At 68.0% G+C, this 115,343-nt stretch carries 108 protein-coding genes and 8 pseudogenes (1 of these 116 running past the window's edge); 54 read left to right on the forward strand and 62 right to left on the reverse strand.

Features of this window, described 5'->3' with window-relative positions; all coding sequences use genetic code 11:
* The first annotated feature begins 405 nt into the window (after positions 1 to 405).
* On the forward strand, positions 406 to 573 hold the full coding sequence (locus BLS56_RS31700) for a hypothetical protein (protein WP_175482994.1): 168 nt from the start codon (positions 406 to 408) through the stop codon (positions 571 to 573).
* Between the two features lie 35 nt (positions 574 to 608).
* Here the strand turns inward: BLS56_RS31700 and BLS56_RS23125 are convergent, their stop codons facing one another.
* The 3 genes from BLS56_RS23125 to BLS56_RS23135 form a co-directional block, all read right to left on the reverse strand.
* Positions 609 to 1,082: a hypothetical protein gene (locus tag BLS56_RS23125; protein WP_091454746.1), complete on the reverse strand. Its 474-nt coding sequence runs from the start codon at positions 1,080 to 1,082 to the stop codon at positions 609 to 611.
* A 3-nt stretch (positions 1,083 to 1,085) separates the two neighbouring features.
* Entirely contained in the window at positions 1,086 to 1,325 is a 240-nt protein-coding gene (locus tag BLS56_RS23130; RefSeq protein WP_228771857.1) for a hypothetical protein, read from the reverse strand.
* 310 nt (positions 1,326 to 1,635) lie between these two features.
* Entirely contained in the window at positions 1,636 to 1,986 is a 351-nt protein-coding gene (locus BLS56_RS23135; RefSeq protein WP_139190921.1) for an HAD hydrolase-like protein, read from the reverse strand.
* 150 nt (positions 1,987 to 2,136) lie between these two features.
* On the opposite strand from BLS56_RS23135, the gene BLS56_RS23140 reads away from it, so the two are divergent.
* The 11 genes from BLS56_RS23140 (at position 2,137) to BLS56_RS23185 (ending at position 11,125) form a co-directional block, all read left to right on the forward strand.
* Positions 2,137 to 2,856 (forward strand): hypothetical protein, encoded by a 720-nt coding sequence (locus tag BLS56_RS23140; protein WP_139190922.1) that lies wholly within the window; start codon positions 2,137 to 2,139, stop codon positions 2,854 to 2,856.
* Positions 2,857 to 2,930: 74 nt separating this feature from the next.
* On the forward strand, positions 2,931 to 3,260 hold the full coding sequence (locus BLS56_RS23145; protein WP_091454754.1) for a glycoside hydrolase family protein: 330 nt from the start codon (positions 2,931 to 2,933) through the stop codon (positions 3,258 to 3,260).
* A gap of 632 nt (positions 3,261 to 3,892) precedes the next feature.
* On the forward strand, positions 3,893 to 4,408 hold the full coding sequence (locus BLS56_RS23150; RefSeq protein ID WP_091454757.1) for a hypothetical protein: 516 nt from the start codon (positions 3,893 to 3,895) through the stop codon (positions 4,406 to 4,408).
* A 98-nt stretch (positions 4,409 to 4,506) separates the two neighbouring features.
* The gene (locus tag BLS56_RS30860; RefSeq protein ID WP_139190923.1) at positions 4,507 to 5,076 is read left to right on the forward strand and encodes a hypothetical protein; all 570 of its coding nucleotides are present in this window, start codon (positions 4,507 to 4,509) and stop codon (positions 5,074 to 5,076) included.
* A gap of 161 nt (positions 5,077 to 5,237) precedes the next feature.
* Positions 5,238 to 5,564, forward strand: coding sequence for a hypothetical protein (locus BLS56_RS23160; protein WP_091454763.1), 327 nt, complete (start codon positions 5,238 to 5,240; stop codon positions 5,562 to 5,564).
* Positions 5,565 to 5,871: 307 nt separating this feature from the next.
* On the forward strand, positions 5,872 to 6,873 hold the full coding sequence (locus BLS56_RS23165) for a DUF932 domain-containing protein (protein WP_091455173.1): 1,002 nt from the start codon (positions 5,872 to 5,874) through the stop codon (positions 6,871 to 6,873).
* A 219-nt stretch (positions 6,874 to 7,092) separates the two neighbouring features.
* Complete coding sequence (locus tag BLS56_RS23170) at positions 7,093 to 7,560, forward strand: hypothetical protein (RefSeq protein WP_091454765.1); 468 nt, start codon at positions 7,093 to 7,095, stop codon at positions 7,558 to 7,560.
* A 77-nt stretch (positions 7,561 to 7,637) separates the two neighbouring features.
* Positions 7,638 to 8,237, forward strand: coding sequence for a hypothetical protein (locus tag BLS56_RS23175; RefSeq protein WP_091454768.1), 600 nt, complete (start codon positions 7,638 to 7,640; stop codon positions 8,235 to 8,237).
* 581 nt (positions 8,238 to 8,818) lie between these two features.
* Positions 8,819 to 8,959 carry a hypothetical protein gene (locus BLS56_RS31705; protein ID WP_175482995.1) on the forward strand — a complete coding sequence of 47 codons (141 nt, stop codon included), beginning with the start codon at positions 8,819 to 8,821 and terminating at the stop codon, positions 8,957 to 8,959.
* 310 nt (positions 8,960 to 9,269) lie between these two features.
* A complete protein-coding gene (locus BLS56_RS23180; RefSeq protein ID WP_091454770.1) occupies positions 9,270 to 9,962 on the forward strand; it encodes a phosphoadenosine phosphosulfate reductase domain-containing protein in 693 nt (230 codons plus the stop codon).
* Between the two features lie 242 nt (positions 9,963 to 10,204).
* Entirely contained in the window at positions 10,205 to 11,125 is a 921-nt protein-coding gene (locus tag BLS56_RS23185; protein WP_091454773.1) for a hypothetical protein, read from the forward strand.
* Between the two features lie 786 nt (positions 11,126 to 11,911).
* Here BLS56_RS23185 and BLS56_RS23190 read toward each other — a convergent pair.
* The gene (locus tag BLS56_RS23190; protein ID WP_228771858.1) at positions 11,912 to 12,496 is read right to left on the reverse strand and encodes a TetR/AcrR family transcriptional regulator; all 585 of its coding nucleotides are present in this window, start codon (positions 12,494 to 12,496) and stop codon (positions 11,912 to 11,914) included.
* A 127-nt stretch (positions 12,497 to 12,623) separates the two neighbouring features.
* Between BLS56_RS23190 and BLS56_RS23195 the strand changes: the two genes are divergently transcribed.
* The 3 genes from BLS56_RS23195 to BLS56_RS23205 are packed head-to-tail and all read left to right on the forward strand — an operon-like array spanning position 12,624 to position 15,311.
* Positions 12,624 to 13,442, forward strand: a complete 819-nt coding sequence (locus BLS56_RS23195) for an oxidoreductase (RefSeq protein WP_091454777.1) — start codon at positions 12,624 to 12,626, stop codon at positions 13,440 to 13,442.
* A gap of 1 nt (position 13,443) precedes the next feature.
* Complete coding sequence (locus BLS56_RS32915) at positions 13,444 to 14,448, forward strand: NADP-dependent oxidoreductase (RefSeq protein ID WP_091454781.1); 1,005 nt, start codon at positions 13,444 to 13,446, stop codon at positions 14,446 to 14,448.
* 20 nt (positions 14,449 to 14,468) lie between these two features.
* Positions 14,469 to 15,311, forward strand: a complete 843-nt coding sequence (locus BLS56_RS23205) for an alpha/beta fold hydrolase (protein ID WP_091454783.1) — start codon at positions 14,469 to 14,471, stop codon at positions 15,309 to 15,311.
* Positions 15,312 to 15,415: 104 nt separating this feature from the next.
* Here BLS56_RS23205 and BLS56_RS23210 read toward each other — a convergent pair whose 3' ends face one another.
* From BLS56_RS23210 to BLS56_RS23245, 8 genes are all read right to left on the reverse strand, one after another.
* Positions 15,416 to 17,989: a hypothetical protein gene (locus BLS56_RS23210; protein ID WP_091454786.1), complete on the reverse strand. Its 2,574-nt coding sequence runs from the start codon at positions 17,987 to 17,989 to the stop codon at positions 15,416 to 15,418.
* The gene (locus BLS56_RS23215) at positions 17,986 to 18,330 is read right to left on the reverse strand and encodes a helix-turn-helix domain-containing protein (RefSeq protein WP_091454789.1); all 345 of its coding nucleotides are present in this window, start codon (positions 18,328 to 18,330) and stop codon (positions 17,986 to 17,988) included. Before BLS56_RS23215 ends, BLS56_RS23210 begins: the two co-directional genes overlap by 4 nt.
* Positions 18,327 to 19,448, reverse strand: coding sequence for a tyrosine-type recombinase/integrase (locus tag BLS56_RS23220; RefSeq protein WP_324187534.1), 1,122 nt, complete (start codon positions 19,446 to 19,448; stop codon positions 18,327 to 18,329). The genes BLS56_RS23215 and BLS56_RS23220 overlap by 4 nt, the downstream gene beginning before the upstream one ends.
* Positions 19,449 to 19,904: 456 nt before the next feature.
* Positions 19,905 to 23,666: a CHAT domain-containing protein gene (locus tag BLS56_RS23225; protein ID WP_091454791.1), complete on the reverse strand. Its 3,762-nt coding sequence runs from the start codon at positions 23,664 to 23,666 to the stop codon at positions 19,905 to 19,907.
* Positions 23,667 to 23,729: 63 nt separating this feature from the next.
* Positions 23,730 to 24,683 carry a hypothetical protein gene (locus tag BLS56_RS23230; protein ID WP_228771859.1) on the reverse strand — a complete coding sequence of 318 codons (954 nt, stop codon included), beginning with the start codon at positions 24,681 to 24,683 and terminating at the stop codon, positions 23,730 to 23,732.
* A complete protein-coding gene (locus tag BLS56_RS23235) occupies positions 24,647 to 24,994 on the reverse strand; it encodes a hypothetical protein (RefSeq protein WP_091454797.1) in 348 nt (115 codons plus the stop codon). Before BLS56_RS23235 ends, BLS56_RS23230 begins: the two co-directional genes overlap by 37 nt.
* Positions 24,995 to 26,118: 1,124 nt before the next feature.
* Positions 26,119 to 27,324 carry a response regulator gene (locus BLS56_RS23240; RefSeq protein WP_091454799.1) on the reverse strand — a complete coding sequence of 402 codons (1,206 nt, stop codon included), beginning with the start codon at positions 27,322 to 27,324 and terminating at the stop codon, positions 26,119 to 26,121.
* Positions 27,321 to 30,326 carry an ATP-binding protein gene (locus BLS56_RS23245; RefSeq protein WP_091454802.1) on the reverse strand — a complete coding sequence of 1,002 codons (3,006 nt, stop codon included), beginning with the start codon at positions 30,324 to 30,326 and terminating at the stop codon, positions 27,321 to 27,323. Before BLS56_RS23245 ends, BLS56_RS23240 begins: the two co-directional genes overlap by 4 nt.
* A gap of 524 nt (positions 30,327 to 30,850) precedes the next feature.
* Here BLS56_RS23245 and BLS56_RS23250 point away from each other — a divergent pair.
* From BLS56_RS23250 to BLS56_RS31715, 10 genes and pseudogenes are all read left to right on the forward strand, one after another.
* Positions 30,851 to 32,683, forward strand: coding sequence for a ParB/RepB/Spo0J family partition protein (locus BLS56_RS23250; protein WP_091454805.1), 1,833 nt, complete (start codon positions 30,851 to 30,853; stop codon positions 32,681 to 32,683).
* Between the two features lie 89 nt (positions 32,684 to 32,772).
* Positions 32,773 to 33,681: pseudogene (gene dprA / locus BLS56_RS23255) on the forward strand (DNA-processing protein DprA); the annotation flags it as partial.
* Positions 33,682 to 33,771: 90 nt separating this feature from the next.
* Positions 33,772 to 34,299, forward strand: a complete 528-nt coding sequence (locus BLS56_RS23260; RefSeq protein ID WP_091454810.1) for a hypothetical protein — start codon at positions 33,772 to 33,774, stop codon at positions 34,297 to 34,299.
* A complete protein-coding gene (locus tag BLS56_RS23265; protein WP_139190924.1) occupies positions 34,247 to 34,591 on the forward strand; it encodes a hypothetical protein in 345 nt (114 codons plus the stop codon). Before BLS56_RS23260 ends, BLS56_RS23265 begins: the two co-directional genes overlap by 53 nt.
* A gap of 230 nt (positions 34,592 to 34,821) precedes the next feature.
* Positions 34,822 to 35,448 (forward strand): hypothetical protein, encoded by a 627-nt coding sequence (locus BLS56_RS23270; protein WP_091454816.1) that lies wholly within the window; start codon positions 34,822 to 34,824, stop codon positions 35,446 to 35,448.
* 90 nt (positions 35,449 to 35,538) lie between these two features.
* A complete protein-coding gene (locus BLS56_RS23275; protein WP_091454818.1) occupies positions 35,539 to 36,153 on the forward strand; it encodes a hypothetical protein in 615 nt (204 codons plus the stop codon).
* 202 nt (positions 36,154 to 36,355) lie between these two features.
* On the forward strand, positions 36,356 to 37,225 hold the full coding sequence (locus BLS56_RS31710) for a class I SAM-dependent methyltransferase (RefSeq protein ID WP_091454821.1): 870 nt from the start codon (positions 36,356 to 36,358) through the stop codon (positions 37,223 to 37,225).
* Positions 37,222 to 37,836: a hypothetical protein gene (locus BLS56_RS23285; RefSeq protein ID WP_091454824.1), complete on the forward strand. Its 615-nt coding sequence runs from the start codon at positions 37,222 to 37,224 to the stop codon at positions 37,834 to 37,836. Before BLS56_RS31710 ends, BLS56_RS23285 begins: the two co-directional genes overlap by 4 nt.
* Positions 37,837 to 37,891: 55 nt before the next feature.
* Positions 37,892 to 38,311: a hypothetical protein gene (locus BLS56_RS23290; RefSeq protein WP_091454826.1), complete on the forward strand. Its 420-nt coding sequence runs from the start codon at positions 37,892 to 37,894 to the stop codon at positions 38,309 to 38,311.
* Positions 38,308 to 38,706 carry a hypothetical protein gene (locus BLS56_RS31715; RefSeq protein WP_175482993.1) on the forward strand — a complete coding sequence of 133 codons (399 nt, stop codon included), beginning with the start codon at positions 38,308 to 38,310 and terminating at the stop codon, positions 38,704 to 38,706. The genes BLS56_RS23290 and BLS56_RS31715 overlap by 4 nt, the downstream gene beginning before the upstream one ends.
* On the opposite strand, the gene BLS56_RS23295 is transcribed toward BLS56_RS31715, so the two are convergent.
* Entirely contained in the window at positions 38,601 to 39,068 is a 468-nt protein-coding gene (locus BLS56_RS23295; protein ID WP_091454829.1) for an NUDIX domain-containing protein, read from the reverse strand. The two genes, BLS56_RS31715 and BLS56_RS23295, sit on opposite strands and share 106 nt — an antisense overlap.
* On the reverse strand, positions 39,068 to 40,633 hold the full coding sequence (locus BLS56_RS23300) for a helix-turn-helix transcriptional regulator (RefSeq protein WP_091454832.1): 1,566 nt from the start codon (positions 40,631 to 40,633) through the stop codon (positions 39,068 to 39,070). The genes BLS56_RS23295 and BLS56_RS23300 overlap by 1 nt, the downstream gene beginning before the upstream one ends.
* A 142-nt stretch (positions 40,634 to 40,775) precedes the next feature.
* On the opposite strand from BLS56_RS23300, the gene BLS56_RS23305 reads away from it, so the two are divergent.
* The 15 genes from BLS56_RS23305 to BLS56_RS23375 all read left to right on the forward strand — a co-directional run bounded on the left by BLS56_RS23305 (position 40,776) and on the right by BLS56_RS23375 (position 50,175).
* Positions 40,776 to 41,291, forward strand: a complete 516-nt coding sequence (locus BLS56_RS23305) for a hypothetical protein (protein ID WP_091454834.1) — start codon at positions 40,776 to 40,778, stop codon at positions 41,289 to 41,291.
* Between the two features lie 37 nt (positions 41,292 to 41,328).
* A complete protein-coding gene (locus BLS56_RS23310) occupies positions 41,329 to 41,724 on the forward strand; it encodes a DUF7715 family protein (protein WP_091454837.1) in 396 nt (131 codons plus the stop codon).
* Between the two features lie 166 nt (positions 41,725 to 41,890).
* Positions 41,891 to 42,301 carry a hypothetical protein gene (locus BLS56_RS23315; protein WP_091454842.1) on the forward strand — a complete coding sequence of 137 codons (411 nt, stop codon included), beginning with the start codon at positions 41,891 to 41,893 and terminating at the stop codon, positions 42,299 to 42,301.
* Positions 42,298 to 42,888, forward strand: a complete 591-nt coding sequence (locus BLS56_RS23320; protein ID WP_091454844.1) for a hypothetical protein — start codon at positions 42,298 to 42,300, stop codon at positions 42,886 to 42,888. Before BLS56_RS23315 ends, BLS56_RS23320 begins: the two co-directional genes overlap by 4 nt.
* A gap of 126 nt (positions 42,889 to 43,014) precedes the next feature.
* Entirely contained in the window at positions 43,015 to 43,968 is a 954-nt protein-coding gene (locus BLS56_RS23325; protein WP_091454847.1) for a DUF4192 domain-containing protein, read from the forward strand.
* A 53-nt stretch (positions 43,969 to 44,021) separates the two neighbouring features.
* Positions 44,022 to 44,210 (forward strand): hypothetical protein, encoded by a 189-nt coding sequence (locus BLS56_RS23330; RefSeq protein WP_139190925.1) that lies wholly within the window; start codon positions 44,022 to 44,024, stop codon positions 44,208 to 44,210.
* Between the two features lie 190 nt (positions 44,211 to 44,400).
* Positions 44,401 to 44,622, forward strand: coding sequence for a hypothetical protein (locus tag BLS56_RS23335; RefSeq protein WP_091454851.1), 222 nt, complete (start codon positions 44,401 to 44,403; stop codon positions 44,620 to 44,622).
* A gap of 59 nt (positions 44,623 to 44,681) precedes the next feature.
* Positions 44,682 to 45,137 carry a hypothetical protein gene (locus tag BLS56_RS23340; protein ID WP_091454854.1) on the forward strand — a complete coding sequence of 152 codons (456 nt, stop codon included), beginning with the start codon at positions 44,682 to 44,684 and terminating at the stop codon, positions 45,135 to 45,137.
* Between the two features lie 120 nt (positions 45,138 to 45,257).
* Entirely contained in the window at positions 45,258 to 46,217 is a 960-nt protein-coding gene (locus tag BLS56_RS23345; RefSeq protein WP_091454856.1) for a hypothetical protein, read from the forward strand.
* On the forward strand, positions 46,214 to 46,765 hold the full coding sequence (locus BLS56_RS23350) for a hypothetical protein (RefSeq protein ID WP_091454858.1): 552 nt from the start codon (positions 46,214 to 46,216) through the stop codon (positions 46,763 to 46,765). Before BLS56_RS23345 ends, BLS56_RS23350 begins: the two co-directional genes overlap by 4 nt.
* Positions 46,762 to 47,745, forward strand: coding sequence for a bifunctional DNA primase/polymerase (locus BLS56_RS23355; RefSeq protein ID WP_228771860.1), 984 nt, complete (start codon positions 46,762 to 46,764; stop codon positions 47,743 to 47,745). Before BLS56_RS23350 ends, BLS56_RS23355 begins: the two co-directional genes overlap by 4 nt.
* A gap of 52 nt (positions 47,746 to 47,797) precedes the next feature.
* The gene (locus tag BLS56_RS23360; RefSeq protein WP_091454861.1) at positions 47,798 to 48,250 is read left to right on the forward strand and encodes a hypothetical protein; all 453 of its coding nucleotides are present in this window, start codon (positions 47,798 to 47,800) and stop codon (positions 48,248 to 48,250) included.
* 290 nt (positions 48,251 to 48,540) lie between these two features.
* The gene (locus BLS56_RS23365; protein WP_091455180.1) at positions 48,541 to 48,993 is read left to right on the forward strand and encodes a single-stranded DNA-binding protein; all 453 of its coding nucleotides are present in this window, start codon (positions 48,541 to 48,543) and stop codon (positions 48,991 to 48,993) included.
* Between the two features lie 199 nt (positions 48,994 to 49,192).
* Positions 49,193 to 49,576, forward strand: coding sequence for a hypothetical protein (locus BLS56_RS30870; RefSeq protein WP_139190926.1), 384 nt, complete (start codon positions 49,193 to 49,195; stop codon positions 49,574 to 49,576).
* A gap of 143 nt (positions 49,577 to 49,719) precedes the next feature.
* The gene (locus BLS56_RS23375; protein WP_091454866.1) at positions 49,720 to 50,175 is read left to right on the forward strand and encodes a hypothetical protein; all 456 of its coding nucleotides are present in this window, start codon (positions 49,720 to 49,722) and stop codon (positions 50,173 to 50,175) included.
* A 58-nt stretch (positions 50,176 to 50,233) separates the two neighbouring features.
* Here the strand turns inward: BLS56_RS23375 and BLS56_RS23380 are convergent, their stop codons facing one another.
* Positions 50,234 to 50,734, reverse strand: a complete 501-nt coding sequence (locus BLS56_RS23380) for a hypothetical protein (protein ID WP_091454868.1) — start codon at positions 50,732 to 50,734, stop codon at positions 50,234 to 50,236.
* Between the two features lie 816 nt (positions 50,735 to 51,550).
* Between BLS56_RS23380 and BLS56_RS23385 the strand changes: the two genes are divergently transcribed.
* Positions 51,551 to 52,489 carry a hypothetical protein gene (locus BLS56_RS23385; RefSeq protein ID WP_091454871.1) on the forward strand — a complete coding sequence of 313 codons (939 nt, stop codon included), beginning with the start codon at positions 51,551 to 51,553 and terminating at the stop codon, positions 52,487 to 52,489.
* A 287-nt stretch (positions 52,490 to 52,776) separates the two neighbouring features.
* The gene (gene mobF / locus BLS56_RS23390; protein WP_091454874.1) at positions 52,777 to 57,654 is read left to right on the forward strand and encodes a MobF family relaxase; all 4,878 of its coding nucleotides are present in this window, start codon (positions 52,777 to 52,779) and stop codon (positions 57,652 to 57,654) included.
* Positions 57,655 to 57,723: 69 nt separating this feature from the next.
* Here the strand turns inward: mobF and BLS56_RS31720 are convergent, their stop codons facing one another.
* From BLS56_RS31720 to BLS56_RS33205, 4 genes and pseudogenes are all read right to left on the reverse strand, one after another.
* Positions 57,724 to 57,879 carry a hypothetical protein gene (locus BLS56_RS31720; protein ID WP_175482996.1) on the reverse strand — a complete coding sequence of 52 codons (156 nt, stop codon included), beginning with the start codon at positions 57,877 to 57,879 and terminating at the stop codon, positions 57,724 to 57,726.
* Positions 57,880 to 57,915: 36 nt separating this feature from the next.
* Positions 57,916 to 58,185, reverse strand: a pseudogene (locus BLS56_RS33105) (pentapeptide repeat-containing protein); the annotation flags it as partial.
* A 94-nt stretch (positions 58,186 to 58,279) separates the two neighbouring features.
* Positions 58,280 to 59,698, reverse strand: coding sequence for a pentapeptide repeat-containing protein (locus BLS56_RS23400; RefSeq protein ID WP_091454878.1), 1,419 nt, complete (start codon positions 59,696 to 59,698; stop codon positions 58,280 to 58,282).
* A 399-nt stretch (positions 59,699 to 60,097) separates the two neighbouring features.
* Positions 60,098 to 60,458, reverse strand: a pseudogene (locus BLS56_RS33205) (IS701 family transposase); the annotation flags it as partial.
* A 145-nt stretch (positions 60,459 to 60,603) separates the two neighbouring features.
* Here BLS56_RS33205 and BLS56_RS30875 point away from each other — a divergent pair.
* Positions 60,604 to 61,206 (forward strand): SLATT domain-containing protein, encoded by a 603-nt coding sequence (locus tag BLS56_RS30875; RefSeq protein WP_228771861.1) that lies wholly within the window; start codon positions 60,604 to 60,606, stop codon positions 61,204 to 61,206.
* On the forward strand, positions 61,203 to 62,495 hold the full coding sequence (locus tag BLS56_RS23415) for a nucleotide-binding domain-containing protein (RefSeq protein WP_091454883.1): 1,293 nt from the start codon (positions 61,203 to 61,205) through the stop codon (positions 62,493 to 62,495). The genes BLS56_RS30875 and BLS56_RS23415 overlap by 4 nt, the downstream gene beginning before the upstream one ends.
* Before the next feature lie 266 nt (positions 62,496 to 62,761).
* Here the strand turns inward: BLS56_RS23415 and BLS56_RS23420 are convergent, their stop codons facing one another.
* From BLS56_RS23420 to BLS56_RS23535, 24 genes are all read right to left on the reverse strand, one after another.
* Positions 62,762 to 63,481: a hypothetical protein gene (locus tag BLS56_RS23420; RefSeq protein WP_139190928.1), complete on the reverse strand. Its 720-nt coding sequence runs from the start codon at positions 63,479 to 63,481 to the stop codon at positions 62,762 to 62,764.
* A 15-nt stretch (positions 63,482 to 63,496) separates the two neighbouring features.
* On the reverse strand, positions 63,497 to 64,096 hold the full coding sequence (locus BLS56_RS23425; protein WP_139190929.1) for a hypothetical protein: 600 nt from the start codon (positions 64,094 to 64,096) through the stop codon (positions 63,497 to 63,499).
* Positions 64,097 to 64,613: 517 nt separating this feature from the next.
* Positions 64,614 to 65,228 (reverse strand): hypothetical protein, encoded by a 615-nt coding sequence (locus tag BLS56_RS23430; RefSeq protein WP_091454891.1) that lies wholly within the window; start codon positions 65,226 to 65,228, stop codon positions 64,614 to 64,616.
* Between the two features lies 1 nt (position 65,229).
* Positions 65,230 to 67,077, reverse strand: a complete 1,848-nt coding sequence (locus BLS56_RS23435) for a type IV secretory system conjugative DNA transfer family protein (protein ID WP_091454893.1) — start codon at positions 67,075 to 67,077, stop codon at positions 65,230 to 65,232.
* Entirely contained in the window at positions 67,074 to 68,219 is a 1,146-nt protein-coding gene (locus BLS56_RS23440; protein WP_091454896.1) for a C40 family peptidase, read from the reverse strand. The genes BLS56_RS23435 and BLS56_RS23440 overlap by 4 nt, the downstream gene beginning before the upstream one ends.
* Before the next feature lie 5 nt (positions 68,220 to 68,224).
* Positions 68,225 to 69,547: an ATP-binding protein gene (locus tag BLS56_RS23445; RefSeq protein WP_091454899.1), complete on the reverse strand. Its 1,323-nt coding sequence runs from the start codon at positions 69,545 to 69,547 to the stop codon at positions 68,225 to 68,227.
* 182 nt (positions 69,548 to 69,729) lie between these two features.
* Positions 69,730 to 71,232, reverse strand: coding sequence for an SCO6880 family protein (locus BLS56_RS23450; protein ID WP_175482997.1), 1,503 nt, complete (start codon positions 71,230 to 71,232; stop codon positions 69,730 to 69,732).
* On the reverse strand, positions 71,232 to 72,632 hold the full coding sequence (locus tag BLS56_RS23455; protein ID WP_091454904.1) for a hypothetical protein: 1,401 nt from the start codon (positions 72,630 to 72,632) through the stop codon (positions 71,232 to 71,234). The genes BLS56_RS23450 and BLS56_RS23455 overlap by 1 nt, the downstream gene beginning before the upstream one ends.
* Position 72,633: 1 nt before the next feature.
* Complete coding sequence (locus BLS56_RS23460; RefSeq protein WP_091454907.1) at positions 72,634 to 73,464, reverse strand: hypothetical protein; 831 nt, start codon at positions 73,462 to 73,464, stop codon at positions 72,634 to 72,636.
* Entirely contained in the window at positions 73,461 to 73,754 is a 294-nt protein-coding gene (locus BLS56_RS23465) for a hypothetical protein (protein ID WP_091454910.1), read from the reverse strand. Before BLS56_RS23465 ends, BLS56_RS23460 begins: the two co-directional genes overlap by 4 nt.
* Positions 73,751 to 74,803, reverse strand: coding sequence for a hypothetical protein (locus BLS56_RS23470; protein WP_228771862.1), 1,053 nt, complete (start codon positions 74,801 to 74,803; stop codon positions 73,751 to 73,753). Before BLS56_RS23470 ends, BLS56_RS23465 begins: the two co-directional genes overlap by 4 nt.
* The gene (locus tag BLS56_RS23475) at positions 74,800 to 76,086 is read right to left on the reverse strand and encodes an MFS transporter (protein WP_139190930.1); all 1,287 of its coding nucleotides are present in this window, start codon (positions 76,084 to 76,086) and stop codon (positions 74,800 to 74,802) included. Before BLS56_RS23475 ends, BLS56_RS23470 begins: the two co-directional genes overlap by 4 nt.
* Positions 76,083 to 76,805, reverse strand: coding sequence for a hypothetical protein (locus BLS56_RS23480; protein ID WP_091454915.1), 723 nt, complete (start codon positions 76,803 to 76,805; stop codon positions 76,083 to 76,085). Before BLS56_RS23480 ends, BLS56_RS23475 begins: the two co-directional genes overlap by 4 nt.
* 29 nt (positions 76,806 to 76,834) lie before the next feature.
* Positions 76,835 to 78,022 (reverse strand): hypothetical protein, encoded by a 1,188-nt coding sequence (locus BLS56_RS23485; RefSeq protein WP_091454918.1) that lies wholly within the window; start codon positions 78,020 to 78,022, stop codon positions 76,835 to 76,837.
* A gap of 46 nt (positions 78,023 to 78,068) precedes the next feature.
* Positions 78,069 to 78,803 (reverse strand): L,D-transpeptidase, encoded by a 735-nt coding sequence (locus BLS56_RS23490; protein ID WP_091454919.1) that lies wholly within the window; start codon positions 78,801 to 78,803, stop codon positions 78,069 to 78,071.
* On the reverse strand, positions 78,800 to 79,666 hold the full coding sequence (locus BLS56_RS23495; protein ID WP_091454922.1) for a hypothetical protein: 867 nt from the start codon (positions 79,664 to 79,666) through the stop codon (positions 78,800 to 78,802). The genes BLS56_RS23490 and BLS56_RS23495 overlap by 4 nt, the downstream gene beginning before the upstream one ends.
* Positions 79,667 to 79,856: 190 nt before the next feature.
* The gene (locus BLS56_RS23500; protein WP_139190931.1) at positions 79,857 to 80,138 is read right to left on the reverse strand and encodes a DUF6355 family natural product biosynthesis protein; all 282 of its coding nucleotides are present in this window, start codon (positions 80,136 to 80,138) and stop codon (positions 79,857 to 79,859) included.
* Positions 80,139 to 80,400: 262 nt separating this feature from the next.
* Positions 80,401 to 80,865 carry a hypothetical protein gene (locus BLS56_RS23505; RefSeq protein ID WP_091454926.1) on the reverse strand — a complete coding sequence of 155 codons (465 nt, stop codon included), beginning with the start codon at positions 80,863 to 80,865 and terminating at the stop codon, positions 80,401 to 80,403.
* A 638-nt stretch (positions 80,866 to 81,503) separates the two neighbouring features.
* Entirely contained in the window at positions 81,504 to 83,942 is a 2,439-nt protein-coding gene (locus BLS56_RS23510; RefSeq protein ID WP_175482998.1) for an ATP-binding protein, read from the reverse strand.
* Positions 83,943 to 84,502: 560 nt separating this feature from the next.
* Positions 84,503 to 85,813, reverse strand: a complete 1,311-nt coding sequence (locus tag BLS56_RS23515; RefSeq protein ID WP_091454932.1) for a replicative DNA helicase — start codon at positions 85,811 to 85,813, stop codon at positions 84,503 to 84,505.
* On the reverse strand, positions 85,810 to 86,574 hold the full coding sequence (locus tag BLS56_RS23520) for an ATP-binding protein (RefSeq protein WP_228771863.1): 765 nt from the start codon (positions 86,572 to 86,574) through the stop codon (positions 85,810 to 85,812). The genes BLS56_RS23515 and BLS56_RS23520 overlap by 4 nt, the downstream gene beginning before the upstream one ends.
* Positions 86,571 to 87,371, reverse strand: coding sequence for a hypothetical protein (locus BLS56_RS23525; protein WP_139190933.1), 801 nt, complete (start codon positions 87,369 to 87,371; stop codon positions 86,571 to 86,573). Before BLS56_RS23525 ends, BLS56_RS23520 begins: the two co-directional genes overlap by 4 nt.
* A gap of 14 nt (positions 87,372 to 87,385) precedes the next feature.
* On the reverse strand, positions 87,386 to 87,583 hold the full coding sequence (locus BLS56_RS23530) for a hypothetical protein (RefSeq protein WP_139190934.1): 198 nt from the start codon (positions 87,581 to 87,583) through the stop codon (positions 87,386 to 87,388).
* Positions 87,580 to 87,819 (reverse strand): hypothetical protein, encoded by a 240-nt coding sequence (locus BLS56_RS23535; RefSeq protein WP_139190935.1) that lies wholly within the window; start codon positions 87,817 to 87,819, stop codon positions 87,580 to 87,582. Before BLS56_RS23535 ends, BLS56_RS23530 begins: the two co-directional genes overlap by 4 nt.
* A gap of 552 nt (positions 87,820 to 88,371) precedes the next feature.
* Between BLS56_RS23535 and BLS56_RS23540 the strand changes: the two genes are divergently transcribed.
* Positions 88,372 to 88,725, forward strand: a complete 354-nt coding sequence (locus tag BLS56_RS23540) for a helix-turn-helix transcriptional regulator (RefSeq protein ID WP_175483000.1) — start codon at positions 88,372 to 88,374, stop codon at positions 88,723 to 88,725.
* Positions 88,726 to 88,745: 20 nt separating this feature from the next.
* Positions 88,746 to 89,105: a WhiB family transcriptional regulator gene (locus tag BLS56_RS33110; RefSeq protein WP_091454945.1), complete on the forward strand. Its 360-nt coding sequence runs from the start codon at positions 88,746 to 88,748 to the stop codon at positions 89,103 to 89,105.
* A 43-nt stretch (positions 89,106 to 89,148) separates the two neighbouring features.
* Here the strand turns inward: BLS56_RS33110 and BLS56_RS23550 are convergent, their stop codons facing one another.
* Both BLS56_RS23550 and BLS56_RS30880 read right to left on the reverse strand, forming a co-directional pair.
* The gene (locus tag BLS56_RS23550) at positions 89,149 to 89,343 is read right to left on the reverse strand and encodes a hypothetical protein (RefSeq protein WP_228771864.1); all 195 of its coding nucleotides are present in this window, start codon (positions 89,341 to 89,343) and stop codon (positions 89,149 to 89,151) included.
* A gap of 122 nt (positions 89,344 to 89,465) precedes the next feature.
* Positions 89,466 to 90,092 carry a GIY-YIG nuclease family protein gene (locus BLS56_RS30880; RefSeq protein ID WP_139190936.1) on the reverse strand — a complete coding sequence of 209 codons (627 nt, stop codon included), beginning with the start codon at positions 90,090 to 90,092 and terminating at the stop codon, positions 89,466 to 89,468.
* Positions 90,093 to 90,356: 264 nt separating this feature from the next.
* On the opposite strand from BLS56_RS30880, the gene BLS56_RS23555 reads away from it, so the two are divergent.
* On the forward strand, positions 90,357 to 90,815 hold the full coding sequence (locus BLS56_RS23555) for a hypothetical protein (protein ID WP_139190937.1): 459 nt from the start codon (positions 90,357 to 90,359) through the stop codon (positions 90,813 to 90,815).
* A 69-nt stretch (positions 90,816 to 90,884) separates the two neighbouring features.
* Here the strand turns inward: BLS56_RS23555 and BLS56_RS32470 are convergent, their stop codons facing one another.
* The 10 genes and pseudogenes from BLS56_RS32470 to ispG form a co-directional block, all read right to left on the reverse strand.
* Positions 90,885 to 91,394 carry a transposase gene (locus BLS56_RS32470; protein WP_228771865.1) on the reverse strand — a complete coding sequence of 170 codons (510 nt, stop codon included), beginning with the start codon at positions 91,392 to 91,394 and terminating at the stop codon, positions 90,885 to 90,887.
* A gap of 791 nt (positions 91,395 to 92,185) precedes the next feature.
* The gene (locus BLS56_RS23565; RefSeq protein WP_091454950.1) at positions 92,186 to 93,685 is read right to left on the reverse strand and encodes an ABC1 kinase family protein; all 1,500 of its coding nucleotides are present in this window, start codon (positions 93,683 to 93,685) and stop codon (positions 92,186 to 92,188) included.
* 74 nt (positions 93,686 to 93,759) lie between these two features.
* On the reverse strand, positions 93,760 to 94,035 hold the full coding sequence (locus tag BLS56_RS23570) for a hypothetical protein (RefSeq protein ID WP_091454953.1): 276 nt from the start codon (positions 94,033 to 94,035) through the stop codon (positions 93,760 to 93,762).
* A gap of 33 nt (positions 94,036 to 94,068) precedes the next feature.
* Entirely contained in the window at positions 94,069 to 95,352 is a 1,284-nt protein-coding gene (locus BLS56_RS23575; RefSeq protein WP_091454954.1) for a wax ester/triacylglycerol synthase domain-containing protein, read from the reverse strand.
* A 211-nt stretch (positions 95,353 to 95,563) separates the two neighbouring features.
* A pseudogene (locus tag BLS56_RS23580) lies at positions 95,564 to 95,776 on the reverse strand (flavodoxin-dependent (E)-4-hydroxy-3-methylbut-2-enyl-diphosphate synthase); the annotation flags it as partial.
* 35 nt (positions 95,777 to 95,811) lie between these two features.
* Positions 95,812 to 97,635, reverse strand: coding sequence for a 1-deoxy-D-xylulose-5-phosphate synthase (locus BLS56_RS23585; protein ID WP_091454957.1), 1,824 nt, complete (start codon positions 97,633 to 97,635; stop codon positions 95,812 to 95,814).
* Between the two features lie 99 nt (positions 97,636 to 97,734).
* Positions 97,735 to 98,016, reverse strand: a complete 282-nt coding sequence (locus tag BLS56_RS32475; protein WP_228771867.1) for a hypothetical protein — start codon at positions 98,014 to 98,016, stop codon at positions 97,735 to 97,737.
* 1,300 nt (positions 98,017 to 99,316) lie between these two features.
* The gene (locus BLS56_RS23595; RefSeq protein WP_139190938.1) at positions 99,317 to 100,006 is read right to left on the reverse strand and encodes an HAD family hydrolase; all 690 of its coding nucleotides are present in this window, start codon (positions 100,004 to 100,006) and stop codon (positions 99,317 to 99,319) included.
* Positions 100,007 to 100,077: 71 nt separating this feature from the next.
* A complete protein-coding gene (locus tag BLS56_RS23600) occupies positions 100,078 to 101,019 on the reverse strand; it encodes a 4-hydroxy-3-methylbut-2-enyl diphosphate reductase (protein ID WP_091454960.1) in 942 nt (313 codons plus the stop codon).
* Positions 101,020 to 101,071: 52 nt separating this feature from the next.
* The gene (gene ispG / locus BLS56_RS23605; RefSeq protein ID WP_091454961.1) at positions 101,072 to 102,232 is read right to left on the reverse strand and encodes a flavodoxin-dependent (E)-4-hydroxy-3-methylbut-2-enyl-diphosphate synthase; all 1,161 of its coding nucleotides are present in this window, start codon (positions 102,230 to 102,232) and stop codon (positions 101,072 to 101,074) included.
* Between the two features lie 599 nt (positions 102,233 to 102,831).
* Here ispG and BLS56_RS32920 point away from each other — a divergent pair.
* From BLS56_RS32920 to BLS56_RS33115, 4 genes and pseudogenes are all read left to right on the forward strand, one after another.
* A pseudogene (locus BLS56_RS32920) lies at positions 102,832 to 102,900 on the forward strand (hypothetical protein); the annotation flags it as partial.
* Between the two features lie 98 nt (positions 102,901 to 102,998).
* Positions 102,999 to 103,616: pseudogene (locus BLS56_RS32925) on the forward strand (IS110 family transposase); the annotation flags it as partial.
* 118 nt (positions 103,617 to 103,734) lie between these two features.
* Positions 103,735 to 104,043, forward strand: coding sequence for a transposase (locus tag BLS56_RS32930; RefSeq protein ID WP_456049128.1), 309 nt, complete (start codon positions 103,735 to 103,737; stop codon positions 104,041 to 104,043).
* A gap of 520 nt (positions 104,044 to 104,563) precedes the next feature.
* Positions 104,564 to 104,843 (forward strand): annotated as a pseudogene (locus BLS56_RS33115) (transposase); the annotation flags it as partial.
* A 184-nt stretch (positions 104,844 to 105,027) separates the two neighbouring features.
* On the opposite strand, the gene BLS56_RS31725 reads toward BLS56_RS33115, so the two are convergent.
* Positions 105,028 to 105,204, reverse strand: coding sequence for a hypothetical protein (locus BLS56_RS31725; RefSeq protein WP_175483002.1), 177 nt, complete (start codon positions 105,202 to 105,204; stop codon positions 105,028 to 105,030).
* A 205-nt stretch (positions 105,205 to 105,409) separates the two neighbouring features.
* Between BLS56_RS31725 and BLS56_RS30885 the strand changes: the two genes are divergently transcribed.
* Positions 105,410 to 106,768: a hypothetical protein gene (locus tag BLS56_RS30885; protein ID WP_139190939.1), complete on the forward strand. Its 1,359-nt coding sequence runs from the start codon at positions 105,410 to 105,412 to the stop codon at positions 106,766 to 106,768.
* Between the two features lie 512 nt (positions 106,769 to 107,280).
* Positions 107,281 to 107,676 carry a transposase gene (locus tag BLS56_RS23620; protein WP_267463941.1) on the forward strand — a complete coding sequence of 132 codons (396 nt, stop codon included), beginning with the start codon at positions 107,281 to 107,283 and terminating at the stop codon, positions 107,674 to 107,676.
* A 59-nt stretch (positions 107,677 to 107,735) separates the two neighbouring features.
* On the opposite strand, the pseudogene BLS56_RS23625 reads toward BLS56_RS23620, so the two are convergent.
* Positions 107,736 to 108,066, reverse strand: a pseudogene (locus BLS56_RS23625) (transposase); the annotation flags it as partial.
* 632 nt (positions 108,067 to 108,698) lie between these two features.
* Here BLS56_RS23625 and BLS56_RS23630 point away from each other — a divergent pair.
* Positions 108,699 to 109,325: an undecaprenyl diphosphate synthase family protein gene (locus BLS56_RS23630; protein WP_175483003.1), complete on the forward strand. Its 627-nt coding sequence runs from the start codon at positions 108,699 to 108,701 to the stop codon at positions 109,323 to 109,325.
* Between the two features lie 1,360 nt (positions 109,326 to 110,685).
* On the opposite strand, the gene BLS56_RS23635 is transcribed toward BLS56_RS23630, so the two are convergent.
* The 5 genes from BLS56_RS23635 to BLS56_RS23655 all read right to left on the reverse strand — a co-directional run.
* Positions 110,686 to 111,492 (reverse strand): wax ester/triacylglycerol synthase domain-containing protein, encoded by an 807-nt coding sequence (locus BLS56_RS23635; protein ID WP_267463939.1) that lies wholly within the window; start codon positions 111,490 to 111,492, stop codon positions 110,686 to 110,688.
* 269 nt (positions 111,493 to 111,761) lie between these two features.
* The gene (locus BLS56_RS23640; RefSeq protein ID WP_091454970.1) at positions 111,762 to 112,865 is read right to left on the reverse strand and encodes an NAD(P)-dependent alcohol dehydrogenase; all 1,104 of its coding nucleotides are present in this window, start codon (positions 112,863 to 112,865) and stop codon (positions 111,762 to 111,764) included.
* Complete coding sequence (locus tag BLS56_RS23645; protein WP_091454973.1) at positions 112,862 to 113,785, reverse strand: SDR family oxidoreductase; 924 nt, start codon at positions 113,783 to 113,785, stop codon at positions 112,862 to 112,864. The genes BLS56_RS23640 and BLS56_RS23645 overlap by 4 nt, the downstream gene beginning before the upstream one ends.
* Positions 113,782 to 115,116 carry a hypothetical protein gene (locus BLS56_RS23650; protein ID WP_091454975.1) on the reverse strand — a complete coding sequence of 445 codons (1,335 nt, stop codon included), beginning with the start codon at positions 115,114 to 115,116 and terminating at the stop codon, positions 113,782 to 113,784. Before BLS56_RS23650 ends, BLS56_RS23645 begins: the two co-directional genes overlap by 4 nt.
* Positions 115,113 to 115,343, reverse strand: partial view of a benzoate-CoA ligase family protein gene (locus BLS56_RS23655; RefSeq protein ID WP_091454977.1) — the 3' end only. 1,395 nt of this gene lie beyond the right edge of the window; the window shows 231 of its 1,626 coding nt (coding positions 1,396-1,626); the start codon falls outside the window, past its right edge; the stop codon is at positions 115,113 to 115,115. The genes BLS56_RS23650 and BLS56_RS23655 overlap by 4 nt, the downstream gene beginning before the upstream one ends.

The raw sequence follows: 115,343 nt of genomic DNA on the forward strand, positions 1-115,343 counted from the left end.
CCGACCACACCGAGCACTCCAGCTCGCACCACCACGACCGGATAGACCAGCAGTAGAGCCGAGCTGCACGTCGATACATCGCCGACCAGTCCTCGGCGGCCTAATCAACGAGTACGAACACGCAGCCGCCTAACCGCAAGTCAGACCACGTGGCCGACTATTGGCACCCCACAGGTTGTCGAGGTCTGGGACGAGGGCGGGGACCCGTCGCCGGTGTTGGTCGAGGCCGCGCCGCTATCGCGGGTGGTACGCCAGGGCTGCCACCACGACGAGGCGGGCCGCCGGGTCGTCTGGTGCCTGCTGGCGGCAGGTGAACACGCCGCCGAGCGCACCCAAGCGCTTCACCCCGTACTCCCCCGCCGCGGGGAACGCCGGTTCCCGCCAACTGCACGTCCAGTCCGGGCGATGGACGACCTGGGCCTGCTGCAGCGGATCGCTGACCGGCTGCGGCTCCTGGGGAACGCTCCTGCGTCCGGCACACGGGAAACCGCCGACATCGCAGAAGCGCACTTCGATTTCTTCACCATCACCAAAGCCATCGAACCGAACGAGAATCAGGAAGACGACGGGTGAGGCGGTCGTTGAGGACTTGGCACGAATGGGCCAGGCTAGCGTGACTTGATCGCCCGGTCAGCGGTGTCGATCTCGCGGTCGAACCGGTCGGCGACATCGTCGCCGAAATGCTTGCGGAACCACTCCCGGGTTGGCGCCCAGTGCCAGTATTCCAGCGGGCTGCCGTCGTCGTCCTCGACGCGGGGCGGGAAGCCGCCGGGGCCGACCACATCGGTGGCGAGTTCTAGCACGTACCGTTGGCTGAGGCCGAAGCGCACCGCCAGGTCTTCCTCGGTGACGTAGTTGTCGTCAGCGTCGTGCGCGAACCCGATCACCCGCACGCCCAACTCCTGGACCTCGGCGACCCCCTCAGCGAAAGCCTCAGCCCAGGACGAGACATCATCGACGGACATGGTCGCGGCCGGGGGGTCGTGGTCGATGCCGGACACCCCGGTGGGGGTGCGCATCCCTGCCTCGATCTCATCGTCTGTCGGGACGCGGTCGAGAAGGACCGTGAACGTGTAGGACACCCGCTACCTCCCGTGGTCCTTGTGCCCGTCGGTGTACTTGTCGAGGTCCTTCGCGTGGTTACCTGGGTTCCTCGGGGTGGACCATACCGACTTCTTGGCGTGGTCGGTGTCCTGACACCCTACGTCGCCCCACTTGTGGCCGCGGTTCGTGTTCTGCTCAACCTTGAGCTGATTCGCTTCGGCGCGACTCAACGCCCTCTCGACGTCCTTCTTCGGGTGCCTGCTCCGCTCCGCCATGCTCATCCCTCCGTGTAGTGGTGGTCCCGACTGCCCGAATATGTCGTCGCGGACTTCGGTGAACCCGATTGGTCGTCGCGGCCCATGGCTTTCGGCGTACGCCTTCGGCGCAGGACACCCGACGGCGCTGCCGCAATTGACCCACAGCTACCCGATACTTGAGAAGATATCCATTGCCCTGGAATGTTTATGAGCCAGGAGTTGGGTTCGCCGCTTCACTTCGTGCGCCTGGGCGGGTCTCCGGGAAGTGAGCCCACCCTCGATCTTGGACGACACTGGAAGATCCTCGCGGGCGACGACTGATTGCGCATAGGGGCTAACTGGGTGAATCCGATGAGTACCCACCAGTGCGAGCCGTGCGGGAACCAGCCGTCACAGTGGACTCAAGCGTGTCCAGCACGTGGTAGAGCGCGTCGGCGATGGTCACCCGGTGCACGTTGGGTGTCACTGCGGCGTCCGACTGGGAACCGATGAGCGCGGTGCGGGTTCCGGCTCGACGGCCAGCGCTGATGTCGCACGCGGAGTCGCCGATCATCCACGATTCGGAGAGGGCAAGGTCGAGATCCTGGGCAGCTTGGCGAAGCATCCCGGGGGCGGGCTTGCGGCACGGGCAGGTGACGCTGAAGTACGGCACCGTGCCGTCCGGGTTTTCCCTACTGCTTGTCACGCTCGGCGTTGGAATGCCGTAGCCGCGGCGACACCGTGCGTGTGGAACCCGCAGAGTGTGATGACCGCGACGTTGCCGCAGCTTGGCGCAGCGTGGTGGTGTCGATGGCACGTTCAACCTCTGCGGTGGCCCGACGAACGAGAGATGGTTGTGGAGCACGACAACTTGGCGCACCTGCTACGTAACGTGCGGACCGGGGATGACGCGCGTGCTGTCGAGGCCGAAGCGGGCTTGGCGGAGGGCTGGCTGGCCCCCTGGTTGGCCGGGCGCGCGGCGCTGCGCGGACTGGCGAGACCGACCTCCGGGCAGATGACCCGCTTGGCGGCAGCGCTAGGTGTGCCCGCGATCGACGTGGTGTTCGCGATGGTGTCGGCCTTCCACACAGCCAACCCGCAGCCGATCGATCCCGAGGGCAGGGTCGGAGCCTTTCTGCGAAACGTTGCCGAAGGCCGGATTACCGATGTGCGGTCCAACGCCAAGAACATGCTTGTCGTCGCCGTCCTCGACATTTGGACCGACTTGCGCGTCCTGCATCCGAATGTACCGAGGATCTCGGCGATCCTGCCCAGTGAGCATCGGTGCCCCACTATGGTCGGAACCACCTTGCACTTGGGACCGGGAGACTACGCGCGGACACCAGAGACTGTGCTCGCGACATTGCTGCACGCCGCCGCCCATGCCTTCCTGGCTGGTGGCGACACTCACGACCGATGGTTCAACGAGACAGCTGGCCATTTCGGTCTCGGTCCTCCTCAGCACGACTTTGCCGCATCGTGGGACCAGTGGACACCCCAACCATCCGCCCTCGACAGTTACCGCGCCCACCTCGACAACCTTCGACGTCTCATCAGCCTCGCCCACTCCACCTGATGTCGACCTGGCGCCGACGGCCGCCCGGACCCCGTGCACCGACTCTATGACAGCGGCGCGGGTTTTCAGGTCAGGTGGTCGAACTCCCCGTCCTTGGCGCCCACCCGGTTCCCGGCGACTCGCTGGGTAGCGGGGCCGCCGGGATCGCCCTGCTGCCTTTCGAGCAGGCCCGCCTCGAAACCGCCCCGCAGGCCGCCGCCCACCGGTGGGCCACCACGATGACCCGTGGCCCCGTCACCGCGCACCCCGACCATGCCTGCCTGTACCGGGACGCACCGGCAGTCGCGTTCGCCCTGCACACCGCCGACCACCCCGCCTACGCCGCCGCGCTGGACACCCTCGACGAGCACATCGCAACCGTCACCCGCCACCGCCTGAGCCGCTGTTCCCACACCATCCCCTGATCGAGAGGATCGCCGCCAGCAGTCTGCACGGGGACGAGCACGCCCGGCTGTTCAAGGCCATGGGAGCACGTTCGCAGCCGCGCACGCTGAACGGAAAGCCAAGCTGCCGCGTTGCCCAACGACCGCAACGCCCGGTCGCCGCTGGTAACGAGTCCTCGAAGCGATGGCGGCAACTCAGCCACACACCGAAATCCTTATTTAGTCACAAGTTCAGGCGATTTTCCGAATAGGTTCATTTGGTCATTCCGCGCACAGCGCTCGAATCCAGTTCGGTGGAGCATGCGCATTCTGCGCCAATCGCGGCACGGTGCAACGGCCGCAAAGAACGCGCGGCCATTGCACCTAACACCGCGATCGACGCTGCCCGAATGCGCTCCACCGAAACCGGTTCGCCTGCGTCCCGACCTATTGTGCCACGGAGGAAATCATGGGCTGGACCACCTATGATGGCGCTCGGTTCAGTTGCCGACTCGGCGCCAAGTGGGCCGAGCGGTACCGGTGGGAGATCGTCCCGGCGGACGGCGGTTCCTCGCCAACGTCGTCCTGAGCCGCCGAGGCCGGCTCCGTTGCTCGGCTTGGAGTTGACCAGCTACGGCCCCGCTGTGCTGGAAAGCGAAAACTGAAGGGAACTCATGTCCTACGTCGCACCGTCGCCCGGAACCGCGGTCGAGATCCGGCGCACTCAGTCGAACGGCGCACCTGGTGTGATCGACCGAGGTGTGATCATCCATCCCGGGATGACCTGGCTGGTCGCCTACTTTCCCGGCTCCCCGGAGCGGCCCGCCGACGCGGCAGACCCCGCCTCGATCCGTGTTCTGCGCACCGCCGACGTCACCGCCTACCGCGACCTGGTCGACTGCGAACCCGCGTGGGTCGTCCGCACCTGGAGCCATCTCGTCCAGGCAGGCCCCGGTCTTCTCCAGGCGCCGGAGGCTATCCGTATCTGGGAAATCGCAGCCACACTCGCGCGACACCGACTCGAGTCGGACGTTGCGTCACTGATCACGCGCGAGCAACTGGAGTGCTGGACAGGCCGACCATTGACCGACGACGACCTCAGCCGGCTCGACGCGGCTATTCCGAACTCCTCCATCCCCGAGGCGATTGGCACGATCGTTGAGGGCATGGACAGGGAAGGCGCCCAGTGACTTCGCGTCGCGCTTCGTGACCGACCTTGGCAACGGCTTGTAGCCCGCCGGATTTCGGTCCGCCTTTTCGGCGGTCTTACAGAGAGAGGAGTTCGCCTGTGGGCGACGCTACGACGTGCTTGGCCGAGTTTCCCTCGTGTCCTGAGTGCGGCGAGCCACTGACACTGCACGGTGATACCAAGTATGTCCACTGCCGCAATGAGGATTGTTCGTGCGACGCCATTCCGGCAGGGGACGTGGTTCTCGAATGCGGCCAGTCGGGGCGCGGCCTGCCGCGTCCCGTCCTCGACGGGCGCCCCGTACCGTGGTTGGCACCGATCATCGGCGATCAAGTCGCGTGGGCGGCGTTCAACGCTGCCAGACACCGCGAAGCGCAACAATCCTGGCTTTGTCAGATCTGCGGCGAATCGCTGGCCACGGCCTCGACCGCCTGGTTGGCGGTTTCGGCAGGTGAGGTCGCAGCCGGTGGAGGTATGCACCGAGAGTGTATGGCGCTGGCACGGAGGGAGTGTCCCGTACTCCGTGAAGACCACTCCTTCGTCTTCATGGAAATACGGTGCGAAGATCTCGCAGATAAGGACTGGTCGGCTGTGATCGAGCGGCTGGTGATGTACGAGGAACAGCACGGCCGCCTTCCCGCCCTCGTACCACTTGAGCAGGATTCGTGACATCAAAGCAGTCAGCCCTATAGGCGTTGCCGTCGTGTGACGAGGAACGGCTGTCACTCACGGAGCCGCCGAGGACGCGATCGTCCTCCGCGCCGTCGCTCCGCCCTGCAACCGGGAAGTTGAGGATTGTCATGGGAAGCAGCTCACGACCGGGCAGTCGAGTGGTTCGTGAAATCGACCACGATTCGTTCGAGATTGACGACGTCACGTATGTCATCCGTGAACTGGTCTGGAACGGAATTGACGGACGTTCCTACGACCTCCATCGCGTTGCCGACGATGTCGTGTTGACCGAGGACAAGTCCTTCAACGCGTACCCCACCAATGCGCAGGTCGCGGAAGTGCTCACCCGCCACGGCGTGGATGTCGAGCTGGAGGTGTGCGTGTTCTGCGAGGACGACGTTCTGCTTGCCACAGCGCACCGGCATGGTCGGGGTTGGGTTGGTGATTCCTGTTGCTGGGACGAACGGCTGCGCGCGACCGAATGAGGCCTCGGCCGGACACGGCGGCCGGCACCCGCCGGATGTTGACCCCGCCGCCTCCCCAACCGGGCCCCAGCTGATCCGCGAGTGGGCGGGGACGAGCTGGCGATGCCGCCCCGGTTTCGGTGGGGCGCTCGCACGGTGCGCCCCACCGGGCCGGGGTCAAGCCGGAAACCCGTCGGCTTGACCCCTTTCCCCGGCACGGCGCCACCCGAGCGCGCCCCACCGAAACCGGGGCGGCACCACGTACTTGTCCACAAGGGACTGACCAGCCCGGGTGGACGGCAGAAACCGAGTGGAGGAACAGAAAACCATGTTCTACCCCAGCACTCCCACCGCTGATCCCGACTCGCTGCTCACCCCGGCCGATTCCACCCGCCGCAGCGCCTGGGCCCAGCTGGGCACCGACGTGACCGGCACCGGCAGCGCCTACGAGGCGTTGGTTACTGCGGGCCTGGCCGGGTGGGCGATCCGCAAGGTCGCGATGTCGGGCACCGAGATCACCCGCGACGGCGTCACCACGATCGACAATCCGGAGAAAGTGATGCTCGTCCGGACCGACCCCGCCACCGGTGCCACCCGCTACCTGTCCACCGTCGGCGCGAAGTACGGCGTGCACCAGAACGAGGCAGGCACCGCGGTGCTGGACACCCTCGTCGCGGAGTCCGGAGCCCGCGGCACCGGCTACGCAGGCGAGCTCGAGGGCGGTCGCAAGACCTTCGTCACCATCGAGCTGCCGACCACGATGTACATCGACGGCGCCGATGCCCTCCAGCTGCACCTGGTGGTGTTCAACAGCCACGACGGCGAGACGGCGTTCCGGGTGATGGTCGTGCCGTTCCGGCCGTTCTGCGCCAACCAGCTGCCCGTCGCCATCGCCAACCACGTCTCCTGCGTGTCGATCCGGCACACCAGCAAGTCCGAGATCAATGTCGAGGAGATCCGCTCGAAGCTCGGCCTGCTCTACGACTATGGCACCGCGTTCGAGCGTGAGGCGCAGAAGCTGATCCGCACCGAGATGACCAACCGCGAGTTCGACGACCTGATCCGCGAGGTGTGGCCGGTCAAGACCAACGCGTCGGCGCGGACGTTGAACAACGCCCGCAGGCGCAACGACCTGCTCACCGACCTGTGGACCTCCGCGCAGACCCAGGCCAACATCCGCGGCACCCGGTGGGCGGCGTTCCAGGCAGTCACCGAGTACCTGGACCACTTCGCCCCCGCCAAGAACGTCGAGGTCCGTGCGAGCCGGGTCCTGGTCAGCGACGACCTGATCAAGCGCAAGCAGAGCGCCTACGACCTGCTGGCCGCCTGACGCGGAGCCGGTGGCGTGCGCCCCGAGGGGGCGCGTGCCCTGACCAAGGGCGCCCACCGGCCTGTCCGGGCGGACCGGGGAAACCGAGCGGACTACCCGAGCACCGGCCCGACCGCGTCAGCGTAGCGGCCCGCCGTACCCCCGAACACGCGCTGGCCGGGGTGCCCCAGCCACACCCCGGCCAGCGCGCCCTTCCCACCGATCACCCGGAGGTCCACCGTGCCTATCCCCGTCGACGTCGGGACCACGCTCACCGTCCTGTTCAGCACCGCGAACGATCACGAAGCCGACGCGATCCGCGAAGTCGCCATCCGCGCCGGGCTGCTCCAGCACTGCCGCTGCGGCTGGTACAACCCCGCCGACGCCGAACGGTGCCAGAGCTGCCGCACCCGAGTACTGCCCGACACCGACCCGACCACCGTCCCGGCGCTGGGCCTGGTCGCGGTTCGCGACTACCTCACCAAGGCCCACGGCGACACCGAGGGCACCGCCAAGTGGTTCGTCGCCGCCTGCCGCGCCGGAATCTGCGGCGGCATCGCGTTCGACGTCGCCGACGACGTGATCGCCGGTGCCGAGCACTACAGCTACGACAACTCCTGGCCGGTCATCGCCGAGGAGATCGTCGCAGGCGTCGAGGCCCGCGCCGCGGCCAACGGCGCCGCGCGGGTCGCCCCGGCGACCACCTGACCAGCGCCTCCCCGCACGACCGCCGCGCGGACTGACCACCCACGCGGGCCCGAAACCGAACGACGAGGAGCATCCGCATGTCCACCATCCCGGCACCGCGCCCGACCCCCACGCCGCAACCACCGACCGTGCCGGTCGGCGCCACCGTTCAGCTGCTGCACCGGTGGGACGGTCACGTCGACGACACCACCCTGTACCGGGACTACAGCGCCGCGCTGGCCGCGCTCGCGGCCTCCGTGCGCGCCGACTGGTCCGACATCACCCACCGCGGCGACGTCCCCGCCACTCCGGACGGACTCAGCGACGCCGAAATCGTGCTCGCCTTCTACGGCGGCGATGGAGGAGTCGGCGACCCCGACGCGCCCACCAGCGGCGGGTCGCCCGCCGCCGGGTTCGACATCGTCGAAGAAGTCGTCGCCGGGCCCGAGCCGGGCGAAGTGCAGTTGCGCCTGGGCACGTTCCGGGTCCTGGACGCCGACCCCGCCGAGACCGACGTCCCCGCGGTGACCTACTGCCTGGACGCCGCCGGGCTCACCGTCGCCGTCTACACCGGCCTCGACGGCTACCCCGAGGTGTCGATCACCCCGGACGACTACCTGAGCGGCATCCCGATCACCGTCCGCCTTGAGGGCCCCTGCCGCCCCGGCGGGTTCGAGCAGACCTGCCGGGTGTCCTGACCCGATTCCCCGCGCCACCACTACGGCCGTTCCGCGCCTTCGCCGCCCCCGAAACCGTCCCTGCGCGAGAGAGAAAGCCTCATGTCCGGAAGCGACCTACCCAAGGAAGCCCCGCCGCCCAGAGGCAGCCGCACACCGGTCCTGCGGGCAACTTCTGCTCAAGCGCAGCCGCGACCGAATGAGGTGCTGCGTCGGTGGAGCAGCGTGCGCTCCTGCACCGCCCCCGTTGAACCGGAGATGGCGAGCGGCTTCTGAGAGGGAGGGGGCAAGCGGGTTCGGACCGGGGCTGGCGATCTGCTCTCAACGAATCAGGTCGTGGCCGGGTTCGCGCCGATGAACCCGGCCAAAAAGACGGCCGGAACCCCGCCGCCCCCTTCGGAGCCCGGCCACGACCTGATCTTCGCTCCGCAGATCGACAGCCCCCTCCGGCCGAACCCACTCGATGAGTGCCGTCGGGTGGTTGAGGGCCGGGACGTGTTGCCGGTGACCTGATCACCGATCTGCGAAGAAGTTCTCGCCATGCGCCCCGGGCGTCTGGCCCGCCCTGCCGCTCCGTTCCCGTGCTGAAGGAATCACACGCCATGTCGTCTGTCCTGGTCTGGACGTCCGAAACGCCCCCGCCGTCCGCGCCGCCACTCCCCGCCGACGAGATCTACGTGATCTGCCGCCTCTGCTGGTACGAAAAGGTCGCCGGTGAGCCCTGCGGCCTGCCCTGCGTGTGAAGTGCCCGACGGCCGCCGGGCTACTCAACCAGGACGCCGGGTGCCGCCGTCTCGTGCGCATCTACTTACCGTCCCGCCCACCGAAAGCGCTGCCGGACGGCGTGCCCAATGCCGATCGCCGCCCCGGTTCGCGCCCGACAGGAAGGAGTTGGCCATCGCGCCCTCTGCGCCCCCTGCATGCTCCAATCCGTGCTCGCGACTGTTACCGGCCCCCGCTGACACAGCGCCGGTCGAGTTCGATTGGGACGCCCACGATGTCGTCGTCGTAGGTGACTCCGGCGGCAAGGACTCCAGGGTCACTCTGGACACGGTGTGCAGGCAAGCCGACGCGGCCGGAGCGCTGCACAAGGTGCGCGTCCTGCACTGCGATCTAGGCCGGACCCCGGAGGGGCACCTCGTCGAATGGCCGGGCGCGGAAGCCGTCGCCAGACGCGGCGCGGCTCTCTACGGGGTGCCGTTCGCCGTCCGCCGTTCCTCTCGCTGGCCCAGCCTCTTGCACCGCATCCTCGATCGCGGGCGGTGGCCCGGGTTTTTCGCCCGCTATTGCACCAGCGAGATGAAGACCGCGGTCGGTCGCGACTACATCGACGAACTCGGGAACGAGTTGGCACTCGGCCGACCGGTCCGGGCGGGGTACGCGCTCGGGATGCGCGCCGACGAGTCCCGCAACCGCGCACGGCAGCCGGTCCTGGCGCCCCACCGGATGTCGGCGCCGAGCAAGCGGCTCGTCACCGCCTGGCTGCCCATCCACGGCCTCAGCGAAAGCGACGTCTGGAGCGCGATCCGCTCCGGGAACCTGCCGTATCACGAAGCATACGACCTGGGTATGCGCCGGTTGTCGTGCCGCCTGTGCCCGCTCGCGGCACGAGACGACCTGTTCCTCTCGGCGAGGCTGAATCCCGAGGTGGCCAGGGAGTTCGCAGCCGCGGAGGAACGCATGGGCTCGCCGTTCAAGAACGGCTTGACGATGAGGCAAGTCATCGAGCGCGCCAGCGGAGGGTAAGCGGGCGTTGCCCATGACCCGAGACCGCGACCAGGGACATCCCGTGCGGGCGGGGCTACGCACGCTGCACCGCCGCCTTTGTCCGGTGCAAGCCCGAAAAGAGGGCTTGCACCGGACAAAGCGGCAGCGCGGGAGCGCAGCGCCCCGCCCGCACGGGGTGATGCGCCACCACGTAGCGCTGCGCCGTCAAGGGCACACCGTGCGAAAGGCGGGCTCCCTGACGAGCAAGGAGCAACCCCGCGATGAGCACCGAACACATCATCGGTCCTCAGGTCATCGAGCACCGCGTCCACTGGGTGCACACCGGCATCGAAGCGCCCTTCCTATTCAGCGCGATCTGCTACCCCTACCTCGAGACACCGAGAGGTGTCGCCTTCACCGCGAAACTGGTGCACCCGCAGCGCGGCGTCGTGGGCCAGATCCACAACAGCGGCAACGGCGGACCGACCACCTTCCACGCCGAGGACAAATCGCGCTTCTCCGAGCAGGATCTGGAGACCTTCCTCCGGCGCAGCCTCCAAGACGGAGAGCCGATGAGCACGGGCTTCTCCGGGATCGAGCACCTGCTGGAAGAAATCATCACCGAGACCGAGACCGCCCAGACGGTGGCCATGGCCCGGGGCGCTCACGACAGCGTCATCCGCAGCTTCGCACCGAAGCAGGCCGACACCGGATACGGCCCGTACCGCGGGGTGGCCATGCGATTCAGCCGCATCCTGGTTCACCGCTCCACACGACGGCGGCTCGCCGACGAACTCGCCACCAACCCCGATCACCGGCTGTACGAGCCTGGCGCCTTCTGGCAGCTGTTCGACAACGAGAAGTGGATCGACCTGCTCGGCCCCGACCCGCTGCCCGAGGAGAAGGTCGCCGCCCGGTTCGACGCCCTCGACCACCTCCGCGGCAGCGCACCGGACACAGGGTGGAACCGCAAGCAGCTGCGCATCGACGGGGTCAGGCACCACGTCACCGGCGACCCAGCCGGGCAGTTCTGGCTGCTCACCGACAAAAAGAGCATCGGCGACCTGAGCACCTGGTGTTGGTGCTCGCCTCGACGCAGCGCGCGGACCGCGCCGTTCGAGCTGTGGAATGGCCGGGTCCTGGAGGCCACCGGGCTCATCCACGCCGACAGCGACTGCCGCCGTTTGGTCCGCATCGACTGACCTCCTTGAGCGCGCACACCCAACCCGCTCGACGCCGATGCCGCTCGCCCCCGCCCGCCTGCTGACGCGCGCAGGCGGGCGGGCCGCCCACGTCCACCAGGAGGTTCCCTTGGGCTGCGCCCGCCCGCGCGCTGCCACCGGCGGTGTCCGATGACCGCTCTGCTTGTCCGTCCTCTCCTTGATCCGCTCGGCGACCGGGTCGACGAGGCGAGCGCCCACGCCACCGTCGTGCGCGCCCAGGCCATGCTGGGGCTGCGGCGGTCCACCGCCCCACCACCGGGGGCTCGTCCGCTGGCATCCGTGCGCGGCCAACCACCGCCTCGGGTGGTTCTCGGGTACGGCCTCGGGGTCGACTCCACCGCGATCCTCGCTCGGTGGCTGACCGACCCGGCATCTCGGGACTTCGACCTGCGGGACCTGGTCGTGGTCACCGGCATGACCGGACAGGAGTGGCCCGCCACCCGGGCGCTGGTGGATATCGGTAATCCCTGCTATCAGAACGTGCTGAGTTCAGCCCGCTCAGGTGATCACGAGCTGTTCGAATGGGCGCTCCTGGTAGGACGGTCAGCAGGGGAGTCGCAGAGTCGGGCACCGTGTTGTTCGATGAGCCTCAATTCAGCATGGTCCGGTCGCGTGGCTCGCCCGAAGTGCGGCTTTGTCGATCTTGCCGATTGCGTTCTTCGGAATGGTCGAGCACGACCAAGGAGGTCGGGCCGCTCGTGGCCGTTGAGGCTGTCCGCGCAGCGTGCTTTCTGCGCGCCGGAGTTGACGACGCAGCCGGGTGGCTCAGTGTTCCGGTCCGGCGTCCAGCGCTGCCAGGGCGTTGCGGATGCCTTGCTCCAGCACCTCGTCGGCGAGCCGTCGGTCGGCGAGGGCGCGGGCGAGTTGCAGGGTCCCGACCATAAGGGCGTAGACGCTGAGCACCTTGACCCGCGCGGACCGCAGATCGCGCGGCGCCAGCCGAGCGGCGATGTCGTCGATGATCCCGAGGACGCTGTCCGTGTACGCCTGCTTGGTCGGGTCCGCGCACCGGCTGATCTCGTCGAGCAGGGCGGCCGACGGGCAGCCCTCCTCGGGGTTGTCGCGGTGTTCGGGTGAGAGGTAGGTGCGCACCATCGCCTCGATCCCGGCGCGGCCGGGTTCGAATGAGGTGAGCCACTCGCGCTGGCCGCGTAGTTGCTCGCAGACCGCAGTGGCGACGAGATCCTCTTTGGACTCGAAGTGGGCGTAGAAGGCGCCGTTGGTCAGGCCCGCGTCCTTCATGAGCGTGGCGACCCCGGAGCCGTCGATGCCGTCGCGCTTGAACCGGCGACCGGCCGTCTCGACGATCCGCTGCCTCGTCGCCTGCTTGTGCTCTTTCCCGTACCGCACCACGCGCTCCTCCGCTCGGCCTGTCACCCATGTTAGTACGGTCATAATTCAAAACGGCCCGAACCCTTGCGCGCAAGGTCTGACCCTGCCTATGGTAGTACGATCGTAATCTAAAGGGATGGGAGCCATGAAGACAACATCTCCGCAGGTGGCGCTGGTGACAGGCGCGTCATCCGGCATCGGCAAGGCCGCCACGCTCACCCTCGCGGACGCGGGCTTCACGGTGATCGGAACGAGCCGTGACACCTCGCGCATCGCCCCAGGCAACGGCGTGACGTTCCTGGACCTTGACGTGACCAGCGACGAGTCGGTGGCAGGCGTCGTCGAGCAGGTGCTCGACCGCTTCGGTCGGCTCGACGTGCTGGTCAACAACGCCGGGATCGGCGGCAACGGCGCCGCCGAGGAATTCTCGGTCGCCCAGACCCAGAACGTGTTCGACGTCAACGTCTTCGGCCTCATACGCATGACGAAGGCCGTCCTGCCGCACATGCGCGCCCGCGGCAGCGGCCGCATCATCAACGTCTCGTCCGTCGCCGGCTTCGTACCCAACCCCTTCATGGCCAACTACGTCGCGACCAAGCACGCGGTCGAGGGGTACTCCGAATCACTGGACCACGAAGTCCGCGAACACGGCGTGCGGGTGCTGCGGGTCCAGCCCGGCCCGGTCAACACCCCGTTCGACGCCAACCAGGTGCAGGCCGACACCCCGCTAGCGGTCTACGCGCACCGACGGGGCGTCTTCGAGGACGTCATGAGGGAGACGATGCGCGGCGGCGACGATCCCGCCGTCGTCGCCAAGGTGATCGCTGCGGCGGCCACCGACCCGAAACCGAAACTGCGCTACACCGCGGGCTCGACGGCGAGCCGCGTCAGCGTGCTGCGCCGCATCCTCCCCGCACGGGCCTTCGACAAGAGCGTCCGCAAACTCAACCGGATGGGGCGCTGACATGCGGGCATTCACCCTCGACCGCTACGGAAAGACCGGCAACGACCTGCGGGCCGCCGACATGCCCGAGCCCGAGGTGCGCGAACACGACGTGCTCGTCCAAGTTCACGCCGCGGGCGTCAACGTGCTGGATGCCAAGATCCGGGACGGCGAGTTCAAGCTGATCCTGCCCTACCGCCTGCCGTTGATCCTGGGCAACGACGTGGCCGGCGTCGTGGTCCACGTCGGGGCCCAGGTCCGCAAGTTCAAACCGGGCGACAAGGTCTACGCGCGACCGGACAAGGACCGCATCGGCACCTTCGCCGAATTCATCGCCATCCACGAAAACGACCTCGCCGCCAAGCCGGAGAACCTCACGATGGAGGAAGCGGCCTCCGTCCCGCTGGTCGGCTTGACCGCCTGGCAAGCATTGATCGAAATCGCCGGCCTGCGGAAGGGGCAGAAGGTCTTCATCCACGCCGGATCCGGCGGTGTGGGGACCTTCGCGATCCAGTTGGCGAAGTATCTCGGCGCGACCGTGGCCACGACGACCAGCGCGGCCAACATCGACCTGGTCACCAGCCTCGGCGCGGATATCGTGATCGACTACCGCAAGGACGACTTCGAAACCGTCCTCCACGACTACGACGTAGTGGTCAACAGCCTCGACAACGCAACGCTCATGAAATCCCTGCGCGTGCTCAAACCCGGCGGAAAGCTCATCTCGATCTCCGGCCCACCGGACCCGGCCTTCGCTCGGGAACTCGGCAAGCCGTGGATCCTGCGGCCGGTGATGCGCGTCCTGAGCCATCGGATCAGGAAAGCCGCCAAGCGTCGCGGAATCAGCTACTCGTTCCTCTTCATGCGGGCGAGCGGAGCCCAGCTCCGCGAGATCACGTCGCTTATCGACTCCGGGATCATCCGGCCGGTCATGGACCGCGTCTTCCCGTTCGAATCCACCAACGACGCCATGGCGTACGTCGAAAAGGGACGCACCAAAGGCAAAGTCGTCATCAAGGTGAAATAGCCATCAGAAGGAGCTGAACCATGACTGTGCGCACCACTTACCAAGACGCCCCGACCAAGACCGCCGACATCGACGGGGTAACGTTCGCCTACCGGGAGCTGGGGCCGCACACCGGCACCCCGGTAATCTTCCTCAACCACCTGGCCGCAGTCTTGGACAACTGGGACCCCCGAGTCGTCGACGGCATCGCCGCGCGACACCACGTGATCACCTTCGACAACCGGGGAATCGGCGCCTCACAAGGCACAACCCCGCGCTCGGTGACCACGATGGCACGCGACGCCGTCGCCTTCATCCGGGCACTGGGCCACGACCAGGTCGACCTCCTCGGATTCTCACTCGGCGGCTTCGTCGCCCAGGTGATCGCCGAAGAGGAACCACGACTGGTCCGCAAGCTTATCCTCGCGGGCACCGGCCCGGCCGGCGGCGAAGGCATCGACAAGGTCACTGCGATCACCCTGCTCGACACCCTGAAAGCCACGCTGACCTTCAAAGACCCGAAGGAATATCTCTTCTTCACCGGCACCGTCAACGGCAAGGCCTCGGCCCGGCAGTTCGTGAACCGACTGCAGGAACGCACGGACAACCGCGACAAGGCGATCTCCGTCACCGCATTCCGCAACCAGCTCAAAGCCATCCACACCTGGGGACGCCAGAAGCCATCCGACCTCAGCGTCATCCACCATCCCGTCCTGATCGCCAACGGCGACCACGACAGGATGGTGCCCAGCAGCAACTCCGCCGACCTGGCCCGGCGCCTGCCCAATGCCCAGCTCACGCTCTACCCCGACGCCGGACACGGCGGCATCTTCCAATACCACGACAAGTTCGTCGACGAAGCCATCAATTTCCTCGACTCGTGACGTCCAGGCTCACGCCTTCGCCCCCATCACGAAGTGCTGATGAGCCGTGCGGCTGATGAACGGTCGGCGCAAAATGGTTCGAAACGACCCCTCATGCTGCAGTGTCAATGTATCGGCTTGGCGGGTTCACTTGACTGCGATCGGCCGCCGGGGTCGCGCAGCGGGACCTGCCGCCGGGATACCGCAGCGGCGTAGCCCGCGCGGGTGTTACCAGCGATGTCATTCCATGCGGTGGCGGTCCCGGTGTGCAAGTTGAGCAGGTCGCACAGCACCGTCGCGGGCAGCTGAGCGGCCAGGTCGATCAGCGCAGTATTTCGGCTCAGCCGTGCTTGGATACCCAGCCGGCTCAACCTGCGCATCAGTTGCCGGGCGCTGATCGGGCGGCCGGGCGCGCCTCCCGGCAGAAGCCAGGTCAGCTCGATCGTGCGGCCCACCGCAGCGCGTCCGTGGCGACGGTCGACCAGGTCCAGCAGCAGCGCGTCCAGCGGCGGGGGCAGTGCGAGGGGTTTGGTGCCCAGGCGGAGTTGGACACCATGGTCCGTGACCCGCTGGGTGAGCTGGTCGAGGGTCAGGGTGGCGATCCGCGCCAGCGGCTGGGCATAGAGCAGCAGAAGCAAGCCGGCAACTCGGTCGACGGTGTCCAGCGCGTCGTCGTGCAGTAGCCGACGAGCCAGGGTCCAGCGTTCGTCGGCCTCGATGAACACCGAACGCAGATTTTCCTTGACATAGATCGGAATCGTGATGTCGCTCGCGTGTCCACGCCGGACGCACCACAGCACGAAGTTGCGGGCGCTGTAATGGTAGCTGGTGCCTTCGGCCAGCCACCGGTCGATGTCGCCCTGCCCGCAACCGGCCAGGGACTGGCCGCGAGTGTGGAGCCAGTCCAGCAGGCGCACAGCGACACGCGCCTCGCGTTTGACCACCACGGCCTGCTCGAACGTGCTGCGCCGCTGAGGGAATCCTCGGCGCAGCCGCCGCAGGTGATGCCAGGTGACGAAGCCGCGCACGATCTTGCGCTCGGCGCGGTCGTCGATCCGGTCCAGAAACGGACCGAGCCATTGTTCGATGGCGGCAAGGTGTTCGTCGCGATCGGGCAGCACCCGGTGCGCGACCAGCGTCGCGCGCAGCCGGGTGACGGCCTGTGGGTGGTCGAGGCCATCGAGCAGTGTGTGGGTGACCGGCCCGTCCGCCGCGGCGATCGCGGTGAGCACACGGCGGGGCGGTGCCTCACGCAGCCACAAAAGCACGCTGTACGGCTCGCTCGTCGCAAGTGCGTCCACGATCGGGACGACGGCCGGGCGGAGCGCGCCGGTGCTGTCGCTGAGCAGATCACGCAGCAATCGCAGGCACGCGCAGCGGGTGCACAACCCGTGGTGGTACAGCCTCTCAAAGGTGCCGCACTCGCTGCAATGCCGCAGCGACACGGGATGCACGTCGAAGCACGACCGGCACAGTGGGCCTTCCGGCGAGCGTCCGTGCACCGGTTTCATCTGTCCGCACTGCGCGCAGGTGTCGCTGCGCTGGCTGCAACTGCCGCACACCCCACCGCCGTCTGCGGTACGGGTCTGCACCAGTCGCACGGCGCCGCACCGCACACAGGTCTCCGGTTCCCGCCTCTGACTCGTGCACGCCCCGCAGCGCGGCGTGTCCGTGGCGGCGAGGTAGCAGGGCTTGGGCCGGCCGCAGATCGAGCACGTTCCCATCGGCGGCTGGTAGCAGCGCGGGCACAGGGTCTCCTCGGAGTTGTTGACCACCGGTGTCGCCTGCCGACCGCAGCGGGTGCAGCGCTGGAAGTTGAGAGGATCCTGTCGCGTGCACGTGTGGCAGATCGCGTCACCGTCGCGCGAACGGGTGGCGATCCGCTTGGTGATGCCGCACCGGCCGCACTGTTCGGTCCGCGGCTGCTCATAACAGCGTCGGCAACACCGCGTGCCGTCCCGCCGCCAGCCGAGACGGTTCTGCTCGCCGCACAACGGGCAGGCAGGCAGGGTCACACCCTCGGCGCCGTGCGAGACCAGCGCGCCCAGCAGCGCCAGCAGACGTGGCGAGCCCTGGGCACCGTCGCCGGTGAGCAGAGCAGGGTTGTCGTCCAGATCCCAGGCCAGCCGCTGCTGCTGGGCTGGCAGTGGAACTGCCTCCACGATCAGCGCGGCGAGGTCGTCCTCGGCCAGAGCGGGATCAAGCTGATGGACGTGGCGGGCGATCTGGTCCACGGGATCGCCGTCGGTGGCCGGCGGACAGCTCTGACACCGCGGAGTTCCGTCGCGGTCCCGGTAGACGACCCCGGTCTTACGGCCGCATTTCCCGCACACGGCTTCCCGTCGTTTGATCGCGCACCAGCCGCAGATTCTCCGGTTCTCCTCGTCCAGGCTGGTCAGCTTGTGCTGCTTGCCGCATCCGGCGCACTGGGGACGCACGACACGCGTGGCGCCCCGTGCCAGCAAGGCGCGGATCAGCATCCCGACGAGCTTGGGACCTTCCGGGCGCCCCGAGGTCAGCAACTCCGGATCGGTGTCGAGCGCCTCGGCCAGGGCCCGCATTCGCGGCTTGAGCCGCACGACTTCACCGACCGCCGCACTGATCTCAACAGGATCGAGTTCCGGTTCGATCGCGGCCACCACCTCGCAGATCACCGTGTCCGGGTCGGTGACGAACCGAGGTTGATCGACCTCGGTCACGAGGGATCGCGAGAGATCCGCGCGCGCTTGGGTCGGAATGACCCGACACCGGGATCAGCGTTCCCGGCGCTGCCCGCCGCAGCCTTGCGGGTTCGTGCCGCGCCGGAGGCGGCCACCGGCTCGATGAGGTCGTTCATCGCGCAGTCCAGGATGTCCATCAGTGCGACCAACGTCTTCAGGCTGAGACGTTCCGGCTTCTCCACCACAAGCCGGTAGACCTGGCTCGCGGACAGGTTGATGCCGCGCTCGGCCAGCAGCGGGCTCAGGTCTGTTGTGGAGAACATTTCTCTGGTGGCCATGATCTCCCGCAGGTGCCACCGGTAGTCCAGCTTCGCGGTCATCCCATCTCCTCACCCTCATCGCCCAGCGCCCGGTCCAACGCCTTGCGCATCATGGTGTTCATGAAGTCCGTGCTCACCCCGGTGTAGATCGCGGTCGTCGACGCGAACCGGTGGCCAGCCTGGTCTTGTACGAACTTCGGGTCGGCCCCGTCCTCGATCAGGTGCGTGATGTAGGAGTGCCGCAGACAATGCGGAACCAACTCCTTGGGCAGCCCCAGTTCGTCCCGATAGGACGCGAACCGGCTTTCGATCTCCCGCGGTCGCAGCCGACCGCCCCGCTCGGTCAGCCACAGCGCTGGATGACCCGCCGACTCGAAGCGCGGCCGGATGTTGGTTACGTAGTCCTCAACGGCCTCCACCGCCCACGGCATCACACTGGCCACCGTCCGACGACGTGGAGCCGAACCCTTGGTGCGCTTGCCATAGCGCACATGCAGTGACCCGAACCGGCCCAGCTCGGGCGCCTTCGGGTTGCGATAGAAGTCGACCGTGTCCAGTTTGGACGTCTCGGTGCAGCGCAAACCCCACCCGTACATCACCTTGAACACTGTCGCGTCTCGGTAGGCCGTCAACGCGCCCTTGCGTCCCAGTCGCACCGCTCGTTCCACGCGCTCGTCCGCGAAGTCCAGCAGCAGCTGGATCTCCTGCCGGGTCATCGGCCGCCGACTCGCGTTAGCCTCAAAGTCCACGAGATGTGCCGCAGTGTTCCACTCGTGACACACCTGCACCGGATGCGTTCCGAACCGCTGCTCGCACTCCGTCGCCCAGCGGTAATAGGGGGAGGTGATGTAGTCACAGAACTGTCGAAGAGCGACCTGGTAGCTACGAATGGTCGACTCCGCCTTGGCTTCCTCGCCGATCAAGGTCGCCATGAACTCGTCCACCTGACCAGCGCTCCACCGCCAGGGATACTCCTCGGCGAACAACACGAACCGGCGCACAACCGCCTCGCGATCCCTGATCGTCTTCGGCTGAAGGCGGCGTCCGCCACGCTGCTGCTTCGCCCACCCCGACAGCATCGCCTCCAACACCGCATCCTCGGGATGCAGCAACGCAACGCCGCCAACCAGCTCAAGTCGAGCCGATCCCGGTGGCTCCTCACTTCCAAACACGCACACCCCCTTTCACTGGATGCACGCATCTTGCATCAGATGACAGACAAGCGCAAAACATGCAGGTCAGCACGCTGGCACATGCCATGTATTGCGGCTAGCGTTCCGCCGGTGACCAGTGCTCGCTCAGGGGTCGGTCATGCATCTGACGCAATTTCACGGGCTTGCGGCATGTGCTGCCGATGATCACCGCCGCCGGGGTGCGCTACATCCAGGTCGCCCGCCGTGGTCCCTTCGAGGGCGACGGGGTCGACGTCCTGTCCGACACCAGGTCGCCGACGCGGCTGCAGATCGTCGGTGCGTGGACGTTGGCCCACGAGATGCTCGACGGGGGCACCCTCGTGCAGTCGGCCGGTCCGCGGAGGTGCTCGCTTCTCTGCACCAAGCAAGCCGACATGCCAGAGTGGCTATCGAAGCTGTTGCTGCAACAGTGGTCGGACTGTGTCTGCGGTGTGTGTCCAGTTATGCGCCGCTGTGCACGAGCGCCGCCCACAGGTCGGGGCGGTCGGGGTGTTCAGCGCGCAGGTCCAGGGTGACGTGGCGCAGGGCGTGAGCGGGCTGATCGGCAGCCGGTGGGGTGGGCAGGCGGTGGTAGAACGCGGAGGCGGCGGTGGCCGCGATGTGGTCGTGAAGCGGCCAGAGGCTGGCGATGACGTGCCGGAATCCGGCCATTTGGAACGCTGAGGCGATGTGGAGGGACTCGTCGGCGTGGTCCCATCCACCCTGCGCTGTGGAGCAGGCGGACAGGTAGGCCAGGTCGGCGTCGGCGAGCCGCATGCGGATGATGTCGGGTAGGAGCAGGGTGTCGTCGTGCAGGCATAGCCCACCACGGGACGGAGTGGCGAGGTCGGCGTGGGCGTGGCAGGCGAAGTGCGCCCAGGTGGCCGTGGGTAGGACGGAGCGGACACGTGCGGTGGTGGCTTCTTCGTCTGCCAGCGCTGGGGTGTCGGGGTGCATGGCGTGCAGGGCGGCAGCCTCGGCGGCGGTCCCAGGCAGGTCGGGCAGGTTGGGGGTGCGGGTGAGGGCGACGGTGAGCTGCCGCCGGGTTGAGGCCGCCGGACGCGCACGAGTATTGGCCAAGGCGCGCAAAGTGGGGGTGTACGAGGACACGACCTTATCGAGGGCATCGGGTTGGCCGGAGTGGCCAGCGGCGTGGAAGGGAAACAGGCCGAGCAGGCCGATAGGCAACCACCACACCCGCAGCGGTTCATCGGTGTCGTCCGCCGCAGGGAGGGCGTCGAGCACGGGTTCGACGATGGCGTCCCACAACCAGCCGAGGATGTCGGCCACTACTCGCCGTCGGCGCAACGTCCCTGACAGCAGCCGGCTGTCATGCGCGGCTATCAACATTTCCCGCGCACGGACCCATACCTCCTCGGGGTCGAGGCCGGGCAGGGGGATGCCCGTGGGTTCGGCGTCGCTGGTGATGATGATCGCGTCGCTGCGGAGCCCGCCAGCGTTGACCATAACTACCGCGCCGCCAGCTGTGGCTGGCTGCAAATCTGCGAGACGGGGCGGCCGCTGGAACCGTTCGAAGCCGGGGCGCTGGCGGATCTGGGCGAGCAGTTCGTCGTGCTCGGCCCACAGGCGCTTGCGGGTCTCGATCTCCTTGATGGCATCGGCGGCGCGGCCGCTGCCAGCTGGGGCGTTGAGTTGGTCGCGGATCTGTTGGAACTGTCTGCCCAGACCGGGGTCGGCGTCGTTGAGGTCGCTGAGGTCGGTTCGCGCGTCCATCTGGGCGGCGAGCAAGACGCCCCGGCCCGACTCGGCGGCGTCGACCGCGCCGGTGAGATCGTTGAGTGCGCAGTGGGCGGCCACCGCATCCCCCACCAATCCTGACCGTTGACCAAGGATGTGCTCCTGATCCGTCCACGTGCCCTCGCGGGGCGTGGACAGCGGCAGCATGGCCACTGCTGCATCGAACAGTTCCACAGCGGTGGCCTGTTCGCCCTGTGCATACGCCAACTGGCCGAGGCTCTGTGCAGCTTTGAGGCGCTGTGCCGGTGGGGCAGTTGTGGCCGAAACGACGTGATCGGCAAGTGCTCGCAAGGTTGTCCCGCTGACGTCATGCCCGGACCGCTGGAAACGCCTCAGGTAGGCGGTGCCGAGGTTGCTCAGGAACATCGCGCTGCGGGGGTGGTCGGCGGGGATGAGTTCGAGCGCTTGCTCGGTCAGCTCGATCGCCCGCTCCAAGTCCGCCATGGTGCCGGTGCGCTCGAACCGTGCCAGGTAGGGGCCGCCAAGGTTGGCCATGAACAAGGCTCGCTCGGGGCGATCCGCAGGCGTGGTGTCCAGTGCCTGCTCTCCTAACCCGATCGCCCGCTCCAAGTCCTCCGCCGCACCAAGACGTCGAAATCGCCTCAAGCGGGCAGTGGCGAGGTTGATCAAAGGACCTGGTTGATCGGGGTGGCCTGCGGGGATGAGTTCGAGCGCCTGCTCGGTCAACTCGATCGCCCGGTCCAAATCCTGTGCCGCGCCAAGATGCTCGAACCGTGCCAGGTGGCGGCCGCCGAGGTTGGCCCTCAGCGAGGCTCGCTCAGGGTGGTCCTCAGGTGTGGCGTCGAGTGCCTCCTCTCCCAGCTCGATGGCCCGCTCCAGGTCCGCTACCGCGCCGACACGCTCAAACCGTTCTCCGTAGGCGGTGCTGAGGTCAGCCAGGTGTATTGCCCGGTACGGGTGATCGGGGTCGACCGCGTCGACGAGCTGCCCGCGCACCTCGATGGCCCGGTCCAAGTCCGCCGCAGTGCCGAGGCGGTCGAACCGCCGCATGCGCACGAGGCCAAGGTTGGCCAAGCACCGCGTTCGTTCGGGATGGTCTGCACGGGTGGTGGCGAGCGCCTGCTCGATCAGCTCGACCGCCCGATCCACATCCGCCACGCGGCCAAGGCGCTCGAAACGCCTCAGATGGGCAAGGCCGAGATCCGATAGGAGCGCCGCTTGACCGGGGTCGTCTGCGGGACCGAGGTTGAGCGCCTCCTCGCCCAGCTCGATGGCCCGCTCCACGTCCGCCATAGCGCCGTCGAGGTCGAACCTCCTCAGGTAGGCGGTGCTGAGGCCGGACAGGAGTGTTGGTTGATCGGGGCGGTCAGCGGTGGCGAGCGTCTGCTCACCCAGCTCGATCACCTGGTCTACGTCCGCCACGGCACCGAAGTACTCGAACCGCTTCCAGTGGGCGGCGCGGAGGTTGAACAAGAGCGAGTTTCGGTACTGGTCGCCGCCTGGTGTGGCGTCGAGGGCCTGCTGAGTCAAGCTGATCGACCTGTCAAGGTCCTCCTTCCCGCCAATGCGCTGGAACCTTGTCAGATAGGAGCGGCCAAGGTAGCCCAGGCGCAACGCCAGGTCGGAATGGCCGGAAGGGGTGGCATCGAGCACCTGCTCACCCAGTTCGATCGCGCGGTTCAGATCCGCCGCCGTTTCCAGCCGCTCGAACCGCCTTAGATGGGCGAGACCGAGGTTGGACAGGAGCGTTGCCAGGTACGGGTCGTCGGCGGAGGTTGCGTTGAGCGCCCGCTCGGTTAGCTCAGCCGCCAGGTCCAGGTCCGTCATCGCGCCCGCGCGCTCGAATCGCACCAGGCAGGCGCGGCCGAGGTGGGCCAGGCACCCTGCCTGGATCGGGCTGCCAGCGGGAGCGGCCTCCAGCGCCCGCCGACCCACCGAAATCGCCCGGTCCAGATCCTTCTCCGCGCCGGTACCTTGGAACCGCCTCAGGTGGGCGCGGCCGAGGACGTGCAGATGCCACGCCCGGCTGGGGTGGCCTTCGGGGGTGGCTGGCACGGCGGTGGCCAGCAGGACAATAGCGGCCTCGGCCAGCATCACGTCGGTGTCGGCGGCCGCATCCTCCACGAGGTCGAAGGCGAGCGCGGTTTGCTGGTCGATGTCGGCGTCGGGCCCGATAAGGGCGTGCAGCGGGGCGGGGATGGCGCCGGGGTCGTCGGCCAGCGGAGCGCAGAACACGACGGCCCGAGCGAGGTCCCATAGGCGACCAGGGCGGGGTGGCGTCGCCACGGTGCGCAAGAAGAACAGCCACCCTAAGGCGTGGTGGGCCACCGCCAGCCGCCTGCGGTCCTCAGATTCCGGGCGCCCTGTGCTCCTCGTCCGCGCTGCCCGCCAAAGCCTGTCGGCCTCGGCCAGGGCCGCTTCATCCATGACAGCACCAGCCTCGCGGGTTTCCCTGTAGGCATCAAGCCGCCATCGCACTTGCCGCGTCAAGTCGTCGAACGACATGCCGAGCCCCCTCTAGTCGTCCCAGGGCTTGTCGTGCCGCATGATGCCTTCGTGACCTTGCATTCATCGTCCTTTCCGGATCAAAGCGGTGAGTTGTTCGCCTTCGGCGATGCTGAGTGGACCTACCGCACCCGGTTCGCAGACGCCGAAGGCGACCGCCAGCGCTCGGCCGTGTAGGTCGACCGCAGATTCGGACAACGCGGCCAGGTCAGTCATCGCACTGCGAGCGCGAGCCCAACCCGTGATACCGACTCCCGCACCCACCACTGATGCTGGCCACCAGAAGATGCCCAGCATCAGATACGGCCAGGCCCAGGTTCCGATGGCGACGGCGGCAGCAAACGCCGCGTGGGCCGCTGTTATCTCCGCACGGGTCGTGTCAGGAAGCACCAGCCACAACCGCGGCCAGGCGAACGGTAGGTCTATGCCGTAACGGTGCAGGGCAATGCGCTCGACGGCATGGACACGGTCACCCATCCAGGTGGGGCGACCCGGCTCGGCATACGCAATCCGGTTGGCCTTGTCGGCTATGAGATCGATCTGAAGCTGCTGGTCGGGCGAGCGAGACTGATGGGGATGCTCCCGCTCCAGCGCGCGCCGCTGCTCGACGCAATGCTCCCAGCGGGCATGCCTCCGGCCTACCCGCCACCGACGTATCGGCGCGAGCGGGCCCAGCCACTGGCCAAGCCAGAGCACTCGGGTAATCCCCGCCAGGGACTGAACCGCCAGTCCGGTGCCGCCAGCCGCAAGCAGGACGGCGACGATCACGACGGCTTGTGTGCCACCCGACTGGCGGCCCATCGCTAAGGCGGCGGCCGACACGGCCCCGGTCAGCTCACGCCAGTCCAGGGCATGCGCATGCCCCAGTTCGACCGCCCACCATACGGTGACCATGACCAACGCGCCGGGCACCACTAAGAGAGCGACCCACTGATCGGCCAGTTTCTTCGCCAGTTCCTGAAAGAAGCCGCCCACCTGACTTACCGCCGCTTCATCGGCTGTCCGGTCACCGTGCACCGTGGCACGGGGCCTGCCGGCGCGGTGAGGGAGACCCGATCACAGGCACCGTCAGGGCAGCAGAACCGTTCCTCGTCGGCCTGTCCGGGGCCTGCTCCCGGCAGCCCGCTGGCCAGTGTGCGCACGGTTTCGTCGAGGCTCGATCCCAGCAACTCGGCGAGCAGGGCCAGGATCGGGAGTCGCGCCCGAGCTGCCGCTTCCAGCCGTGCCAGAGCACGCTGCCGCTCGTGCGGCTGGCGGGCACACTCGGCTCGCAACTCATCCAATTCGGCGCAGAGAGCGGTGAGCGCGTGCCGTTCCGCCAGATCCACGTCCGACCTCCTCAGTCGTCGATGCCGTCGTCACGGGTGAACCCAGCGGCGGTGCTGTGGCTCCACACCGCCGCTGGCTTGTCATCTTGCACCCGATCGCCCCCTTCCGTGCACCGCTCAGCGGAATAGGTCGTCGGTGGTCGAGAAATCACCAGCGCCAGGCGCGTGTCGTCTCCACCTCCTCCTCGCCTGCGGCAAGTACATCGTGACGTGCCCCCGGCTGAAGCGTCTAGCAGTACGTCGACCGCACACCCGGCGTGTCGTTGCCGCCTGCCGCGATCCAGCCCGGCTTGATCAACCGGATGTGGTGGTGGTCGGCATCCCGAGGTTGACCTGGCGAGCAACCCGAGTCAGACGCAGCGCGTCGGCGCGCTTGTCGCGTAGGCACTGGAGCGTACGGTTGATTCCCTTGATCTCGCCAGCCAGCCTTCGATGGCGGCACACTTCTTCCGGTCTTCCAATTCATCCAGGCGCGGCAACATTTTTGGATTTACACGTAACTGTGGGCACCACAGGCAAGCGTGCTCATGCGGACAATCGGTCCCATATGGGCGCCCGCAGGAGCCAAGTTCCACCTTTCGCTTGTCGAAGTGTTCCTCGAGCTCTGCCCATTCTTCGTCTGTCGCTGGGCGGCATTCTTCCGTTGGTCGCATCGACCGGCGACGACCGAGGAAGTCTTGCACGTGCCGGATGAGGTCTTCCTTAAACACCGCGACATACCCTTGCGTAGTTTGCAGGCTCACGTGCCCGAGCAAAGCGGCTCCGATATGAATTGGAAGCCCATTGTTGACAGATCCGTCGCAAACAACCTTCGAAAACCGTGTGGCGTGAATTGCAACCCGTGGAATTCAGAAATCGTTTCACTGTCCGCCTCCCCCAAACAAGGCCTCTGCGAGTGCGACCTCTTCCTCAGCTGCTCAAATTTCTCACGACCGCCGACTACGCCCACGCCTCAAGGAACAACTCAACCTCGAGCGAACACTTACAGAAGACGGCTCCGACGCGGATGGCACCACGAAGCCGAACGACACGGCACGATCGCCAACCGCCTGAGCCAACTGCAGGAAGATCTTGGGCGAGAATCCGGCGCATGACCACTCCACTCGCTGTCAAAGCCGGGGCGTCTAGCCGCTGTCCGCGGCCCAAGGCTCCAGGTCACCCCAACAACCACCTCCCGGGACGTCTGTAGGAGTATCATCGCGGTGTCCATCGGTTGGGGTATAGCGCAACGGCACCGTGTTATCCGAGCCGGGCCTGCGCACTGTGCCGTCGAACTGTAGGCACCGGACCGATCCCGTGGCCTCGTCTGTGCGGGCGACCAACCACGGTGTCAGTGAGAGTGGTTGTCGTGTCGGGCTGAGGAGGACGGGATGTCCGGTAGTGAGCGGTTTGGTGGTGCGGATCGTCCCGTATTTTGGTGGCCCCAGGCCGGTGATGCTGCTGTAGGTCGCCTCGAAAGAGTGGCCGTTGTAGGACATCGCTTGCGGGACAGCGAGTTCGGCTCGCCAGAGGCCAAGTGCTCGGTGAGTGAAACGCCGGAGAAGATGCTCGAGTAGTGCGCTCATGGTGTGGTCCGGCGGGCGACCATGCGCTATGTCGTTACGCAATCGGACGAGGCTTCTGACCAAATCTCGGTCGGACTTCTTGGGTGCGAGCCAGGACCAGAACTGCGTGAAACTGACGTCTGCGGTCGGGATATTCGCCAACGCGATGCACAGATCAAGCCAGGTACCCATGCTGAGCGAGGAAATCTGCTGACGGTTGATCCCGCGAAGTGGCACCGGCTCCGTCGAGCTCAATCCAATTATTGAACCGAACCGCAGGATTTCTTCAACTGCGAGAAGCCCTTCCAGCAGCTTCTTGTCGGGATCGGCCGTCGATTCGTATCTTGCGAATCGGTAGGCTAGCGGCGTGGGAAGTTCCTTGCCTGCCTTGTCGAGCGCTTCGACCTGAAATTTGTCCACCGTCTCGGCGCAGCGGGAAAACAGATCCTGCGCGGCTTCTGTCTTCTCGATGTAATCTACCGCCCCGAGACGGAAGGCTTCACGCACCCCCCACCCCTCGCCGGAAAGCACAAAAGAGGGAACACGCTGCCCCTGGTTCTGGAGTTGTTCCAACAACCACAGGCCGCCCCATTCGCCCGGCGGCATCTTGAGATCAACAATCAATAGGTCGATTGGCCACATAGATACATGACTCAACGCCGCATGACCATCCGTTACGAAATGTAGACTAGCCCCAGCCTCACGCAGGGAGGTGCATAGTGTACGCACTACATCCATCTGATCGTCGGCCACAAGAATGGAAATTCCGGCCAGTCGCTTGCTCACTGCGATTCACCCCCGAAATCAGCGGCGAGCGGCAGGGTCAGTAGCCATGATGTACCACGGTCAGTCGGCTGCAGCGCCAGTCTGCCGCCAGCACGAGACACCAGAGCTTGGGCACTCCACAGCCCAAGACCGTTTCCGCCAGCTTTCGTACTGTGGATCCGCTTCCGCTGGGCCCATGCGAGTGCGACCTCGTCGGGCAGCCCAGGTCCGTTGTCCGCGACCTCCACGGCCGCCTCGTACTCGTCTGCGGTCCACTCGATGCTGATTGAGCCACCATCGCCCATGGCCTCGATCGCATTCGTAATCAGATTATCTAGTACGGCCAACAGCGCAGGGGCCCCGATCTCGACTCGCGCGGAGCGCTCGACGGCAGGGATGGACAGCGAGATCGAATGAGGTAACCGGGATAGCACTCGACTGGCATAGTCGCGCAGAAATGTCCCGAGGTCAACGTCCCCGCAAGTCATGGAGCCAAGAACCGAGGTAGTCGCCTTTAGGCGGAGGACGATTGCTTGAGCCTCATCGAGGTGCGTACTCGCGGTGAGTTCCCGTCGGAGCTTTACACTCAGCGTCTCGTCCGCGATAGCGCCCGCGGTGGCTACGCGTGCAGCAACCAGTTGGTTCTTGAGGTCGTGCAGCAGGTCTGCCAACGACGACCGATATTGGTCGGCTTTCGGCACCATAGCGTCTCGCACAGCTCGGGAGATGACTCCCGACCCAGTGAGGATCTCAGGCCTGATGATGCGGACGTCTATTCCTTTTTCCTGCCCGGTCATCTTGAGTGTGTGCACCGTTGTGTTCCACAGGAGACTCACCATCTCAAAGCGCGTACGATCAGATGCCCCTTCAGAGCGGAACGCCAATTGCACTGCCGACCCAGGCAGCACTTTAACCGTCGCGGTGGGTTGCGACGCGAGCAGGGCGGCCGCGGCGGCGGCCAATGCGGCACGTTCACGGCCACTCAATGTGATTGACGGTAGATCGTCTGGGATCACGAGTCGAGTTCGGTATCGTATTCGCCACTCTTCCTCAAGGGTCGAAATATTTTCCTCAGGTTCGTCGGAGCCTATGCAGCGGTAGACATCGCACAGTTGGACCACGCGATCGACGTGATCCTGGATCAGCTTCTGCGGGTCGTCTATCTTTTCAATCATGGCCAGCACCGTCGACAGCTCCCGGTCGACTGCGTCGAAGTCGTCGATCTCACTCATGGCGCAGAACGCATCGGCGAGCCTATCCGGAGCTACCACTCGGCGCCCGAGTTGATCGCCGAGTAAGTGGTCTGCTTCACGCGCCCACTCGGCCAGGCGGCGACGATCGTCGATGAGATGCAGACCGCAAAGTTTTGCAGAGGCCCATTTCTTGAGGTGGTTGCTTGCAGTTGGTACCGCTGCCACGAGCTGGGCCAGCAGGAAACGCGCCAATGCCGGGACGCCTTCCGCTGGCAGTTCCGACAAAGAACGTATTCCGGGCCCGTCGGACAGTTTGTCGAGAGCGCCGAGTACTCTTGCTGAGACGCGGTGCTTCGCCCTGGCCTTATTGGATTCCGGTCCTCCACGCACTGTCGTGCTGACGTTGAGCGCTGGCGAGTGGATCGAGGCGACGGCTTCGAAGTCCGAGGCGTGATCGGGGCCTGATCTCACCACCTCGTAGTCAACCTCAAAGGGGACGACAGCGGCCACCATGGCCAGTTGCGTGGTTGGATCGGCCGCTCGGGTGCGGTCCGATGCGATGGCGGCCCAGATCGAATGCCACTGGGGAGGCCAGCCCTTCTCTAGCGAAGGCGGGAAACCTTTGGCAACGGTGACGGCACCGATCAAGGCCTGGAACGAGTTGGCGCTGATCTCCATCGTCGTACCTGACTGGTCTTGCCCCTTGCCTAGTAACAGTCCCGAGGCTAACTCCGCCTGCTGGAAGGCCCTCTCGTATACCTCATTCTGGATACTGAGGAACATGAACTCGGTGGGTCGCGTCTGCACGATGTTGCGGGTGACCGCGAGCGCATGTTCGTAGCCCAAAGTCTCGGATCCTACGAAGCCCAACGCCGAGTTGTCCCGCTGTCTGCACCACGCCACGAGCGTCTTGTTCTCGTATGCCCACGACGAGTGAATGAGTGCTTGGGAGAGCAACGCCTCAGCCTCCTGCGGCAGTGAGAACAGTTCTCGAAGCCGCCCTATCGTACTGAGGTGTGAGGGAGGCCTGGGGATGGCTACGGGCGGCGAGGCCGGTGCGGTTCGGTCTTGACCAGAGGCCATCAGAGGAGGGCAATGCCTTTGGAGGAAGTCTTGTGCTGCGGCGTTCGACGATATTTTCTTGTTCGTCCCACTTCCTTCGCCGCGTCGACCACGAGCATCGACCACTGTCGCCTGGAAGACAGGGGCGTGATCGGGGCCCTCACGAACGAGTTCGTACAACGGAACATCGGGTGCCAACTCACGGGCCAAGATGGTCTTGGGATCGACCACCGTTGTAGCAACGTTCACCAACGATACTAGGTCCGTAATCAACTGCTCTGCGACACCTTCTTTCCCTGCGAGACATAGAAGGCCGAGCAACCGCTTGCCCAGGTCGGCAATCACTTTCCGTGGCAGTTTTGTCGTCCTGGCGAACGTGCGCCCAACCGTGGCGGAACTAGCCAACCAGTTGCGATTTGCCGCCCACTCCGCAAAACTATCTGTGCAACGGCTGACGTGGGTGCTCATCGAAGCGGCGGTCGCTGCCGGACTCTGGTACGCCTCCATCATCGCGATTCGTCGGAGGAAGGTGGCGCCGAGACGGCTCAAAGCCTCGAGGTGCCACTTGGTCATGTCGGGCAGCAAGCGTTGATTTTCGTAGAGGTAGGTGAGATCGATTAACGCCAGCCACAACGCCCGGCGGAAGGTCTCGTCCAGCCCGTTCAGTCCGGCACTTGCGAGTGCTCGCACCAGAGGAGCGTCAGGCGAGATCAAGTTCGGATGTCCCTGAAGCACTCCGAACTCGCGTCGATCGATCAACTCTGCCACCCGTGCTCCCCGGTCAAGTACTTCCTCGCGTTCGCCGAACTCTATCGGCCCCGTCCAATAAATTCGTTACCGTTCGTGATCAAGATGTTAAGGTGAACGGCCGGGACTGTGAGCCAGCGGGCGGCGTTCGTCGGTCGAGAGTGAGTGCTGCGGTCGCTGGCCGATCCGTTCAACGCTGTAGCGACGATGTGCGGTCAAGGTGTCGAGATGAACCCGCAGTGCTCGGCGTACACCACTGCGGCGCGCCCGATGGTCGGGGGATGCCTCGACAGATGCCGCTCCGCACTCACTGCCTGACCGCTCTCGCGTGCACCGCCCCGCCCGGTGAGCGCTGGCCAGCATGCGGTGGTGGGGGTGGTCTGTCCAGCAGAAAGCGCTGGACAGACCAACCCCACCGCCGCCCAGCAGGCCGCGCACCACCGGACCAGGTCGGGCACCGCCCGCCTTCTGGGAGATCGCGCGGCCGGACGGCCACGCACTCCCGACAACGGTCCGCATCGTCCCCACGTCGGCAGGAGCAACCGATGACCGCAATCGCCCCCGTCCTTGACGAACCCACCTCGGATGACGCCGAGGCGAGCTACCCCTACATCGCCAACGGGGTCGACCCGCGCACCCTGCGGGTCGACGGCAACTCGAGGCAGGTCGGCGACATCCGCGCCAAGCGCCCCGACCTGGTCGACTCCATCGCCCGCCACGGCGTCGACCCCAAGGTCTCGATCATCAACGTCACCCCCGACCAGGACGGTGTTCTGCACGTCCTTGTCGGGTTCCACCGCACGGCCGCGGCGGTCGCGGTCAAGGACCTGGAGAACCCCGACCTGCTGGTCGACGTCCTCGTCCACGCCCCCGGCAGCACCCGGCGGGAAACCTTGATCGCCCAGGGGATCGAAAACCTTCACCGGGAGGGCTACACCCAGCTCGAGGAGGCCGAGCTCTACCGGCAGCTCGCGCTGGAAGGCCTCGCCGACGACGACATCGCCGCGGAGCTCAGCCGCCCGATCGACCGCGTCCGGGCAGGCCGCGCCGTGGCCGAAAGCGCCCGCACGGCCGACGCCGCCGAGGCACTGCCCCAGATCGACCTGTTCGAGCTGGGGGAACTGGCCGACTTCGCCGACGACGAGGACCTGCACAGCCAGCTGGTCGAGATCCTGCAGAGCCACCCCGCGCAGTTCGAGCACGCCCTGGGCAGGGCGCGTCGCATCCGTGACCAAGCCCGCGTGGAAGCCGAGGAGACCATCCGGCTGACGGAACTCGGCTACCTGGTCCTCGACGACGAGCAGGACCTGGACGAGTGCCACGTGCTGCCGCTGGACGAGCTGTGCGACGGGCAGGACCCGACCCCACTCGACCCCGCGGAACACGAGCAGTGCCCCGGCCGGGCCGTCACCGTCCGGGCCACCCGCGAGCTGGAGGTGGAGCTGGAGCACTACTGCACCGACTACACCGCCCACGGCCACCACACCGTGGAGTCGATGAAGGTCGCGGCCGAGGAGGCCGCCCTGCGCGACGCCGGGGTCACGGTGATCGACCCCGACACCCCGGGCGCCACACCGCTGGGCGACCTGCGCGCCCAGTCCGACTCCGCCACCACGCTGCGCGCCGAGGACCACGTCGACTGCCCTGGGCACGCCGCCTACGTCGGCCGCCTCTATTCCTGGTCGAAGCTGGCTCCCATTTATGTCTGCACCGACCACCTCGCCCACGGCCACGTCCTGTTGAGCGCCGCGCGCACGCCTCATTCGGCCCGCAGCGCTGAGTGGCAGAAGGCCGAGCGGGCCCGGACCAAGAAGAACAACGACGCCTGGGCCGACGCCAAGACCGACCGCCGCGCCTGGCTGGCCACCTTCTTCAAGGGCTGGCGCAAGGCCGACGTCAAGAAGCTGCCCAAGCGGTTGCAGCACTGGCTGGCGCTGGCCCCGATCCTGGCCAGCGACCACCTCGCCGACGCCGCACCCGGGCACGTCTACGCCTGCACTCTGCTCTCGATCAAGAACCCCGGCGGCGGACGCTTCGACCGCGACAGCAACCCGCTGGTCGCCCTGCTCAACCGCAAGACCACCACCGACGCCCAGGCCCTGTGGGTGCGCCTGGCCCAGGTCGTCGGCGCCGGGGAGGCCCACTGGAGCCAGCAGTCCACCGAGCGCAACGCCGACCTCACCTGGCGGCGCCCCTCCAGGGACACCGTCTTCTACTTCCAGCTGCTCGAGGTCCTCGGCTACCCCCTCTCCCACATCGAGAAGGTCACCCTCGACGCCACCGCCGATGCCGCGGTGTGGCCCCACCTCGCCGAGGACGACAAGACCGACGACGGCACCGAAGACACCACGGTCACCGAGGTCCCTCAGGCCGCCTAACCCGCGTCCGGCGGTCTGGGGCGCTACGCAACGCGCCCCAGACCGCCCTCATCGGCGATGCCCCTGTCCGAATCTCAGGAAGGACTCCCATGCCCCAAACAACGCCGTCTGCCCCCGACGCCCGCACCGTCACGGAGGAGATCCGCCGGGCACGCGCGTACCTGCTCCGCGTCGCGGAGCCTCCCGCACCTGCCCTGCACGCGTTCGTCGAGCTGGTCGGCCCGGTCGAGGCCGCCGAGCGCATCCGCCGCGACGACGACGTCCCCACCGTGATCCGGAGCGAGCTGGTCCACCGGCCTCCCGCTGACGAGGTCGACCGCGACTTCCGCACCGCCGATAAATATGGGGCCCGACTCGTCGTCCCCGAGGACGACGAGTGGCCCGCAGACCAGCTGGCGTGCCTGGAAGGCCGGACGTGGACCGCGGCGCCCCTCGCCTTGTGGGTACGCGGCCCCGCGCTGCTGGACGACGCGCTCCGGCGCGCGGTGTCGGTGGTGGGAGCCAGATCCGCCACGGCGTACGGCGAACACGTGGCGACCGAGTTCGGGTACGGGCTGGCCGAGGAGTCCGTGACCGTGGTCTCCGGCGCCGCATACGGCATCGACGGCGCAGCGCATCGAGGGGCGTTGGCAGCCCACGGGACGACCGTCGCCGTCCTCGCGTGCGGCGTCGACCTCAGCTACCCGGCCGCGCACACTGCCCTGCTCGACCAGATCGCCAAGGAAGGCGCGATCGTGAGCGAGTACGCCCCGGGCACACTGCCTGCCAAGCACAGGTTTTTGGTCCGGAACCGGCTGATCGCGGCGCTGGCGTCCGCCACGGTCGTCGTCGAAGCAGGCACGCGCAGCGGCAGCCGCAACACCGCCACCACGGCCAAGCGCCTGGGCAAACCGGTCGGCGCCGTCCCCGGTCCGGTCACCTCCGCCACCTCCCAGGGGTGCCACGACCTGCTCCGCACCAAGGCGGCGCAGCTCATCGAGACCATCGACGATGTCCTCGCCCTGGCCAGCCTGCACACCGACACCAGCCGCCCCGGCTAACCGTTCGCGGCCCGCGCGAAGCCCGCTCATCCGCGCGCGGAGACCACCATGACCACCTTGATCCGCCCAGGACAGCGAGTCCGGGTCCACGTCAACCTCCACCTGCGCCGACTCGCTGTCTGCGACCCGCGCACCACCCGGGTCATCACCTACGTCGAGGACCTCGTGCTCACCGACGTTCAGTTCCGAGTCCAACCCCGCTGCGCGCAAAAGGTCCAACAGAGCCAGGTCCGAGCCGTGTGCGCCTACGCGGTCGGCCTGATCGCCGAACCCGACCCAGGCGCGACCCGAGTTGCCCGGGTGCACTGCGACCCGCGCGCCCGCGCTGACTTCCACGACGCCGCGACCGGACAACCGATCACCCACGCCGACCGCGTCGGCTTCTCCAGTGTGCGCGCCTACCTCCTCGCCCAACCGGCCTCACCCACGTCGGCGGCGCGCGACGCGGCCGACCTCGACAGCGGCTGCCGCGGCTGCCGCGGCTGCACCACCGATCCACACGAATGTCCACAGAGGAGCAAAGATGACGTCCTATTCGGTGCAGACCCCGCAGGGGCCGGGCGAGATCTCCGTTGAGCAGTACTTCCCCAACGTGGAGCTGGCCCCGGCGAGGTCGGGCGGACCGGCTGTCCGGGGCAGCCGAGCCATCCTCGCCAGCACCGGGGCATGGGGAACGGTGTGGGCGGTGTTCGAGCGCGGCAAAGGCTCGTGGACGCAGGTCACGGGCGAGCTCACCGCAGAGCAGCTCGCCGACTGGCGGCAACACATCAGCGCAGGCGGGTTCAAGCCGAACCCGTTCGAGGCGTGGTTGTGCGGGGCAGTCGAGCAGGTCCAGCCGCAGGACGACGAAAAGCCCGTAGAGAAATGACCAGCTGACCAGCAGGGGACGAGGGCTGCCGCGGGCCGGAGAGCGGCAGCAGCGCCCAAGCGGTGGTCGAGCCGCAACCTGCCCCACTGGCGGGACGGGGGCAAGCCCAAAGGGCGGGGCTTGCCCCCGGCTCCGCCACCGGGGCCAGGCGTGCGCGCCCACCGCCCAGGGCGCGGACCACTCGCCCCGGGTGCGGGGCGCCGACTTCCCCGACCCGAAAGGGATTCCTCATGACTTCGGTCGACCTCGTCCTGCTCACCGAGGCCGGGAACGAGATCAGCGAGCAGCGCCAAGCGGACATGACCGCCCTGGCCAGCAAGATGTTCGGTTTCGACTTCGGCGGCTTGTTCGAGTGCATGGAGTGGGGTGAGGACGAGATCGTCGCGGCCCGCGCCCGCTTCCCCCAAGCCGCCGACCTCCTCTTCCACAGCTTCACCCTGCTGCGCCCCGGGGACAACCTCACCCGATCCAGCACCGAGTTCGTCTACCGCTCGCACTGCCGCGAGCTGCTCGACCGCGTCGCTAGCGGGGAGGACACCCGGACCGCCACCGCCGCCGAGATCTGCTGCGTGGTGGGCCAGGTGAGCAAAGAAATCAAGCTCACCTCGGCCGCCTTCGGCCTCTACACGCGCATGTGGATCAAGGCCGGGTTCCCGTATCTGCAGGAGTTCACCGAGGTCAGCGGGCACTACGAGGCGGTGTTGCGGACCACCATCGACGACTACGAGTCCGACGCCCGCAGCAAGCTCGCCGACCCCGAGCGCGTGCTGGGCACGATCGAGTGCTCCGGCCGTCACCACGGCGAGGAAGTCGAGTGCGCCTACATCCCGCCGGGCCAGCTCGCCCTCGCTGCCTGAACCCCTCAGCCCTACCCGCCAGCGCGGGGCGTAGGGCTCCTGCTGCCCACCTAGTGCCCTTCCCTCAGACACCTCCCAGGGAGCTATCACATGCCCGACGACTCCGAGACCGACAACACCCCCGCGTCCGAGCAGCCCCAGGGCGCAGCCAACTGGACCTCCGATGGCGACCACACCCGGCCCGAGTGGATGACCTCCGAGCGCGGGGCCATGACCGTCATGGAGATCCGGCTCACCAGCGGCGAGCCGGTCGACATCAGCGAAGTCGACGCCGAGCGGGAGATCGCCGCCCGGGTGGGCACCGCGAACCTGCGCCGGCTCGTCGTGCTCGAGCACGTGCAGGTCTGGCTCGGCGTCGACGCCGCTGCCACCGAGCCCGTGAACCTCGGGGCGACACGCTTCGTGCACCAGCTCATCGAGTCGGTCAGCACCGGGGACTACGCGGCAGGCGACGCCGAGCGTGACAGCGCGCGGAGGCTGCTGGCCCACCCCGAGAACCTGCCCGTCATCCACGGCACATGCGTCGTGACCGGAGTCGGGGTCGAGGGCGAGGCCGCGTCGTTCGACACCTCCTTTCAGGACTGGTTCACCCGCCTCATCGACCTCATCCAGGAAAACCGCGCCGCAGAGACGGTCGCCCGCCTGCGTGAGGCGGGGCTGCCCGTCGAGTGGGCGGGCGGCAAGGTCTACACCTTCGACTACTGACCCGTTCGCACCCCGGGCGCCAGCGCACAGCGCTGCTGGTTCTCGCCCGCACACGGTGCCAGCGCTGGGAAGACGGGGGCCAAGCCGCAGGACGCGGCTTGGCCCCCGTCCCGCGCTTACGCCCGTCGCGCACATCCACCGCAGGACCGATCCGCAACCCGATCGAGCGCATCCCACTGTGCCCACTTCCGGAAGGATTACGGTGCCCCCGCTGACCAGGGACCAGGAGAAGCTGCACGCCCAGGCGTGCCAACTGGTCGACCTCGATCGTGATCTCACCGAGGACGAGCGTGCCTTTGTCCTCGACCACTGGCGGGCGTCCGCCACCACCCGCTCCGCGTCCGACCGGGCGTACTTCGCTCCCGCCGGGCTGGCCCGTGACATGTCCTTGGAGTTCTCCGGCGACCGCATCATCGACCTGTGCGCGGGCATCGGCCGGTTGGCCTTCCACGCCCGCGACCTGTGGGGGCACTGGCCCGGCCCGGGACGGGAAATCGTGTGCATCGAGCGCAACCCGCTCTACGTGCGGGTCGGCCGTCGGGTCCTGCCCGAGGCGAGCTGGATCTGCGCGGACATCATGGCCATCCCGAACATGCTCGACGAGCTGGGTCGGTTCGACTGCGCGATCTCCAACCCACCCTACGGGGCCATCCCCCGCTCCGGCAATGCCCCGGGCGGCTACCGGGGGCGCAGGTTCGAGTACCACGCCCTCTCCCTCGCCCGCCTCGTCGCCGACCGGGCCGTCTTCCTCATCCCCCAGGTCTCCGCACCGTTCTCCTACTCGGGCGTGCGCCAGTTCGTCGCCGACGACGGGGACACCGAGCACGCCAAGTTCGCCGCCGCGACCGGTATCGCCCTGGAAGCCAACTGCGGCATCGACACCTCCTTCCACCGCGACGACTGGCACGACCAGGTGCCCTCGCTGGAGATCGTCACCACCGACTTCGACGACATCGAGGCGCCCGAGACCATGCCCGCCGCCACCCGCCGCCGGCTCACCCTCCTCGCCGACCTGCCCTCCCGGGACGCCGCCTCGGCGTCACCGGGCCGCCGGTCCAAGCGGGCAGCATGACCACCGCAGCGCCGGGCAGGCGGCGCGACTACGACCGGCTGCGCCGCACCGGAATGCGGGCCGCGGACGCCTACCGCGAGGCGACCGCGGGAACACGACCGGTCGAGTACCGGGACGGCCCAGGTGACGCGATCACCCTCGCCCTCGACAACCCGGCGCTGTCCCGTCTCGTGATCACCGCTACGGCCGAACTCACCGACGACGATGATCTACGGGAGTTCGGCGAGTTCACCCACGCGGACGCCGCCGACACCGTCCCGGTCCGCATCGCCGGGAGGACCGCCCACTTCCGGTCGACCTACCCGCTCGCGCAGCGGCGCGCGGACCTGTCGCGTCTCGGCTACGCCCGCGGGCAGGCCCATGACCTCGCTCTCCACCAGATCCGCGAAGACGCACACCTGCACAGCACGCTCAAGGCCCGCTACGTCCGCGTCGAGGTGCGCAAGGCGGGCGTGCTGCTCGGCGACGCAGGCATCGAGACCTGGCTCCGCGAAGACGAAGACCCTCGCGTGGCGATGGCCGCTGTCATCGCCGATCACGGGCTGTTCGACGACGCACTCGCCGAGGCCCGCCGTGCCCTCCCCCTGCTGATCGAGGCCCTGAGCGCCTGACCCGCACCCACCCAGCACGCCCAAGCACCACGGCGTCCCGACTCCCTGGAGTCCCGTGACCACCCCGTCCGACACACCCATTTCCACGCGCACCGTGGAGATCCCCGACGAGACAGGCCAAGCCTGGCCCGTGGCCGCCTCCGTGGTCACCATCGCCCGCGAGGAGCGCAACGACATCTTCGGTCGTGTCGTCGGCCTCAACGCGCAACTGCACCTGCTCCTGCCTGGTGCGCCCCAGCCAGAGGTCTACTTCCTGTCTCGGCTGGTCGGCGAGCGCCACTGGGCGCAGGACGCCCACTTCGGCCCCGAAGGGCAGCCTTACTTCGTCCACGGGTTCGGCTCCCGAGTCACCCGCAAGCGCGGAATCCACCTGGCGTTGGAAGCCGTCCTGGACGACGCGGCCATCCAGCGCGACCTCGTCACCGACATCGGCCTGGACACGCCACTGGTCCTCGCCGCCGAGGAGGCACAGTGACCGGCTCGACCCCGCGAGACCCGCGCCTGGACATCGACCCCGCCGAGATCGCCGCGGCGCTCGGCATCACCGCAGGCGCCGACTACGAGTTCACCGACGCCTACGGCGTCACCTACCGCGGGACCTCCGCGCACGTCGCCCTGGCCGCGCTCGCGCGTCCGGACCGCGTCCGGGGCATCTACCCCGACCAGCCCGCGGTGGCCCTCGGTGTGCGCGACTACCTGTGTCTGCACGGCGACGCGCGCACACCTGTCAATATTGATGACACCATCGCGCCAGTAGAACAACTTCATGGCAAGAATCGTGGTCGACCGTGTTCGAGGTACAAGACCACGTCGCACTGGTATGCGCGGTACGCCTGCGCAATTCTACGCTCAAGTCGAGGGATGAGGTAGTCGCCGAGATCGTTGACCGACACCCATTCGGTCACGTCAATTTCGACACCGTCTACCCTAATCTCGTTTTCATCTTCTCCCAGTTCGCCGCAGTCAAACACATAAAGCACTTTGTCACCTTCGGATTCATTCGGCGCCCAGTCGTGAACCAATAGACGGTGAACCGTTCTGTTCAGCCCCAGTTCTTCACGCACTTCCCGTTCGCATGCGGCGGCGGGCGACTCCCCTCTGTCCACGTATCCCCCCGGAATGTCCCACCGGTTGCCGTAGGTCTTGCGCACCAATAGCACCTGATCATTGCGTACAAAAAGCGCGCCCGCCGCGAGGCGCGGTGTTGCGAAGCTGTCTGCCGGAGTATCCATTAAAACGCTACCGCAAGGTTGAGACGCTGCGACAATTTTTCGAGTTCGACACTCGGCTTTCCTGGCGATCCTTCAACCATCGCTGTGACAACCTTTTCCGTCAAGTGATGCTGCCGCACCTGCTCGGGTGCCATTCTTTCAGCCTTGATGACCGTGGTCAATGCCTCATTCCGGTTGCCGGTCAGCGCGTGAGCCCTGGCGACATCCAAGAGATACCTAACCTTGCGCTCAACCGGAATTGACGACGCAAGCACGGGGACGGTGGAGCTTAGAACGGCGTCCATGTCGCCCAATTCTGCCGCCGTGTTGACGCGATGTATTGCGACATTCGTCGGGCCGAAAGCGGTCCAGAGGTCGTTTGCATCGTGACCCAAACGCCACGCCATGCTGTCCGCTTCTTCCAGGTATTCGGCTGTTTTTCCCGCATCACCGAAGCGTGCCGCCGCCATAGCACCCGCTAGGAACAACATCCCGTAGACAGACAAGATGGTGCGATTCGTGCCGATATCCTGCTCAAGGAAGCGAGCGCCGGATTCGACTAGCCTCATAGCGGACTCAAAACGCCCTGTAGCCAACATCGAGAACGCCACAGAACGCATCAGTGAGCCATGAACTGTCAGGTCACCTGCTTTGACTGCTGCATTCATTCCCCGTTCGGATGCGATCCATGCCAGATCCGGTTCGCCGTATTTGATCAGCACCGATGCCGCAGCCTGGTACGAGAGCGCCAACACGGCGTGAACTTCGCCGCTATCTGCATCTTGTTCGCGCGCGAGAGTCCTCGCATCTGACAGAAGTGCACAGACACGACTGGCCGCGATGGTGAAGCGTGACTGCTGATACGAATCAAAGGTGAATTTCAAGTCCCGCTTGAGATCCCGAATTTCCATGGGTTCACTCGCCCGTGCGCCGTCGAATCCGTAATCAGTGAGCGCATCGCGTAGTTCCATGATGGCAGGAACAGCAGCGGGCGCAACCGAGCTTGCAGGCGAATGATGACGCCTTCTGTCAGATATCGGATGCACCGGAAGTGGCGCTTTCCACGTAGCCTCAATGCGACGACCCCGACGTTCTTCTTTCGCACGTTCACGGAGGGAAGTCAGCCTGCCGCCGGCGCTCAACGCTTCGTCCAGCGCACAGATCAAATCCAGCGAAGGAAGGTTTTTATTAGGACGCTCCGCCAGGGACACGTATTGGCGCGTATATCCTACCCGGCTTGCCAACTCCGGCTGACTCAATCCAGCTTCCTTGCGCAGTCGCTTTACCTCCTTGTAGAGCAGGACGGCCGCTTCGCCCATCTCGGTTTTGGCGACTTGCTCCATTTCATCGAGAATGTCTCCGAGTTCGTCTAGGCTGATGTTCAATGCGCGTGCGAGACGAGGTCGCATCCAAGGGGCTGGATCTTGGGTGCCCCGCTCCCAACGTGAGACAGAGTTGTTGCCAACCTTCACCAATTCGGCCAGTTGCTCCTGCGAAAGACCCGCCCTTCCACGAGCGTCGGCAAGGGAGTTAATTTCGCGCGCCGCTTCCCGCTTCTCTTCGTTGTCACCGCGAAGATCATCCATGAGAACTCCCCTTGATTACGAAGGCGGCACCGCTGTTCACCTAGTATAGCGCCGCTTGTGCACAACTCGATTCGCTTACCCCTGCACAAAGTAGTGATCATTTGCGATCAAACGCCCTATGCGCCTTGCGCGTCGGACACACGTGACCGACCCCCTGCAGGGCGTGCCACCACCGGCGCGCGGGGCGGACCGCCCGCGTCTGCGAATCACCGCCACCGGCCCCGACGACGGCGGTGTCGTGGAGATACCGGTGCGGGTCGATGCGGAGGAGTCGTTCTCCTGGTCGTTCACCAAGCGCATCCCGGTCCCCGTCGACGAACTCACCGACCTGCTCATCCGACCGGACGGTCGGATCTCGGACTTCCTCGTCGACTACCGCGACCACATCGACCCCTACCTCGACCACACGCCCGAGCACTCCTGGGGTGTCGTCGTGACCGGCCAGCTGGCCGACCCGGGCACCAGGACCGTCGATGACGAGCCCGACAACGCGCCTTCGCAGGTCGCGCTGTTCTTCGTCGGCCCGGACCAGGCCACTGCCCTGGAGGGCAGGGCCTACCGCACCTGGAGACGCGCCGCCCAGGCAGCACTGCCCGACGACACCGTCTTCCGCACGTTCGTGGACCTGCACCCCGACGACCTGACCCCCATGCCCTGACCCGCTCGAACCCCCGCCCCGACCCCAGGAGGACTTCGTGCCCACGGTCACCGTCCTCGCCGCGACCACCCGCACCCAGGGGACGCGCGACACCGACTTCATCACCTGCTCACCGCCGGAGTTGGTCGACATCACCGCGGCCTGCGCGCACCCACCCGCCGACCAGAGCACGTGCTGGCACTGCCGCGCCTTCACCGGCCTCGACACCCGCCGGGCCACGACCACCGCCGAGGTCGTCGAACTCGACATGTCCGTGGACGACTACGTCACCGTCCACCTGACCAGCCTGCTGCGCGCCGGGCTGCCCGACACCCCGAAGGTGCGGCAATGGGCCCGCGAAGCCGCCCTGGAGATGCTGCGCATCGCCGCGGTCTTCCCCGTCGGCGCGGTCGTCGACCGTGACGGCGACGTCATCGAACAGCGGGCGGCGTAAGCCGCGCGTCCCTGCGGGATTCGGTGGCAGCACCCGCAGCGTGCACCGGGTGCGGGTGGGGGGCAAGCCCAGAAGAGCGGGCTTGCCCCCCACCTCGCCACCGGCGCCGCGCAGGGTGCCCACCACCGAGTCCGCAGGAGGCAGCCCCTCCTGGGAAAGGGCACCGATGGCCACGATCTACGCCCATGTGACCTGCACCCGCACGATCCACACCAGCGACGAGGACGACGAGCCCATCTACCAGTACGGCTGGATCGACCCCTGGTGGTCGCGCACCGAGCTGCTCGAGTCCCGCAACGACGCGCCACCGGTCGTGCACTGCGCCGAGGATGAACCCGACCTCGCCGACCACGTCCGCGACGCGCTCGCCTCCCACCTGCCAGGCCCCGTCCACAACAACGGCGAGGGCACCTTCTACGCGGGCGCCGACCACACCCCCACCGACGACGAAGGCAGCTACACCTACGCCCTCCACTTCACCCGCAAGGACTTCCACCCGGGGACGGGATGGACGGAGTCCTCGTGGTGCCCCATCGACGACGGTCACCTCGACCTCGGAAAGGACCTGGCCCCATGACCGACGTCCACACCCTCGGTTACACCGTCGCCCGTGCTCTCGGCGAGGGCTGGACGGCCATCCCCGGCCACCTCACCGGCCGCCGCGACGCCATCCTCACCGGCGACGGCGAAGAGAAGCTGCTGCTGTCGCTGACCTCCGCAGCCGAACCTCGGTTGACGATTCGGGGAACCTTCAGCCCGCAGGAGCAGCGCACCCGTCCCTGGCACGCCCACGAACACATGATCACGGTGGCCCCGACCCGGGCACCCGGACAGATCGCCGTGGAGATCACCAGACGACTGCTGCCCGACTACCGCGCCGAGAAGCACACCACCAAGCGGCACGCCGACCTCGCCAGGCAGGAGGAGGCCGCCCGGGTCGACCTGCTGCACGCCCTCGCGCTCGACCACGGCGCGGGCACAGCCCACTTCCTCCCGGGCGACAACGAGTTCCGCGTCGGGCACTACGACTGCGGCACGCGCGTCAAGGTCACCTCGCACCAGTGGGCGCAGTTCACCGCCCGCGTGCCCGCCGAGCTGGCCCGCAAACTCAACGCCTTCCTCGCCGAGCACCTCCCGCAGCACCCCGCCGACAAAGCCGGGTGACCGCCCGGACCGTCCACCCGCGCACACCCTGCTCACCGCCACCAGCACCCCGGTGCTGGTGGCGGTCCCCGTCCTGCACCCCAACGACCACCCGCCTGCTCCACGACAGCCCAGGAGAGACCCACCATGACCGCTGACGCCATCACCCTGTCCATCAGCACGCCGGAAGGCCTCATCGCCGCGGTGCCGAACGTGCTCGGCTTCCACCCGCACGAGTCCATCGTCGTGATCACCGTGACCGCGGAGCACAGCCTCGGCGTCACCCTGCGCATCCCCCTCGACACCGACCCCGACACCATCCTGGACGCGCTGAACTCCGTCACCGAAACCGGCATCGCCACGGCCATGGTGGTCGTCGTCGGCCCCGGGGCCGCGGCAGACCACGAGCCCGCCTACCGGACGGTGCGCTCCGCGCTCGAGGGCAACGGCGTCGTCGTGGCGGCCGGGCTCTGGGCCCAGGCCACCACAGGCAACCAGCGCTGGTCCAGCTACGACAACCCCGCCCTGCACGGCACGACCTCCGACTCCTCCGCCACCCTGCTCAGCGCCGAACTCGCGATGCGGGGCCTGCGCGTCCACGACTCAATCCATGAGCTGGCCGCGTTGCTGGCCCCCGAACCCGCCGACGTGCTGCGGGCCCGCGGTCACCAGGCCGCCGCCCTGGCCGAGGACGGCCACACCGGGGACGTGAACGACCTCGTGCGGCTCGTCGAACAGACCGCCGCCGACCCCGCCGCACCCCTGACGATGGACCTGCCGCGCCTGGCGCTGGCCCTGACGGCGCGGGACGCGCCGAACGTCTGCGCCACGTTGGTCGTCGAGGGGCACGGTCGCGCTGTCGAGCACGTGATGACCCTCCTCGCCCGCGGGCTGCCCGACCGGTTCCGCGCGTGCGCTGCCGCCCTCGCCGCCCTCGCCGCCTACGACAACGGCAACGGCGCCTTCGCCCGGCTGTGCGTCGAGGCCGCACTGGAGGCAGACCCCGCCCACATGCTGGCGCAGCTGATGAACGCGGTCATCGCCTCCAGCTTTCCGCCGCACGAACTGCGCAAGCTGCTGCACGAGGCGGTGGCGGCGTGAACCCGGGGCAGGCAGAGCCTGCGACTCAGCAGACCGAGCACGACCCCTTCGCCGTGACCGAGACACCCGACCACGTGGCCGTCCGATCCTCTTCTGACGCGGAGATCATCGTGACCACCGGCGAGGACGGCGCCCTGCTCGTCGAAGTCGTGCACCCGTGCGACTGGCCCGAATCCGCAGCGGGACCGGAAGACACCCGGGTGTGGGTCAACGACGGCCTGGTTTACCCGGCCGCTTCCTGACCGCCCACCCAGTGTGACGGCAGGAACGGCAGCGCGCTCAGGTCCTGCTCCGTCGTGGTGGACCGCAACGACCCTGCAGGAGGTGGTGGGGTGGCGCAAGCGAAAAGCAGCTTGCCCCACCCCACCACCTCCTGCGACCGGGTCGCGCTCCACCACAACGGAGCAGACGACACGACGTAAGGAGAGCCGCATGTGGAACTCGCTGCTGGGAGCCCTGGCCATCGAGGGGATGGTGCTGCTCGGCCTCATCCTGGTGCCCGGAGCACCGAAGTTGATCGACGCGATCAGCGACCGCATCCGCCACGGCGCCCACTACCCCGTCGAGCACGAGGGGAACGAGGCCGTCGACGACGAGGAGCGCGAGCCCGCAGCGCCGGTCGCCTCCGCCAAGCCCGGCAAGGCCGCTGCCTGATCAGCGCCACGAGCACCCAGCACCCCAGCTCCCGCCCCGCCATGATCAGGAGGCACGCAGTGACCTACCAGTGGGCCATCGTCGGCGGCACCCAGCCCTGCCGCACCGTCACCCACCACCACTACGCCGAGACCGTGCGGCTGTGCGCGGCGATGACCGGCATCGGCATGGCGCACGCCACCACCTTCCCGTCCTTCCCCGACAGCGACCACCTCGCCGACGCGGACTTCCGCGACGAGCGGCCCGTCACCGACCGGTCCCGCGCCTACCTGCGCGCCCTGCGCGCGATCCAGGTCGACCACGGCAGCCACGGCCGCGACCGCGTCCCCGGCATCCCCAGCCACAAGCTGTCCAGCGCGGACCACTGGCACGTCACCGCGCCGGAGTGCATCGAGGCACTCGCCGCCTACGACGCGGCCCGCAGGACGGGCTTTCCCCTCCCTGCGCGACTGGCCGACGACATCGTGCCCTTCCTCCGCCACGCAGCCCGGAGCAGCGGCTTCCGGGTCAGCTGACCCACGCCGCTTCAGCAGGTCCCCGCCGCCGTCCTGCTTCACGCCCGGTGGCGGGGGCCTGCCGTGCATCCCTGCATTCCCCGCGCCCGCCGCCGGGCGCACACCCCCGAGGAGCCAGCCGTGACGTCTGTCCTCACCCCCGAAAAGACCGAGAAGATCATCGCCTTCGCCCGTGACACCCGGGCCGCGACCGGCCGGGTCCCCGGCCGCCGAACCCTGGCCCGCGAGTTCGCGGTGTCCGAGTACGCCCTGCGCTCGCTGAACCTGCGCGACCTCCTCGCCCGCACCGAGAAGACGCAGCGCCGAGCCCTCCTGCACTCCACCCCGCCGCTGACGGTGCCCCTGCAGCGCGGACCGCGCCGCGCAGGCATCCGCCTCACGCCGCCCGCCAACCAACCGCCCCAGCAGGAGAGGCCGCCGGAACCCGGACAACCGCCTGGTGCCGACAACGCGACCGCCGGCGAGGCACCCGCAGCGGACCTCCCGGACGAATCGCTGCCCAGCAAGCCCGCCGCGGCCCCCGAGGTCACCCCCGAGGCAGCCGTGGAGATGCCGCCGGAGGCGCAGGAAACGACGCAGGAGCCGCCGATCGCGCCGATCCTCCCCGTCCCGGAGCGGGGCGTTGCCCGCTGGCCGCTGCTGTTCATGGCCGCCCCCGCCGGTGTGGCGATCTGGGGCGGCTGGGTGGAGCTGGGCAGGATGGCCGGGTTCGGGCCGGTCAACCTGTTGCCCGGCCTGCTCGACCAGGTCACCCTCGACCTGGCCATCACCCTGCCCGTCGGCCTGGAGGTCTACGCCGCCTACGCCATGCTCGTCTGGCTCGGCGGCAGCGCCCAGACCCCGCAAGCCCGGCGCTTCGCCGCCGTGTCCGCGGTGGTCTCCCTCGTCCTCGGCTCAGCCGGGCAGATCGCCTACCACCTCATGGCCGCCGCCGGGATCACCCGCGCCCCGTGGCCGATCACCGCCGCCGTCGCCGTCCTGCCCGTCGCCGTGCTCGGCATGGGCACCGCCCTCGCCCACCTCGTGCACAAACCACGACGAGCCCCGGCGACGCCCACCGTTCCCCTGGAGGCCGCATGACGGCGCTCCCAGCGTTCGACGACGAGCCACTCAACCGGCACAGGTGGATCACCACCTACGACCACCAGCGCAGCTACATCCTGCCCACCACCGTGGACACCAACATCCCGCCCGCAGGCTCCCTGGGCGGTTTCGGGGCGCACGACTGGGCACGCGGGCATCTGGTCGAACTCCACCAGCGCCTAGGCGGCACGCCGGTCTCGCTGCACTACCAGGAGCTGGACAGCGGGAACCCCGTCAGGAACCCCGTCGGCCAGGAAGTCACGGTCACTCTTCGCGACGAACGCGGGGACGTCGTCACCGTCGTGTCCCGTACGGAGAACTGGCCCTTCGGACCGCGCGGCGACCACTGGGAGCTTGCCGTCGACGGCGTCCGCCCCCGCGGTGGGCTGCACACCTACCCGCCCACGTTGCCATACTTGGCTTTCCTCGTGTACCTGCACCTCGGCAGGCGGCTGGGCCCCGCTCCGCACGACGCGCTCCCCGCACCGCTGGCACGGTTCCTTCCACCCACCCGCACCGACCCGGCCCTCGGTGGTCGGCCATGACCACGGCCAGGCTTTCCGGCCAGGTGCGATTGCGGGCCGCCCGCGCCCGCACCTGGCGGCGGACCGCACCGCCGCGCCTGATGGGCCACGCCCTGGCCGCCGCCCGCCGCGGGATGGCTGTCTTCCCGCTGTGGCCGCGGTCGAAGACCCCGTCCCTGCACGGTCGGCGCGACTGCGACGGCACCGGGGTGTGCTCCGCCGGGCACCTGGGCTGGGAGCAGCGCGCCACAACCGACCCGGACCTCATCCGACACTGGTGGAGCGAGTCCCCGTCGAGCAACATCGGCGTGGCCTGCGGTCCCAGCCGCATCTACGTCCTCGACCTCGACACCGCCCACGGCGAGCAAGCCCCCGAACCCTGGACAGGCGCGCGCCACGGCCGCGACGTCCTCGCCCAACTCGCCGAGCAAGCCGGGCAGCCCACCCCGGCCACCTTCACCGTCCGCACCCCGACCGGCGGCCTGCACCTGTACTTCCGGGTCCCCGCCGACAGCCCGCTGCGCAACACGACCGGACGCGTCGGGTGGCGCATCGACAGCCGCGGACAAGGCGGACTGGTCGTCGCCCCAGGATCGTTACGCCGCAACGGCAGCTACACCGTCGCCCACCGCGGACCGATCGAGCCGCTGCCTGCATGGGTGGCGGACAAGGTCGCCCCGCCCCTGCGGCCCGAGCCTGAACCGGAACCGCTCGCCCCGACCACCCCGCTCTCGGACATCCGACGCCGGCGGTACTTGGAGACCGTCTGCGCCGGAGTGGCACACGCCCCGCCGCGCACCGCTCACGACGCCCTCGTCCGCGCCGCCTACACCCTCGGGCGTCTGGTCGCGGGCGGCGAGTTCACCGACGACGACGCCCGCGCCAGCCTGCACATCGCCGCCCACCACCGGCGCATTCCCGCTCATGAAGCCGACGCCGCCGTCACCGACGGCATGACCGCGGGCAGCCGGTACCCCCGACAGCTCGAAGACCGCAACTGACGCGGCCAGAGCCCTCAGCACCTCCTGATCCGACTACACAAGGGAGACCCCCATGCCCGAGGACATCCCCGATCGGCCCTACTTCGTCGTCCCGGCACCGCTGCGGCTGTGGACGAGGGAATGGGTCCCGTCCCCCGCCGTGAGCATGGTCATCGACGGCCCCTCCGGGGCGGTCGAGCTGCGGCTGCGTCCCGACCTCATCGACACCCCCATCGGCGGCACGTCGATCCAGTACCACTCCCGCACACCCCGCGCGATGACCACCACGCACCAGGACTGCCTGTTCCTCGGCGGAGCCACCTGCTACTCCGACGGCACCGCCTTGGCCCCAGGCAACCAAATCGACGCGTGGGTCCGGTCAGGCCAGGGACAGGACGTCGTCGACGAACTGGTCCACCGCTACTTCGCCGAGTGGCCGGCCGATCGAGTCGAACCAGGCCCCGCCGAGGCTCCCGACTCGCGCCCCGACGAGCAGGCGCCGCCTCCCGACACCGAGCGGCCATGACCACACGCCTCCACCCGGAGCCGGGTGGAAAGAGCAAGAGCGGGATGGGACGGGGGAAGAGGGATCGGGGACAACCCCGGGGGCCCGCCGACCTGCTCCGACCGTATCAGCCCGCCAGGGTTCGCGCCGATGAACCCGGCCAAAAAGACGGCCGGAACCCCCGCCGCCCTTCGGCCCTGACACGGGCTGATCCGGCGCTCCGCAGATCGACAGCCCCCCGGGGCCGCCCCCGCTCTGCTTCGGCAGGGCGGGGGACGGTGCTCGGCAACCACATCACGAAGGAGTCCACCATGGCCGGAGAGACCACCATCACCGTCGTCGGCAACCTGACCGCCGACCCGGAGCTGCGCTTCACCCAGTCCGGAGTGGCCGTCGCCAACTTCACCGTCGCGTCCACCCCGCGCACCTTCGACCGGCAGAGCAACGAATGGCGCGACGGCGAGGCGCTGTTCCTGCGCTGCACCGTCTGGCGCCAGGTCGCGGAGAACGTGGCCGAGTCGCTGACCCGCGGCACCCGCGTCATCGTCCAGGGCAACCTCCGGCAGACCAGCTACACGACCCGCGAGGGCGAGAAGCGCACCGGCTACGAGCTCGACGTGACCGAGATCGGCGCGTCGCTGACCTTCGCCACCGCCGAGGTCACCAAGGTCTCCCGCACCAACGGCGCGACCAGGACCGCGGTCGCCGAGGACCCGTGGGCGTCCCTGCCCTCGGCCAAGCCCGAGTTGGCCGCCGTCAGCTAAGCCCCGCCCGGCGGGCTGGCCGGACCCGCGTCCCGGCCAGCCCGCCGGTTCCACCCGCTGTCTCTCTGGCGGAGCGAGGCGCGCGCCGACCCCCACGGCGCTGCCGCCCGCTCACCCCGCGACCGGGCGCGCTGCCTGCCCCCGGCAGCCGCGCCCGGTCGCGGGCCTGCCCCGCACACCCGCGCAGGAGGTCGTTTCCGTGCGTTCCTTTCCTCCCGGCACCGACGAGCACGACCTCGCCGTAAACTTCGGCGGGCTTCGGTACGGAATGTTCTTCGGGCCCGCACCGACCCGAGGCAGGCCACCCGCCTCTCCACCTCCCGCCGCCAGGAGCGTGGAGGACAGCGCGTGCCCGCTGTGCCGGTTCTGGCGCCGCTTCCGCGACGCCTGCGACGGCCACCGCGGCTACTCGTTCCAGTACGAGCCCGGCGGCCCGGTGCGCCGGATCGAGTGCCCGCTCTGCCGCGAGGACTGGCACCGCGACCTCGCGTGGTTCCGCTTCGCCCTGCGCGACCCCGCCGCCGCCGCGGCGGACCTGCGCACGCGAGCGCACCAGACCCTGGCCACCCTGGACGCGGGCTGATGAGCGCCCCCGGTCGCCCGCACCCCGGCGCGCAACCAGCTCGCCGCGGCCCTGCGACGCGCGGGCCCCGGCAGCCAGGCGGTACCCGGGACCTGGGCAAACCTGCCGGAAATCGTCGTACCCCTGCACTACCCTCGGAAGACATGAGGAGCAGCCATCTCGTCATCTTCTTCCGATGGATCGGCGCAGCCGGCATGGGCAGCTACGCCGGAGCAGCCGCAGCCGGACTCATCGCCGTGGTCACCGGCCGAGTGTTCGCACCCACCAGCCACTGGCCGCAAGCGCTGCCCGGCCTGATGCTGCTGGGAGCAGCTCTCACCGCGGGCGCGGTCGTGCTCACCCGCCAGTGGCTCTTCCCCCGGATCACCCGACGCCGGGCACTCCGGGGCGCCGCCGCCGGAGCCGTCCTCACCCCGCTCACCGTCACCATCAGCTACCTCGAAGACATCGCCTGGGTCGTGCTCCTGCTGATGGCGATCGGCTGGCTCATCGCCTGCTTCACCTGGCTCCGCTGGTTTCGCGCGACCCGCAACGGCACCGTCACCCCGGCCCCCCGCCGCTCCACCGTCGACCACGGCGCGACGGCCGCCCGACGCTGACGCCGGCAACCAAGGGAGGGGCGGGCCGCCGGCCCGCCCCTCCCTTGTCTTTCGCTCGTCAGCCCGCCCAAGCTGGGGACGACGTCGGGCCCATCCCGTCGACCCCGCCAGATGGGGCAGGCGCATCAGCCACCGCCTCCGGCCCGTCCGCTTCCGGCACCGGTGTGGAGGCGCTCTCGCGCGAGGCGACCTGTGCCGCGGGCTCGTCGCGTCCTGCCGCCTGCCGACCTTCGCCGATCAACTTCCGCGCCGCCTTCTCACTCAACTCGAGCAGCTCGCCGACCTGCTCGACGGTGCGGTCCGACTCGTGAATGGACAGCGCGGCCCTGGCCTGCTCCGCCTCCTGCTCGGCCACCACCCGATCCCGCTTCTCCCGCAGCTCCGCGATGGCCCGCTCCAACGGCCGGACCCGCTCCTCGCACTCCGCCTCCGCCGCCACGATCTTCTGCCCGGCATCAAAGTAGGCGCCCAGCCCGGCCACCACCGCGGCCTCCCGGTCGCGCTGCAGCGCCAACTGCGAGGCGTACCGGGCCCGCGCCGCCTCCAGCTCGCGGCTCACCCGCGTCGACCGACGCCCTCGGCGCGTCGGCTTCGTCGACTCGACCATGTCACCCCCGTAACTCGTGCTCCGTCGACCCCCACCACCCACGCTAGCCGCAACGAGGCACCACGAGCCTGCCCGCACGAAACCCCCGGCAACGGCGAAGGCGTGCCCCACAACAGCAGGACACGCCTTCGGTGCTCGACCACACAAGCCCCGAGGGGCTTTCCACCGCAAGCGGCGGATTCGCCAAAAATGCGGTCAAACCATGTCGGCCCACAGGGCATCAGTAACCCCGACCGACCCCGTCAGTCTACCCGGTCCGGCCTCGCTGCCTGCCACAACCGCAGACCATGACGCCCAGCATCGCGCCATGCCTTCACCGAACGCGCGACACAGTCGGCCTGCCCGACCGCCGCGCGCCTCACCCATGCGCGTGCAGTGGTCACCTCAGGCCCCTGTTTTTCCATTGTCTTATGTCGCCACAGCCGCCTCAAGGAAATATTTAAAAACTTTTCTCCTACGTCGAAAACTTCCTAAATATTTCCTTGACCCGACTGCTGCGACACAAGGATTAACAGGCACAGGGGGTCGGGAAGAAAAACGGATGCCGACAAATAAAGCCGGGGGTCGGTTTACGTCGCAGGCGCACCTCGCGACCTCAAAAGCGCTGGTCAGAAGCCCTTGTTCGCATGTGAAGCAGATCCCAGAAAAAGCGCACGAAAATAGCCTTGAAAACTTGTCTCGAAAGCAATTCGGCGATAGGATCGTCTTGTAAGACAGACCGGGACGCCAAACCTGGTCGACCACAAAGAATCATCAGTGAGGATTCCCATGACTTCTGTCGTGATGACAATTCCGGACGTGCTCGACGAGATCACCGCCGAGTTGAAGGCCGGCCGCATCCGCCGAGCGCGCGCACTCGGCCGCAAGCTGCTCGACAAGGCCGACCTGCGAGACCTGTGGCTCCTGCGCAAGATCGCGGACGTCTTGGAACACCGCCCTTACACCGCCGCAGACATTCTTCGGGGCTGGATGGACCGTGCCCCCGAGGACGCGGGCAGGGACTGCGCAATCATCCGCGCGTGCCTGCCCGAGGACGGCGAGATCAGGCACCGCCCGAGGGGCAAATCCGGCAGCACCCGCCGCTACACCACCAGCACGCCCCGGGCCTCGCGCGTGGTCACCACGCAGAAGCCCAACGGCCGCAAAGCCCGCCGCACCCGCCGCAAGATGAGGGCGGAGGCAGAAGTCCACAGCTACCAGGCAGAGCGCGCCGGAGTCGCCGAGGGCGAGCAGATCCCCGACCGCGACGACCGCGCCGCAGAAGAGCAGGTCTACGCGAGCGGTGTGGACTTCGACCGGGCCGCCCTGTACGGCATGGACACGCCGTACCTGTGCCTGACCTGCACTATCGGCCGAGGTAGGTACGACCTCGACACCGCCCGCGTCAGGGCCGGACGGGGTGACGACGGCCTGTGCGCCCAGTGCCGGGAGAACGGCCGCCGGGGCGTCGCGCCCCTGCCCACCGGTCACACCGACACCCACACCAGTCGGGCGCGTTGCTGGTACCTGTTCAACGCATGGGCCTGCGAGGGAGACGACGCCGTACGGGCCATCCTCCGGGCGGAGTGGAAGCACGCCCCCAGCCCCGAAGCCCGCGACGCGGTGGTCACGTTCGTCGCCGCCCACCTTGCCCCCGAACAGGAAGCACCCGCCACCACCGAGGAGCCGGCAGCCGCCGCCCCGCTGGAGCTGGCAGCCGCAGCCTGATCGAACCGGGGACGACCACCCCGAACGAGAGGTAGAGCCCCCAGGGACCCCTGGGGGCTCTACCTCGCACGCCACCACCCCAGCCCACCCCCCACGCCACCCGAGCACCCACCCGAGCCAACCAACCCCGCCCACCAGCCCCGCCCGCCCTGCCGGGCCGCCCCTCTCCGCTCACCTTCAAAACACACAGCACCTCTTGCATAAGCCATGCGCGCCGGTCCTGAATCGTTTGAGTGTTCGCCGTAGCCGGTGCCACCGCCCACTTAGCGTGGAACCGGCGGTCGCAAATGGAGGAACGCTGCACGGTGATCACCGTCCGCAAACTGACCCCCGGCGGGTACGAGTACCTGACCGGGTCGGTGGCGTGCGCGGATCGCGAGCTGGAGCCGGGCGAGTCTTTGGCCGACTACTACTTCGGCCACGGCTACCCGCCGGGCGAGTGGCTCGGTCGCGGAGCCGCTGAACTCGGGGTGCACGGACAGGTCAGTGCCGCGCAGATCCAGGCGCTGTTCGGCGAAGGCAGGCATCCCGACGCCGACCGCATCCAAGCCGAGCTGATCGCCGCCGGGCACAGCGAGAAAGAAGCACTGGAAGCGACCCGGTTGGGGCGCCGCTTCTACCAGTACAACGCCCTCGATCAGCTGCGCAGCGACGTCATCGCCGCCTACAAGCAGCACAACCTCGACAACGGTCGCCCGCCCGGCGCTCCGATCGACGACGACACCCGCGCCGGTCTCCGCCGTGAGGTGCAGGAGCGCGCCTACGCCGACGCGCACGAGGGGCGTGCGCCCTCCGGCGAGGAGTTGACGGCGTGGCTGGCCGAGCAGAAGCGGGCGCTCAAGTCGGCGACCTCGGGCTACGAGCTGGTGATCGCGCCGACCAAGGGGTTCAGCCTGCTCATGGCGCTGGGCGACAAGCCCGCCCGCGAGCTGGCGACGAGCATCCACCGCCAGGCCGTGCGGGACACGGTGTCCTACCTGGAGGACAACGTCGCCTACACCCGCCGCGGCGACGGCGGCTACACCCAGCACGACACCCGGGGCATCACCGCGGCGGCGTTCGACCACTGGGACTCGCGGGCGGGTGACCCGCACCTGCACACCCATGTGCTCATCAGCGCGAAGGTCCAAGGCCCGGACGGCAAGTGGACCGCGATCGATGGGCGAACCATCTACGCGGCCACGGTCACCATGAGCGAGTTCTACAACTCCCGTGTCCGCGACCTTGCCCGGGAGCACGGGGCGTCCTGGACCGAGCGCCCGCACGAGGGCATCGACCTCAAGCGCCCGGTCTGGGAACTCGACGGCGTGCCGGATGACCTGCTGGCCGGGTTTTCCCGGCGCGCGTCCCAGGTCGAGCAGGAGCGGGCGCGGCAGATCGCCAGGTTCCGCCGCGAGCACGGGCACGAGCCGTCGCCGAAGGAGGTCCTCGAGATCTCCCGGCGCGCCCAGTACGCCACCCGGTCGGCGAAGCAGCCGCCCAGAACCTTCGTCGAGCACCTGCGGCGCTGGCGCGGCGAAGCGGAGAAGATGGTCGACCCCGCGATGGTCGCCGAGCTCGGGCGGCGGGTGTTCGGCGCGGAACCCGAACCCGTCGCCGAACTCGACATCCCGGCGCTCGCCGAGGCCACGGTGGCCGTGGTCTCCGACCACTACGCCCATTTCAACCGCTGGCACCTCGAAGCCGAGGCGCACCGGCAGACCGCGCACCTGCGCGTCGCCCCCGGCGCCCGGGACGCGGTCATCGGGGACGTGGTGGGCGCGGTCCTGGCCTCCGAGGACCTCATCGCGCTCACCCCGCCCTCGCTCGTCGACGAGCCCGCCGCGCTACGGCGCAGGTCCGGCGAGTCCGTCTTCGTCGAGCACAACTCCGGCCGCTACACCACCGACCGGACCCTGCGCGAGGAGTCGGCGCTGGCCGGCTGGGGACAGCTGGGCGACGGCCGCAAGCTCCAACCCGCCACCGTCAACCGGGTGCTGGGCGAAGCCCCCAGGCTCAGCTTCCGGCAACGGGCCGCAGTCATGACCTTCGCCCTGTCGGGGCGTCGGGTGCAGTTGCTCTACGCCCCGGCGGGCACCGGCAAGACCAGCTCGATGCGGGTATACGCCGAGGCCGTGCGCGCCGAGGGCGGCCGAGTTTTCGCTTTCGGCCCCAGCGCGCGGGCCGCGCACGAGCTCGCCACGGCCATTGACGCCCGTCCGCACACCCTGCACCAAGTCACCACCGCGCAGGCGATCGGCGTGGTGGAGAAAGCATTCCCGTTCCGGCGGGGCGACGTGCTGATCATCGACGAGATCTCGATGGCGGGCACCCACACCCTCTACGACGTCGTGCGCTACGCCCTGCAGCGCGGCGCCGACGTCCGCCTCGTCGGCGACGACCGGCAGCTATCCGCCGTGGAGGCCGGGGGCGCGATCAGATGGTTCGCGCACCTCAACGGGGCGCTGCGCCTGCGCCAAGTCGTCCGATTCCACGACCGCGAGCAGGGCGCGGCCTCGCTCCTCCTGCACGAGTCGAACCCGGCAGGGCTGGACTACTACTTCGACCGGGGGTGGGTCAGCGAGGGCAGCCGCGAGACGATCCGCGACGCCGCGCACCGGGCATGGCGAGCGGACCTGGACGGCGGCAGGCAGTCGCTGCTCATCGTCGCGGCCAACGCCGACGTCACCGCCCTCAACCACGAAGCCCGCGCCCTGCGGATCTCGCGCGGCGACGTGGACGACGGCGTGACGGTCCAGTTGCACGACGGCACCATCGCCGGTCGCGGGGACTGGGTCGTCACCCGCCACAACGACAGACTGCGCACAGTGTTCGGCGGCAAGGACTTCGTCAAGAACGGCGACACCTGGACCGTGCTCGCGGTGCGCGGCGACGGCGCGCTCAAACTGCGCCACCACGAGCACAAGGGCACCCTCGTGCTGCCCGCGGACTACGTCGCCGAGGACGTCGAGCTGGCCTACGCCTCCACGATCAACCGCGTCCAAGGCATGACAAGCCTTGGGTCCGCGCACGCCATAGCCACCAAAGGCATCTTCCGCGAGCAGCTCTACACCCTGCTCACCCGCGCGGTCCACGACAACCGCATCTACGTCGAGACCGTCGAGCACACCATCGACTCCCACCAGGAAACGCCCCTGGAGCGCACCGCGCGCGGGATGCTGGAGCAGGCGCTGGCGCGCTCGTCGGCCGAGACCTCCGCCAACGAGGAGCTGGAAGCGGGCCTGGTGGCCGCGGAGTCCCTGAACACCCTGGTGGGCCGCCACGACTACGTGGCCACCCTGGGTGCCGAGGAGGTCGTCGAAGCCGTCTTGACTGATCTCGTCCCCGAGCTACTCGATCAGCCAGCCGCCCCGGCGCTGCGGCAAACCGTGCGCACCGCCGAAGCACTCGGATGGGACGCCGCGCACCTGGTGGCCAGCGCCCTCGCGGGTCGCCCCCTGGACACCACAAACGCCGACGACCCCGCCGCGGTGCTGCAGTGGCGCATCGAACAGCAGGTGCTCACCGGCACCCCTCCCCCGCGCGCTGCCGCGCCCACCCTGGCCGCGGTCAACCGGTGGCGAACCCTCATCGACAACGTCTTCCCCGCCGCCGCGGTCGAGGAGCCCAGCTGGGAACAGGTCTGGCGGCTGGGCGCAGCCGCGGCCAGTGAGGGGTTGGACGTCGACAGCGCGGTCACCCAGGCCGCGACCTGGCTCGCCCGGCGTCCGTCCAACGACCCGGTCACCGACCACGACGCCGCCCTGGAGGCGGTGCGCACCGCACTGCAAGCGCAGCGGGATTCCGGGGGCGGGTGGCAACCCGCGGTGCCCTGGCTCGCCCGGCCGCGCCCCGACCTCGCCGACCAGCCCGAGCTGGTCGACTTCCTGCGCAGGAGCAACGCGGCGATAGCCACCCGCGTGCAGGAGCTGCGCACCACTACCGCCGTCGAAGAACCCGCCTGGACCGCGAGGCTGGGCCCGCGCCCTGTTGACGACGCCGCGGCGGCGGTCCGCTGGGACACGGCCGTGGGACTGGCGGCGGCCTACCGCGACACCTACAACATCACCAGCGACGCCCCCTGGTACCCGCTCGGGGACAAGCCCTCCGGAATCGGCCAGCAGGCCCAAGCCTGGACCGCGCTGATGCGGCAGTGGGCGGCTGGATTCGCGGACGAGCCGGACTCGGACGACCGCGTCGAGGCGGTCAGCGAGCGGGGATTGCTCGACGGCGTGAACCAGGACGAACTGCTCGCCGCGCTCATCGACGATGCGCCTGCCCAGGGCGCCGACGAGTCGCTGGCAGACCTGGCGCGGCGGTACCACCGCGCCGTCCGGCACGCCGACGAACAGCACATCGACGCCCACATCACCCGAGTCCTCACCGAGCGGGCGCCGAGCGCACTCGGCCAGAACGCGGAACCCGCGCTGCGGTGGCTGCTGCACCGCGCCCACAACCAGGGGTGGCCAGTCGAGCAGGTAGTGCCCGACCAGGACAGCCTCGCCACGCTCGCCGGTGCCCGCGACCCGGCCGCCCTGCTCTACCGGCGGGTCGAAGCCCGCATCCACCGCGCCGCACCACCGCAGGAACCCGAAGCCCTCGACGGCCCCCTGCCGTGGCTGCCCGCCGCGCTCCCCGGCGCACTCGACCACCAGCCCGACCTGGCCCAGCACCTCGCCGACCTCGCCCATGCCATCACCGAGCAGGCCGCGCGCCTGAGGGAGGAAATCGTCATCTCTCCACCGGCGTGGGCCGCTGGCCTCGGCCCCCGCCCCACCAACGCCGTCGCCGCGGCCCGATGGACCGACCTCGCCGCAGCCGCCGCCGCGTACCGCGCCACCTTCGACATCACCACCGACTCCCCGGACGCGCCGCTCGGCGTTCGTCCCCCGGACGACGGGCCGCGCGCCCGCGCCTGGAAGACCATCACCGACCAATGGAGGCCAGTAATGACCACCGCCGATGACAAGTACGCCGCCAACCAAGACCTCATCAACCGCCTACGCGAGAAGGTTCGCACCTCAGCAGAAGACCGAGTGGAGGACGCGGAGGCGTTGGCAGACCACTACCGAGCCGAAGCCGACGACCTGCGCAGCGACCTCAACACCACCCGAGAAGCCCACCTGGACGACGCCCTCCACGACATCGAAGAACAGCGGGACCTCGGCTCCAGCCTCGGGCACTGACACCGGGTGGACACCGCAGCGCGGCACATTCTCGCCGCGGCGGGCCTGCCCGCCTGAGATCAGCGCTGCTTACTCACCGATGGTCGACTCGCGGATGCCGAACTGCTGGTCGAGGTCGTCCACAAGCTGCTTGGCGGCCCACCGCACCGCATCGTTGTCGTCATCGACGGCGAACTGCGCCACGCGAGCCCGCGCCCCGGAGTTTGCCGACAGACTGCGGGTCACGTTCGAGATCGAGTGCTACAGCGGATTATCCCCCGGTCACCGTGCCTTCCTCCGACTCCTCCCCGGCACCGACACAAACCCCGCCACCTCCGCGGGCACACCCCGCGTGAACCGCGCCCTCGCGAAGCTCGTCCACGGCGACGGCGTCGCGTCGTCCACGCGGCGGGTACTTGGCAATGTGGCCCTGTTGAACTGGGCGTTACCGGTGAAGGCGGCCCCGTCGAACAAGGCGTCGTCGGTGAAGCTGGCTTTGTTAAACCAGGTGGTGCCGGCGAAGGTGGCCTTGTTGAACCAGGCGTCGCCGGTGAAACTGGCATCACCCGTCGATCATCGCCACCCCCACCCAACCCGTTCCGGCACCCCCAGGAACACCGAACTCGTCACTGTCGAATACGCAGCTCTACCGCTTCTCTGCGGCTTCTCCGGGCCCGTCATCCAGTGCCGACACGAACCGCGTGATCTCTACGGGCGCACCCCGCGCGAACCGCGCCCCATCAAAGCTCGTACACGGCGACGGCGACGTGCCGTCCACGTAGCGGGTACCCGGCAACGTGGCCCCGCCGAACCAGACGTCGCTGGTGAAGGTGGCCTTGTTGAACCAGGTATTGCCGGTGAAGGTGGTCCCGCGGAACTGGGCTGTGTCGGTGAAGGCGGCCCCCTCGAACCAAGCGACGCCGGTGAAGGTGGCCTCGTTGAACCAGGCCGTGCCGCTGAAGGTGGCCTTCTCGAACCAGGCGCTGGTGAAGGTGGCCTCGCTGAACCACGCTGTGCCGGTGAAGGTGGCCCCGCTGAACCAGGCGGGGCTGGCGAAGATGGCCTCACTGAACCCAGCGTCGCCGGTGAACGTGGCCCCGCCGAACCCAGCGTCGCCGGTGAAGGTGGCCTCGTCGAACCGGGCTGTGCCGGTGAAGGTGGCCTCGTCGAACCAGGCGGGGCTGGTGAAGGTCGCCCCACTGAACACAGTGTCGCCGGTGAACGTGGCCCCGCCGAACCCAGCGTCGTCGGTGAAGGTGGCCCTGCTGAACTCGGCGTTGCCGGTGAAGGTGGCCCCGGTGAACCGGGCGGTGCGGATGGCGCAGTCAATGAGGTCGAGGTCGATGAGGGTGGCGCCGGTGAGGTCGAGGTCGACGTCGGGCCAGAAGGTCCGCGCGGAGCGACGGAAGCGGCGCAGTGCCCGGCGGAGTCGATCCGGGATGCGGGACCGCGGTGTCGGGGGGTGGGGTTGCAGGTGTTGGCGCAGGATGCGTTGGGCGGTGAGCCGGACCTCGCGTTCCTGCCGCCGGTCGTGATCCTCGGTGGTCGACGTCGCGGCCGGGGTGGGGGTCGGGCGTTGCCAGGCCGGGCGGGCCGGGCGCAACGGGGCACGAAGCCCACCCAGCTTGCGGGCGCCGGGTTTGTCGGGTGGTGGGGTGAACGGGGCGCGTAGATAGGCGCAGATGACGTCCACGACGGTCTGACGGTGGCCGGGGTTGTCCTGGGCCACCCGCTCCAACGCGTACAGGGCCCCGTGCCGCACCGCGGCCTTGTCCGAGCCGAGCTGCTCCACGGCCTTGACATACAGCTCGGTCAACCGCCGCTCGGCCGCGTCATGCTCGGTGGACCACTGCCGCCGCCACGCCAACACCAGCGTCATCACCGCGCCGGTCCCCGCACCCACGGCCAACGCCGTGCGGATCATCTCCAACCGGCCCGTCGAGGTCTGCACATCCAGCAGCCGCGTCAACACCAGCACCGCAGCGACGGTGGCCGCCACCACCGGCACCACGATCACCAGCACCGGCCGCCACCAACCCGGACCACCACCCCGCCCACTCACCATGCGGTGATCATCCCCGATTCCGCCTCCCCCGCTCCCGCCCAACCCGACTGGGCACTGACGAATACGAGACTCTGTCGATCTCACGGGGATTACGACCAGAAGTTCCTCCAGCAGCACCAAGTTCGGGCTCGGTTGAGGTGGGAGGGGTGCCAACATCTCCCACCTGATCGCCAGCCGTCCGCAGCCCCGCGTTAGTGGTGGTGGGTGGCGAGGAGGGTGCGAGCCCCGAGCCCCGGGCCTCGCGCAGCCGCCGCGGACCGCGTTGAGGGTATTGCCGGGTGGTGAACACGTCGCCGACGACCACCACGACGACGCCAAGCACGGCGGCGGGTCGAGCACCCGCAGCGCGTTGCAGAGACGGCCAAGCGCTCGCCGCCCGTAGCCACCGATGATGGCCACGCGGGTGGCGGCAAGGTAAGTCCCGGCGAGCATCGCGAGGGTGATGTGGGCGTACAGGCTCGATAGCCGGACCTGGTAGTGATCCAGGCTGGCTTCGTTCTTCACAGTGTGGAAGCACTCCTCGATCGCCCACTTGGCGCGGCAACCCTGATCAGCTCCGGCACCGGTGTGGCCGCGGGCCTGCGCAGCGATAAACGCCCAGCTCGGGGTCCTTACCCGGTTCCGGGTCGATCTGGCGGCGAACCAGCAGCCAGTGGCCCCACCCCGGCGGTAGTTCGTCGTCGGTCACGGTGGCGACCAGCGTGAGGACGGTCCGGTCGTAGAGCCGTTCGCCGCGCACGCCCGGACCGGCCAAGCGTCGCTACCACGCCCGGTGTCGGTGGTCCCAGCCATACTTGAACCGAGTGCAGCGAACGTCCACTGACCGTCGCTCTTCCGCGGCACCTGTGGCCTGGGAGGAACCCGCCTGGGATGCATCTCTTGGTCGAGTACGCAGCGGAGGAGAAGTGGCGATAGAGCCAGCAGTTGAGGTGGAGCGAGATGAGTACCTGCTCGCCCAGGTCCGCGAAGCGTTCGGCCGGGTGGTCTACAGCCACAAGACCCACGAGAAGCAAGCGGACATCTGCTTCGGACGATACCGGTGGCAGCAGGGTGCGCTGGTCGCTTTCACGGCTGTCAGCACCGGCACGTTCCTCGCGTCCGTGCTCGGCGTGCTGGGCAACCAGGTCCTGACCAGCCTCGCGACCTCGTTCATCGCTCTCGTCGTCAGTGCGCTGAGCCTCGCTTCCAAGAGCTTCAAGTTCAGCGAAGAATCTGAGGCCCATCGCGAAATCGCGTCGCGCCTGTGGGACGTACGCGAGTCGTACTTGTCGCTGATCGCCGACCTTATGTCCGGAGCAACGGTGCCTGCGGATGCTCGTGCGCGCCGCGACGAACTCCAGGAGGCCACGCGTGCGGCTTACGCCGACGCGCCCCGGACCACGTCCAAGGCTTACGGCCGGGCGCAGGACGGGCTCAAGAACAACGAGGAGCTGACCTTCACCTCCCACGAGATCGACCTGTTCCTCCCAGAGGCGCTCCGTCTCAATGAAGGTGAGGCGGACCGATGAAGGTGAACGAGATCTTTGACGCCCTGCTCGAGAACCTGAAGGTCGGCGACGCCAGCACCACCATCGCCGCACGCCGCGACGAGATCACGAAGGCGCTGAACAAGGACTTCCGGTCGGTCGAGGGCTCCACGGCGAATCGGCTCATGGTCGGCTCCTACGGCCGGCACACCGCGATCCGCGGCGTCTCGGACCTGGACATGATCTACATCCTCCCGGCCGGCCTTCGTTCGAGCTACAGCAGCGAAACGGGACCGCAGAAGATGCTCAACCGTGTTCGGAACGACCTGACCGCGCGGTACCCGAATACCGACATACGCGTCGACCAGTGCGTCGTGCGCGTGCAGTTCACGAGCAACAAGTTCAAGTTCGAGGTGCAGCCAGCATTCGAGAACAGCGATGGCAGCTTCGACTACCCCGACACGAAGGCCGAGGGCTGGAAGGTCACCAAGCCGCGCGAGGAGATCGCGGCGACGAAGGACCGCAACGACCGTACATCGACGAAAATGCGTCACCTGGCTCGGATGACCCGGGCGTGGAAGGACGCGAACGGCGTGGTGATGGGCGGCCTGCTCATCGACACGCTCGTCTACCGGTTCTTCTCGAAAACGTCCGAGTATGACGACAAGGGAAGCCTCTGGTTCGACTTAATGGTCAGGGACTTCTTCGAGTTCCTCATGAACGAGCCAGACAAGGACCACTACCGCGCGCTGGGCAGCAACCAGCGGGTGAACGTGAAGAAGCGGTTCCAACCGAAGGCGAAGAAGGCACACAAACGCTGCCTCGAGGCCATCGACAACGAGGGCAAGGCCTCCGCGAACAAGAAATGGCGCGAGGTGTTCGGGTCGGCGGTTCCGCTGGAGGCCAGCAAGGCGGCCCGCTCGTTCAAGGACACCGAGGAGTTCATCGAGAGCCGGTACCCCGTCGACATCAGCGAGTCGCTCACGATCGACTGCAAGGTCACGCAGAACGGATGGCGCCCGGCGTCACTCCGGGAGATGCTCAAGAACCAGACCTTGCTGCTCCCGAACAAGAAACTGACCTTCACCATCACCGGGTGCAGCGTCTCGCACCCATACGACGTGAAGTGGAAGGTGCTGAACCGCGGAGACGAGGCCGAACGCCGGAACAACATCCGCGGGGAGATCATCTCACCTAACCATGCCGGCAACGCTCGACACGAGCAGACCAGCTTCCGCGGCGAGCACGTCGTCGAGTGCTACATCATCAAGGACGGGATCGTGGTCGCACGGGACGTCATCGACGTGCCGATCAGCACCAACGCCCATTAGAGCGACCTGGTGCCGACGCCGCCAACACCAAGCCCGCACCAGCCACTACCGACGCCGCAGCCACCAACCGCCATGACCTGAACTGCCGTTGCAGTATTGGAAGGGTGGCCCGAAGTCGGCGGCATGGCGGTGGTAGGTCGAGCTGAGGCTGCGCCCCAGACGTTGCCGTCCAGATCGAGCTCAGGCCGCAGGTCGTCGATCAAGGCATGCAACGGGGCACGGTCATCGGCTTGGCGCGTGAAGCGTCCTCGGCATGCCCGCCGCTCTCAGCGCACAGAATAAGCGCGCGCGCAGTAGGGATCGGACGCCATCTCCCGAGACGCGAGCGATCCGGTCCCGGCAAGCTCGCGAATCCGCGCGACAAGGAACCCGCCCGCGGCCACCACGAGCCCGTCCTCGGCGGCGATGGGAACGTCGTAACCGCAGACCTCGCGCGTGCCGGGATCGCGAAAATAGACCCGGACGACCTCGGGACTCTGCGCCAGGAATCCGACCGGATAGGCGGTCTGCGCCCCGGCCTGGGGCGGCTGGTCGCTGAACCGGGCAAATGTTCCGCTGACGGCCCCGTAAATGGCCTCGCCCAGCCCGGCCGCAGGGTCCTCGCCGCCGCTAGAGAACGTCCGGGCGTCGACCACGCGAACCCCACGCCCGTCGATGCTCCAGCTGACGTCCGCACCGCCGATGACCGCCCCCAGGACGCGCCTGAGCGTGGAGACGTGACGGAAGTGGTTGACCTGCTGCCCATCGGCGTCCAGCAACGGGCAGTCGACCCCAATCGTCGTCGTCAAGTCGTCGCCGTCGAAGACGAAGACCCGCGCAACTGTCGGTTGTGGACGTACCACTCCGCATACCGTGTAAGTGGAACCGGCCAGCGGCGTGGAGACGAACTCGGTCAACCGCTCGGCAAGCATCCAATAGAGAGTGTCCACAAGGGGCGAAGGGGTATGCTCGACCCCTTCGCCCCCGCGTGGGTCATTGACCGCCATAGAACGACTATACCTTTAGCCGTTCGCGTTGACGGCGTTGGGGCAGCGGTTCACGCCCACGCAGAACGCTGTGATCGTGCCGATGTATTTGCCGTCGAACGTGACGTGCGAGCCGTCCTCCGTGCGGTTCGCCAGTTGCGCAACGGTGTGGATCTGGGCGATCGTGACGTTCCCCGAGACCAGGTAGCCGTTGTACTCCGCGTGCGCGCCTTGGTCGACAGCGGGCTTGCTGCGGTACGCGGCCGTGAGGGCCTTGAACGAGTACAGGTTGTGGTTGTCGGCATAGTGCTCGTAACCCCAGCCGGTAGGGCCGGGGGTGCCGTGCCTGGTGGGGATCCGGAAGCCGCGGGGGTCGGTGTCGATCTGATTGATGTCGTACCAGTGCTGCGGCGGGTCGAGCGGCGCGCTTTCCATGCGGGCCCCCGCGGGCGCGGGAGAGAAGTGCGGGTTGGCCGCCTCTTCCGCCCCTACCAGGGCGATGTACTCCTGCTCGGAAACCCACCGCATCGTCGGCACTTGCGACGCGCCCGCAGACGCGTCGGCACCCGCCGCAGGCGCGGCGGCGGCGGCCAGCACCACGGCGGCGATCAGGGCGGACAAGCCAAGTGCTTTCACAGATCCTCCTCGGATATGCACAGGAGATCCAGGCGCGCAGAACCAATCGGCGCGCCTGACGCAGATCCCGGCCGCGCGCGAAACGAAGCATCCCCAGTAGATTCCCCAGAGCGCGACGGCTGAGACCGACGCTAGCGGACGGCCGTCACTCGAACCAGCGGTTTAGCCAAACCGGACCCAAGTACACACAACCGGAAGAAAAAGTCCAACATAACCAACGTGTACGGCCGCGCGGCCTTGGCGCCTGCTGGTCAGGCCCGCCACTCCGGCGTTCGTTCGGGAGACGCCTCGGCAAGCGCCTCCCGCAACGCGTCGGCGGGCAGGTTGGTGCCGTACCCGGGGTAGCCGGACTGACGCTTCCGGACTTCGAATGCAATAGCAGCTGCGTACTCGTCGGCGGGCTGAAGCGGACGACGCCGACCTCACCTTGGGGTCCAAAGTAGAGCGTCGGACTCTTATCAGGTCCGTCGGCGAGGGTGATCTCCGAGCACGTTCATCGGTGAGATTCCGCTGTCTCTCACCCGCCCTGATCAAGCTGTTCCGGTCCGGTCTCGCGGTGATTGTCAGCGACGACCACGTGTTCTTCCGACAAGGTGAACCGGTCGGAGCGTGGGGCGAGCGGTGAGCGGCGGTGTTTGCCGTCGAGGCAGTCGGGGTGGACCCAGTTGCGGGTCATGCGGTCTGTGAAAGCCGGTCGCCATTGGTGCAGCCAGTACTGCGCATCCCGTGCCGTGGCACCCTTTCCCATGTTGGCTTCCCGCCAGCTGTAGGCGAGTGCGGCGACTTCGAGGGCCAGTCCGGTGTGTTGGCGCCAGCAGTCGGGGATCGGGCGGGCGGAGCTGCCGTCGGTGCCGACGAGGGTGGTGTTGTACCAGCCGATGAAGTTGTCGACGGTGAAGCGCGGGTCCAGGTCCGAGTCGGGGTCGTCCTCGGCCGCGGCGGGTGGGCTGTACCAGACCCACGGGGCGGGCTCGTGGGGTTTCCGTTCGGCGGGTTCTTGGTTGCCGAGCGCGTCGACCTTGGCTTCGAGGTCGTGCAGGCGTTCTTCGACTTGTTCCAGGATTTCCGCCAGCGCCGCGATCTGGTCGTCGCGGCCCTGTTCGTCGTCGTTCGGGGGTGCCTGGTCGTCCATGTCACGACCTCGTCGGGTCGCTTGTTCGGGCCATGCCGTTCGCGTCGAGGGGAACGTGGGCGTCTCGGACGGCTTCGACGTGTTGGCGGATGGTCTTCCAGTCGGGCCGCTGGGAGACGTCGCGGGTGTGGGCGAGGATGGGGTCAAGATGCCGATGAATCACCAGGACCCGGCCGCGGCGGATGCCGCGCACGTCGCCGGGGCGGTACGTAGGGACGGTCTCGGTGCCGTAGGAGGTGTGGGACTGGCCCAGCATTCCGGCGCTCTGCTCCTGGTAGCGGACGCGCTCGTGGTGGCCGGTCAGGGTGGAGACCCATTCCAGGGTGGTGGGGTCCTTGATGCCGCCCCACACGCTCAAGGTGGTCGTGTTGTCCAACAGTTGCCGGGTGCGCTCTGGGGTGAAGACGTCTTCCAGCGCGGCCAGGGATTGCGCACCCCAGTGGATGAGCACGCCGCGTCCTGCCGAGTCCGAGACGATATCGGGGAGCTGGGGGATCGGGGTTGCGTTGGTCAGCTCGTCGAGGATGGCGGTCGCGGGCGGGTCGAGGCGCCGGTGGGGTGTGCGCAGGGCGGCTTCCTGGGCGGTGGTCAGCCAGTGCTCGACCAGCGCGGTCAGGACCGGCGCGGCCTGGGCTGCCTGGTGTTGCCCGGCGACGAGGTAGAGCGAGCCGCGGCGGGCGATGAAGTCCGCCACGTCGAACTCGTGTCCCGGTTCAGGGGTGGACAGGGTGCGGATGTTCGGGTCCATGAAGGGCTCGACGACCCTGCGCACACTGAGCCAGACGGCGTCGGAGGTCTCGGCGACCATGCCGATCTCGGTCCTGAGATTTCTGGCGTGTTCGTCGAACCCGGCCTCCTGCAGCAGCCGCACGGGCTCTTGGTCGACGGGTTTGCTCATGGCCCAGCGGACCAGGTCGTCGACCGTGCGCTGGTGGCAGGCGGCTGCCAGGAAGTAGCACTGGAGCACGATCTTGGCCCGCCCGCGGAACACGCGGTCGTTTCCGCCGACGTCGGACAAGCCGATCGAGGACGCCTCCACCATGGTGTGCGCGCGGCGATAGGCCACCGAGGGGTCTTGGCACCCCTGCATCGGCGACCACTGCAAGCGTGCAGGCCAGCCGACAGCGCCGGTGGCGTCGGCGACCAGCACCGGCCCGGCATCCGGTCGTTGCGCGCGCAGAATGCCGCTGAACTCAAGCAGATCCGGCTTGGTCGTGCTGCAGAGCACGGCTCCCGGAGCGCCGATGACCTTGTGCACGAGATCGCGCCGGGATTTGCCGCTCTGGGTGGGGGCGAGGGTGCCGGTGGGGTTCTCGAAGGGGGTGCACATCGGCTGCTTCCACGGGGTCAGGTGCAGTGGTGCGGCCACGTCCTCCAGCGGGGCCTGTTCGCGGGCGGCGGCGGTCATGGTCGGTCTGGTCCATTGCGCTGTGCGGCGCGCTGCCGACAGGGACAGCTCGGCGCGGATGTCGGCCCGGCTGGCGTGTCCTGCCGGGGTTCTGCCGAACAACCGCACCAGCACCACGGCCGCGACGAGGACCGGTGTCGTGGCGACTACGGCCACCGCTCCGGTGACCACCCAGTACATGCCCGCGTGCCCCGCCAGGGCGTCCGACCACGGCGGCCCGAGGTCGGCACCAGGTTGTGCGGGGTGGGCCAGGATGGCGAGCACCTCGTCGACCCATCGGCCCGGCGCGGGCATCGACCACGGGCCGTCGAGCAGGGCGGTGGTGACTGCGGCGCCGGTCATCAGCAGCGCGGCGGTGAGCACCAGCAGGCACAGGCCCGCGAGGGCTGCCAGCAGCACCGCGACGTCGCGGTGGACGATGGAGGGGGAATTCGTCCTCATAGCCGCGAGTCACCGCCTGTCGAGGGCCCGCCGCCGTCGCCGGCCGCCACCCTGCGGATGGCCACGATCTTCGATTTCCAGGAGTCGAGGGTGGTGAGGATGACGCCGCGGGTCTCGTCGTAGGCGTCGACCATGTACCCGTTGCCCACGTACATCCCGACGTGCCCCGGTGCTGCCGGTGTGCCGTCGGCGCCCGGAATGAACACGAGGTCCCCAGGCTGGAGCGCGGCGATCGAGCCGACCGGCACGCCGTCGTGGACCTGGGTGGCGGTGGTGCGGGAGATCCCGACCCCGGCGTGCGCCCAGGCGGCCTGCGTCAAGCCGCTGCAGTCGAAAGCATCGGGCCCTTCTGCGCCCCACTTGTACGGTTTACCGACCTGGGCCAGCGCGTAGGTGACCGCGGCCGAGTGCACCTGGTCGGGCGGCACCGTGAACCCGGGCGGCAGCCGTTTCGGGTCGAGGTCTTCCGGGTTCAGGTTGCCCCTGCCCTTGTCCGGGCAGCCGGTCGCGGCGTGGTCGTACTGAGCCAGGGCAATGTCGGGGGCTTGTGGCACGGGGTTGTCGGGGCCCTGCCAGAAGCGGGCGACGAGCTCAGCCGCCGCCGCTTCGCGCGGTGCGTATCGGTCCGGGTAGGCCGACCGCTGCACCGCCTGCTCCGCGGCGCCGGTCGGCATGGTCTCCCAGTTGGGGAGGGCGATGAGGTGGTCGTAGAACTTGCCCGCCGCGTAGGTCGGATTGAGGATCTGCTCCGGACTGCCCCACCCCTGGCTGGGGCGCTGCTGGAACAGCCCGAGTGAGTCCCTGTCGCCGTGGTTCACGTTGCGCAGTTCGGACTCGACCATCGCGGTGGCCAGCGCCAGCACGGCGGCGCGCTTGGGCAACCGGCGCTCGACGGCCACTGCGACGATCAACTGGGCGTTGGCGAGCTGCTCGCCGCTGAACTGTTCGTCCCCGACCGGCTGCGACACGCCACCCGGCCCGTAGTCGGCGAACTGGACGGTCGCGCACTCCACGACGGCCACCGCGGTGGACGCGCTGGCCTGCTGCGCCATCAGGGCTGCGCCGAGCAGGAGGGCAGGAACCACCACAACGCCGTACACCGCCGCGACCGCGGCGACCACTGCTCTTGAGCTTGTCGACATCGCGGTCACCCGGCTTTCTGCCGGCGCAGTTGGGCATTGGTGTCGAAGATGCGCCGCTCGGTGCGCGAAAGGACGGCCTGCACCTTGTGGCCTGCGTTGCTCTCGACCTTCCACAAGGCCCGTCCGGTGCGCTCCATGGCCCAGCCGGTCACCACCTCCTGCTCCCGCTCCGACAGCGAGAAAGCCTCCGCCAGCTCCCCCGCCACCCGAGTGGATTGACCGAACAGAATTCGGGTCGAGCACAGGGAGAGCAAGTCCTTGGCGATGGCCACCTCCTGCGACCCCGCGGAACCGACCGAGAGCGGGTCGGCGGGGTTGTGCATCACCAGGATTTGGATCTTCTTCTCGGCGCGGGACAGCCGTAGGTCGGCGTCGACGGCTTGGACAGCGCGCAGGCCCAGGCGCATCTGCCGCCAGACCTCGTCGCGGACGACGATGCGGATCTCGCCGTCGTCCTGCAGGTCGGTCATCATGCTCGACCACGACCCGAGACAGGTCAGCGCCACGGCGACAACCTGGTCTCCGCGTGAGCGCAGCCGCGACAGGTCCATCGACTGGATCGGCGAGGACCAGTCGAGCTCGAAGTTCGTCTGCTGGTCGAACAATCCGCTCAGTGGCCCGGTGACCAGGTTGCCGAGCGCGTCGGTCATCGGCCGCAACGTGTCCAGGAACTGGCGGCGGTCCGCGAACCGGGTACGGCTCCACAGGTCGTCGTCCGGCTCTGCCAGCTCGCGCTGAACGTCGGGGATCGTGATCGGCCGCAGGTGCGTGTATCCGTCGCCGACGCCGACCAGGCGGGTCAGGACCGCGGACAGCACGGCCTCGTCGGTGACGGTGGGCCGGTAGCCCTGTGCCTCGGCGAGCGCCACCATCAGCTTGGTCCAGCGCGCCAGCACCCCGGTGAGTTCCTCCTTCTGCCGGGCGACCGACCATTTCGTCCAGCGTGCTTGCACCGGGCCGAGATCGAGGGCGTTGAGCCTGGCGGGGCTGCCGCTGCCCAGGACGATCGGCGTGGCCCCCAGCGCGCGTAGCAGCGGGCTGTACTCGCCCTTGACGTCGCCGCTGATCAACGTTTTGACCCCGAAGGCCATCATCCGCAGCAGGAACGCCACCACCGTCGAGGACTTCCCCCGCCCCGGCTCTCCGAAGATCACGAGGTTGGGGTTGGTAACCAGGCCGCGCAGCACCCACTCGATCGGGTGGCAGTAGAAGGCCCCGCCGGAGAGGGTGTCGTACCCGATCCTCGCGCCGACAGGAGGAACACCGTTGGCTGCCAACAGGGGGAAAAGGCCGCCGATCTCGCTGGTCGCCGCTCGGTACACGGTCATCGGGGCTTCCACCGGCGACCAGCCCTCACCGGCACGTGCCCGCCCACGACGCGGCGCGACCGCCCTGTTGACCCGCTGCCGCTCGACTCGCCGAGGAGGCGCAGGCGCCGAGGTGGTGGCGGGCAGCGAACCGAAGTCCCGCAGAAGTCCCGCGGCGCTGCGTTCGCGCGACGTTCGGCGGCTCATGTCAGCCCCCTACGGTGTCGGGGCAGGCCGATACCCACCGGCAACACCGCCACGACGAACCCGGAATCCTGCGCCAAATCCAGGCGCAGCAGCCGGAACCGACCCGAGGCATCGTTTTCCAAGCGGGCGGCGTGATCCTCGATGGACCACTCCCGGGGCACGGTCACCGACGCCGCGACGGCGAACCGGACCATCGTGTGCCCAGCCGCCACAGCGCGCTCCTGCGCGCGAGCCCCGCCGGCCTCGCGCTCGTCCATCGCCGACCGGTTGAAACCCTTGCGCCCCTTCCAGTCCGCCATGACGTTCGACCGGAACCGACCGGCGCGCACGGCCCGCTGCGCCCGGTGAGAATCCATCACCTCGTAGTGGATGGCCACCGTCCGCCGCTCGCCCGCGGCGCGCACCGCCAGCAGCGGCCCCAACGACCCGAACACGGTGCCGCCCTCCGGCATGAGCACGGTGTAGGACGCGGTGGTGTAGCCGTCGTGGCTGTACGCGCGCGGGGACGGGGAGGGCGCCTCGGTGGGTCCGGCAGCCGCCTTCTCCAACTTCGCTCCTTCGGCCCCGTGTTCTGCTGCCGCGGCGAGAGCCGACCGGGTCGAGGGGTTGAAGCCCGTGCGGATCGCCCAGGCCATCCCCGCTCCGTCAAGCCACTCGACGGAGCGGACTCCGAGCGACTTGAGCGGGTCCTCCACACCGTCGAGCACCCGGTACAGCGCCAACGCCCGCCCGTCGACACCGCCCCCGGCCGCTGCGGCCGGTTTGCGGAGCTTGTCCTCCGGGCCGGAGATGGTCACGAAAATCTCGTGCCGCACCGACAGGCTCCCGATCGCGCGATCCAGCTCGTCGGAGGACTGGCGCACCAGCGGCGGCGCAGTACTCACCTGGTGCTTGGCACGCCACAGCTCGTACTCGGTGCCGTCGTCGGGCACGGTGCGCACCAGCAGGCTCATCCGGTCGACGACCTCGCGGTGGCCCAGCGACAACAGCAGGGTGCCCAGCCGGGCCGCCAGCCGCTCGCACTGCTCGTCGGACAACATCCCGGCCCCGGAATGGGTGAGCCGAGCGGTGGCGCCCCACCGCCCGTCACCGGTGTCGTGGATCAGGCAGACCCGCCCCGCGTCCCGCAGTGGCGGGCCGTCGGGGAACGCCAGGCGGGCCAGGACACCGGGCAGGTCCGGCTCATCGGGGGCCACCGGCACGCCCGCGGCGGCCTTGGACTGCCACCGCGACCAGCCGGTCAAGATCCCCACCTGGAACAACACGAAGTGCCCCATCCACCGCACCGCGGGTCGGCCGCGGACGGGGACCACGACCAGTCCGGCGACCGCCCCGCAGATGAGCAGCAGCAGCGCCGCGTCGGCGAACCTCCCATCGGAGATCGCCCACAGCACCGGCAGGATCAGCAGCACGCACGCCACGCTCTGGACCGGGGTCAACCCCAGCATCCAGGTCGAGCGCTCACGCTTGTTCAGGTCCCGGTAGATCCGAGTGGACATCACACGATCACCGCCGCTTCCTCACCTGCGGCGGCGCTCCCCCGACCGCCGCTGCCACCAGACTTCGGACCACCACCACCGCCGTCTCCGCCGCTCGGCGGCGGTGTCCCTCCCCCTGGGCCAGGCGGGTCGACGGGCGGCGGACCGCCGCCCTCGTCGCCGTAGGAACCGGAGGGACCAGACTGCGGACTGGACGACACCACCGACCCCAAATTGGCAGGCAGGCGTTCCGCACCCGCCTCGTCGTCGGCAGCCTCGCCACCCGAGGCGCCCGCATGGGTCGCGCTCTCGGAGCCTCCCGAACCGCCGCCCTCGGAGCTTCCCGGGCTGGAGCCGTCATCACCGCCGCCGTCGTCCGACGCGCCGCCCGACGGGTGCCCCACGCCGGTGTCGTTCATCGACTCCTCGCCGTGGTCTGCGACGGCGTCGGCGAACCGGGCGTCGTTCGCCGCTTCGACGGCTTCCCCTCCACCACCACCGGCCATCGCACTGGCGGCCAGGAAGGCGGGGTTCTGCGAGCCGTAGGAGTTCACCCCGATGCCGGACAGCGCGTCACGGAACGCGGCCCCGGCGTCGGAGTTCGGGTCGACGAACGCGAACAGCTTGAACAGGACGAACGGACAGATCAAGGAGATCACCAGAATGGCCACGCCCGCCAGCAGCCCGATGATGCCGTCGGAGCCACCGGCGAGGGCCACGCCCAGGACCAGGGCCATCGCCAGCGCGGGTTTCATGGCGATGCACGCCAACATCCACCTGATCGGGCGCCAGAACCACACCGCGCTGACGTTGGCCAGCAGCCCGGCCGCGCCGATCGGGATGGTAGCCACCAGCAAGTAGATCGCCGCCTCCCGAAAGACCATCTCCAGCAGGTAGCCCACCGCGGCCGGGAGAATCCCGCCCAGGGCGCACAGCCCCAGCACGACCGCCTTGATCCCGTCGACCACCCCGTCGCCGAAGCTCGTCTGATCCAGCGCGGCGCTGAAGTTCTCGCTGCGCAGCCCGTAGCGCAGGATGCCCTCGGACAGACCGTCCGCCGCTGCCAGGAAAGCAGCGACCAGGCCCACGGTGACCGCCAAAGCGATTCCATACTGCACAGGACCGCTGACCAGGCGTAGGAACCCCCGGCCTCCGCGCAGCGTGGTGGAGATCAGCTGCCAGAAGAACAGCCCGAGCGCGAGGATGCCGCTGATCCACAGCATCATCGGCCACAGCACGGCGATCGGGCCGGTCTGGGTGTCCACAGTGAACACCGAGAAGCGGTCGACGAGGATGAACGCGTTGCGGAGCAGAAACAGGCTGCCGTCCCAGATCATGAGCATGAGGTGCTCGAAAGCGCCCAGCAGCATCCTCAACACCGCATCGCCCATCGAGGCGCCGATGTTGTTGAATGGCCACACCTCACACCACCTCCCGGTACCCGGCTCGGATGGCGTCGGCGCTGCCCGGCCACGCGCTCGGTGCGGGCGCGGCCAGCGGGCCCGACGCGATCCGCCACCGCGTGCCGTTCCAGCGCATCGCCTGGCAGTCACCGACCCCGGCGCTGACGACCTGGCCGCGGGCGCTGATGGTGAAGTGGCCCAGCACGCACACCACCGCGAACTTCCGGTCCGCACTGGTTCCCTTGATGTGGCCGTGGGTGACCCGATAGGAACCGCTCACTCCGGACACCGACCCGGTGGCGGGCAGTTGTGCCTTGGCGCGCAGGCTGGTCAGCAGGGAGAAAAGGCCGGTTGTGCGTGGGTCGGGAGCACCGGTTTCGGCGACCTCGCGGAAGCCCCGTTCGTAGGCCGCAGGGTCTGCGGTGGTCATGGCGGCTTCGTCCAGCGCCTTGAGCTGCCCCAGCGCGCCTTCCGGCGTCGCGGGAAACCCGTCGGCGATCCAGCGCTCGGCCACGCCCTGCGGCTTGGGCACCTCGATCGGCGGACCCGCCGATTCCGTGGACATGACCTGCGGCTGCGCCGCCTGTGGAGGAAGCTGAAGCATCGGGCGGGTCGCCAGGGCGTTATCGTCCGATCCCGACCCGGTGTTCGAGCCGGTGCTCGGGCCGGTGTTCGTCGCCGCGGGCGTCGAGGTCGCCCACCCAACTCCGGCCGCTGGTGCGGGCGGGGTGACACCGCGGGCGATGAGCACCGCGATGAGGCCGCCGACCAAGGCGAGCGCGCCGAGCAGGACGGCGGTCAGGGCCGCGCCCGCTCGCCTGCGGGAGCGGTTCTCGGTGGGCGCGGTCATTTCGTGCCCGAGAAGTGGCTGATCAGCTGCCAGCCGATCGCGTAGAGCATGCCACCGGCCAGCGCGCAGAGCATCATGATCAGGCCGACCCGCCCGGCGCGGTGGTGGTCCACCCAACGGCCTCCTGCCCAGACCATCAGACCGATCAGGAAGCCGAGGATGAGAGCGACCCCCGCTCCCCACTTGACGTTGGCGATGAGTTCGACGATCTTCTCCGCGCCCGGCGGTTCAGCCGGTTCCGGGTTGGGGATCTGGGCCAGGAGTCTCCCGATGCCGGAGTGGTTCCTCATGGGCGTTCCTTCGTGCGGGGCCGCGTGGCGCGGCCAGCGGATTCGGGCAGCAGGCCCCAGCTGCGCAGCAGCGGCAGGACCGGGCGCCGAAGCTGACTGGGGGTCACCGCGGAGGTGACCCCGGACGCGGCGAGTGCGGCGTCGTGGGGGATGAAGACCGCTCTCGGCAGCAGGTCGTGCACCCGCCGTCCGGCGCTGCCCGCCACCCCGGGCGGCCACCGCTTCGCGCCCATGACGACCAGCTGCGCCGGGGCGGTCACAGCGGCCGTCGACACCCACGGGTCCAAGCGGGCGAGCACCTGCTCGGCGTGCAGAAGGGACGGGCGGGAGGGGCGGACGACCAGCACCGGGCGCGGATGGGGTGTTCCCCTGCGCAGCCAGGAACCGGCGCCCGACAGGGGGTGGGCGGTGATCCGCCAGGGGTCGTGCCCGAGGTCGACGACGGTCACGTCGAACGGCGTGGTCGGCGGACGCCAGGCGGCGGGGGCGGGCACCATGCTGGGCGCGATGATCGGCAGGGTGGTTTCCAGCCGGGCGACCAGCGCTTGCGCCCGCCAGGAGTAGCGGATACCCACTCCCGGGTGCGGGTGCGTCACCCAAGGCCCCTCGGACCGGGCGGCCGAGGCGAGACCGGAGCGAGCGGGGTCCGCGGGGTCGATCAGCAGAACGCGCCGCTGCGCGAGTTGCAGCGCGTCGACCAGGAGCACTGCCAGCATGGAGGCCCCGGCCCCCGGTGAACCCGCCACGACGGGCACGACCGTTCCGAACTCGCTCCAGTCGAGTGCCGTGGTCGCGGTGCTCGGCGGGCCGCCGCGCCGGGCTGCGCCCGCCGAACGTGCCACGTCGGCGGCAGCGGCGTGGGCGGCTTCTTCCGGGCTGGGATCGGCTTCGCCCGCCGCAGCTCGGGCTGCCTGTGTCGCCAACGCGAGCATCCCCGCCTCTACGGCCGCGTCCACGTCGGCAGGCGGAAGGTGCTGTGTCGCCTCCTGCGCTGCTCGCACGAGCGAGTTCTCCAGGCGCACGACGGCGTGATCACGGTCGACCGTCATCGCGGCAACCAGTGCGGATGCGGGTGCAGTCCCGGCGGCGGTGGCTGTGCGGCGGGCCCCGGGTTGGGTGTCGGCCACCCGCCTTGCCCGCGTCCGACGGCCGCGAACACCGCTGCGGCGAGCACGGCCAGGACCGCGGCGACGCCGAGCAGCGCCCGGGTTCCACCCCAGGTCAGCGCGGCCCCACCAAGAAGGCCGCCGACCCCGAGACCGAGGTAGATCACGGCCCCCGCCAGCGCGAGCAGCAGCCCGGACTGCCCCCGGTCGCCGTCGGCGATATCGGTGAGCCACGCGTTCGCGGCCGGGGCGGTCACCCAGGCCGACGCGCCCCACGCGGTGACCGTGGCGATCACGAACACCGGGTGAGTGACCGAGGGCATGAGCACGGCGGCGGCCAAGGCCGTGACAAGCGCGGCGCACACGAGAACCCCGCGAGGGCTGGTGTGGTCCAGCAGTTTCGGCACCCATACGGTGCTGGCGGCTGCGCCGAGCCCGTAGAAGGTCAGGTACAGCGAGGCAGGTCCGTGGGCGGCCTGCGACGTGCCGACCACGAGCGCCAGGTAGGGGTAGCCGACTCCGATGCTGGTCCAGGTCAGCGCGGCCCCGATGAGCACCCCGCCCACCCCGGGCCGGGTCGCCGCGGCGAGGCGATCGGCCAACCGGAGAGCCGGTGGAGCCGGGAGCCTCGGAGCGCCGATGACCACAGCCGCCGCGATCAAACAGAGCCCGACGACCGCCCACACCGCCGGTCGATACCCCCACCAGTAGGCCATCGCGGCCACTCCCGGCACGCCGAGGAGCAGTGCCGCGGTGACCCCGGTCAGCACCAGCGACATGGTGCGCGCCCGCGCGGCGGGCGGGCTGGCGGCTGCGGCCAGTCCCACGGCGACAGCGGTTGTGGTGGCCGCTCCCAGTGCGGTCACCATCCGGCCCGCCACCAGCGTCCAGTAACTGGTCGACACAGCGGCCATGACGTTGCCCGCGGCGGTCACGAGCAAGGTGACCGTGAGCAACGTGCGTCGTTCCCAGCGCCCGGTCGCCACGGCGAGCGCAGGCCCGGCAAGCACGCAGACCACCGCAGAGAACGTCGCCAGCTGGCCGACCGCCCCTGGGGAAGCGTGCGGCTCGACGGCTAGAACGGGCAGGGGCCCGGTCACCGTGTGCCCGGAGGTCGCCGTGGCGGCGGTGGCGAGGGCCACGGCAGCCAGCCCGCGGCTGCGCCGATCGCGCCCCCGGGGAGCGGGGACGCGATCGGCGAGCTTGGCCATGGTCGGGGCGCTCACTTGACCTGGGCGACGATGGCGTTGATGACGGAGTCGACGACATCGCAGGCGGGCGCGTCGGCGGCGAAGCGCGCGTTCTGGACGACCACGCCCGCGGCGCCGCGCCCTTCACCCAGGTCGGCCACCGCGGTGCAGGTCGGACCGCTCTTGGAGTTGCCGGGCAGGCTCCACCCCGACCGTCCGCCCCAGGTCTTGGTGGTCGAGCCCGGCCGCTTGGCCGGGTCGGTCTGCAGGTCGCGGCCCCAGGCGATCGTGGTGGTGAACAAGCCGCCCTGGGGGGCGGAGGAGCCCCCGGGGCCGATCGTGATGGCTCCGGAGTTGTCCCAGCGACACTGGACTCCCGTGCCGTCGCCGCCGGGCTTGATCTGGGTGGGTGCGTGCGGTTTGCCGTCGGTGGGGCGCACCGGCGCGGGCCAGTCCGCCCAGTCGAGCCCGTCGGACCCGCAGGGGTCGAACGGGGCGCCCGCCTGGCCGGCCGACTTCGGCTTGTCCAGGTCCCCGAGGGGGATCGACCCGGTGGCGCGGCCTGCTCGCCTTTCCTCCGCCCCGGGGTCGGCGCTCTGGGGCCGGCCGGGGGCTGCCTGGTCGCTGACCCCGGACCCGGCGGGTCCGGCAGCGGTGTTCTCGTCGCTGCTGGTGCATCCGCCTGCGGTGAGGATGGCGGTAAGCACGGCTCCGGCGCTCATCGCCGCGCGCACGTAGGACCTGTCGATTCGCATGTCGTGTTTCCCCTGAATGGTTGCTGTGATCAGCCGAGCAGCGCCAAGGCGCTCTCGAGGGCCTGGGTGGAGCGGGCGCAGTCCGGCGACGACGCGGTGAACGTCTGCACGTCGGGTCGCACGGCCTGGGAGGTGGCGTCGGCGGTGAGCGCGACCTTGTCGGTGTCGATCTGGACGGCGAGCTCGCATTTCTGCGACCCGTGGTGGTCGGTGAACTCGCGCTGCCGGGCCTTGTGGCCCGCGACCGTCACGGACGTGACCTTGTAGTCCTTGGGCGCGTTGTCGCCGTCCCGGTTCTCGGACTTGAGGTGCACCGAGAGCTGCACCAAGCCGCTCGCGATGAGCTTCTCCCCCGGCACGATCTCCGTGGGCAGCAGCGAGCAGGTGAACGGCTCGCTCACCAGCGGAGTGACCTTGCGGCCCAGGCTCTTGGCGGGCGTGGAAAGGGCGGCGCACGGGTCGAACTCGGCGATGGAGAGCACGGGGGTGCTGATGTGGTCGGCGCGTGTCGCCGGCTTGACCCAGTACTTGGCTACGGCGTCGAGGTACGCCGCGCCGATCTGGCAGGTGTCCTTGGTCTTGCTGCTGGTGTGGGCGGAGACGGTCAGGTCGATGCCGAACCGCTCGCTGAACTTCTTGACGTAGGTGCAGGACTGGCTGCTGTCACCGATCGGGCTGTTGATGCGGAAGAAGTCGACACCGCCGTGCTGGGTCTTCTCCTGGGCCTCGACCTTGGGCGAGAACAAGGTGCCGACGTTGATGATGAGCGCGTACTCGTCGAGGGGGTTGTCCTTCGGCGAGACGTCGAGCGTGCAGCTGCTCAGCTTGGGCGTGGGCATGATCGACGACGGCGTCATGCCGGTCGACTGCGCGGCTGCCGCCACGTCGTGCAGCGCGCACGGGTCGATTCGCCGGAGTTCCGCGGCCTTCTGGACGGAGTCGAGCTGGACAGTGTTGGCGACGATGCCGGGGTAGACCTCGGTGTACCCGGCCGAGTCGGCCGCGGCGGACTGGCCCGGTGTGCTGATCGGGGTTCGGTCGGAGAGCTGGGACCCGCCCGCGCCCGATGTGGCAGCGGGCTTGGCCTGCCCGGTGATGGTCGAGGTGCACGCGACGAGGGTGAGCAGGGCCAGCAGGCCCGCGGCACCGGCGACCCACCGCCGCCGTCGCCTCCAGGGTCCGCGCCGCGGGATGCGGGTGCGCTTGTTGTCCGACATTTACCGTGTCTCCTTGCTGCTCGACGAACGCCCGGGTGGGCAGGGCTCAGTGGATGAGGACGGCGGTGCCGGGCCGGGCGACCTCGGTCAGCACCGGCATGGCCTCGGGGGGCACGACGAGTGACCCGTCGGTCCCAGCGCTTCCCCAGCTCGCCGAGGGCCAGGTGTGCACCCCGACCGCCTCGACCCCGGCACCGTGGCCTAGGTGGGTGGGCATGTGCGCTGCGAGCAGGAGCGCGTGGTCGACCACGCCCGTCCGGGGGTGGACGTCGCCGAGGACGAAGGTTCGACCGCGCGGCGTCGGGTGCGTCGCGTTTCCGACGCCGCAGGGCCACCCCACCGTGGCCCGGAAGGGCCACCGCTCGCCGAACTCGCAGTGCCAGCTCTGCGCGCTGCGACCGTGGTGCAGCGTCACCGTGCGCTCGCCGATGTCCACGACGAGGTGGACGAGGTGGGCGACGACCAGGACGTCCGGTCCGAGCTCGACCCAACCGGTGCGGCCGTCGGGGGCGCAGGGCACGAGGACGTGCACCCACCCCGGTTGCCCGCCGATGACAGGCAGCCAGGTGCGCACCTCGGGGCTGATCACCGCGGGCAGTTCGGCCACCGGCGGCGTTCCCGGCGCGGCGTGCAGTGGGACCGGCGCCAGGACGCCGAGCCGCGCGCCGGTCGCGGGTTCGTGGGCGTGGTCGTCAGGGGGCAGAGCGGGCAGGCACGCTGACCAGTCCGCCACCGGCAACCTTGCGAGGTCACGGCCGATGACGACGTTCTCGCTGCTCACGCCGCCTGCTCTCGAACTGCGGCACCGACCGTCCGAGCGGCCAGGACGAGGCTGTTGGGCTGGCGCATGTGGTCGCTGAGCGGATCGAGGATGGAGTCGGCGAGTTCGCGGGTGGCCACGAGGTTGCCCAGGAGCCAGACCTCCTGGTCAAGGTGCGGGGCTCGTCGCACCGCGTAGATCTCGCCGGTGCGGGCGCAGAACCCGAGCGACCAGTACCCGCCGCGGTCCGGCCCGTCAGGGGGGATCGAGCCTGGGGCGTCGTCGTCGCCGTCCCGACGCCACCCGTGTCCCCACGCCTCGACGCCGTCGATGTCGAGGCCGCCCCAGTCGCGCGTCGCCTGCCTGCGAACGTCGCCTGCCAGGAAGGCGTGCGGGTCCGCGAAGATCGTGACCGTGGCCGGGGCCTCAGGGCCGCGCGCCCATCCCTGGACCGCCTCGGCGAGCATCCCGTGTGCCGGCCGCAGCTCCGAAACCCAGTCGCGCAAGTCCTCCAGGAGCCGTGCGGCTGCGTAGTGGTGCCGACTCGCCCGGCCCTGGCGCTCGGTAGCCCGCGCGAAGGCGCCGCCGTCATCGGACGTGCGCCTCGGACTGCCTGACGTTTTCCTGACCCTGACTGCGAAGACGGCTTGGTGCGCAACGCGCACCTCTTCGGCGAACACGGCGACCATGTGCCGCAACGTCGATTCCAGTCCCAGCAGATCGTCCACAGGGGAGTCGGTGAGCAGCCGGTCTCCGTCGAGCAGGACCAGTGCCAGCGGCCGGGGAACCCCGATCGCGCGCTGGTCGAGGACGAGCTCCACACCGTCGTCGGTGTGCCGCCACTCGGCGAGGTGCCTACTTCGCGGCATGTCGATGGGTGCCATGGGTGTCCCCCTTTGGGTGCTGGCGCGGGGCGCCGTGAGGTGATCGCGCACCGCTGGGGCTGTCGCCGCCGAGCGCGGTGCCGGGGTGCGCCGCCCCGGACCTGGGGTCATCCGGGGCGGCGCGGGCAGCGCGACCACGGTGTGGTCACGCGGGCTCATCAAAGGATCACGAGGTGATCGCTTGGCCTGATCAGAGGCGGGGCTGGTAGAGCGAACACCCGACGGTGCCATTCGGGAACGTGACGAGGTTCGGCCTCACCGGGACGTAGTACACCTTGACCACGCGCTGCCCGGCGTCCGGTCCGTAGTAGCCGATCTCCCACGGCCTGAAGCAGTTGGTGAATGTGGAGCCTCCGGACCAGTGCCCCTTCACCAGGACGAAGGTGTTGGCGCAATGCACATACGTGCCGTTCCCGACGCCGTCGACGCTGAACCCGCAAGGCGCGGCTGATGCGGGTGAAGCGATCCCCACCAGCGCTCCCGCAGCCGCAACCGCGGTTCCGATCAAAGCTAGAGCTTTCTTCACAAAGGTTCCCCTGTGCTGTCGTGTAGACCCCCCTTGCCCTTCCCCCCGGGGTGGACGGTCGGCGCCGCACCCTCGGCGAGGGTGTTCAGTCGTACGGCGCCGACCGTCCTATTGGGGGTCCCGGTCGCGGGTGCGACCGGCTTTGACGCGGCCAGGGCATCGGCCGCGGACCGGGAGCGCTTCTCCAGCGCCACCGATCAAGCTCAGTTCACGAACAGGTGGTCGCCGCTGCGCCAGTGGTGATCAGCGTGCTGCGGACCCACCCGGTGACTTTGGTCCTGGGTTGGAAGACCCTCGCCCAGCGGTAACCGTCCTGCGTTGTGGGAAGCGTGGACAGGCAGCGGACGGCGAGGACTTCGTCTTGCTGGAGCAGGCTGAGCACCGCCCCGTTGACGGGGTTCGCGCGAATCCTGACGCCCGCTCCGGCAGACCGGCCGCCGGTGCTCGTGTGCGCGAGCTCGGGCTCGGGCTCCAGGAGGCGGGCTGCGAGTTGCGCCCGCAGCGCGGCGATAACGACGCGGACCCGGGCAATGGTTAAGGAAAAGTTCGTGCTCACGCTCTCGTGCGGCGGTGCGGTCTCGCCGTCGACAGGCCGGCGAAACGGGTTGCTGTCGTTGGCCGACGCCGCCGGGATTCCCCCTGCCGTGATGGCGGACGCGGACGCCAGCGCCACCAGTCCCCGCCGAGCTGCCGAGCATTTCATCTGGCTTCCCCCCTGTGAGATCGGGCTTTCGCGGGGGCGTGGCCGGCACACCAGGTGCCGGCCACGCTTTCCCCCCGTGGTCGATGCTCTGATCGACCACGTCCTGCGCTCACCTCCCGTGCAGCGTCAGGACCATGTCCACGTGAGCGACCAGCCTGTGCAGGCCGAAGCCGCGATCACGTGAGCGGTTCTTTCGTGCCACCCGGACTCTCCGCCCTGGCGACACCGAGAACGCTAATCCGGCACGGGTACAGCGCACATCGGGAAGAACACTCAAAAGCCAGATTCTGTGTACCCATACGGTCCGACCGAGGTACTCATGCCCGCGTTTCAGCGCCACTTACCGCCATTCCCAGCGGATCGCGCCGTAATCCAGCGTGTCGGTTCGACTACGGGAAGTTTGGATCAGGGACGCCGGAGCTGCACATTTGGTTGTCGCTCGCTGTCGGAGCGTGTCGATCAACGTCAAATCCGGCGGAATCTGTCCGAGCTTGAGGGGTGATGTGCGCGCGGTTAGGGGTTTTCCCCGGGAGCGGCCGGGAAGCCAAAGCGAAGCGGGACAAGAAAAGGGGCGCGACCGTTCGGCCGCGCCCCTATGAGAGCCCTTTCTAGAGTTCGCCCTTCTCGATCATCTCCGCGTACCGGGCGGCCAGTGCCGTGCGATTGGGCGCACCTAGCTTCGCCCGCGCTTTGGCACCGTGGTTCTCCACGGTGCGGATCGACAGGAAAAGCCGCTCGGCGATCTGGGCGTCGGTGAGCCCGTCGATGATCAGCAACGTCACCTCCAGCTCGCGTCGGGTGAGCTTCTCCGTCGTGGCCAGATCAGCGTCGGTGTCGGCTTCGGCGTCGTCCTCGATCTTCTCGAGCAGTCTCAGCGCGAGGTTCACGGCCTGGTCGATGTCGAGGTGTTCCCCTTCGGCACGGAGCTGGTGCAAGCCCTGCGTGCCCAACTCGGCCAGGCATCGGACCTTGGCCGCTTGCTGTGTCCGCACCCAGGGCGGCAGCCCATCCAGGTCGACGCCGATGGACCGCAGCATGGTGGAGACCGCGCCGAACAGACGGACAGCGTCAGCGACATGACCGCTTTCGGCGGCGGCGCACGCGGTGATCCACGCCGCCCACACCCGTCCCCACATCTCATTCATGTCATGCAGGACGGCCAGCACCGGCCGCAGGACCTTGGCTGCGCGACCCGGCCGTCCATCTTGGTGTTCGGCGATGGCCAAGGCGATGCCAGCCCAGCAGGCGGCCCACTCGGAGCCTGCTTCTTCGGTCTGCGCGAGGTACACCTGGGCCTGCTCGACCGCCCCGCGGCTTCGGTCGAAGCCGGCCGCGAGCACCGAGAACATGCGCGCCAAGACGTGGTCGCCCGGCGAACCGTGTTCCCTCGCGGCGAGCACCGCTTCGTCAAGGGCCTCCGCGGCAGTCCGAGCGTGCGCGGCATCGGGCGACAACCACTGCGCGAAGCCGTCGGCCAAGGTAAGCCACGGCGGCACCTCGCCGCCGACGACGGCGTGGAGATCGTGCGCGCGGCCGAGTTGGCGAACGCCCTCAGCGCGCTGTCCGAGGCACAGCTCGAGGAAAGCCCCCAGCGCGTGCGCTTCCACCTCCAGGGCGGTGTGCTCTCCGGGCCTGTGCCGGGCGATGGCGGCCAAGGCGTCACCGACTTCTTGGCGGTCCTGGCGGAGCTGGCCCCCGAAGATGCCCACCCGAACCTTGCTGCGGTTGATCGCCAGCCGCAGACCCTCGTGCACGGTCTCGGCGTCGGACAGGTAGTGGGTGAGCGCGGCTCTGGCGTCCGCGCGGCTCTCCTGCAGCTCACGCAGGATGCGGCGCTCGTCGGGGCCGTACCAGGAAGCCGCCGCCTGAGCGGCTTGGTGGGCGTACAGGCCGGCGTGCGCGGCCTTGATCCGGTCGCGGGTGATGCCTTCCGGTTCCAATCCCAACCCGTACGCACGGACGGTGTAGGGCATCAGCAGCCGCGTCCTGTCGCTGCCCGGTTGGCTCTCCAGCAGCGACCGGTGCAGCAGCCGTCCTACCAGGACGGCCACGGTGTCCTGGTCGAACCCGAGCCTCGCACCGAGCTTCTCGGCGTCCTCGATGGTGAAGTGGCCCCGGAACTCCGCCGCGATCGACCACATCGCCCGCTCGTCGTCGGTCAGCCGCTTCAGGGACCAGTCCATGACCGCTCGCAGCGACCGGTGCTGCGGGGCCGAGTGCACCAGCGTGTCCCGCAACGCCAAGGGGTCCTCGTGCAACCGCTTGATCAGCGGCCGGATACCCCGGCCTTCCAGGTTGGCGACCGCGAGGACGATAGCCAGCGGGAGACCCCCCAGGAGCCTGGACAACTCCAGGACGTCGGGGTCTTGGGGGTCGAGCACGAGATCACGGTTGGCTGCGAGGTCGACCAGCAGGCTCACCGCGGGCGGCGCCTCCTGCCCCTGGGCTCCCCTGTACGGAAGAGGGGGGACCCGCAGGACACGCTCGCCATGCTCGAGGCGATCGCGGCTGGTGGTGAGCACGCGCAGCTTCGAGCGGTAGGTCAGCAGTTCAGGCACCAGCGCACGCACCCCGGTGGCGACATGTTCACAGTTGTCCAGAACCAGCAGGACTTCGCGGTCGATCAGCCACTCGCGCAACTTGCATTCCGCGCCGCGGGCATCGGTGTTGTCGGGCAGCCCGAGAGCCTTGAGCACCTCCGAGAGGACGTGGCTGCGCACCCGCTCGACCGAGTCGTCCGGCCCCGCGGCGGCCAGCGACGCCAGCCCGACCAAGACCACCCCGTCGGCGAACAGCGACGCGCGCGCGGCTCGCTGGGCCAGTTCAAGGGCGAGCCGCGTTTTCCCAACTCCACCCTGCCCGGTCAGGCTCAACCACGAGCGTTGGCCCAACAGGTTGAGCCCCCGTTCGATCAACTCCTCTCGACCCACGAGCGGTCCGGGCTGCGCGCGGATACCCCCCAGCCCCTCGATCTGTCCGCTCACATAAGGCGCCCGGAACGGGCGGCCGTCGTTCTCCTGCGTTTCGTGCTCTTGCGTGTGCGTCAACCGGCACCCCCTCAGGGCCTCGTGAGCAACCCCACCTGAGATCACTCTGCGTACTCGTTCCCGTGCTTGCTATGCCGCCCACCAACGTCCCCCGTGGTGCTCTTAGACCTCGTGGAGCAGGGACAACGCGACTGGCGGACGAGTATAAGTAGCCGTTTCCCGTCATGAAGCTCGCTTGTGGACTGTCCCACCGCAGGGGAAAGTTGATCACAGTGTGTTGTCGGCAGCCGCAGACACGCCGGTTGACCGACTCGTGTCGACGTCGACTTACGCTGGACGGCGAACTTGTTGCGGCAGCACGGAAGCAGCAAAGGTTAAGGCGGCATCTCCACATTCACCCTGCTGCGCGGCGTGATCGATCAATCGCGCCCCCGGGTAATCGGACTTCACTCGATCGAGTGGTGTGGGTCGGGCCACATTCGCCCGAATGGCGGGCTTCTCTCACGGTGAGCACGCCCGACTACTCCTGTCTGCGGCCAGTTGCCCGTTGCCGGCTACTGAATGTGAAATCCCGTCACTTCCTTGGGTTGACGTCGTGCGCCGGTTGCATTGAGCAAACCTCAATTTCCGAGGCGACCGTGGTACGCCTCCCAGCGCAGCGTGAACTGGCCGGTGGCCCCTTGGCGGTTCTTGTCGAGGTAGACGTGCAGCTCGTCGGTGGGCATCGTCGTGCCTACCCCGTCGTCGACCTGGCCGCGGGCCAGCAGCAGCACCGCGTCGGCGTCGGCCTCGATGCCGCCGGACTCGCGCAGGTCCGCCATCGTGGGCCGGGAGCCCCCGCGTCGGGCCACCTCACGGTTCAGCTGGCTCGCCACCACAACGACGATGTCGAGCTCCCGGGCGAGGAGCTTGCACTCGCGGGAGATCCGCGCGACCTGCTCGTGCCGGGGCGTGCGGGACTCGATTGAGCTCACCAACTGCAGGTAGTCGATGGCCACCAGGTCGAGGCCGTGCACCGCCTTGTGGCGCCGGCACTGAGAGCGGATATAGCCCATCGTGATCCGCTCGCGGTCGTCGACGACGAGCGGGATCTGTTGGTGCTGCTCACTCCACTCCACGAGGGTGCGGCGGGAGTGAGGCGCCAAGTCCCCCGTCACGAGTTCATTGAGCTCCACCCGAGCTCCCGACGCGGCCATGCGCCCGGCGACCTCGATGTTGCCCATCTCGGCGCTGAACACCAGTGCGGAGCCGCCCTGCTGAGCATGGTGAAAGGCAAGGTTGTGCAACATGATCGACTTGCCGTCGCCCGGCCGTGCGCCCACCACGTAGTAGCGGCCTCCGCGAAGACCGCCGTTGAGCTTCCTGTTCAGCTCCGCCCACGGTGTGGGGTAGACGGGCCGGGCCTCCGGGTTGTCGATCGCGTGCCACAACCCGTCGAGCATCTCGTCGAAGCGGACCGGGCGGCTCGTCTCACCCTGCTCCAGCTCCGCCAGGGCGTCGTAGGCGTGGCGGATCGCGTCCCCAGGGTCACCGGCAACCGCGCGTTGGCGGATCGAGTCGCACACCGCCACCAGACGGCGCCTGCGCGCGCAGTCCCACACGGTCCGCACATCGCTCTCGACGTGACGAGGAGCCTCGAGCACAGCCTCCAGTTGCGCGATCTTGCGATCGAGCACGCCCGGAACGAAGCCGCGGGCGTTGGATGCGGCGGCTTCACGCAGGGCTCGTGCGCTGATCCTGCGGCGCTCCTCGGCCAGTTGGCGGGCCAACGACCACAGCGCGCCGATGCCCCGGTCGGCGAAGTCCTCCGGGGCCAGCGCGCTCAGCGCCTCGTCGCGCAGCCCGGTCCGGGAGGCGGTGAACAGCAGCGATCCCAGGTACCGCTCCTCCGCGACCGGGGTCAGCAGGTCCGCGTCGTCCGGGTTGCTCACGACCGGCCTCCCAGTCCGGCCCAGCGGCGGTCCTCGCCGTCGACGATGACGACCCGGCACATCTCCACCAGGCGCGAGACGACCCGGTCGGACATCGTGTCCTTGAGCTGGGCCAAGGTCAGGTTCGTCGTGAAGACGGACGGCAGGTACCCGTCGTAGCGGGCGTTGACCAGGCGATAGTCGATCTCCTCGGTCCAGTCGGTGCCGGTCTTGCGCACCCCGAGGTCGTCGAGCAGCAGCACGCGCGCCTGGGCGTACCGCCGGAACTCGCCCTCGGTGTCCACGCCGGGGCGTGGCCTGACCGCCGCGTGCAGGTCAGGCGCGCTGAGGGCGGCGAAGTCGGGCATCCGCAGCCCCGAGGCGGCCAGCGCACGCACCGCGCCGTAGGCGAGGTGGGTCTTGCCGACCCCGACCCGGCCCCCGATCAGCAGCGAGGGCCCCACCCACCGGTGATACTCCAGGTCGCCGCCCCGCCCGGCGTGCGGGGCGAAGCTCGCGCCCACGACGTCGACCACCCACCGGCGGACCTCGGGATGCTCGGGCAGGGCTCGCCGGTATCGGTGCGGGATGCTCCGGCACGCCTCAGCGGCTGCTGCCCGGTTCTCCCGGGCGCGGGCGGCAGTGCGACGGACGTAGTCCTCGGCGGCGAACTCCAGGTGCTGCTTCGGGACCCCGGCGGCGGCGAAGTCGCCGGGGCCCGGCATGGGCAGGTCCTCCACGCGCACCACAGGCAGGTCGTAGGTCATCGGTTGCTCGCTCATCGGGTCCACACGCTCGTGTACTCGGCGGGATCGGGATCGCGGTACGGGCCGCGCGCAGCAGCTCCGACCAAGAGCTGGATCTCGTCCTCCCAGCGACGGCCCCGCAACCAGCCCTCGGCCTGCTTGACGAACCGCGGCTCGCGCCGTTCCGCCGCCACGAGCTCGGCGTAGCGCGCGGCGCCGGTGCGAATCACCTCGGCGGTCACCCCCGCGGATCGAGCCTTGTGCCACGCCGCAGCCGCCCGGCTCTTGCCGACCTTGCGGGGATAGATCGCCCAAAACTCCTCGAACTCCTCCGGGTACGGGCTGCCGGAATGGGCGACCCTTGTCCGGCCCCGCTCAGGGACCTCGAAGAGGGCATCGCTCTGCGCCGCAGGCGGCCCGGCCGCGCGCGCGGTGTAGGTGTTATGGAGGTAAGTAGTGGAGGTAACTGGAGGTGCAACGCCGCTACCAGCGGAAATGATGGTCGTCGAACCATCACGGACAGCGTCTTCCACCGCCTCGTGATGCTGTCCACCCCCGTCACGTGCGCCTCGAACGACCGACTCGGGACGCGCTTCCGTGCCGTCACAGGGGACGGCGTCCGCCGCCATTGCGCGCCCGCGGGCGATCAACTCGCGCTGGCGCTCCCGGTAGGCGCGGTTACGTGCGGCGTGCGCAGCACGGTCGCGCCGGGTGCGTTCCTCCAGGGGATCGAACTCGCCGTCGAAGTCCGTCATCGACAGCCGCCAACCCGGCATCCCCATGCGCCCTGCCTCGGGGATGATCAGCCCGGCGGCCTCGAGCCTGGCCAGCACCGCCCGGCACTCCTTCACGGTGATCCGCAGGTTGCGCGCGAGAGTGTCGACGCCGACAGAATGTTGCGGCCGTCGTTGTCGGCGTAGATGGCCACCGCGACGAGGGCGTGGTGGGCGCGCTCGTCCACCCGGGGGCGCTTCCCGGCCGTCATCATCGTCGGCACCGTCAACGCCCACTTGGTCGCCAAGCGCGCGGTCCGTTTCGGGCTCACCACACCTCACCCGCGCTTCCGCGACCTCGGCCCGCTGCCTGGCCCTGGCGGCTCAGGAAGTGCCGCTGGCGTCGCGCGTGAACGACCTCGACCCGCAGGCCAACCGCCTTCAACCTGGCTGTTAACTCGGCCCACTCCTCCAGCAGCGCCGGTGTGCCCCTCCCCGCGGCGCAGGCCGAGATGATGTCCTCGAGACGAGACATGATCACCTCGTTTTCACTGTTCCAGTAGCGCATCTCCTCGTCAGTGAGATCAGCAACCACAGTCACATCAGGACAGGAACGCACAGCGCCCCCCATGTCTCCCCCTCTGCGGACGCCGAAACAAACGGCATCCGGCCTGGATAATGGTCTGCTTTCGGCGCGCTGAACCAACTCCTGAACACATAGCCATGCGGGAGCGCGGTGGTTCGAGTGCGCGACAAAACGGCGTGGGCCTAATGCAGACCCCGCGATTCGACTTGACGAACAGAACTCGGGACGTCGCCGCGTGGATCAGCGCGCGACCACACCCCTGCCCAGGCACGGCCCGCGCGACCGCGGACACGCAGGCGAAAGACGGCCAACGTCATTGGCGACTGGCATACAGCAGAACCCTTGTCTACAGAAGTAGACCCCCACAGCTTGTATACCGCTCGTTTGCTGTAGTCGTCCACTCACCACAGAGTCACCACCGTCGACCGCAGCTGGGGTGACGACAGTCCGCAGTGGCACCAATCCCACCGGTGACCTGCGCAAACCCTGGCAAACATTGCTGCACACCGCGAAATGTTTGGCTACTTTCGGGGCATGACCACACCCACACTCAACCGCGCCCTGCTGCGCCGCCTGCGCGTCTGCGCGGGCCTGTCCGTGACCGCCTTCGCCCGGCAAGTGGGCTGCCACAAGGGAACCGTGTCCGCGATCGAGCACGGCCACCGCGGCATCAGCCCCGAAATGCTCACGCGGTTCGCCCAAGTACTCGACCGCCGCCCGGAGGAACTACTGCTCGACGCAACTTTGGACGCCCCCCAAATCCCTCAGATCGCGTCCGGGCTCACCGTCCTCGCGCCCCGCGCTCCCGTGCGTGACGCCGATGTCCACAACACAAGGTCCTTTGTGGACTATCGGCCACCGAGCCGCCGCACCGGGGCTCGCGTGTGACGCGCGGGGCGGGAACCACAATGCTGCGTCTACCGAACTGGCTGCGTCAGGCAGCCTGCCGCGGCCGTACCGACCTCGACTTCTTCGACCCCGGCGAACGCCTAGACGAGTGCTTGGAACTGTGCGCCGCGTGCCCAGTCGCGCACATGTGCCTAGCCGAAGCGCTGGACCACGGCGAGGTCTGGGGGATCTGGGGTGGGCTGGACCTCAACCAGCGCGAGCAGCTCGCCAAGGAACTCGGGCACCCGGCCCCGATAATCAGGCCGGCGCACGGAACACACAGGCGCTACGCCAAACACAAATGCCGGTGCGACTTGTGCCGTGAGGCCCACAACGCCTACAACCGGCGTCAGCGCGAACGGAACCGCTCGGCGGCGTGAACACCACACCTGACAACCGGACCCGATCAAGGTGACCGCTTGGTCATCGCACCGAACCTCGCGCACGAACGCGAGCGCTGCGCATCGCCAGGGCGCGGAAGTACGCGCGCCGAACCGACGCTGCGCGGCGCTCGCGCTCCTGCGGGTCCAGCTTGCGCTCCGGATCAACCTTGTCCTCAAAGCGAGCCAACATCGCGCCGGCGCCGTGCGCGCCGCTCTGTCCGCCGTGTTCGCCCACGCTGCGTCCGCCGCCGCAGACGCACGCAGCGCGCGCTGAACCGAAGACGAGGCATGCCCGGCGAAACGGGTACACGCGAACATCGGCACGAGCGAATATTGGAGGGCGTACGGATTACGCCGTCATGCCTGCTCTGTGACCGCCCAGATCTGCCAGTCGTCGTCGGGGACGCTTCCGCGCTCGAACTCGATCTCGACCCGCTGTCCAGGCTTCAAAGGATACTGTCCTGTTTCGGCGTAATCGGGATCGCTGAGTGTCCCTGTGATCAGGTCGCCGTGGGCGAGGCGGAACTGGGCCTGCGGATCAGATCCCGAGTTGTTGAACAGCGCGTGGGTGACAACGACAGCGGACAGGGTGAACTGGAGGAGACCGACGCATTTGCCGCAGCAGCAGGGGACGGACTCGTGCTTGAACCCGCTCCCCTCCGCCAGGTGTCGTGCAATGGTGAAAGGGATGGAGCGGAAGTACTCACGGCCTGCCGTTCGTCGACCTAGCGAATTCAGCCTGCGAACCAGGAGTTCCTCTGCCCAGGTCGCGTTCTTTACTGGCGCCGACCACATATTCTTAATGGACAGGCCGAACCGTGCCGCGTCCCTGGCATGTTCTGTCCGCCGAACGTGCGCATCAGCCGTACGGCCAACTTTGATCACATCGTTGTCGAACTGGATTACATATAGGCTTCCCGGCCCGGGACCGGCAACCGGTACTTCCCTACGCCGGGTACTCACCCGCAGAGACGAGGAACTCATGCGCGCACTATATCCGGGCCACCCCGACAGGCATGATCACGTACGTCCACCATCGAAGCGAGAGACCGTCGGTGGCTCGGCCGAGCCTCCGCTCGTCGGCATGTGCGCGCGTTGGGTCGTGCGCCGCTGGTCGCCGAGCCTGCAACACCGTCTGGCGGTCGGTCATGTCACTGAAGGTGGGTCGAGAACTGGCCACCTCTGCCGAACCGCGCACTCTGCCTTGTTCGAGAAGGCTTGGCCTTGCTTGGTAACGGTGCGAGCTACTTGGGCGACGAATGCACCATGATCTCCGGCAGGGTGGTGATACCGATCGTGGCCGTGGTCGTGGCGGTTGCTGCGGCCGCCGCACTGATCATTCTGACGACCAGGGACGACACACGGACGGCGGCTGGTCCATCCTCGGCATCGCATCGTCCCGGGCAGTTGACGTCAGCTGAGGCTTCCCGTCTGGCGGACGACATGACCAGTGGCGACGAGAAGCGGGTCCGAGCGGCAGTCGCGGTCGCGCCGGAGCAGCCGTTAGATGCCGCAGCGGTGTCCGGGCTTGCAGCGATCGAGGCGATGACCTTCGATGTGCGCACCCTCCGCGACCTCGGAGACGGGATCGCAGAGGTTACTGCCCGGGTGGTCATGCCCGGCGGCACCCAGCCCGCGGTATGGACGGTACGTCTCGTGACAGTGGAGCAGGAGTGGCTGAACAGCTCGACGGAGCCCGTTCAGTGAGGCGACTGGCCGCGGTCGCCGCGCTGCTGGTCGCAGCGCTGTGCTTGCCGAGAATGTTGTCCGTGCGGGTCAGGTGGCGTGGTGGTACTCGTTGAGGATGCCGCTCAACCGCCGTTGTTGGCGGGTGTCGAGGCGGGTGGGCGCTGCTTGGTTCGTGGTGGGTTGCGGCAGAACGCGTGGTGGTCGGGCGTTGGTGATGCCTTGGTGGGGTCGGTGGGTGTTGTAGATGTGCTCGTACTCGCGTAGGGCGTGGAGTAGGTGCTTTTGGTTCCGGATGAGGGTGCGGTCGAGGAGTTCGCGTCGGCAGCTGCGGATCCAGCGTTCCGTGATCGAGTTCATCCGCGGGATCCGGACGCCGCTGAAGACGATCTGGATGCCGGCGTCGGTGAGGACGGCGTCGACCAGGGCGGGGTGCTTGCCGTCGCGGTCGCGGATCAGCAACCGCGCGGAACTACCCGCGTCCTCAAGGGTCCATGACAAGGGTTCCTGGCGGCTTGGGTGACCCAGAAAGGCGGTCGGGTACGCGGTGGCACCGAGCACGTGGATCCGGCGGCCGGCGTGCTCGATCACCGCGAGCACGTATAAGCGGGTACCGCTCAGGGTGGTGGTCTCCAAGGAAGTCGCAGGCCAGGAGCGCGTCGGCTGGGGAGCGGAGGAAGGCCGACCAGGTCGTCGTGGTGCGTTCGGGTGTCGGGTCGACCCCGGCGTCCTGGAGGATCCGCCAGACAGTGGATACGGCGACCTTGATGCCGAGTACGAGGAGTCCGCCGTGGACGCGGCGGTAGCCCCAGGCCGGGATTCTCCCGTGCCAGGCGCAGCACCAGGAGGCGGACCGAGCGGATGGTCCGTGATCGGCCGGGACCCTTGGGGCAGGACCTGGCTGCGTGGCGGTAGGCGAGGAGGTCTCGGCGCCACCGGAGCACCGTCTCCGCGCACACCAGCAGTCGGAGTCGACCAAGCGCTTGCATCAGGAGACGGTGCAGCAGTGCCGCGAGGAAGACCCGCTCGGCGGGGAAGAACCGTGGGCGGGCGACTCCAAGTTGGCATTCCAGGATCACGATCTGGTGGCCCAGCACCACGATCTCCATGCCCTTGTCCTGGCCGCTCACGGGCAGCAGGCGCAGCAACGCAAACGCCTTGGTCACACTCAGGCAGGCCCGCCGGAGCAGCACAGTCGGTCATCACGCCGCGTCAACCGAGGACCCTACGGACCTGCAATCGCACTCACGAGCACCTCGCCCCCCACGCTACGCACAGCTTCAACCTGCACGGATGGAACTATCGGCAGGCACACCGTTCGCGGTTGCCTGCTGCCAACCCGACGCGAGCGGCGCGCGCCGCCTCCGTTCGTTGTCCGGAAGTGCCGTTGTTCAGGGCGGGTTGTGGTGACGGCTGCGCCACACCGCGAAGGCTGCCAGTGCGAGTGCGGAGATGTGGAGTGCCCGGCCCTTTCCGCCTGCGGCCGGTCGTCCTATTTGCACAGTCAGTTGGCGGTTGGCGGCGTCTTTGAGGACGGTCCGGCTCTGCTCGACCAGACTGTCGCCGAGGAACGCTGTGTCCAGTGCGACGCGCGCCAACTGTTGCTCGGAGGTGAACTCGCAGGCGAGTTTTGCCATGAGTCCGGCGACTTCGTCCTTGAAGGTCTCGGTGATACCGAGTTCTGGAGTGAGATGGCGAATGGACCCTTCCAGGTTGGCGACGGACTTGCCGAGCAGAGCGACCGTCGGGTTCGTGCGGATTCCCCGCTTTGTGGAGCATTTCAGCAAGTTGGTCAACGTGACACCGAAGTCGAGCTCGGCCAGTGAGGCGTGGGTGACCTTCGGCGCCAATGCTTGCATGTCGTTGATGAAGGACGGGATGTCCGCCCAGGCGGTCGCGTGGCCGAACTCGATCCATGCCCTGGCGATACCGGTGCCGTCGTTCATGGCCAGGTTCATCAACATGAGCATGAGCGCCATGCTGGTCCGCCGGTCGATCCGGCCCACCATCCCCCAATCGATCAACGAAGCCTTCTCGCCAGGGTGGACGAAGATGTTCCCGGGATGCAAGTCGGCATGGAAGAATTTCTCCACGAAGTAGCTGCGGTAGGCGTAGGCGAAAAGGTCACGTCCGATACCGACGCGCTCATCGTCGGTGAACGTGGCGGGGTCGGCGTCCCGGATGGAGCAGCCAGGTGCTCTGCTCTGGATCATGACCCTGGGTGTGGCCTGGAGGACGTCGGGGATATGGAGATACTTGAACTCGGAGGTGACGGCACGTGCCGTGGCCATGTTCTGGGCTTCGACGGTGAAGTCGAGCTCAGCCCGCATGGCGTCGAAGACGATGTCCAGCATCGCAGGCAGGTCCACGACCGCGGTGAACCGTGGAGACCTGTTGCCGGCCAGCTTGACGAGTCGACGCAGTAGCGCCATATCGCTACGCACCAGTGTGCCGATGTCCGGGCGTTGGACTTTGATCACCGCGGGGCGGCCATCGGCGAGCGTGACGGCGTACACCTGGGCCAGTGACGCCGCGCCGAGGGGGCGCTCGATGTCCACGTCGGCGAACCGGCGCTCCCACCGCGGCCCTAGTTCAGCCTCCAGCACCGGCTCGAACAGTGCGAAGGGCGCAACCGAGACGCGGTCGTGCAGTTTGCGCAACTCATCGATCATGTCCTGCGAGACCACGTCCGGCCGGGTGGACAGCATCTGCCCGACCTTGATGTAGAACGGGCCCAGGCGTTCCAAGGTGCGCCGGAACTCCCGGGCCCGCTGCTGCCCAAGAGTGGATGACTCATCCCCGCTGTCGCGCTGGGACACGGCCCGTCTGGCCTCGGCCGCCAGCAGGTGGCTTACGGCGCCGGTAAGCACCCGCAGTCGACTTCGGCTCATCGCGCTCCTCGTGTTCGGGCCCGACTCGGCGCTACCGCGGCGCCACTGGATGGTTCACCGCGACCCGTCCGGATTCACGAAACCTGCGGAGACTCCTGGCGGCTTGACAGCTCATCGACCTTCTGAGTCAGACGGACCAGCACCGCCCGCAGTTCGGCCAATTCGTCGTCACGAGTCCGCTCATCGTGGTCGTCGTCCTCGCACTTGACCGCACGGCAGATGGTGTCACGCACATCGCGCTCGACGTCACCAGCCCGGTCGAGCATGTCGTCGGCCAGCTCTTTCAACTCATCGACAATATTGTCTATGGCCTTGATGATTCCGGTCCGACGCCTCGTTTTCCGTGTCATCTGGACTTCCTCCTGGTTCTCACTGTCTTGTACTTATGGCGCTATCTGCGCTTCCAGTTCGTCGACTGCCTGCTGCCACAGGTTGGGGAATTGTTCGCGACCGGCGAGCTTTTCGTCGGCGAGGAATGTTGTGTGCAAACGGTTCCGGTAGACGACCCAGGCGATGAACAGCGGCTGGCGGGGCGGCAAGGCAGGCAGCGCGTAGGCCGCGTGGGCGGTGACTCCCGCGAATGTCATCGCGGCTCGACCGCGGATCTCGGCCACCAGCAGCGGCACGAAACGAGGGTGTGCGGACACGTGCACGCCCAGTTTGCCGCACCAGTAGGGCATACGTTGGAACAGGACGGCATGGTGCTGTCTGATCCGAGCCAGATACTCGGGTGTGACCTGCGCGTGGAGCAGATCGAGACGGCGCAGAGCGGAGGATTCCCCGCACGGTAGCGTGATGTGGGCGACACCTAGACGATTCCCCAGGCGCGGGTAGCGGGTGTCGCGGGTGCCCAGGGCCACGCCCATGGTGGCCCGCGACGTCTGATCGGAGTCTGGCCAGTCACCCGGGAACCCGGCGCGGAGCAGGGACGTCACCAGGGTCAGGCACACCTGGTTGAGGGTCGAGTCGGTCGCGCGAGCGATGGCCTGGAGCCGGACGAGATCAACGTCCGCGGTGCCGGCCACGCGCCGGAGGCTGGGCGGTTGGTCGACGCCCGACCAGTGGGCGGTGCGCCGCAGCAGAGGCAGCATGTCCTTGACCACGGCCAGGCCCAATCGGAGCGCCGGTGGCCTTGCGGGGCTGCGGGCGAAGCGGGGCGGCGACGGAGCGAAAAGCGTCCGCAGGGTGTGGGTGGCCGCTTGGCCGTCCTGGAAGCCGTGATGAGCGCGATAGCACAGGGCATATCCGTGGTCAGTGCGGATCAGCCATAACCCCCATAAGGGACGCCGCGAGTCGAGCGGCAGGCCGACCATGGCGTTGATCACGTTGTCGGCCGAGCTGCCCGATCCCGGAGGAAGGGAAACCTGGTGGATGTGGTGGCCGATGTCGAACGCCGGGTCAGGTTCCCATCGGGGCTTGCGGGCGGAACCTGCTGCCCGGAGGGTCAACTCGGGGAGCAGAGGGAGACGCTCGGTGACGTGGGTGACGAGTGCATCGGTATCCGGCGGCTCGCCGTCGAAAAGCAGCACGGCTCCCAGGTGCATACCACTGTCATTGGTGCGGTGGGCCAGATTCAGCAAAGCACGATCGATCGAGCCCTGGGGAGCGCCGCAGGCTGAGGTGTCCTCTCCTCGGGTTGGACGACCCTTTCTAAGCATGGGTAACATAAGCACTCCGTACGTGCGGAAGGTGTGGCGGAAGCGGTTGCGATCCGAGCGACAGGAATATGCCGCAGGCGATGGTGATCAGTTCACTCAATCCCACAATGGATTCGAATACATCCGGCTTCCGAATGTGACTACGATGCGGTCGTAGGGCGCTCAGACAGGATGCTGCGCAGCTGGGGGGTTGGGGTCTGCTTCCGCGGAGGATGCCGGGATCGTCCTGCGACGGGCACGCCACCCGCACGATGTCGCAGCCCGCCGCGGTCAACTCCGCGATCTGCTGCAACGTCGCGTTCACGTCCGCGGTCACCGTCGTCGTCATCGACTGCACCGAGATCGGGTGCTCACTGCCCACGCCCACCGACCCCACCCGCAACTGCCTCGTCTTACGGCGCTCACCGAGCACCGGCGGCGGCAGCGTCGGCATGCCGATGAGTTGGGGGGTGGGGTGGGCGTCGGAAGTCATGTCGACCTCGCCGGGGTGCGGTGACGCTTGTGGCAGTGGGAGGGGTGCAGGTGACGCAGGACGGTGTCGACGATCCCTGCGGCGTCGAGGCCGTGGCGGCGCAGAATGTCGCCGCGGTCGCCGTGTGGGAGGAAACGGGCGGGCAGGGCCAGACACCGCAGGCGCGGTACGGGGTCGCGTTGGACGAGTAGGTGCGCCAGGCGCTGGCCCATTCCTCCGGTGACGACGTTGTCCTCCACGGTCAGGGTCAGGGCGTGCCGGGCGGCCAACCCTGCCAGCGCCGGGGGCAGCGGCGCGGTCCATCGGGGATCGGCCACGGTGACCGGGATACCGCGGGCTGTGAGGGTGTCGGCGGCTCGCACGCAGGCGTGGGCCCGGCTGCCCGCGGCGATCAGGAGCACGGCCGACCCGGGGGCGGCGCGTAGGAGGTCGACGCCGTCGAGGTGGTCGACGGCGGGCAGATCCGGACCACCCGCCCCCTTGGGGTAGCGCAGGGCGGTGGGGCCGTCGTCCACGCAGAGGCATTCCCGCAGCAGCTCGCGCAGCCTGCGCGGGTCCCGCGGCTCGGCCAACCGCAGGCCGGGGACCAGCGGCAGCAGCGAAGAGTCCCACATGCCGTGGTGGCTGGGCCCGTCCGCGCCGGTGACACCTGCCCGGTCGAGGACGAAGGTGACCGGCAGTCGGTGCAGTGCGATGTCCATCAGCACCTGGTCGAAGCCGCGGTTGAGGAACGTCGAGTAGATCGCCACCACCGGTCGCAGTCCGCCGAGGGCGAGCCCGGCCGCCGAGGTCACCGCGTGCTGTTCGGCCAGCCCGACGTCGAACACCCGCTGCGGGAACCGGCGAGCGAACGGGTGCAGCCCGGTGGGGCGCAGCATCGCCGCGGTAAGGCAGACAAGGTCGTCGCGCTCGGCGCCCGCGGCGAGCAGTTCCGCGCCGAACACCTCGGTCCACGACGTGGTCTTGGCCTTGGCGCCGGTGGCGGGCCCGACCGCGTGCAGGCAGTCGGCCTCGTCCTGTTCGGCCGGGGAATGACCGTTGCCCTTGCGGGTGACGCAGTGCACCACCACGGCGCACCGCATGGCGGCGGCCCGACGCAACCCTTGTTCGAGCGCGTCGATGTCGTGGCCGTCGATCGGTCCCAGGTAGGCCAGCCCCAGCGTCTCGAACAGGGTGCGCACCGGATCGCTGGCGGCCCGAGGGTCCGGCGGTGTGCGCAAGGTCGCGAGGTGCTCGGCAAGGGCGCCCACGGTGGGGGCGTAGGAGCGACCGTTGTCGTTGAGCACGATCACCACCGGCCGGTGGGACGCGGCGGCGATGTTGTTCAGCGCCTCCCAGGCCATGCCTCCGGTCAGGGCGCCGTCCCCGACCACCGCCACCACACGCCGGTCACAGGCGGCGCGCAGCTCGAACGCCTTGGCCAGACCGTCCGCATAGGACAGAGCAGTCGAAGCGTGCGAGTTCTCCACTATGTCGTGCTCGGACTCGTTTCGACACGGGTAGCCGGAGAGTCCTCCTTCCTGCCGCAGTGAGTCGAACTCCCGCCAGCGCCCGGTGAGGACCTTGTGCGCATAGGACTGGTGCCCGGTGTCGAACACGATGGCGTCCCGAGGGGACTCGAACACCCTGTGCAGCGCGATGGACAGCTCCACCACGCCAAGGTTCGGCCCCAGATGTCCCCCGGTGCGGCTCACGTTCTCCACCAGGAACCCCCGGATCTGCTCGGCCAGCTCACCCAGCCGCTCCCGGGGCAGACCGAGCAGGTCGGCGGGCTCGGAAATCGACTCCACCAGCGGAAAGCGAGCTACTTGGCAAGTCATGAACTCACCTTCCGCGGCAGGGCGAACTCAACCGTCTCGGTGGCCACACGCCGGGACTCGACGGTGATCGCACCCAGCCCGTCCAGGGCGGCCACCACCTCATCCACCAGGCTCGGCGGGATCACCCCCACCGTCCGCGTCCCCCGCGAGCCATTCAGCCCGGCTGCCGGTGACATTGTCGACGAGGTATGCGCGGACCCCGTGGCGGCGGGCCGGTTCGACCATGCGCGGCGAGTTCGACGAGTTAACCGATCCCAGGACCAGCACCAGGTCGGCTTCCGCTGCCACCGCGAGCAGAGCATCCTGCCGGTTGGTCGTGGCGTAGCAGGTGTCGTCCGAGCCCAAGCCGCGCAGAGCAGGGCCCGCGTGGCCGATGAGCACCACCGTATCCCCGCTGGCGGCAAACCGACGGGTCTCTTGGTGCACCTTCGCCTCCAACCCCCGGGCCGCGACTTCCGCGCGCACTGCCGGAGACACCCCGTGCGCGGAGAACACGACCGTGGCACCCTCGGGTTCCTCGTCGTGCCCGTCGACGAAGACGGCCCTCGTGCTTCCAGATCCCGCACCACGGGCGCGTTGTGCACGACCTGCTTGCGCACGTACACCGGCGACCCCACCCGCTCCTCTACCGCGATCGCCCGCACAACCCCGGTGGCGTCGAGCCTGTGGGAAACAACCGACATAGGCATTGGCCGGACGAACATCGCTCTCCATTCTTCACCGAGCTGAGGTCAGTTCTCCCGGCCGGACCGGCGGTTGATCAGCCAAGGTTTCACTCTTGACGGACGCCAGGCCCTGGGAGAAGCGGCTGATATCAGTGAACACCCTTCGCTGAGAGATTTCCAGAGCGGCATAATTTTCTCTGGTTGAACCTGTTGAACCTGTTGAACTTACTTTTGAGCTTCCAGACCGCGAGTAAGCGCCATGCCCCGGACATGCGGCGGTGACGATTACTTCCCGACGGGAAGGCGTCGCCGCCACCAGACCAAGAAACACGGAAAGTAACTTCTATTATCCCGGATTTCGCGTTTTAAACGCACAGCCGAGTACCTTAATGTTGAACATGGTGAACATCTTGGCCGCAGACCACCAAGCGGCGCACGCTCATAGGGTCACGGGACCCGAAACCCGCGCATGGAGTTGCTCGTGCTTTGGTGGCGAGCGAACCGGCAACCACCAGGCTCGCCACTCCACTGAACCCAGCAGGTATCACCCTATTGCCGGATTGCCAACGGTCAATCTGTGCCGTCGGTGGGTGCGGCCTTGGGTCGATGTCGACGCCCGGGACGCACAGCCCGTATCCGGCGATGCGGCACTTCATCATCGGCCGCACACGGGAGCGGCTTCCCGGGACCGTTGTTGCCGCTCGCGCCACCGCTCGACATCGGTCCGTCCGGGATCAGGCTGGTTTTCGGAACGGGAAGGCCCGGGTGTCGAAGCGGCCATAGGTAGGCGAGAACGCTGCGGCCGTCTGCACTGGCCCCGCGGCCACCGGGGCGGAAGCGCCACGCCCCGCAGCGTCGCGGCGATCTGCTCGGTGGTGGGCCCGCGACGATTGGCGCGCGGTCCGGCAGGCCGTCGAAGAGGATCACCTCGACCCGTCGAGGTGCTGCGGATCTCACGGGGCGAGGGGCAGTGTGGCGGTAGTCCCTGGGCCCCGGACGGTGAACTCGCCTGACCTTCACCTCACACGTCTCAACAACAGCATGGACTTTGCGATCACATCGTGCCGGTCGGCCACGATCCAGTTTCGCACGCGGGCCACTTCCCGGAGTTTCCCATCTGGCTCGAAAGCGAGCGGCATGCCGACGAGATCCAACAGTTCGGCATCATTGTGGGAGTTTCCTATCGCGAAAGAATTTTTCCAATCTATAGTGTGCAGTAACCCCAAATTCTCCAGTGCCCGCTTTTTTCCATTGCCTACGGCGGGCAGGATGTCATCCGCACCCGAACTGCCGAAGGACGCTCCGCACCACTTGTCGAAACCTAGATGTGCGGCAGCGATCTTGATGATCTCCTGAGGGCTGCCAGAGATGAGTACAAGCAGAAAGCCAAACCTTTTCAAGATTCCCATAAGGGTGGGCACATAGTGGAGTACTTCTTTCTGTGAGGTGACCCAGCACCGGGAGGCGGCTTCTACCATCTGGTGCGCACCGACCTGACCAACAGTCTTGCGATATTCCGCATATGCTTTGACATTGCCGTTTTCCAGTAGAGCAACCTCACGCACGGTCCGGTGCACTGAGTCAACTTGTCGAGGATCGCAGGCGCCGCATATCACCAATTCATCAAGAAGATCGAACGCCAGCGTTCCAGGCACTATCGTGCCGTCCATGTCAAATAATGCCACCGCTCTGCGCTTTCCTGTCACGTGAGCGCCTTTCCGGCTGATTTCTTTCGGGGGCGCTTCGGTGGCGCCACTACATTTGACCGCCGCCGCGCTCAGTGTTGCTTCCGGAGCGAGTGCGGCAAGGCGAATTTTTTCGGTTCGGCCGCAACGGTGATCTCCTCGACAGCACTGAACCCATTGTTTTTCAAATGCCGCAAAACTTCCGCAACTGCGCTTTCAGGAGCAGAAGCGCCTGCGGTAAGGCCAATGGTGCGGACGTTGTCGATCCATTCGGTCCGAATTTCTTCGGCGTGATCGACGCGGTAGGCTCTGGAAATCCCGAAACTCAACCCGACTTCGACAAGACGCACGGTATTGGATGAATTGGCGGAGCCGACGACCAAAAGCAGATCGCACTGGTTCGCGATTTCCTTGACTGCATTCTGTCTGTTTTGAGTGGCAAAACAGATGTCATCGCTTGGCGGGTCCTCTAGCATGGGGAACCGTGACCTCAGAACTGTGACGATGTCCATGACCTCGCTGACAGCCAATGTCGTCTGAGACAACCACACCAATTTTTCCGTGTCGGGCACCTCGGTCACCGCCGCCTCATCGACCGACGACACCAGAATTGCGCTTCCTGATGCCCAGCCTAGCGTTCCCCGTATTTCCTCGTGCCCATCATGTCCGACCAGCAAGATGGTGTAGCCGGATTCGGCGTACCGTACGGCTTCGCGGTGGACCTTGGTGACGAGTGGGCAGGTGGCATCGACGACAGGCAGTCCGCGTTGGGCCGCTTCGGTGTATACTTCCTGGGCAACTCCATGTGCGGAGAACACCACGGTGGCACCCTCGGGCACCTGGTCGACCTCATCGACGAAAACCGCACCCTTGCGTTCAAGTTCTGAGACAACCTGGCGGTTGTGAATGATCTCATGCCTGACGTAGATGGGGTTCGATGCGGTCGCCAGAATCTGCTCGACCGTGTCGATGGCGCGCACGACCCCGGCGCAAAAACTTCGCGGTGCGGCCAAGAGAACACGTTTTGGTTTCATTGAGCACCTCTCTTACGTTATTCGATGAATTTGGCTTCTGAGAATCACGCGTTCAGGTCACCGTGACGATCGGGGCAGCGGCCGCGCCGTCCTCGGGGACCTCCATGTCCTCGGCGATGCGGAGGGCTTCTTCGATGAGGGTTTCGACGATCTGGTGTTCGGGGACGGTCTTGATGACTTTGCCCTTGACGAAGATCTGGCCTTTGCCGTTGCCCGACGCCACCCCGAGGTCGGCTTCGCGGGCTTCGCCGGGGCCGTTGACGACGCAGCCCATGACCGCGACCCGCAGCGGGACCTCCATGCCCTCCAGCCCGGCGGTGACCTGTTCGGCGAGGGTGTAGACGTCGACCTGGGCCCGCCCGCAGGACGGGCAGGAGACGATCTCCAGCTTGCGGGGGCGCAGGTTGAGCGATTGGAGGATCTGCGCGCCGACCTTGATTTCCTCGACCGGCGGGGCCGAGAGCGACACCCGGATCGTGTCGCCGATGCCTTGGCGCAGCAGGGCGCCGAACGCCACCGCGGACTTGATGGTGCCCTGGAACGCCGGACCCGCCTCGGTCACACCCAGGTGCAGCGGGTAGTCGCACTGCTCGGCCAACAACTCATACGCCCGGACCATGACCACCGGGTCGTTGTGCTTCACGCTGATCTTGATGTCGTGGAAGTCGTGCTCGGCGAACAGCGACGCCTCCCACATGGCCGACTCCGCCAACGCCTCCGGGGTCGCCTTGCCGTACTTCGCCAACAACCTGGGGTCCAGGGAACCGGCGTTGACCCCGATCCGGATCGGGGTCCCCCGGTCGCGGGCCGCGTGGGCGATCTGCTTGACCTGATCGTCGAACTTGCGGATGTTGCCCGGGTTCACCCGCACCGCCGCGCACCCCGCCTCGATCGCGGCGAAAACGTACTTGGGCTGGAAGTGGATGTCGGCGATCACCGGGATCTGCGACTTCGCCGCGATCGCCGCCAACGCCTCCGCGTCGTCCTGCGACGGGCACGCCACCCGCACGATGTCGCAACCCGCCGCGGTCAACTCCGCGATCTGCTGCAACGTCGCATTCACATCCGCGGTCACCGTCGTCGTCATCGACTGCACCGAGATCGGGTGCTCACTGCCCACGCCCACCGACCCCACCCGCAACTGCCTCGTCTTACGGCGCTCACCGAGCACCGGCGGCGGCAGCGTCGGCATGCCGAGCATCACGTCGGGCATCTACTCTTCTGACCTCTCTGCGAACAGCTACTGTGGCGGTCGGATGGTTGATCGGTCGTCTCTCACCCGGGTCGATCTCATGATCGAAGGAACTGTGCTGCTCCGCTGCTCGCGGAGTGATCCCACCAATCCGATCGGAACACATCTCCATCAAAATTAAAAGCACCAGGCGTGCAAATTCCCTCTGGTTCAGTGCATGGATTGTTGAAATTGTTGAACACATCTGGGGCAGGACGATGAGTGCGCATCGGTACTGGAACAGCGAGGTGTCGCTGTTGTCCCGCGATGTCCAGATGACAGCAGTCGAACGGTTTTACGCCGTCCGCGAGCCAGGACGGCAGCATGTCCGCCGCAGCGGTGTCCGCTACAGTAGCGGCCTGGCAGCTCACCCTCGCCGTCCGCAATAGCATCTCCCTCCACGCCACCTGGCTGTCCACAACCCCCCGTTACAAGAAAGTAGAGAGGTCGGCTAACCCATTCGAGTAACACAGGGACATCTCAGCCCCGACTCTCACCAGCCCGGCGATCGAGACTCGTCCCGAGCCCTTGCCTGACACCGCGACCGGCGACCACCCCGCGACGAACGAACGGCATGACAGATGACCAGCGGTTACCAGGTGTTTCTCGGCCTGGATGTCGGCAAGGGCGAGCACCACGCCGTCGGCCTGGACCCCGCCGGGAAGCGGCTACACGACGGGCCGCTGCCCAACAGCGAACCGAAGCCGCGGACGCTGTTCGACAAGCTCGCCGCGCGCGGACAGCTGCTGGTGGTAGTCAAACAACAGCCGCGATCGGCGCGCTGCCGGTCACGGTGGCCCGGGGCGGCCGGTCATCAGGTGGCCTACCTGCCGGCCTGGCCATGCGTCGCATCGCCGACCTCTACCCCGGCCGCGCCAGAACCGACGCCCGCGACGCCTTCATCATCGCCGACGCCGCCCGCTCGCTGCCCCACACCCTGCGCCCGATCGACGTCGGCGACGACGCCCTGGCCGAGCTGGATGTGCTGGTCGGGTTCGACGACGACCTCGCCGGTGAGGCCACCCGAATCGGCAACCGCATCCGTGGTCTGCTCACCGGCATCCATCCCGCCCTGGAACGCGCGATCGGGTCGCGAGTCACGCATCCGGCGGTGTTGAAAATCCTGTCCCGCTGCGGCGGTCCAACCGGTATCCGCAAGGCGGGCCGCCGCAAACTGGTCTCGATCGCCACCGAATACGCGCCCCGCATGGGCGAGAAGCTCATCGACGCGATCCTGGCAGCGTTGGACGAGCAGACCGTCACCGTCCCCGGCACCACCGCGGCGGACACCGTGCTGCCCCGGCTCGCCGACAGCTCGGAAACCGTTCTCGCGCAACGCAAGCAAGTTGCCACCGAGGTCGAGTAGATCCTTGATGCGCACCCTCTTGCCGGGGTCCTGACATCGATGCCCGGCATCGGGGTCAGGACCGCCGCCCGCTTCCTCCTCGAAGTCCGACGCCACAGCCTTCACCTCCTCCGCTCACCTGGCCGCCTACTCCGGCATCGCTCCGGTCACCCCCAGCTCCGGTTCCTCGATCAAAAGGGAACGCCCGGCCCGCACAGGCAACCGCAAGCTCAAACAAGCGCTCTTCCTGGCCGCGTTCGCCACCTTGTCCGATCCGAACAGCAGGGCCTACCACGACCGGAAGAGAGCTGAGGGCAAAAAGCACAACGCCGCCCTGATCTGCCTGGCCCGGCGCCGCTGCGACGTCCTGTTCGCCATGCTCCGCAACAAGACCACTACCGGCACCCCGAGACCACACCCGCCCCTGCAGCAGGTTGACAAACACTAGGGACCCCCCTGCGCGACCCTGCTCTCCGACCGCACCCTCGTCCGCCTGGCGACCTGAACCGCGCGAAGCGCGTGCGACATTGATCCCGATGGCGGCGGCTCGATCCCGGTCGCCAGGCGCCCGCTGGTGCTCGCCCATCTGTGCAACAGCGATACCTTTGCACGACAGGCCGACGAGTTCGGACAACCCCCGTAGCGCCGCCTGGTGCTAGTCCGCGGAGCGGCGGGCGGCCCGACCGGCCTACGCGATCCTCGACGGCACCCTGGTCCTGATCGACCGAGGCGCCGATTAGAAGCCCCACCGCTCGCGCAAACACCGCCACCACGGCCCCAATATCCAGATCCTCGTCGACTCGGCCGGACGAATGGGTGTGGGCGTCGGCGCCCCGCCCGGAACCGTTGGAGACCTGACCGCGGCCTGCGCCCATGACCTGGTCGACGCGCTGATCAGGCACGAAGTCACCCTCTTCGTTGCCAAGGCGCGGGTGCAACGGGTGCGTACTCTTCCCAAGCGCCACGCCACCGCAGACCGCGTCCTGCTGGAGATCGGCGACGCCTCGAACTTGTCCTCCGGGCACTTGACCGCCTGCGCCTGCATTGCTCCGGTCACCCACAGTTCCGGCAGCAGCATCAAAGACAGCACCCGACCCGAACAGGCAACCGCAAGCTGAAAACGTGCGTTCCTCCTCGCCGCGTTCGCCGAATCGCACCACCCGGCCAGGCAGGACTTACTACGACCGCAAACGCGCCGAGGGCAAGAAGCGCAACGCCGCTCTCATCTGCCTGGCCCGCTGCCGCTGCGGCTTGACAACCACAGCGAGGTGATCTCATCAAGGTCAGGCCGTGTTGGTGAGAGCCGGTGAGATGTGGGCAGGGAGTTCTCCCCGGCAGGACTGGATTTGCGAAGATCAAGTCCAGTGACAGGGACTCCCCATGATTGCCTATCGTGCCCTGCTCGACGTGTCGCGTGAACTCGCCCACTACCTCAGCCGTCTGCTGCATGCGCTGCCTGGGCGAACGCGGCTTCGCCCTCCTCACCGGCCGCTAGCGCGCCTTCCACCACACCACCGCCAGTCCCAGCAAGATCGGCCACATCGTCAGAGCCGCACTTGTCCTCACCCACTTCGAACACGGCCGACTCATCTGAAGTCAGTGAGAACACCTCAATGTGGTGACTCGTGTCGCACCGGTCGCGTGCATCGCTCGTGCATCCAGGGACCACAGGTGGAGTTCTCTTCACTCGTATGGCGTCATGACAACCAGCGAAGAATGACTTACCATCGGTAACAATTTGAAGAATGTCGTCCAGGTTCTTCCACTGCTCGACTTCGATACGCGATTTTAATTCGGATTAATCGAGGATGACGATGCACTCCCCCGAGCGTCAGCCGAACGAGCGTCTTCGCTCATTGATCAGAGAGGCGAGGTTCACCAATCATGCTTTCGCTCGCGCGCTGAATGATATCGGCAAAGAAGCGGGTATTTCGATTCATTATGATCGTACCAGTGTGTCTCATTGGCTTTCCGGCACCCATCCTCGCCAGCCCACCCCAGTTCTGATCGCCGAGTTGCTCACTCGACGCTTGAACCGTATGGTCCATGTGGAACAGCTCGGCCTCACGACTCCCGTCGCACCGCCTCCTCCGGACTCCGAGTTCACTCTGTCTTCATTGCAGCAGTTGGCCATGATGGATCTCAACCCGGTCAATCGATCCGTTCTGCTGGACACCCCTTATCTAACACAGTGGGCAACTGTTCCTGAATGGCTGGAGACTTCCGCAGGGACTCTCCAACAAGGTTCTACCACAAAACGAGCTGGATTGGAAGTTGTCAGGAGTATCCGAAGCATGGTCGCCGTAGGTGCTGAACTCGATCAGATGTTCGGCGGTGAACGCGGCAGAATAGCTTTGACAACCCATTTGGGCTATGACATACCGGCCTGGTTGCGAGCCAAGACCACCGAATCTGTTCAACAGGAACTGTTTGCAGCGGTTTCATCACTAGTGTACCTGATCGGTTTCATGACCTTCGACAGTTTGAAGCATCATATCGCACAGCGCTACTTCAGGGCCGCTTTGCATTTGTCTTCCTTAGGAAATGACTGGACGTGCTACGTGCATGTGTTGCATGACATGAGCGTCCAAGCGACGTTTCTGGGACATCACGAACTGTCGGTTCACTTGGTTTCCACTGCTCTACGGAAGGCGGAGACGCGGTTGCTCGCGTCGGTGCAGCCCGCTTTGCTCGGGCAAAGCGCGGTTGCGCATGCTGCGCTGGGTCGAACGAGAACAGCTACACGACTCCTTGACAAGGCCAATCACGCGCTTACACATGACTGCGATCAAAACAGAGTCGATGACCGTGCCGACTTGGCGTATCGAACAGCCCAGGTGTCAATGCTGTCCAGAGATTGGAAAAATGCTGAGAAGTGGTTACGGATTTCACTGAAATATCGAAGTTCGATCAAACGAAGGTCACGACTGATGACCCAACTGCAACTTGCCGAAACACTGGTTCGGGAGGGGCGACCGGAACATGCCTGTGCTACATGGTGTGAAGCCATGACAGAGTACTCGAAAATGGACTCCGGCAGGGTGCGCATCCGCATGGAAAACTTGTATCGCTTAATTGTTCCATTCTGCAATCGCCGCACAGTGCGCAGCACTCTCGACCAGGCTCACGGAATGCTTGCAGCAGATTTCGGTGACTTGTTGAAAGGTAGATAGAGCGACGATCGACGAAAGCGAGAGAAGGGTTTTTTCACGGATCCAACCTCTCCACCGCCAGTAGGCGGCCACGAGCGGCGGCTGGACGGTCAAGCCAAATTCCCACTGCCGTCCGGGCGGTCGTAAGTGATCTCCTCACCCTCACGCACAGCCACCACCCGGACCATTTGCGGAACCTGGCCCATTGCAACTCGGTAAACAGGATCATCAGCTCCGGGTAAGATGCTGAGTCACCCGCTAACGACCGTGGTTAACAACCAGGCGCGACAACCGGGTTATGAGACAATCTGTGAAACTGGTCCACCAAAACCGGCGATCCTCGTAATTTCTGTGCCATTGGCCTATCTATCTCGAGGTGACGAATCGCGACTGCGGCACTCGGTCCATACGTCTTCGATATCACGAATCGAAATATCCGAAATACGGGATCGATAAAAACTACTTCACAATGAGGTAATCTCTGCGACTTTTCGAGGGGCCTGTCAAGACGCCATCTCGACGACCACCCGTACCTGTCGCCACGCCGAGCCGCCAGGCTGCTGCTGACCCGACCGGAGAATCTCACCGAACGTCAACACGAACGACTCGAAGGCTTGGCCGCGGCCTGCCCCCAGATGACAACGCTGACAGGCGTTGCGCGCTCCTTCGCAGCCTTACTCGCTCCCCACGAGGAAAACCCAGCCCGATTGGTGGAATGGATCACCGCCGCACGCGAGGCCGATCTGCCTCACGTGCACTCCTTCGCCCGAGGCATCAACCAGGACATCGACGCCGTCACCGCCGCCATCACCCTCAACCACCTCAACGGGCGCACCGAAGGCGTCAACAACAAAACCAAGCTACTCAAGCGGCAAATGTACGGACGAGCAGGCCATGCTCTCCTGCGCCACCGCATCCTCCTCGGATAACACCACCACCCAAAGTGCGCCAGAGCCAAACGAGCGGTGTAACTCGGGGTACAAGAGGGTTACTTACGTCCGGCGGCCAGGCGGCCGTCGAAGGCGATCTCGAAGGCGTTCAACGCCGGCTTCCAGCGCATCATCCAGCGTGTGCGGCCGGTGCCGGTCGGGTTCAGGCTCATGACCGCGAGGTAGACACATTTGAGCGCGGCCTGCTCACCTGCGGAAGTGGCCGCGGGCCTTGACCGCACGGCGGATGCGGGCGTTGACGCTCTCGATGGCGTTGGTCGAGCAGATCACCCGCCGGATCTCCACGTCGAAGGCCAGGAACGGCACGAACTCGGCCCAGGCGTTGTGCCAGAGCCGCACGATCGCCGGATAGCGGGCGCCCCAGACCTTGGCCCTCTCCAGAGCTTCATGCAGATCGGGGGCCTGGTCTGCGAGCACCTCGATGACTCGTCGAGGTAACCGTACCTTGTGGCACGGGAAACCTCGTGGTCACGTGCCAACGCGGCGACCTCGACATCCTGACGGAACCAACGAAGACCCAGCACCGCCTGACGGAAACAGGTCAACGCCCTGCTGTCCTTGCGGGTACCACAACGGCGGCGTTCTGCGTGCAGCAGACGGCTGAGGTACTGGGCGAGTTCACGCGACACGTCGAGCAGGGCACGGTAGGCAATCATGGGGAGCCCCTGTCACTGGGCTTGATCTTCGCAAATCCAGTCTTACCAGAAACTCCCCGCCCACATCTCACCGGCTCTCACCAACACGGCCTGACCTTGGTGAGATCACCTCCGTGTGCAGTCCCAGCTGAGGCCAATGCCAAACCGGGTGGAACTCCAGGTGGTTGTTCATCATGTTCAACATGCATTGAACCTTCAGCGGTTGACTACGGAAGAAATGAATGTTTCTGTTGAAAGTGTCGACCAGTCGACGTCGAGTTGCAGATAAGCAAAGCAAGGATTCGTCAAAGCGCAATCGCTTTTTCGCCGCGATTTCGGCTTCACCTGGAGGAATTAATGCGAGCGATGATCGTTCCGGACGGCAGTCGAAGGTGGGCCAAGAAACATGGAGTGTCGCTCTTGGACGCTTATGATGCCGTCGCTCGCAAAACCGCTGACTTCTGCGCACATCTCAACGCAAGAGGTGGCATTGACGAACTCCTCGTTTGTGTTGCTTCTGTCAACAATTATGGCAGAAGCGAAGAACAGGTGAAAGATTTCAATCTTGGTTACTCAAGAGTTGCTCAATACTCAAAGATTCCGCTGTCGATTACCGTGGCAGGCAACTTTGACGCAATGGGCGTGTACGCCGACCACTGGCGTGAACTGGTTCGCAATAATCGGGAAGGTTTCCCACTCAGACTCCTCGTTGCATGGTCAATGGACGACGAGGTGTCGCGGATAGCACATCAAGCGCGAGACCAGGAGGGGCCTCTCACAATAAAGGACGTCGCCGCCCTGTCCGACATACCCGACGAGGTGGACGTTTGGATAAAAACGGGAGGAAACCGAAGGGTTTCAGCAATGCATCCCCTTTTCTCGCCGTATATGGAACTGGTTTTTTTGGATGATTTCTTTCAAGATTTGACACTGGAAGACCTGGATGACTCTATTAGCAATGCCACTAACAGAAGAAAACTGTTCGGGATGTGAGTGCCTGTTTCTGATGTAGCAACGTCGCTGGTGGGCCAGATTCCGGTTCAGCGGACCATGGGTCGTGGTGGTTCGGACGGCGCTCATGATTGCATGCGCCGCAGCGATGGTTGGTGATCCAGGAGCGCGACGGGGTGGCCTACCTATTCATCTCCCACGACTTGGCTGCCGAGCCATCGCGGGGCGGCGACGCGGGGCTGGACCGGCTCAGCAGATGATCGACCAGTCCAAGCACCCGTATACGCGCGAGCAGTTCCTGGCCGTGCCACTGCCGAACCCGTGGGTCCAACACGAGCGCTGCGAGGCGGGAAGACGGCTGCGCACCGAGAACGGATAAGCAGGTCGACCCACGGCCGTTGCTGAGCACAGTCGGCTCCACCGACGGGCCCGCGACACCGTTTCGACTGTGGCCCCCGGTTCATCGTCGGCGAGCTCCTTAAGTGGTAGCCCGCCGAGCCGCTGGCGTTCACCAAGGGACTGCACACTGAGGTGATCTCACCAAGGTCAGGCCGTGTTGGTGAGAGCCGGTGAGATGTGGGCGGGAGCTCCTGGTAGGACTGGATTTGCGAAGATCAAGTCCAGTGACAGGGGCTGTTCGCCGACGCGCCACAGCCCGGTTGGAGCGCCTCGGCGCATGCGTGGTCCCGCGCCGCCCGGCTCGCGCTGGACCTTGTCGGGCGAGGAACGGTGCTGCCGTGGGTCACCGCGGCCCCCGTGCTCCGCGATCGAGACGATTCCGGCTTGGTCCCGGTCGACCTCGACGAGGCGGTGTGCGGGTTCCTCGACGCGGTCGCCGACCGGCTCCTGGCCACGTCCGCCTCGCAGTACTTCGCCGGAACCGCTCCGTTCACGGTGCCGTTTCCGGCGGCGGTCGCCTGCGACGATCCGGCAGAGGCCGGGGCCATCCAGTCCTGGGTCGACGACATCCACCAAGCAGTCGAACACGATGTCGGACCGCAGGTCGTCCTGTGCCTCGCGCCACCGCGCAGCAGCACGGCCACGGACGTGCCCGCCACCGTGCTGCTCAACGCCATCCCAGACAACCCCGACACCGCGGTCGCGGCGTCGGCGGTCTGGCGCGGCGAGGCCCGGCCGTGCGCACCGGATCGGCATCTGCGTGCACGCGTGCGTCGTTTGTTGCGCATCGCCGCCCGGACCCTGCCCTCGCTCGGCGATCTCGCCGAGAAGGCGTACCCCACCGACGGTCTCCTCGGCTCCGCCGACGTCAGCGCGCTGCGGGGGAAGGCCGGGAAACGACTGCGGGAACTCGGTATCGCGATCCACTGGCACAAGGACTGGGTCACCGGCGCCGACTTCGGTCTGACCGCGGTGGTGGGGACCGGCTCGCACGACAAGCAGCTCACCGGCGAACCGGCGGGAAACTGGACGCGGTCAGCGCCACGCCGCGGCGGTTGCCCAGCCGCGCGAGGCACATCGCGCCGAGCGCCGGCGGGAGGTCTTCTACGAGCGCGCGCAGCGCGGGTCGGCGGGCGGCCATTTTGCGGCGGGACGCCGCGCGCGTCACGGCCGCCAGCCGCCGCAGGGAATCGGGTTCCCCGCAGGGCAGCGCGACGCGCATCAGGCCGATCAAGGTGCCCGCCGCCGGTTGGTCTTCGCTGTCCCTTCTGGTGTCCACTGGCATGCACACCGGCAGCGTCGCGCCGGTGAACTCCGCCGTCGGGGACCAGTGCCGCAGCGCCCCGGGGCGGGCGGCTAGATGCGCCTGGCCGATGGTGGCCCCGCTCGCGGCGCTGATCCTGCGCAGGTCGCTCAGCGGCGCGCTTCGCCAGGTGAGGCGGCGCTCCGCGTCCGGGGCGGGTGCCAGCGCGGCGATTCTCGGCGCGGGCGCCAGCGTCACGGCGAGATCGGGCAGGGTCCCCAGCGCGTGCCAGGGGCGGGGTTTTCTCGGCTGGCTCTTCCACGTCGCGGACCGGTCGCCGAAGACCACTTCGAGGGTGCGCAGCAGGGCGACCCCGTCCTGGGCGGCGTGGTGGACGAGGCAGCCCACACCCCCGGTCTCGCCATCGCCGGGAAGCAGCCACATCCGCCACAGCGGCCGGTGGCGCTCCGGTCCGGTCCCAGCCAGGCGGTCGCGGGCTCTGGCCGGGCCAAGCCCGAGGGCAGCACGTCGATGTGCACGTCCAGGTCGACCTCGGCGGGCTCCCACTGCGGCTCACTCCCCCGCGCGAGCCGGTGGGTGAGCGCGGGCAGGTGCGCGAGCCGCCTCCCCACCAGGGCGCGCAGCGTGTCGATGGGCGGCGGTGTGCCCGTGAGCCGCAGCAGGACGCCGAAATAGAGGCTCGCCGAGGAACCGGTCGCCTCCTGCATCGCCAGAAACACCCGCGTCAGCGAGTCGACCCGCAACGACGCGGAATCGACGTCAGCGGTCGTCCTGAGTCTGAGGTTAAAGGGACGCGGGGTTGGGCGCTCGGCAATTCAGCGCTCTTGGTCGGGGATGACCACGGCCTTGGGGCGGTCGCGGTGGGCGGATTCCGCGACGGCGGTGTCGATCTCGCCCAGTGGGTAGGTGGCGATGAGTTTGTCGAAGGGGAAGCGCCCTTGGCGGTGCAGGGCGATGAGGGTCGGGATGAAGTCCGCCGGACGGCTGTCCCCTTCGACGATGCCGCGGATCTGGCGGCTGAACAGCAGGGCGCTCATGTCCAGGCTGACCTCCGTGCCGACTGCGGCCGCGCCCAGGTGACCGCAGATTCCGCCGTAGTCCAAGCAGTCGACGGCGTGGCGGAGGATCGCGGGCGCCGCCGTGGTCTCCAGGCTGTGGTCCGCTCCGCCGCCGGTGATGTCCTGGATGTCGGCGACGACGTGGTCGGTGACCGGCAGGGTGTGGGTGGCCCCGAGTTCGGCGGCGAAGCGGAGCTTGGCCGGGTCGCGGCCCACCACGATGATGGTCGTGCAGCCGCTGAGCGCCGCGGCCAGCACGGCCGCGCAGGCGACCGACCCGGTGCCGAAGACCGCGATGCTGCTGCCCGCCGGGCAGCGCAGGGAGTTGAGCACGCTGCCTGCGCCGGTTTGGATTCCGCAGGCCAGCGGCCCCAGCAGGGACAGCGGCAGGTCGGTGGGCACCTGGATGGCGTTGGCGCTGGTTGCGATGGCGTGCGTGGCGAATGAGGACTGGCCGAAGAACCGGCCGCGCACCGGGGTGGTCCCTCGGCGCAGCGGGGTCGACCCGTCGGGTCGGACGCCGGAGAAGTTGCGGGCCATGAACCGCGCGCACAGCGCCGGGCGGCCCTGCGCGCAGCGGCGGCAGGCGCCGCAGTGGTCGAAGGTGAGCACGACGTGGTCGCCCGGCCGCAGGTGCTCGACGCCAGCGCCGACGTCCTCGACCACCCCGGCCCCCTCGTGGCCGAGGACGGCGGGCAGCGGCACCGGCAGCCCCTGGTCGCGCGCCACCAGGTCGGTGTGGCAGACCCCGACGCCCGCCAGCCGCACCAGGATCTCGCCGGGGCGGGGGGCTTCCAGGTCGAGTTCGCCAAGCGTGAACGGCGCGCCGGTGCGCTCGGTGACGGCGGCTTCGACTTTCATCGTGCATCGGCCTTCCTGGAGCAGGCGAGGGCGGCGAGGGCGTCCCTGGCGGTGAGGTACTGCCCGGACAGCGGGTCCGCCGCGCCGGTGAGCAGCAGGGCCAGCGTGGTCACGGCGGTGCGCAGCGGTGTGAGCCCGCCGCTGTCGGCTTGGTCGCGCAGCCACGCGGCGATCGCCCGCGCCGCCGGGCCGTGGCGCTCGGCGAACCGGTGCGGGTCCTCGGCCATCCCGACGTCGAGGAGCCCAGGGTGGTAGGCGAACACCGACACCGCGTGCCTGCGCAGTTCGACGGCCAGGTTCTCGGTGAGGGTGATGACTGCGGCCTTGGAGACCGAGTACGCGCTGGCCAGGGGCCAGCGGGTGCGTCCGGCGCTGCTGACGACGTTGACGATCCGACCGGCGCGGTGGGCGGTCATGTGCGGCAGCACGGCCCGGCAGCCGCGCAGCACCCCGCGCAGGTTGACCTCCATCGCGTGCCACCACGACCGCTCGTCGAGCGTCCACGTCGGACCGAGCGGGCCGAACACCGCCGCGTTGTTCACCAGCGCGTCCACCCGGCCGAAGCGGCGCAGGGCCGCCGCCGCGACCCGGTCCATCGCGGCGGGGTCGGTGAGGTCGCCGGGAACGGCCAGGACCCGGTCGGCAGGCACGCCGAGGCCCGCGGCGGCCCGGTCGAGCGCGTCGGGGTCGCGCCCGGTGAGGACCACCCGCGCGCCCGCCTGGGCCAGCGCCCGGCTGACCGCCCTGCCGAAGCCGCCCGCCGCCCCGGTGACGACCACCGTGCTGCCGGTCAGCCCCGCGAGCCGCGGATCGGCCGAACCAGCCTGGTCAGCCGAATCACCCTCGCCTGCCGGGTCAGCCGGATCGGCTCGGCCAGCCGGGGCGACGGGGCTGAGCGGGTCGCCGGGTGGCCCGCTCATGGCCGGGTCACCCCGCTCGGCGGGGTGGCGGCCTCGGCCGCGGTGGCGGGCTCGCCCGTTTCTGGCAGGCCGAGGTCCGCCGCCATCTCGGTGAGGGCTTGGCGCCAGCGGTCGGGGATCGTGTCGGCGTGCGGGAGCGCGCGGTCGACCTGGAAGCAGACCGAGGCGGCGTCCGCGTACTGGAACAGGGCCACCGTCATCGGGAACCCGTCCGGACAGCAGATCAGCGGGTCGACCTGGCGCACCGGGTCCCGCCCCAGCCGCAGCGGCTGCCGCAGCGCGAAGATCGAGCCGACGACGCTCTGCCGGTCCGGCGCCGCGCCGAGGGTGGTCACCAGGTCCAGGGCCGGTCGGGGCAGCGCGTCCAGGACGCGCCGCAGGGCCACCCGGTTCCCCGGCGCCTTGAGGGGCGCGGTAGCCGTCACCGTGCGTGCGAGACGGCGCAGCGGGGTGGTCGACAACCCGCCCGGGACCGTGACCCGGCCGAGGAAAAACCGGTTTCCCGGCAGGTCGCGTTCCTCCGCGGCGCGCAGGTTCAGCGGCACCATGATCGGCAGTGGCACGCCGTCCGCGGGCGGCCAGTGCGCGCCTGCCCACTGGGCCACCGCGTGGCCCAGTGCGGCGAGGTGCACGTCGTTCACGCTGGCTCCGAACGCGGCGCCGATCGCCCGCAGCAGGTCGGCGGGCACTGTTTTCCAGCGCACGGCGCGCTCGCCGGACAGCGGGTGCCTCGGCCATCCCCAGACGCCGTGCCCGCGCGTGCTCTGCCACACCTGGTCGAGGGCGGCGGCGAACTCGACCGCGGCCACCGGCTGCGGCGCGGTGAGCGCTGGTGTCACGGCAGAGGACTCCACCAGCGGCTCCGGGCCGAACAGGCCCTCCAAGACCGCCACGATGGCGCCCGCGTCCTGCACGTCGTGCTGGGTGAGGTAGAACAGCGCGTAGCCGCCGGGGGCGTGGCCGCGCAGCAGCCACAGCCGCCAGGGCGGCGCGTCCGGGGGCAGCTCGGTGAACCGCAGGTGGTGCACGGCGGCTTCAAGGCACCCGGCGCCTTCCGGGAGCGGGTGGTCGACGACGTGCACGCCCGGGTCGGATCGCCCGGTGGCCCACCGGACCGCGCCGGGCGGCCCGGTGAGGAAGTGCGCCAGGCCGGGGATCCTGGGCAGCCGGTCGGCGACGTGGGCGCGCAACGCCGCGATGTCCGGCGCGGCGCCGGACAGGTGCAGCACGGCCCCCACGTTCGCCGAGGCGCCCGAATGCGAAGGGGCGACGGCCGCTTGATGGAACATCAGGTCGAGCGGGCCGGGAGGACGGGTGCTCGCCGAGGTCATGGTTCCTCCCCAGATGCCGCGTCGTCGGTATTGCTTGCCGCCGCGGCGGCAAGCAGGTCGATCACCATGGCGCGCACCGCCTCCCGCCGGAGCTTCCCGTTGCCGGTGGTGGGCAGCGCGTCGACCACCAGGACCCGGCACGGGCGCTTGAACGCGGGCAGCCCCGCGTGGCAGAACTCGCGCAGGTCGTCGGGGTCCAGGCTCGCGTCCGCGGCGGCCACCACGCA

The sequence above is a fragment of the Actinokineospora iranica genome (assembly GCF_900101685.1).
GTDB classification, from domain to species: domain Bacteria; phylum Actinomycetota; class Actinomycetes; order Mycobacteriales; family Pseudonocardiaceae; genus Actinokineospora; species Actinokineospora iranica.

Coding starts and splice junctions, on each gene's coding strand:
- BLS56_RS23650 (WP_091454975.1), bottom strand. CDS start 115,116: ATGACCTCGGCGAGCACCCGTCCTCCCGGCCCGCTCGACCTGATGTTC.
- BLS56_RS23435 (WP_091454893.1), bottom strand. CDS start 67,077: ATGAGGACGAATTCCCCCTCCATCGTCCACCGCGACGTCGCGGTGCTG.
- BLS56_RS23150 (WP_091454757.1), top strand. CDS start 3,893: ATGTCCTACGTCGCACCGTCGCCCGGAACCGCGGTCGAGATCCGGCGC.
- BLS56_RS31705 (WP_175482995.1), top strand. CDS start 8,819: ATGTCGTCTGTCCTGGTCTGGACGTCCGAAACGCCCCCGCCGTCCGCG.
- BLS56_RS23265 (WP_139190924.1), top strand. CDS start 34,247: ATGACGTCCTATTCGGTGCAGACCCCGCAGGGGCCGGGCGAGATCTCC.
- BLS56_RS23360 (WP_091454861.1), top strand. CDS start 47,798: ATGCCCGAGGACATCCCCGATCGGCCCTACTTCGTCGTCCCGGCACCG.
- BLS56_RS23445 (WP_091454899.1), bottom strand. CDS start 69,547: ATGACCGTGTACCGAGCGGCGACCAGCGAGATCGGCGGCCTTTTCCCC.
- BLS56_RS23165 (WP_091455173.1), top strand. CDS start 5,872: ATGTTCTACCCCAGCACTCCCACCGCTGATCCCGACTCGCTGCTCACC.
- BLS56_RS23300 (WP_091454832.1), bottom strand. CDS start 40,633: ATGGATGATCTTCGCGGTGACAACGAAGAGAAGCGGGAAGCGGCGCGC.
- BLS56_RS23400 (WP_091454878.1), bottom strand. CDS start 59,698: ATGGTGAGTGGGCGGGGTGGTGGTCCGGGTTGGTGGCGGCCGGTGCTG.
- BLS56_RS23335 (WP_091454851.1), top strand. CDS start 44,401: ATGTGGAACTCGCTGCTGGGAGCCCTGGCCATCGAGGGGATGGTGCTG.
- BLS56_RS23420 (WP_139190928.1), bottom strand. CDS start 63,481: ATGGCGGTCAATGACCCACGCGGGGGCGAAGGGGTCGAGCATACCCCT.
- BLS56_RS23585 (WP_091454957.1), bottom strand. CDS start 97,635: ATGACTTGCCAAGTAGCTCGCTTTCCGCTGGTGGAGTCGATTTCCGAG.
- BLS56_RS23520 (WP_228771863.1), bottom strand. CDS start 86,574: ATGAGCGAGCAACCGATGACCTACGACCTGCCTGTGGTGCGCGTGGAG.
- BLS56_RS23640 (WP_091454970.1), bottom strand. CDS start 112,865: ATGAAAGTCGAAGCCGCCGTCACCGAGCGCACCGGCGCGCCGTTCACG.
- BLS56_RS23630 (WP_175483003.1), top strand. CDS start 108,699: ATGATCGTTCCGGACGGCAGTCGAAGGTGGGCCAAGAAACATGGAGTG.
- BLS56_RS23270 (WP_091454816.1), top strand. CDS start 34,822: ATGACTTCGGTCGACCTCGTCCTGCTCACCGAGGCCGGGAACGAGATC.
- BLS56_RS23260 (WP_091454810.1), top strand. CDS start 33,772: ATGACCACCTTGATCCGCCCAGGACAGCGAGTCCGGGTCCACGTCAAC.
- BLS56_RS23285 (WP_091454824.1), top strand. CDS start 37,222: ATGACCACCGCAGCGCCGGGCAGGCGGCGCGACTACGACCGGCTGCGC.
- BLS56_RS23600 (WP_091454960.1), bottom strand. CDS start 101,019: ATGAAACCAAAACGTGTTCTCTTGGCCGCACCGCGAAGTTTTTGCGCC.
- BLS56_RS31700 (WP_175482994.1), top strand. CDS start 406: ATGGACGACCTGGGCCTGCTGCAGCGGATCGCTGACCGGCTGCGGCTC.
- BLS56_RS23205 (WP_091454783.1), top strand. CDS start 14,469: ATGACTGTGCGCACCACTTACCAAGACGCCCCGACCAAGACCGCCGAC.
- BLS56_RS23570 (WP_091454953.1), bottom strand. CDS start 94,035: ATGACACGGAAAACGAGGCGTCGGACCGGAATCATCAAGGCCATAGAC.
- BLS56_RS23460 (WP_091454907.1), bottom strand. CDS start 73,464: ATGACCGCGCCCACCGAGAACCGCTCCCGCAGGCGAGCGGGCGCGGCC.
- BLS56_RS23645 (WP_091454973.1), bottom strand. CDS start 113,785: ATGAGCGGGCCACCCGGCGACCCGCTCAGCCCCGTCGCCCCGGCTGGC.
- BLS56_RS23365 (WP_091455180.1), top strand. CDS start 48,541: ATGGCCGGAGAGACCACCATCACCGTCGTCGGCAACCTGACCGCCGAC.
- BLS56_RS23275 (WP_091454818.1), top strand. CDS start 35,539: ATGCCCGACGACTCCGAGACCGACAACACCCCCGCGTCCGAGCAGCCC.
- BLS56_RS23485 (WP_091454918.1), bottom strand. CDS start 78,022: ATGTCGGACAACAAGCGCACCCGCATCCCGCGGCGCGGACCCTGGAGG.
- BLS56_RS23250 (WP_091454805.1), top strand. CDS start 30,851: ATGACCGCAATCGCCCCCGTCCTTGACGAACCCACCTCGGATGACGCC.
- BLS56_RS23430 (WP_091454891.1), bottom strand. CDS start 65,228: ATGGACGACCAGGCACCCCCGAACGACGACGAACAGGGCCGCGACGAC.
- BLS56_RS23480 (WP_091454915.1), bottom strand. CDS start 76,805: ATGCGAATCGACAGGTCCTACGTGCGCGCGGCGATGAGCGCCGGAGCC.
- BLS56_RS23195 (WP_091454777.1), top strand. CDS start 12,624: ATGAAGACAACATCTCCGCAGGTGGCGCTGGTGACAGGCGCGTCATCC.
- BLS56_RS23320 (WP_091454844.1), top strand. CDS start 42,298: ATGACCGACGTCCACACCCTCGGTTACACCGTCGCCCGTGCTCTCGGC.
- BLS56_RS23385 (WP_091454871.1), top strand. CDS start 51,551: ATGACTTCTGTCGTGATGACAATTCCGGACGTGCTCGACGAGATCACC.
- BLS56_RS33110 (WP_091454945.1), top strand. CDS start 88,746: ATGCTGCGTCTACCGAACTGGCTGCGTCAGGCAGCCTGCCGCGGCCGT.
- BLS56_RS30880 (WP_139190936.1), bottom strand. CDS start 90,092: ATGAGTTCCTCGTCTCTGCGGGTGAGTACCCGGCGTAGGGAAGTACCG.
- BLS56_RS23450 (WP_175482997.1), bottom strand. CDS start 71,232: ATGTCCACTCGGATCTACCGGGACCTGAACAAGCGTGAGCGCTCGACC.
- BLS56_RS23185 (WP_091454773.1), top strand. CDS start 10,205: ATGAGCACCGAACACATCATCGGTCCTCAGGTCATCGAGCACCGCGTC.
- BLS56_RS23535 (WP_139190935.1), bottom strand. CDS start 87,819: ATGCGCTACTGGAACAGTGAAAACGAGGTGATCATGTCTCGTCTCGAG.
- BLS56_RS23540 (WP_175483000.1), top strand. CDS start 88,372: ATGACCACACCCACACTCAACCGCGCCCTGCTGCGCCGCCTGCGCGTC.
- BLS56_RS23130 (WP_228771857.1), bottom strand. CDS start 1,325: ATGAGCATGGCGGAGCGGAGCAGGCACCCGAAGAAGGACGTCGAGAGG.
- BLS56_RS23295 (WP_091454829.1), bottom strand. CDS start 39,068: ATGGATACTCCGGCAGACAGCTTCGCAACACCGCGCCTCGCGGCGGGC.
- BLS56_RS23315 (WP_091454842.1), top strand. CDS start 41,891: ATGGCCACGATCTACGCCCATGTGACCTGCACCCGCACGATCCACACC.
- BLS56_RS23325 (WP_091454847.1), top strand. CDS start 43,015: ATGACCGCTGACGCCATCACCCTGTCCATCAGCACGCCGGAAGGCCTC.
- BLS56_RS23350 (WP_091454858.1), top strand. CDS start 46,214: ATGACGGCGCTCCCAGCGTTCGACGACGAGCCACTCAACCGGCACAGG.
- BLS56_RS23470 (WP_228771862.1), bottom strand. CDS start 74,803: ATGACGGTCGACCGTGATCACGCCGTCGTGCGCCTGGAGAACTCGCTC.
- BLS56_RS23495 (WP_091454922.1), bottom strand. CDS start 79,666: ATGGCACCCATCGACATGCCGCGAAGTAGGCACCTCGCCGAGTGGCGG.
- mobF (WP_091454874.1), top strand. CDS start 52,777: ATGGAGGAACGCTGCACGGTGATCACCGTCCGCAAACTGACCCCCGGC.
- ispG (WP_091454961.1), bottom strand. CDS start 102,232: ATGCCCGACGTGATGCTCGGCATGCCGACGCTGCCGCCGCCGGTGCTC.
- BLS56_RS23440 (WP_091454896.1), bottom strand. CDS start 68,219: ATGTCGACAAGCTCAAGAGCAGTGGTCGCCGCGGTCGCGGCGGTGTAC.
- BLS56_RS23175 (WP_091454768.1), top strand. CDS start 7,638: ATGTCCACCATCCCGGCACCGCGCCCGACCCCCACGCCGCAACCACCG.
- BLS56_RS23465 (WP_091454910.1), bottom strand. CDS start 73,754: ATGAGGAACCACTCCGGCATCGGGAGACTCCTGGCCCAGATCCCCAAC.
- BLS56_RS23215 (WP_091454789.1), bottom strand. CDS start 18,330: ATGACCGCGAAGCTGGACTACCGGTGGCACCTGCGGGAGATCATGGCC.
- BLS56_RS23565 (WP_091454950.1), bottom strand. CDS start 93,685: ATGAGCCGAAGTCGACTGCGGGTGCTTACCGGCGCCGTAAGCCACCTG.
- BLS56_RS30885 (WP_139190939.1), top strand. CDS start 105,410: ATGCACTCCCCCGAGCGTCAGCCGAACGAGCGTCTTCGCTCATTGATC.
- BLS56_RS23415 (WP_091454883.1), top strand. CDS start 61,203: ATGAAGGTGAACGAGATCTTTGACGCCCTGCTCGAGAACCTGAAGGTC.
- BLS56_RS23225 (WP_091454791.1), bottom strand. CDS start 23,666: ATGTCGTTCGACGACTTGACGCGGCAAGTGCGATGGCGGCTTGATGCC.
- BLS56_RS23375 (WP_091454866.1), top strand. CDS start 49,720: ATGAGGAGCAGCCATCTCGTCATCTTCTTCCGATGGATCGGCGCAGCC.
- BLS56_RS23575 (WP_091454954.1), bottom strand. CDS start 95,352: ATGTTACCCATGCTTAGAAAGGGTCGTCCAACCCGAGGAGAGGACACC.
- BLS56_RS23355 (WP_228771860.1), top strand. CDS start 46,762: ATGACCACGGCCAGGCTTTCCGGCCAGGTGCGATTGCGGGCCGCCCGC.
- BLS56_RS32915 (WP_091454781.1), top strand. CDS start 13,444: ATGCGGGCATTCACCCTCGACCGCTACGGAAAGACCGGCAACGACCTG.